This window comes from Kosakonia sp. 1610 (assembly GCF_050435845.1).
GTDB lineage: Bacteria > Pseudomonadota > Gammaproteobacteria > Enterobacterales > Enterobacteriaceae > Kosakonia > Kosakonia cowanii.
This window is the reverse complement of the sequence record NZ_JBNDKZ010000004.1, coordinates 1-115,343: the sequence shown is the minus strand read 5'-3', so window position 1 is coordinate 115,343 and position 115,343 is coordinate 1. Positions and strand designations below refer to the sequence as shown.

The window sequence follows — 115,343 nt, the reverse complement described above, 5'->3', positions numbered from 1 at the left end:
GGCGAAAATGACGTGGCATAATCGGTTAATTCAACTGACGGTTTAACGATCCTTGTTATTCTTATCATTTATATCATTACGCTATCAGTTATTCATACGTGACTATCCCATTTGACTGAAAGGGTAATGAGTATAATCTTAAATACAACCTACCAGAAATAAGGAGTAAACAATTGCGTTGGGAGAAACGTATGATATTTTGCCACTATTAGGCTTTTATTATCCGAATAACCCCGCAGGCAGTCTCAATTATTGGCTCAAATCATTTTTTCCACTTCCCTCAGCCAGTCGGGCAAATAGCTGCGATACCAGTGCTGAAAACGCGGAAAATCCGCTTTCTGTCGCTTGTAAAGGAGCGTAATCACTTCGCTGACAATCCACGCTTTCGCTAAGGCAATATCGCGAGCGAGATCGTTTTCTGACCGCGGATTAAATCGGCAGTAGCGCGCCGCGAGGTGTCGATACTCTTCAGGCGTGCCCATGCCTTTAATCAGCGGGGCTAAATCAATGGCCGGGTGCCCGGTGCTGAACCGCTCCCAGTCAAACAGCACAAACTCGCCGTTCTCGCGCTGCCCCCAGTTGCCAGCATTACTGTCGCCGGAAATCAGGCCCGCTTCGGCAAACAGTCTGTCGCTGTCGCGCTGGCAGCGGCGCAGCACTCTGGCGGCCTCTTCCGGTAAGGCGAGCAGTTGCAGGCTCAGCGCCAGCTGCGCGTCGGGCCAGCGATGGGGGTGATAGTGCCAGTTTTTATCCGGCGCAAAGCGGTGTAAGCGCGCCAGCATCGACACGATGGCGTCGTTTGCGACATTTTGCTGGCTAACAGGGTAGGGGATCGCTTCAAGGGTGAGGACGCGCGTGCTGGCATCGGCTGCCAGCAAGGCTGGAGTAAAAATTTCCGCGCGGTTTAGCTCGGGCGCAACCTGGTGGTAGAAGGCGTACTCAACCTTGCTGACCGGCACTTTCTCAATCACGGTTATTCCGGCAGCATTAACCCTTTTCACCACCCGCGCGGCACCCATTTGCGCCAGATTCTCTGTTGTCATCGATGCTCCACGGTAAGGACATTGCGATAACAGGCAGAGTAAAGGTTACAACCGCACCTGTCACGGTGCGGCGTTTTCGCCCGCCGTCACTGCTTCCATGCGCGCGTTTTTACCGACCACTTTGCCCTGCTGGTCTTCAATCCAGTAGGCGATCCTGGCTTCGCCGGGCACGGTGGGTGTTACCGAAACCTCTTTCACCATCTGGCCGGAATCTGCATCAAGGGTTAGCGGCAGCTCACCGCTCTCCAGGCTGCTGTCGTTTTGCGTGATGCGCCACTTTAGCGTGCACTTTTCGCAGGCCGACCAGCTATCGTTAATTGCCCACAGCCGCAGGATATTCGCTCTATTGGTCTGCCAGTTTGCCGTGACCGGCTCGATAGAGGGCAGCAGCGGTTGATAGGCGGTTTGCAGCGCGTAATAGCCCGCTTTCGGCTGACGCAGATAGTCAACAACGCCCCAGTTTATCGACGGCCAGGTCTCGACAAACATAAAGTGGAACAGGGCGGTAACCGGCTGATAACGCTGGCGGCGATAGCTCTCTGCCGCCATTGCCACCAGCTCCGCCTGGTAGCGCTGGGTATTATCGATGGTCTGCTGAATATTCTCGCCGCGCGGCACGTTGGCAAAGCCAAAGGTCTGGAACGGCTGGAAGTTGTGATACTTCCAGCGATCCCAGCCGGGATCTTTCGCATCGGTACTCTTCGGCCACATCTCGCTGGCGGGAATAATGGTCTTGAGGGTGGAGAGGCGCGGCAGCGCCTGCGCGCCAAACTCGGTGATGATGCCGGTTTTTGCCGGAGCCAGCACATCGCGCATGGTGCCGAAGTACCACCCCTGCCAGTAGTGCTCCTCCACGGCGGAGTAGCGGTGCACGATACGCGAGGTGTCCTCGGCCAGCGCGTCCGCCACTTTCTGCGTCAGCTCGCGGTTAAGATCTTTATTCCAGTCTTTAAAGCGCTTCTCCATCCACGGCGAGTTCCACGGCGGCTCGTTGTGTCCACCCCAGGCGACAATCGCCGGTGAGTTGCCGAACTGCGCCACCATCTCCCGCGTCTGGTGGGCGGCGTTATCGGCAAACTCGCTGCTGTTGTTGTAGCCCCACTGCAACGGCACATCCTGCCAGATCATCAGCCCCATCTCATCGGCGACGTCATACAGCGCGCGCCCGGCGACATGACCATGCACGCGTATCGCATTGGCGTTCATTCCCGTTACCAGTTCGAAGTCCTGGCGATACCTGGCGCGCGTCATGGTGCCGAGCCACGGCGAGCCGATATAGTTGCTGCCCTTCACAAACAGGCGCTTATCGTTGATGCGCCAGCCTTTGTTATCCGGCGCTTCCTCCATTTTGCGCAGGCCGGTACGGGTAACGGCGGTATCCATCACCCCTTGCCGATCGATCAGTGAGGCGCGAACGCGGTAGAGGTTGGGTTTACCGTGACCCACCGGCCACCAGAGCCTGGCGGCTTCCATCGGCAGCGTCACCGTCAGCACCTTGCTGTCGCCTGCCTCAAGCGTGACGGGAAACTCCTGGCGGTAGTCACGACCATAAAAATTATCCGGCTTCGCCGCCAGGCGCAGCGTCACCGGCCCGGCCTGTTTCGCCCGGTAGCGGATCTCGGCGCGCAGCATCGGCTTCGCCAGCCCCTGTTGCCACTGCGGGCGCAGGATGACTTCATCAATTGCCGCCCCGCGGCTAAGGTGCAGCCGGACCGGGGCCCAAATGCCGCCGGAGTTGGCATCCTGCCCCTGCGCCGACCAGGCACCGCCAGGGCGGGTGTCATGCTGGTTCAGCACCCCTTTGACCATCGTTTTATGCAGCGGCCAGATAGTTTTTGGATCTTCAAACGGGCTATCGACGCGCACCGTCAGCTGGTTATGGCGGCGTAGCGCCTGGCTGACATCGACCGGGAAGCGCTGATAATAGCCCTCATGGTGCGCTAGCCGCTGGCCGTTCAGCGTCACATCAGCCAGGTAGTCGACGCCATCAAACACCAGCGTTGCCAGCGTATCGGCAGACTGTTCTGGCAGGGTAAAGCTGTGGCGGTACCAGAGCGCGCCCTGGTGATCCAGCCCGTCGCTGTACCAGTTGGCGGGCACCCGCAGGGTGCGCCAGTCGGCGCTGGAGGCGCTGACGCCATCGAAAGCGGGATCGTTGGCATCGTGCACGCGCCACTCTCCGGCAAGGGACCAGGTGACGGGCAGCGCAGTGGCGAAAGCCTGGGGTGAGAGTAAGAGCGACAGCAGCAGCGCGTTACGCATCATGGTTTGCCTCCCGGCGTTGCAGCCACGCCTCAACGCGCACAAACTCCTCGCGAAGTGTCGTGTGCAGGTTATCCAGTGCCTGCTGATCGAGGCTGATGGCCTGGCTCTCAAGCTGTTGCAGCAGCTGGCTCAGGCGGGTGAAGTCGAGAGCGATCGCCTCACCGCGCAGTTTATGCGCCGCGCGCCGCAGGCCGTCGCGATCGTTAGTGTGGATGGCATCGGCAATCGCGGCCTGCATCGTCCCGACGCTGTCGGCGAACAGCACCAGCAGCTCGTTAACCAGTTCAGCATCGTCGGCGCACTGGGCGAGCAGGGCGCTCTGCGTGGGCAACCCGTCATCGTCCTGTTGCGTAATGCGGGTCAGCTCATCGTGCAGCGCCTGCTGGCTTACCGGCTTGGCGATATAGCCATCAAACCCCATGGCCAGGCAGCGCTCTTTATCACCCTGCATGGCGTGCGCGGTCATGGCGATCACCGGCTGGTGGCTGAGCGTGTGCATCCGTTCCTCTTCGCGCAGCAGGCGGATCGCCGTTTCGCCATCCATGCCGGGCATTTGCAGATCCATCAGGATCAGATCCCAGCCCCCTTCATGCCAGCGATCGAGCGCCGCGCGCCCGTCATCGACCACCTCGGCGTGGTGGCCCAGCCGCTCCAGCAGACGCAGCGCCAGCTTCTGGTTCACCAGATTATCTTCCGCCAGCAGAATACGCAGCGCGCTGGCTGCCACTTGCGGCGCGACAGGTTGTTCGACGGCAACAGGCTCCGGCAGGCGACCCGGTGCCAGCACGCTGGCGATCGCCTGATTTAGCTCGCTTTGCGCCACCGGTTTATGCAGGTAGTGGGCGATGCCGATGCGTTTAAGCATCCGCGCATCGAAGTGGCGATTCATGGAACTGAGCATAATGATGCGGCTCTGGCTCGCCTGCGGCAGCACCGAAAGCTCCAGCGCCAGCGAAATGCCATCCATCTCCGGCATCTGCGCATCAAGCAGGATCAGCGGAAAGGGTTCGCTCTCTGCCGTCAGGCGCAGCGCCTGGTGGGCGTTATCGACGCAGTGCGGCACCAGCCCCATCTGCGTCAGCATCGTCTCCAGCAGGCGCAGGTTGGTGCTGTTATCATCCACCACCAGCACCCGCTCGCCGCTAAAACGCGTCATCTGCATTGCCGCCAGTGCGGCAGGCTGGCTTACCAGCGTTAAGCTGAACGCGAACTCGCTGCCCACGCCCGGTTCACTGGTTACAGCCAGTTCGCCGCCCATCATCTTCACCAGCCGCGCGGAGATAGTCAGCCCCAGCCCGGTGCCGCCATAGCGGCGGGTGGTGGAGCTGTCTGCCTGGCTGAAGGCTTCGAAGATCGCCTGCTGCTTTTCGGCGGGAATGCCAATGCCGCTGTCGCGCACCGCAAACCGCCAGCTACCAGATTCCTCACCCGGCGAGATGGCGAGCACCACTTCCCCCTGATGGGTAAATTTCAGCGCATTGCCGAGCAGATTGGTGAGGATCTGCCGCAGCCGGGGGCCATCAATGGAGACGACCTCCGGCACGGCGGGGTCGATATCGACCAGCAGTTCAATGCCTTTTTCGCTGGCGGCTGGCATATGCGGGCGGATCAGCGCCTGGATAAAGGGGCGGATCTCCAGCGGCTCCTCATCGAGAATAATTTTCCCGGCCTCGATTTTCGAAAAGTCGAGAATGTCATTGATGATATGCAGCAGCGACTGTGCCGAACTCATCACCAGCGAGAGGTACTCGCGCTGCTCGCTGCTGAGCTGGGTGTCGAGGCAGAGTTGCGTCATGCCGAGAATACCGTTCATCGGCGTGCGAATTTCATGGCTCATATTCGCCAGAAAGGCGCTCTTCGCCTCGTTGGCATCACGCGCCACCTTCGCCGCCTCAATCGCCAGCAGCTCCGCCTCTTTACGGCGGGTGATATCCTGCAACGTGCCGACCACCCGCTCCGCGTCGCCCTGCATGGTCAGCGTTACCACCTGGCCAGAGAGCAGCATCCAGCGCCACTCCTCGCTCTGATGGCGAACGCGGATTTCACACTCAAACACCGGAACGTGGTGGCGGGTTGAACCCTGCATCGCCTGGCGCAGGCGGGCGCGATCCTCTTCATGTACCAGATTGAGCAGCAAGCGCGCCGGATGGTGCCACTGGCTGCGCGGAAGGCCAACCATCGTCAGCAGCGTGTCGTTAACCTGCAAATTGTCGGCCGAGATCTGCCAGTCCCAGATGCCAATATGAATAGAGTCGGCGGTGAGCAGGAAATCATCGTGCAGCTGCTGGCGCGAACGCTGGGCTTCATCCAGCTGCGTGATGTCGCTGTGCAGGCTGACGATGCTGCCATCCGCCAGGCGCTGGTGCTGAACAAACAGGCGGCGCTGCCCGGCCTGGCGCACTTCGCGGTGGCTATCCTGGCGGCAGTTGCGAATGATCGCCTCGCGCAGCGTCTGGCGGCGGCTCGGGTCGGTGTTATAGGCCGCGTCGATAAACTTCTCTGCCAGGCTTTGCAGCGTCGCGCCCGGCTTTAGCCCACCGGTTAGCGCCGGGTAAAAGGCCTCTACCTGCGCATTCCACGCCAGCAGCCGCTCGTGGCGATCGTAGATCAGCACCGCCCCGGGCAGGGCGTTGAGGTCAAAATGGCAGGCTGTTGTCATGACGCCTCCCCGGCCTGGTAGTGCAGTTCCGCCTGGCGGCGCAGGTACTCCAGCCCCGGCGCAATCGCCATTGCCCACGCGGTCAGCGTCTCTTCATCACACTGCGGGTCGCGCTGGCGCACGGTAATTAACATCGCTTCCCGCCAGAGGGCAAAAAAGCGCGGCGGTAAGCGCAGGCCGTCGGTGCTCTGCTCGCGCGCCAGCCGCTCAAGGAAATCGGGCACAAACAGCGCGCCGTCGACCGCCAGCATGGCAAAGAAGCTCTTATAAACCAGCTGTTGCCCCTCTTCGCTCCCAAAGCGGGCGAAGTGCTGCTCCGTCTCCGGCGACATGTGCATAAAGGTGGTGTAGAAGGCGTTAAAGAAGGCGCGCTTCTCATCATCAGGGAAGACGCGGCTCAGACTCGCTTCAAAGAGATCGCGGTAGAATTTCATGGCGCGGCCCTCGGGGTGCGTTCACCCGGCAGGCAGAGGCCGGGTTTGTTAAATTCATCTGTCGTGCGGCGCACGAAATAGCTCTCATCGTCGATCAGGCCGTCGCGAAAGAGCGGCCCGCCGTTGGCTTTGTAGAGCAGCGCCTCCAGCACCATCGCATTGGTGGAGAGCGTCACCATTTTGTTGATATCGCCTGTCGCTTCAACGCGCCCTTCAAACCAGCCGCGTTCAGGATCGTTCAGGTGTTCCGTCACCGCCATCAGAGCGTTGGTGTAGGCGGTATCCCACAACACCCACAGGGCAAACACTGCTTTGGTCGTCACCTGCGCCAGCCGCGGGTAATATTTTCCGTCATCGCCGAGGGTGTTCCACGCATAGCCATTACCCCAGACGCTATCCTCCACGTGCCACGGTGCCTGCGCGAGGGTAAAGTCAGCGCGGGCGGTAAGCGTCCTCTCCTTTTCCCAGCGCGTTTTCTGCGTCAGCCAGACGCCCTGCGCCCGATCGCGCAGCAGGGTTTGCACCTCATCGCTCAGCCCAGGCGGCTGCCAGCCAAACTCCAGCCCCGGCAGCATCGCTGGCACCGTTGAGAGGATTGACGGCTGCCAGGTGGTGCGCGGATCGCGGGCATCCACCGGCAGGCTGCGCTGGTAGATGATGACGTTTTTCGACGGCGGCGTGAGCGCTTTCCCGGCCGGGAAGCCCCACAGGCGGAAGGCGCTGGCGGCATATTCGCTCTCGCCGAGGCGCAGCTCTTCGCGCACCACCGGCTGGCCGTTTTGCAGCGAGGCGGACCACAGCTCGCCTTCACCATCCATGACCGGGCAGAAATTCCAGCGCAGGATCACTTTGTCGAGATACTCGCGGTACTGCGGCGCGCGTTCGGCGGTGAGGCGCAGCGCCAGCATCAGCCGCGCCATATCTTTCGCCGACCAGCCGCTCTTCACCGGCTTGCCGCTAAAATCGACGATGGTCGCCGTCTGGCTGGAGTAGAGCCTGCCGGGCGTTCGGCTATCGGTGAGCATCAGCCGGTTGAGGGTGCCGAGCAGGCGGGTGAGGCGCGCGTCAAACTCCTTATCATCAACCAGATCGAGATCTTTTGCCGCCAGCAGGGCGATAAGCGTGTCGCCCATCTGCCACAGCGTAACGCGCGGCTGCTTGTCGCTGCCGTTGACCAGCCCGGTTTGCGGTTGGGTGTTATTAACGAAGTAGCGCCAGGCAATAGTGGCCCACTCGCGCTCCTGCGGCGTCAGGCTGCTGACGCGCGCGGTGGTGTTCCACGCCCCTTTCGTCAGCCAGCGCCAGCCTGCGCCGCCCTCGCTAAATAGCGCAAAGGCGGCGGCGAGCAGCAGCAGAGGGATCGCCAGCCAGCGAACTACGGTTTTAGACATTGCGCAGTCACCGGCGGCAGCTTCACAGGCTCATCCGCATTACAGGAGGCGCACTGGCACGCCTGGCAGGCAGGTTTTGTGCGCTGGGTGGTGCCGGTCTGCTGACACCAGTTTTTCACCGACGGCGTGCTCTCAAGGAACGGTCGGTTGCGGCGGGCGTTATTCTCCTCAAACAGATCGACCAGCTTCTTCTCCCACAGCGATGGGGCGAAGTTGCGGTTTTTCGGGTTATCGGTGTTGAACTGCAGCAGCTTGCCCTCTTTTTTGAACAGCAGCGCCTCAAGCATGATGCCGTTGTTGTTGGCGGTGAACTCTTTGATCGGGCCGTCGCCATTCTCATACAGCCCTTCGTAGTAACCCTTGCCCTCTTCGTTGGCGTTCTCGATGGCGCTCATCAGGCGATCGGTGTAGGGGGAATCCCACAGCACCCACATGCCGAGCGCCGCTTTCAGAGAGACGGCGGCAGCGCTGGGCATAAACTGCCCTTTATCGGTGATGGTGTTCCAGTCATAGCCATCGGTGTAGACCGTGTCGTAGACGAAGTAGGGGGCTTTATCGAGCTGGTGCTCGGAGCGGGCGGTGAGCACGCCGGTAATGGTGTAGCGGTTCTCCTGCGCCTGGTAGACGCGGTCGGCGAAGTTTTTCATCCACGGATGGGAGTAGTTGCGCGGGCTGTTGTTGCGATCGTTCGGGTTATCAAAGCCGAACTCAAGGCCGTAGAGCAGATAGGATTCAGTCACCACATAGTTGTGCTGCGAAGTGGCACGAGGATCGCGCGTGTCGTACGGCACCAGCACGCAGTAAATTTCCGCCAGCTCATAGGGCTGCGGTCGGCTCGCCTGGCAGGTGTTGAAGCCCCACAGCTGGAAACCGGCGGCGCCATACTCCTCATACCCGAGACGCCCCTCCTGCACATACTTCGGCTGACCGTTTTCGAGGTAAGCACCGTAAAGCGTGCCGCACGGGTCAACAGCATGGCTAAAATCCCAGCCCAGCACGATATTATCGATACTGTTGCCATACTCCGGGTAGCGCTCTTTGATCACCTTCAGCCAGATCAACATGCGGCCGATATCCAGCGCCGAGAAGCCAATCTCGCCCGGTTTGTTGGTGTAGTTCACCTTCTGCGCGGTGAGGGTGTTATAGGCTTTGTTGGGCAGTTCATTGCGAAACAGATCCAGCTTGTTGATGGTGGCGAGGATCTTCAGCATCCGCCGGTCAAACTCCGCTTTATCGATAATCCCCAGTTCGCGTGCCGCCGTCAGCGCAGCAAGGTAGGAGCCGCTGTCCCACATGGTGGTGGAGGGGTATTTGTTTACCGCGTTGACCAGCCCGGTGGTGGGCTGGTAGTTGGCGACAAAGTATTGCCAGGCGTTTCTCGCCATCGTCATCTCTTGCGCCGTCAGCTTGCCGCTGCGCGGCGCGTAGTCCGATGCAGGAAGATCGCCGGCGCGCGCCTGGCTCAGCGTCATCCAGAGCGCCATAAACCCGGCCAACAGGGGAAAAAAGAGAAGTGCTTTCAGCTTCATGGCGTAGCTCCTGCTGACGAAGGGGAACGGGGCGCGGGATTAAAACAGGCCAGGCACAGCATCTGGCCGTGGGCGATATAGGCCAGGCTCTCCAGCACGATGGCATTGGTGTCGGCATCAATCACACTGTTCACGCTGTTATTGAGGTTATGCCCGCGCTGCCACCCTTTGCCCGGCACTTGCAGCACCTGCGCTTGCTGGCGCAGGGCCTCGCTCCAGCTGTTGCGAAACAGCGCATACCAGGCGAAGGCCGAGCGGGTAGAGGTGATCGCCGTCAGCTCCGGCGGCGCATCGCGCAGTGCCTCGTTGTCGATAGGCTGGCGGTTGGGCAGGTCATTGATAAAGTCCGGCGCGGGTTCGGCATAGTCGGTGCTGATGGGCGGTTTGCGTACCCGCAGGCTGTGGCGGCGCTGCTGGATCTGCATGATGCGAAAGGCGATTTCGGCGCTCTGCGCATCAAAGCCCAGTTCAAGGCCAGTTAACAGATAGGGGAGGCTAATCAGCGAAGGCTGGCGTCCCCACGGCGTGCGCAGCCCCTCATCGGGCACCATAATGCCGTCGATATCGATCATCTGCTGCCCTTCCGGTGGGTTGGTGACCGCCAGCCCGGCGGCGCTGTCGATCAGCCGCAGCGTATGGCTGGCATAAAGTCGATAGCCAAAGCTGTTGCGCGGCTCATCGGTGGCCAGCGCCCAGTGATGCAGCGGCGCGGCGGCCTGCGTTGCGCCGCTGGTGACGATAAGCGCGCCCACCTGCCAGCGGTTAAAGAGATCGCGCACCGCCTCGGCGTGCTGCGGCGAGCGCCAGAGCAGGGTTTGCAGCGCCACCAGCAGGCGGCCCATGCCGATGGCGGAGCTTTCCGGTTTGCCGAGAATTTTCAGCGTATCGGAGTGATAGTAGGCCGCCGGCACGCCCTGCGGCGTAAGCGGCAGCCCGCCGAGGGTTGCCAGCGCATTGTTGATGCGCGCATCGCTCTCTGCTTCGCTGAGGATGTGCAACTGTTGTGCGGCGATCACCGCCAGCAGATAGCTGCCCGCGCTCCATAAGCTGAACCACGCCTGCCCATCCTGCGCATTCGGCAGGCCGTTGGGTTGCGTATTGTTGACGTAATATTGCCAGGCCACGCGCGCCCAGATGGCCTCCTCAAAGGTGAGCGCACGCGAGGTGGGCAGCGGCGGGAAATCTTTACTGAGCGCCATGCCGCCGCTGCTCTCAACGCGGGTCGGCATCTGTTTTTCCACCCACACCACGATGGCGAAGCCAAGCAGAAAACCGAGCAGGATAGTGATGTAACTGCGTGCAGAAAGCAGTGCGTCGCGCGTTCTCATGTTCGCGCCTCCTCTTCGTCCGGCGTCCAGATGGCGGCGAGGATCAGCGGCAACATCGCGGCGATGTTGACGGCACCCCAAAAGATATTGATGACGTAGCCGGAAGGGTCATCCACCTGGCCGCGCGCCACCTGAATGCCGCCCCAAATCAGCCCGGTCAGGGTGAGCAGCACGATGGCGATTTGCGGTTTCACCAGGTAGAGGAAGCGCCCGGTCTGGCGCTCCTTCGGCGTAACGTGAAACTTGATCTGCTCGCCGCGCAGCACCGTATTCAGCGCCCGCAGATTCATCGAGAAGAAGGAGAGATAGGATGCGCGCCCATCCCAGGCGGAGATGCCCCATGTGCCAAACATAAATGCCAGCTCCGAGAGGATAAAAAAGGGCAGGAAGTGGAGATAAAAGGGCGTCGACCAGGCCGACACCGGCGGAATGCCGGTGAAAAGATAGATAATCGGCGAAATCAGGAAAATGGCGTTCCAGACGCAGGCCATATAGGACCAGAAGGTGGTGGCGTACATCAGGGTTTGCGGCAGCGAGAGCTTAAAGCGGCGGCGGCTGAAGATATTGTCGTGAAACAGAATATCGAGCGATCCGGCGGCATACTTAAAACGCTGGATCATCCACGTCAGCATATCCTGCGGCGATAACATTTTTGATTCGATACGCGGATGCATCACCGAGCGCCAGTTTCGCGCCGCATCGCCATGCAGCAGGATCGAAGTATAAATATCTTCCGAGACGTGAAATTTATAGGGCGTCAGTTCGGTATCGAAAGCGACATGGGGGCGCATTGCATCCTGGAGCGCTTCGCGGGTGGCGGGATCGCGGATATCGCGCGTATGGCGGTCGATCTCCTCCTCCACCGTCCAGACATAACTGCGCAGCGCTGCCTGCATCACCGCTTCGCGCCGGTGCACCGACGCCGCACCGCAGCAGAAGGCGGCGTTGGCCCAGTTACGGCGGCGCAGGATCACATCGTAAAACATGCGCGGATCGTTAAAAAAGGGATCGCGTCCCATCGTTACCGGGCCGACGATTTTCTGCGCCAGCCAGCCGAAGGCGTAGCCCACTTTGCCGGTTTTTCGCTTCAGCCAGCGGGAGAGGTTCTCCCCGGCGGGCAGGTCGTAAAACCATTGCGGCGTCTGCACCCACGCCACGTCCGGGTTGCGGAAGTAGCCGAGGGTATGGGCGAGCAGGGTCGGGAAGACGCGGGTGTCGGCATCACAAATCACCAGAAAATCGCCGTCGGTCTGCTCGAGACCGTTACGCAGGTTACCCGCTTTGTAGCCAATGTTGGTCTGCCGGGTGATGTAATTCACCCCCTCTTCGTCGCAGACGGCTTTCATCTCCGGGCGTCGCCCGTCATCCAGCACGTGCACGCGGTAATCGAGGGGAAAGGGGTACGCCATTTTCATCGCATCGCGGATAGAGAGCCTGACCAGCTCAACATCTTCGGAGTAAGTAGCGATAAAGAGGTCCACTTTCACCGGGCGCGGCTCGACCGCTTCATCCGCGCCCAGGCAGTCATTGATCTCCTGCGGCGGCGGCGCTTGCGGCGGATCCTCCTCCTTCCACAGGTTGATGGTAAATAACACCGTGCCGATCCACGCCAGCGTTTCCGCTAATACCAGCGGAATGGCATACCACAGGGCATCCATATTCAGCGACGCCGTCCAGCGCCAGTAGATATAATTCGCACCCAGAATCAGCGCCGCAACCGCTAATATCTGCCAGGTAATCATCGCCCAGCGCGGCGTTTTCAGCGGCTCGGGCGGTTTGCGATCTTCAAATCGGGAAAAGTAGAAGCCCATAGCGGTTGTTATCTTTATTCCGTGATAATAAGAAATCAGATAATACCCAGGCGGACCTGTTTCGCGGCCTGGCGTAATAACTTCCCGGTAAAACAAAAAGTAATGTAAGTGTAGATGGCTGATTAAAAGTTTCCAGCAAAGCGCAACGCGGAATAATTCGTTGCAGTTAATTTAATATCAATTTGAACGATTTTTCACGCTGCGCTTTTCGCCTCGCTAACATTGCCAGTCAGGCGTATTTAAGCTATCTAAATAATTTCCCTGTTGTTTTATTGCCGCACTTAACAGGTTACTTTTATGAGCCAGATGGCACCCGCGCTAACGCAAAAAGATAATTTAGAATCAACGGCATGGCGCTATTCTGTTGCCGGTAGCCGCGATTTGCGTATCGATTTAATGCGCGGTATTGCGCTGGTGATGATGGTGGTGGCGCATACGGAAGTGATGTCGATATTTAATATATTTTCGTGGGAGCGTTTTGGCTTAACAACCGGTGCCGAAGGCTTTGTTATTCTTTCCGGGTTTATGCTGGGGATGCTTAATCGGGCGCGGCTGCAAAAAGCGGCGCTATTAACGATTTGCTGGGGATTATATCTGCGGGCGTGGAAAATATATCGCGTTAATATCATCATCATATTGTCGATGCTGCTGCTCGGTTTTTTGCCTTTTTTAAATGTGTTTGAAGCAACCCACTTTACCGACCGATTTTCTGGAACATCGTGGTCGCTTTATCCGGTGACGCCGCAAATAAAAGAGACATGGTTTAACATCGTGCTCTATTTGCAAATCGGGCCGCACCAGACGCAAATCCTTGGCCTCTATATTTTCCTGCTGCTATTAAGCCCGCTCTTTTTGGCGCTGCTTAAACAGGGCAGAGTGTGGTGGCTATTGAGCCTCTCCCTGCTGGTGTATGGCTGCTGGCAGCGCTGGCCGGTGCGGGTGACGGTGTCCGAGTTTGAGTTCGCCTTTCCGCTGCTCGCCTGGCAATTTATTTTCGTCCTTGGCATGAGCTGCGGCTGGTACAAGGCAGAACTGCTCTCGCTGGCGCGCACGCCGCCGGGCAAAGTGGTGATTGTAGCGCTGGTGATCGTTGAGCTGATTTTGGCCTTCGTTGCCCAGAACCACACTAACCCCTTTATGCCGCCGGAACTGCTGATGCATGTGATTCCACCTGCCGATTTCAACGCGTTTTACCACACCTGGGCGGCGAAAAACGGTCTTGGCCCGGTGCGGGTGCTGAATGATATCAGCCTGATGGTGACGGTCTATCTGCTGTTGACCTGGTGCTGGCGGCCCATCTATCGCCTGACCGGCTGGTTTCTTATCCCGCTGGGTCAGCACTCGCTGTATGTCTTTATTCTGCATGTCTATGTGGTGCTGGCGGTGAGCCAGTTCGTCACCTTCGATCTCTGGCGACAGGCGTGGATCGTCAACACGCTGGTGCATGCGGCGGCGCTCGGCGTGCTGTGGCTGCTGGCGAAATACAATGTTGGCGCGCGCTGGATACCTAACTGAGGAAAGGCTTAATGCGGGAGAGATATTTACTGGCCTGCGCGCTGCTCGCTGCCTTACCGGCAGCGAATGCGGCGCAAAAGAGTGAAGCGGAGAGCGAGTCGTTGCGTGACAGCAATGGCGATCCGGTGCAGGTCGGCGTCTTTACCAGCCGCTGGGGGCGTCTTTTTTCCGGTAACAACAAACCCTTTTCCGGCGCGCTCAGCTTTGGTACAGGCCTGAAAGAGCAGTGGGTAACGATCCCGAACAGTTCCAGCAGCGCCGAGCAGAAAAGAAAAGTGAATCAGACTGTTAACCTGAGCCTGCAATACTCGCCCTACAGCTTCTGGTTTGCCAATATCACCACCCGCGTGCCGGTGACCGATACCAGCCGCTACACCACCGATTTTCGCTACAGCTTTGGCTACGACGACTGGCATGCCAACACCGTCAGTCTGGTCTACAGCAACTATGGCGATAACCACTTCTGGACGTCGGGCAGTAAGCGCAAAACCTATTTCGAACAGGGGGCGGTGACGCTGGCCTATAAATTCTCACTGCCGAAACCCGTTGAAAATAAACTACTGATTAACAAAGGCGATTCACTGATTTGCCAGGTCGGCTACAGCTGGGTGCCGCGCTACTACGATCTGAAGAGTAACGATATTGAGCAGAACAAAAACGTGGTGCTTGGCGGCTGCGGTTACACCTTCAAACAGCACTTCTTTGTGCGCGCTACCGCCTTCTGGTTCCCGGATCGCAGCCAGCAGCAGCCGTGGAACGGCGATTACAGCTACAGCTTTGGTTATGCAGGCTACACGCCCGGCTCCTTCTCGTTGCAGTACGCCAACTTTGCCGGTACGCGCTACCCCGGGCATAAGAGTGGCAATGGCAAATTCCGCGAAGGGACCGTCAGCCTGATCTGGTTTTTACCGTTATAAGGAGCCGACGTGGCCCAACAGCATGTGCTTGTGGTGGAGGATTCGCCCATTTATCGCCGCCTGCTCTCACGCATGCTGGCGCAGTGGGGCTATGTGGTCAGCGAAGCGGAAAACGGCGTCAGCGCGCTGGAGATACTGGCGAACTCTCCCGTCAGCATGGTGATAAGCGACTGGGAGATGCCGGAGATGGATGGCTTAACGCTGTGCCGCGAAATCCGCGAACGGCAGTTTGGCCACTATATCTATCTGATTTTGCTTACCGCGCGGGAAAACCCCGGCGATCTGGCGCAGGGGTTTGACGCAGGCGCAGATGACTTTCTCAGCAAGCCGGTGGAGCAGAGCGAGCTGCGCGCGCGCCTGCATGCCGGTTCGCGCATTCTGGCGCTGGAGGCGACGCTCGCGGCACGCAACGCGCGGCTCAGCGAGGCGCTACAGCAGATTGAGCAGGATCTGCAAGCCGCAGCGCGCATTCAGCACTCGATTCTGCCCGCCCATCAGTTGCGCTATCACGACTACTTTTCCGACTGGCTGTTTCTGCCCTCAGCCTGGGTCTCCGGCGATGTGTTTAACCTCTTTCAGTTAGACGATCACCTGGGCTTTTACTGTGTCGATGTCTCGGGCCACGGCGTCGGTGCGGCGATGATGTCTCTTGCGGTAGCACGGCAGTTTTTGCAGGGCCGCGTGGTGGAGCGTTTCCTCTTTTCTGCTGATGGCAGCGTCGCCTCGCCCGCCGACGTGGTGAGCATGCTTAACAGCCGCTTTTGCAGCGAAGAGGCGGAGATCATGAGCTATTTCACGATGATCTACGGCGTTATTCACATGCCGAGCGGCAAAGGACGGCTCTGCCAGGCCGGTCATCCGACGCCGTTTATCGTCTCAACTGCGGGCGAGGTCACGCCGATTGGCAGCGGCGGCGCGCCGGTTGGGCTGATGCCCGATCTCAGCTGGGATGATGTTGAATTTGAGCTGCGCCCCGGCGAGCGGCTCTGCCTCTTTAGCGACGGCATAACTGAATGTGAAAACCCCACAGGCGAGCAGTTTGGCCCGCAACGCTTGCAGCAGTGGCTGCAACAGCACGTTAACGAGGCTATCGGCGCGCTTCTGCCACAGTTCGGCCAGCACTTAACCGGCTGGCGCAACGGCGAGCAGATGGCAGATGATGTTTCCCTGTTAATTATTGAGCGTAATGGAGAGAAGTGATGAATATCGATAGCGAACATCAGCCGCAGGTGAAGATCCTTACGCCAGCGATTCGACGGCTGGATGCCTCCGTTTCAGCGGCTTTTAAAGAGGCGATCGCCCGCGAGATGGGTGATGAGCCGCGCGCGCTGATTGTCGATTTCAGCAAGGTGGACTTTATTGACAGCAGCGGCCTCGGCACGCTGGTTTCATTAATGAAGATGATGAACGGCAAAGGCGAAATGGTGCTCTGCGCCCTCAACCCCGGCATTAAAAATATGTTTACCCTGACGCGCATGGACCGTATTTTTCGCATCAGCGCGGACAGAGCCGCCGCCCTGCAACTGCTTGGGCTGTGAATTATGGCTAGCGAGAAAACTTTCCCCGCCTCGCTCACCGCGCTCTCGCCGCTTGCTGAGTGGCTGAACGCGCAGATGGCCGCTTTGCCAGTGGATGAGGGCTGGCGCTTCGCCCTCGATTTGGCGGTGTGCGAAGTGGCGACCAATATAATTCGCCATAGCTTGCATGAGCAGGCCGCAGCTACCTTTAGCATCGCGTTTGCTGCCAGCGCGCAGGAGGTGCAACTGACGTTTCGCGATAATGGCGAGCCCTTTCCCGCTGAACGCTTACTGGCTGCACAACAGGAAAATGGCCTCGAGATGGCACCGGATCTGGAGAGCGGGCGCGGGCTGAAGCTGATCCTGCTCAGTGTTGACAGCTTCAGCGTACAGCGGCAGGCAGGGGTAAATATCGCCACGCTGTGCAAAAAATGGGGAGTTGAAGAGGCGAGCGGCTAACTCGTATGCTCGGGGCTCGGGTTAAGCGCAAACGGGAGCCATAGCATGCGCATTGATGAGACAAGCCAAAACGGGCCAACGCTGCATATTCTCTGCGGCAAAATTGCTTCCGGTAAATCGACTCTGGCGGCAACGCTTGCGCAAACGCCGGGCAGCGTGGTGCTCAGCGAAGATAGCTGGCTGGCACTGCTGTTTAAAGAGTCGATGCGAAGCGTAGAGGATTATGTGCACTACTCCGCGGTGCTTAAGCGAGCAATTAAGCCCCATGTCATCGCCCTGTTACAGGCCGGGGTAAACGTGATCCTCGATTTCCCCGCCAATACTGTCGCCAGCCGCCAGTGGATGATGTCGATTATTCAGGAGGCCGGTGCACAGCATCTGCTGCACTATCTCGTTGTAAGCGATGAGGCCTGTAAAGCGCGCCTGCGCCAGCGCAATGCGGCGGGTGAGCACGATTTCGCCGCCACCGATGCGCAGTTCGAATTGATTACCCGCTACTTTGTGTCGCCCGCCGATGAAGAGGGCTTTCAGGTGCGCCGCTATGAGGAAGAGCACCGGTAAACACCGGTGCCGTTAGTCAGGGTTAGTGGCGTTTTTCCAGCGCTTCCCATAAGCCGTGCAGATAGGTGACGCCGAGCGCGCGGTCGTAGAGGCCATAGCCCGGACGCCCGGTTTCGCCCCAGATAAAACGGCCGTGATCCGGGCGAATATAGCCATTAAAGCCGTTGTCATGCAGGGCTTTCATCACCTCATACATATCGAGCGAGCCGTAGCGCGAAAGGTGCGCTGATTCATAGAAATCCTTATCCTGAATCAGCTTGATATTGCGCACGTGGGCGAAGTGGATGCGCCTGCGGCGGGTAAACTCGGCGAGAATTTCGTAGACGTTATTATCCGGATCTTCGGCGATGGAGCCGGTGCATAAGGTGATGCCGTTGGCCTCAGAGTTGACGGCATTACAGATCCAGTCGAGATCGTCACGGTTTTTCACAATGCGCGGCAGGCCGAAGATAGAGTAGGGCGGATCGTCCGGATGAATCGCCATTTTGATGCCGACCTCTTCGCACACCGGGATCACACGCTCAAGGAAATAGACCAGGTTCTGGCGCAGTCTGTTCTCATCGACATCTTTATATTTGGCAAACAGCTCCTGCACTTTCGCCAGCCGCTCTGGCTCCCAGCCCGGCAGCGCGAAACCGTTTGAATTCTCCAGCACCTCTTTCACCACTTCATCCAGCGTTTTATCGATGCCTTTTTTCTCAAACGCCATGGTCACTGAGCCGTCCGGCAGGACATAGTTCATCTCGGTCTTCATCCAGTCGAACACCGGCATAAAGTTGTAGCAGATGACTTTGATACCGATCTCCGCTAAATGACGGATGGTTTGCTGGTAGTTGGCGATAAAGCGATCGCGACTCGGCAGGCCGATTTTGATGTCATCATGAATATTGACGCTCTCAATCACCTCCATTTTTAACCCCGCCTGCTGAACCTGATCGGCCAGCGCGCGCACTTTATCCTGTGGCCACACCTCGCCGACGGGCACGTCATACAGCGCGCCCACCACGCCTTCAACGCCTGGAACCTGGCGAATATGCGCCAGCGGAATTTTATCTTCGACTGGCCCAAACCAGCGCATCGTCATTTGCATGCTTGTTACCACCTTTATCAGTCCATAGCTTTAACTGCCATACTAGTATTTATAGTAACGCGCAGCTCGCTTTCTTTTTGCGATCCTCTTCACACAACCTATTTTCGCGTTACGCTGCTTATCTAACGTTTACGTAATGCTGACAAAAGTTTCTAAATAAAGCCTTGCGCCCTGAACCATAACCGTGCGTTAATGACTCGTCGGTTTGATAAATCATTATCTCCAGCCAGTAGTCCACTAAAGTCTCTCTCATCTCTAAGTACCTCGATAGTTACTTCTTTTTGGGTCTCTTTACACGCTGATAAATAATGCCTCAGACCATTGCCGCCTAAAAAGGCCTATAAAACAAAAGGGTAACAAACATGTCTAATAAAATGACTGGTATCGTAAAATGGTTCAACGCTGAGAAAGGCTTTGGCTTCATCACTCCTAAAGATGGCAGCAAAGATGTATTCGTACACTTCTCTGCAATCCAGAGCGATAACTACCGCACTCTTGATGAAAATCAGGAAGTTGAATTCACCATTGAAAATGGTGCGAAAGGCCCGGCCGCTGCTAACGTAGTGCCGCGCTAAGGACGATTTTATTACGAACCATATCCATTTCCGCTGCCCGTGCTGTCACGGGTCGCAATACAGAGTCTCCAATTTTGACGTGACTGAGAAAAATCCGGCCGGTGCCAAATGTATTTTTTGCAAATCAGCAATGATGACATTTGATAATATCGCCGCGATTATGCAGTCAAACCACGTTACGATGGAATTCCGTAAATAATAAAAAGGCCAGTTTACTGGCCTTTTTTTATGCCTCTTTTTTACTCCCCCACCAACATAATCATTTTTACCGAACGATTACTGGTTAATTGCCAGGTCATCTGCCGGTAGTGCAGCTCTCCGCGCTGTGCATGCATAAACACCCGCTCGCCGCCTTCGCGCACTACCACCTGCTGGCGCGACCAGAAGGTGCGAAACAGCTCGCTCTCACTACGCAAACTCTCAACAAAACTGTTCAGGGCCTGGTCATGGGGATAGTGCATTGCATCGGCGCGCAGCTCCGCCACAATGCGGCTGGCGCGCGGCTCCCAGTCGGCAACCAGCGTGCGCGCTAGCGGATGACGGAACATAAAACTCATCATATTCGGCTGCGGATCGCTGTCCAGCCAGCCGCTGAAAAGCGCTTCGGCTGCCCTATTCCACGCCAGCATTGTCCAGGTTAAATCGAGCAGATAGCAGGGGCACGCCATCTGCTGCACCGAGGCCAGCACCTCTTTTTCCACCGTCAGCACATGCTCTTCCTGCGGATCGTTTTGCCGCGCCAGATGGAAGAGGTAATTTCGCTCCGTTGGCTTCATTCTTAATACGTTGGCGATATTCGACAGGGTTTGCGGCGAGACAACAATGTCGCGCCCCTGCTCAATCCAGGTATACCAGGTGGTGCTGATGCCGCTGAGCTGCGCCACTTCTTCTCGCCGTAACCCGCGCGTGCGCCGCCGCCCTTGCGCGGGCAGGCCAATATCCGCCGGCAGCGTGTTTTCCCGCTGGGATCGTAAGAACTCGCCCAGCGCTTTTGGCCCGGCAAAGAGGGTGTTTTCCATGGGGGTACCTGCTAATACCAGTATAATTAGCCATATTGTACCCCTATAAAAAGGGTCGTACAGTCGCAACTGAGCCGGTTTGTCGTCATCCATCACGAAAAGGAAAAAGAGCATGGCCGTAAATCATCATCAGTTAACGCAGCAGCAGTTTGGCGATCGGGCGCAGGCCTATTTAAGCAGCCAGGTACATTCTCAGGGGGAAGATTTAGTGCGCCTGGCGCAGTGGCTGTGTGAAAACCCGGCGGCCGCAGTGCTCGATTTAGGCTGCGGCGCAGGGCATGCCAGTTTTGTTGCCGCAGGCGTGGTGCGCGATGTCACCGCGTATGATTTATCAGAGAAGATGCTGGCCGTTGTGCGCCAGGCCGCCAGCGATCGCCAGTTGAGCAACCTGCGCACCGTTCACGGCGCGGCAGAAGCGCTGCCCTTTGCTGAAGGCGAATTTGATGTGGTAATAAGCCGCTACTCGGCGCACCACTGGCACGATGTGCCGCAGGCGTTACGTGAAGTGCAACGCGTGCTGAAACCCGGCGGGAGGTTCATTCTGATGGATATCACTTCACCCGGCCGTCCGGTGCTGGATATCTGGCTGCAAACCATCGAAGTGCTGCGCGATCCCTCCCACGTTCGTAACTACTCGCCGGGGGAGTGGTTGCAGATGACGCAGCAGAGCGGCCTGCTGGTGGATAAACTCATCACCGGCCGCCTGGCGCTGGAGTACACCTCCTGGGTTGAGCGTATGCAAACCCCGGAGGTGCTGCGCGCGGCGATCCGCTACCTGCAACAGACCACCTCGGATGAGGTGAAAAGCCACTTCGCGCTCGACGAGCAGGGCAGTTTCACTTCCGACACCTTGATGTTTCAGGCGCAAAACATTAACGCGGGATAATCTTTTCCTGCTTCAGGCGGTCAAACAGCGTAAAGAAGGAGTCCGGCGTTGAGCGGTAGCCGGTAAAGCCCGCTTTGCGGCTTTTGCTCATATCCGTGAAGGCTTCCATCGGGCGACCGAGGTCGGCATCCGTATGCCACCAGGAGGCCAGCTTGTTGATATCCGCTTCGCGAAGCTGATACTTTTCGGCGATCTCCGTCCAGGCGGCCTGCGCCTCCTGCATGCGGTTTTCCAGCGGCATCATGCTTGCCGGATAGGCCGCCGCTTCAATGCCGAAATAGGCTGCCAGCTTCGGCCACAGCCAGTTCCAGCGGAAGACATCGCCATTCACCGCGTTGAAATCTTCGTTCGCCGCCTGCTCGCTCTGTGCCGCCCAGCTAAGCTGCTCGGCCAGTAAACCGGCATCGGTAACGTCCGCCAGCCCGTTCCACTGCTCGGGTGAGCCGGGGAAGATAAACGGCCACCCTTTTTCACGGCACAGCGTGGCGTAGACCGCCAGCGTCTGGCCCATATTCATCGCATTGCCGAGAGCATAGCCAATGATGGTGTGCGGGCGATGGACGCTCCAGCGGTAGCCATACTTTTCTGCGCCGGCAAAGAGTTCATCTTCCTGCGCGTAGTAGAAGTTCTCCACCGGCTGGCGACCCTGCTCCTCGCGGAACGGCGTGACCGGCACCGCACCTTTACCGTAAGCCTCGAACGGGCCAAGGTAGTGTTTCAGGCCGGTCACCAGCGCCACGTGGCTACCGTTAAGCCGCTCGCCGAGCGCCTCAATCACGTTTTTGACGATGGCGCCGTTAACGCGGATGTTGGCCTGCTCATTCTCCTGGCGCGACCAGACGCTGAAGAAGAGCGCATCAACCTGCGCCTCTTTTAGCGCCTCATTGACGGCGGCCGCATCGGTGAGATCGGCGGTCAGGCTTTCGCACCCGTCCGGGATTGCGCCACGGCCGCGCGACAGGCCGCTGACCTGCCACCCTTCGCCTTTAAGTTGTTCTGCCAGTGCGCGACCAATCACGCCACTAATACCGACTATCAATGCACGTTTTTGCATAGGGGGCTCCTTTTCTTTATCAGCTTTAAAGCCTAATAGAGAATTTAATTCTTATCTCTGCTATTAATTCACATCATTCATAACCTCAATTCAGTAATGCCATGAGCGATCAACGCCTGAAAGATATCGTCCCCTTTGTCGCCAGCGTCGAAGAGGGGAGTTTTGCCGCCGCCGCAGAGCGTCTGCATCTGACCGGCTCGGCGATCAGCAAAAGCATTAGCCGGCTGGAAGCGCGCCTCGGCTCGCGTTTGCTGGAGCGCACCACCCGCCGCCTGACGTTGACCGATGCCGGGCAGGCCTATTTTCAGACCTGCATTCGCATCCTTGAGGAGCTGGCGGAAGCTGAATCGGTGCTGGCAGCGCACCGCTCGATCCCTTCCGGCCGCCTGCGGCTGGCGGTGCCGACCACCTACGGGCGGCTCGGCGTGATGCCCGCGCTGATCCCCTTTTGCCAACAGCACCCGGAGATTGATCTCAGCATCACCTTCTCTGACCGCTTTGTGGATCTCTTTGATGAGGGGATTGATGTGGCGGTGCGTATTGGGCTGGGTGGCGACTTACCGGTGTCGATTGGTCACCGGCAGCTTGGGCGGGAAAAGATGGTCTTTTGCGCTTCGCCTGACTATCTGCGCCGGGAAGGCACGCCGCAAAACGAGGCGCAGCTGCTTCGCCACCGGGCGATCCTCTATGAACGCGTCGATGGCAGCAGCAAACCCTGGTTATTGCTGACGGAAGATGGACACCCGGAGTGGCGCAGCGTGCCTTACCGCATGACGCTGGGCGATGTGGATGCGCAGCGCCACGCGCTCTGCGCAGGTCTTGGCGTCGGGCAGATGCCCACCTGGCTGGTGCATCAGCAGTTAGCGCGCGGCGAGTTGGTTATCTTGCTGCCGCACCAGCAGCCGGATGGGTTGCCCCTCAGCCTGGTGTGGCCGCGGCGTAAACAGCTGCTGCCAAAAGTCGATGCGCTGTTAAGCGCACTTGAACAATTAGTTATCGCGCCGCCGCTTGCCCTTGACCCATGACAAGGCGGAGGGGGGCGCTCTCTTTTTATAATCAGCGCCGTTTCCCTTCTCACTGGTGTGGATCTATGGCTTATCAACTCAACCTCAACTGGCCGGAATTTCTTGAGAAGTACTGGCAGAAGCAACCTGTGGTGCTGAAAGGCGCATTTACCGATTTTGTCGACCCGATTTCGCCCGATGAACTGGCAGGGCTGGCGATGGAGCCGGAGATCGACAGCCGCATTGTCAGCCACGTCGATGGCCAGTGGCAGGCGTGGAACGGTCCTTTCGAGACGTTCGATCACTTAGGCGAGCGCGACTGGTCCCTGCTGGCCCAGGCGGTGAACCACTGGCATGCGCCCTCCGCCGAGCTGGTGGAGCCGTTTCGCGTGCTGCCCGCCTGGCGCTTTGATGATCTGATGATCTCCTACTCTGTGCCGGGCGGCGGCGTTGGCCCGCATATCGACCAGTATGACGTCTTTATTATTCAGGGGATGGGCAGCCGCCGCTGGCGCGTGGGCGATAAGCTGCCGATGCGCCAGTTCTGCCCGCATCCGGCGCTGCTGCACGTTGATCCTTTCCAGCCAATCATTGATGAAGATCTTGAGCCGGGCGATATCCTCTACATCCCACCCGGTTTCCCGCACGATGGCTTTACGCATGAGACTGCCTTCAACTACTCGATTGGTTTTCGTGGGCCGAACGGCCGCGATCTGATCAGCAGCTTTGCGGATTACGCACTGGAAAACGATCTTGGCGGCGAGCACTACAGCGATCCGGATCTCACCTGCCGTGAACATACTGGCCGGGTGGAGGAGTACGAGCTGGAGCGCGTGCGCAGTATGATGATCTCGATGATCAACGATCCTGAGCACTTCAACCGCTGGTTTGGCAGCTTTATTACCACGCCGCGTCACGAGCTGGATGTGGCACCGGAGCCGGATGATTACCCGGTCGATGAGGTGATCGGCGCACTGAAAGAGGGGCAGAGGTTAACGCGTCTCAGCGGGCTGCGCGCCCTGCGCGTCGGTGACCGTTTCTTTATTAATAGCGAATGTCTGGAGACCGCCGAGCCGCAAGCCGCCGATGCGCTCTGCCGCTATACCTCCATTGGCGTGCAGGAGTTGGGCAGCGCGCTGGATAACCCGGCCTTTGCCGACGAGCTGACCTGGCTGGTCAATCAGGGTTATTGGTATTTCGAGGATTAATTATGCAGTTACGCGTAGGCCGGATAAGCGCAGCGCCATCCGGCATTTTGCCGTTGTGCAGATGCCGGATGGCGGCTTACAGCCTTATCCGGCCTACATTCCAGGCTGCGGGATAAGCGCATTTCAGGCAGTTACGCGTAGGCCGGATAAGCGCAGCGCCATTCGGCATTTTTCCCGTGTACAGATGCCGGATGGCGGCTTACAGCCTTATCCGGCCTACGACTTATCGGGCGACAATAAACCGCTTCTCGTCGTCGATAAACGTCTTCTCTTCTGCGGGCGCGAGGATGGCACCAAAATTCATCTCGGCACGTAACGTCCAGCTCTCGGGAATATTCCACGTGGCGCGCACATCGGCATCAATCAACAGGTGATAATGCTGCAAATTGGCGCCAATCTGCTTATCCGCCAGCGCCAGCCACACCGCGTATTGCGCAATGCCGCTGCTCTGCTCTGACCAAACCGGGAAGTGCTCGGCATAGGCAATATACTGGCGTTGCAGGTGGCTCACCACCTCCTGATCCTCAAAAAAGAGCACCGTGCCGGCCGCCGCACTGAAACCATCGAGCTTATCGGCGGTGGCGTGAAAACTTTCCGCCGGGATCACATTGCGCATCTGCGCGCGCACCAGCTCCCAGAAGCGTTCATGCTCATGATCAAGCAGGATCAGCGCGCGTGAAGTTTGCGAATGAAACGCCGAAGGTGCCTGGCGGATCGCCTCCTTGATCGTGGCGATCGCCTCTTCGTGCGATACCGGCAGATCTTTCCCCAGCGCGTAGATCGAGCGGCGCGCTTTCGCCAGCGCAAGAAACATCTCCACGGGCGGAACGAGGGTCTGTACGTTGAATACCGTTTCCAGCAACGCTTGCGGCGCTACGGCGGGCGGCGTCACCTCTGTACGGGCGATAGTCGACTTCAATATTTGCTGAAACGGATCCATAAACAGCGCTCCTGTTCTGAGCTGTAACGGTGAAAATAGCAAAGTTATCTCAACACACGCCGATAAGATTCCATTCAGCAAATAGATGAAAGAAAGCGCGGTATTTAACGCCGCCTTGCGCGCGCGTGCTCAGCGAAAAGGTTAACGGAGTTATTTGCCGTCAGCTATTATTATCCGTCGTGGCGAACGGAGCCCTTTTCCCGATAAAAAAAGGCGCTTCTGACGCTTTTTTTTACGCAAATTTGTGGCAGACCATCTTCTCTTTCATCCTGCATTTGTGCAGTGTAGAGCCTATGGCAAGTATTTATGCAGTCAATGATTCACCCCTTCATCACCTTCTCCAGCTGTTATTGAGCGCATAGTAGGTCATGCGGAACCAATGAAATGAATAATGATAAAAAAGAGCACGATCACAGGGATGAAGAGATCAGCCATCTGTTTGAATTATTAAATAATAATTCAGACTGGGTCTGGGAAGTGGATGCACAAGGGCGTTACACCTGGTCGTCAGACGTGGTGACGGATTTACTGGGTGTTTCTCCGGAAGAGGTGATTGGCAAAACGCCTTTCGATTTTATGCCGCCTGGCGAAGCCGAGCGCGTTGCGGGGGCATTTGGTGCCATCGTGGCGGAGAAGCGCGCCTTTTCCGGGCTGGTCAACCGCAACCAGCGCGCCGATGGCGGCATTGTGGTGCTGGAGACCAGCGGTGTTCCGCTTTTCGATGAGCAGGGCGAGCTGCGCGGTTATCGCGGCATCGACAGAAATATCTCCAACCTTGGCGAACGTGTGCTGCAACTGGAGACCATTTACGACACCACCGCCGTGGCGCTCTGCATGATCGACAGCCGCGGGCATCTGGTGATGTTCAACAAAGCGATGGCGAAACTGCTCGGCGATAGCGCGCCAAAAGATACCCATTGCCACTTTCAGCAGCTGATGCCGGCGTTCTGGCCCTTCTTCGTTGCCGATTTTGCCTTAGCAAAAGCGGGCGGCGTGCCGCCGTCGCGCGAGCTGAACTGGCATGATCGCAGTTACGATATCCAGGCGGTGCCGGTGCGCGACGCGATGGACATTGTGGTCGGGTTGTCGGTCACCTGGGTTGATATCACCGAGCGCCGCCTGGCGGAGCAGAAGCTGGCGAACGCCAATAAGGTGTTGCAGCAGTATGCTCAGCACGATCACCTGACCGGGCTGTTTAACCGCCGCTATATGGACGAGCGCCTGTTGCAGGAGATTAACCGCGCGTTGCAGGAGGGGTTCCCGCTCTCGGTCTGCCTGGCGGATATCGACTATTTCAAATACTACAACGACTCGCAGGGCCACCAGGCGGGGGATGACTGCCTGCGGCTGGTCGCCACTACGCTGACCTCGGCGCGGCTGCGCAGCAACAACAACGTCAGCCGCTACGGCGGGGAGGAGTTTTTAATTATCCTGCCCGGCACCAGCCTGGCGCAGGCGATGCGCGTCGCTGAAGGGGTACGGCATGATATCAGCGCCCTCCGGCGTCCGCATGCCGCCAGCCCGACCGGCTTTTTGACCATCAGCATCGGCGTCGCAACCCTGCAAAGCGATCTCCTGCCCCTTGATGAAAAACCGCTGCATATGATTGCCAGCGGGTTAATTCACCGGGCGGATACTGCGCTCTACGCCGCGAAAAAGCAGGGCCGCAACCAGGTGGTCTCTGCCAGAGATATGCCTGCCACATCGCAGGGCGCCTGACGGCGCTCTGTTACGACAGCGCCTGCTGCCAGTCGGCAATCAGATCCGCTTCATCCTCAATCCCCACCGATAAACGGATCAGTTGCGGAGTGATGCCGTTTGCCAGCCGCTGTTCGAGCGGAATAGAGGCGTGAGTCATGCTGAAAGGCTGGCTCACCAGGCTCTCTACGCCGCCGAGACTCTCTGCCAGCGTAAACAGCTTCAGCTTCTGGATGATCTGCGTTGCGCGCGGATCATCCCCTTTCACCACCACTGAGATCATGCCGCCCGGCAGCGCCATCTGCTTGCGCGCCAGCTGATAGTGCGGGTGCGACTCCAGCCACGGGAACCATACCTTTTCAACCTGTGGATGCTGCTCCAGCCAGCGGGCCAGCGCCAGCGCGTTACTGCTGTGGCGCTCAACGCGCAGGGACAAGGTGCGGATACCGCGCAGGGTCAGGAAACTACTAAAGGGATCGAGCACGCCGCCGACCGCGTTTTGCAAATAGCCCAGCTTCTCGGCAAGCGCCGGGTTATCGCCCACCACCGCGAGGCCTGCGACCACATCAGAATGCCCGTTGAGATATTTGGTGGCGGAGTGCACCACAATGTCGAACCCCAGTTCAAGCGGGCGATGGATCACCGGCGAGGCAAAGGTGTTATCCGCCACGCTCAGCACATTATGACGTCTGGCAATGGCCGCAACCTGTTGCAGATCGACCAGCTTCAGCAGCGGATTGGTCGGCGTCTCGACCCAAATCATCCGCGTTTGTGGGCGGATCGCCGCTTCCAGCCCGGCCAGATCGTCCGGTTTTACCCAGCTCACCTCAAGCCCGGCGCTGCGCCGACGCACGTTTTCGATCAGGCGATAAGTACCGCCATAAACATCATCAATCGCCACGATATGGCTACCGCTATCCAGCAGCTCCAGCACCGTAGAGATTGCCGCCAGCCCGGAAGCAAAAGCGTAGCCGCGTGTTCCGCCCTCCAGCTCGGCTATCGCCGTTTCCAGCGTGTGGCGGGTAGGGTTTCCGCTGCGCGAATACTCATACCCGGTGTGCTGCCCCGGCGCCGGTTGCGCGAAGGTGGAGGTGGCGTAAATCGGTGGCATCACCGCGCCGTGTTGGTCGTGAAAAACGCCGCTGTGGACGCTCTGCGTAGCCAGTAATTTCATCTCGTGTTCCTTATTGTTCCAGTCGATTACGCCAGGTTGTTAAGACATCGCTGCGGGTAATCAGGCCGACAAAGCGGCCGTTATCGGTGATCACCACCACCAGACCGCGATCGAAAATGTCACGCATGGCGCTTTCCGGCGCGTGTTTATCCAGCACTTCCAGATTGCGGGTCATCGCCGCCTTCACCGGCAGGGCGAAACGCTCGCTGTCGCCCTGCACATGGCTTATCAGATCCCACTCATCAACCAGCCCGACAAGCTGGCCATTTTCCAGCACCGGGAGCTGCGAAATGTCATACAGCCGCATGCGCGCCAGCACCGTTGCAAGGCTATCGTCGGGCGAGGCGGTCACCGTTGCGCCTTCGTCATGGCGAAGCGCAATAAAGTCCGTCAGATCGCCCTGCGACGGGCGCGTCAGCAAACCCTGCTGGCGCATCCAGTCATCGTTGAACATTTTTGAGAGGTATTTATTGCCGCTGTCGCAGGCAAAGGTGACCACCCGCTTCGGCGAGGTTTGCGCCTGGCAGTAGCGCAGCGCCGCGCTCAGCAGCGTGCCGGTAGATGAGCCCGCGAGAATACCTTCCTGTTGCAGCAGCAGGCGCGCGGTGGCAAAGGCCTCTTTATCGCTAATACGAAACGCCTGACGCACACCGTCGAGCTGCGCCAACGGCGGGATAAAGTCTTCGCCGATCCCCTCTACCAGCCACGCGCCGGGTTCGCCGTAGCGACCCGTCTCCACCTGGTCGGCAAGAATGGAGCCAGCCGGATCGGCGAGCACAAATTCGGTGTCGGGAGAGTGTTCGGCAAACCATGCCTGCAACCCGCCGAGCGTCCCGCCGGAGCCGACACCCACCACAATGGCATCGATTTTCCCCTCCAGTTGCGCGAAGAGTTCCGGCGCGGTAGAGGTGGCATGCGCCAGCGGGTTAGCAGCGTTATTAAACTGGTCGATATAGAACGCACCCGGAGTCTCGTCGGCGAGACGGCGCGCATAATCCTGGTAATAGGCCGGATGGCCTTTGTTCACATCGGAGCGGGTGATCACCACCTTCGCCCCCAGCGCGCGCAGGTGGAAAATCTTCTCGCGGCTCATTTTGTCGGGCACCACCAGCACCAGCGAGTAGCCCTTCTGCGCGGCGATCAGCGCCAGCCCAAGGCCGGTATTGCCCGCCGTGGCCTCGATAATGGTTCCGCCCGGTTTCAGCACGCCTTGCCGCTCAGCTTCGTTGATCATCGACAGCGCGACGCGGTCTTTTATCGAGCCGCCGGGGTTCTGGTTTTCCAGTTTTAAAAACAGTTCGCACGGCCCGGTCGGTAATTTGTGCAGTTGCAGCAGCGGTGTATTACCAATTAATTCAGTTACTGAATGAGAAAGTGACATAACCCATTTGCTCGCTAATCAGGGGAGTGAGCGGATGATAGGTCTCTCTTTTTGCGTGTTTAAAGAATCTTTGTTTGGTATTTAGAACGAATAGAAATATAAAGCACTGTTTAGCCATCAGGGCGGCAAGCCGTGCAGTCGTCTGGATGGGTATATCGCTAAAACGATGCTTTTTTAGCGCTTTTTTACCCATTATCTTTACCTGTTCGCCGTCGTTATGCGTTTTTCGGCAATCTTATGCTGAATAAATTCTTAGTTTGCGACGCCGCGTTATAACGCTTTTAGCGTTTTCTGCTATATCTAATGTCTATTTGGTTATTTGTATTATAACGCTGGCTGATTATTATCATCTGGACATCCATACTGCTAAACCGCCAAACGGAAAATACCAACGCATGATCGTCCTCAGGAATATCTCCAAGATCTTCGACCAGGGAAAGGCATCGATTACCGCCGTCGACAACGTCAATCTGACGGTTGAGCAGGGGCAAATTTATGGAATTATCGGTTACAGCGGTGCGGGCAAAAGTACACTGATCCGCTTACTCAACGGGCTGGAAAAACCCACCAACGGCAGCGTGGTGATTAACGGTCAGGACATTGCCGCCGCGCGTGGTGAAGCCCTGCGCCAGGCGCGCCTGAAGATCAGCATGGTCTTTCAGCACTTCAACCTTTTATGGTCGCGCACGGTGAGCGAGAACATCGCCTTTTCCATGCAGATCGCCGGTGCACCGAAGAAAGCGATCAACGCGCGCGTTGCCGAGTTGATTGAGCTGGTGGGGCTAAAAGGGCGCGAAAATGCCTATCCGTCGCAGCTGAGCGGCGGGCAGAAACAGCGTGTCGGCATTGCCCGCGCGCTGGCCAACAATCCCGATGTGTTGCTCTGCGATGAAGCCACCTCCGCGCTCGACCCGCAAACCACCGATCAGATCCTTGACCTACTGCTCGATATCAATCGCCGCTTTAAGCTGACGATTGTGCTGATCACCCATGAAATGCACGTGGTGCGTAAGATTTGCGACCGCGTCGCGGTGATGGAAGAGGGCAGAGTGGTGGAAGAGGGCGATGTATTGCAGGTCTTTACCCATCCGCAGCAGCCCATCACCAAACAGTTTGTGCGCCAGGTGAGCCAGTATAAAGAAGAGGAAACCTTCAACCCGGATCTGAACAGCGATCTTGACGGCACGGTGATTAAGCTCACCTTTACCGGCCACAGCACCCATCAGCCGATTGTCGGTGAGCTGACGCTGCGCTACGGCCTGCCGTTTAACATTCTGCACGGCAAGATGTCGCAGACGGCGCACGGTGTATTTGGGCAATTATGGGTGCACGTGGTGGCAACTCCGGAACAACTGAACAACATTCTTACCGATCTCGGCAAGAGCAACATTGAGAGCGAGGTCGTGACCCATGGCTGAATCACTTTTTCCGCACCTGAAATGGGAGCAACTCTGGGCGGCGACGCAGGAGACGCTCTATATGACGGCGCTTTCGGGCGCGGCAACCTTCGTGCTGGGCATTCTGCTTGGGCTGGCGCTGTTTCTCACCGCGCGCGGCGGGTTGTTCCAGAACCGTGCGCTCTATAGCGTCATTTCGATTCTGGTGAACGTCTTTCGCTCGATTCCGTTCATCATTTTGATTGTGCTGTTAATCCCCTTTACCAAGGCGATTGTCGGCTCGATTCTCGGTGCCAACGCGGCGCTACCGGCGCTGATTGTCGGCGCGGCACCGTTCTATGCGCGGCTGGTGGAGATTGCGCTGCGCGAAGTGGATAAAGGGGTCATTGAGGCGACGCGCTCGATGGGCGCGCGTCTCGGTACCTTAGTCTTTCGGGTGCTGCTTCCCGAATCATCGCCCGCGCTGGTCTCCGGTATTACCGTGACGCTGATTGCGCTGGTGAGCTACAGCGCCATGGCCGGGGTGATCGGCGCAGGCGGTTTGGGCAATCTTGCTTATCTGGAAGGATTCCAGCGGAACCATAACGACGTCACGCTGGTGGCGACGGTGACCATTCTCATCATCGTCTTCATCATCCAGTTCTGCGGCGACGTGATTACTTCTCTGTTAGATAAACGATAACTATTGGAAACCAACAACATGAAAAAGACACTGACACTGATTGCCGCAGCTACCCTCAGCGTGCTGAGTTTCTCCTCCTGGGCCGATACGCTGACCGTTGGCGCGTCTAACGTACCGCATGCGGAAATCCTTGAGCAGGCGAAGCCGATTCTGGCGAAGCAGGGTATCGATCTGGAGATCAAACCGTTCCAGGATTACATCCTGCCAAACACCGCGCTGGCGGGCCGTGAGATCGATGCCAACTACTTCCAGCACATTCCGTATCTGAACAGCGTGCTGAAAGATCACGCTGGCGACAAAACCTATGATTTCGTCAGCGCCGGTGCGATCCATATTGAGCCGATTGGTATCTACTCCAAAAAATACAAGTCGCTGAAAGATCTGCCGCAAGGCGGCAAAATCATCATGCGTGACGCGGTCTCTGAAGAGGGGCGTATCCTCTCTATCTTTGAAAAAGAGGGCGTGATCAAGCTGAAGCCGGGCATCGATAAAGTGACCGCGCGCATCGACGATATCGTTGAGAACCCGAAAAAACTGAAGTTCCTGCCGAACGTTGAAGCGGCGCTGCTGCCGCAGATGTACAACAACGATGAAGGCGACGCGGTGGTGATCAACGCCAACTACGCGATTGATGCCGGTCTCGACCCGGTTCACGATCCGATTGCCGTCGAAAGCGGTGAAAATAACCCGTATGCCAACATCATTACCGTGCATCGCGGCGACGAGAAGAAGAAAGATATCGTGGCGCTGGTGAACGTGCTGCACTCAAAAGAGATTCAGGAGTGGATCCGCACCAAATACAAAGGCGCGGTTATTCCGGTAAACAACTAATCACTCCTGATGCGCGGCCGCTCTGGCCGCGCCTCTCTTCCTCTTCGCCCACCCCGTACAATTCCCTGTGATTGATCTCACCAATTTTAAACATCCCTGATAAACCTTTTTAACAATGCTCTACTATTGCCCGGTTCAGCCACCGTGGGGGTAGAGATGAAAGATGTGGTGATTGTCGGCGCCGTGCGCACGCCAATCGGCTGTTTTCAGGGGGCGCTGTCGCGTCACTCTGCCGTTGAGCTGGGCAGCGCGGTAGTGCAGGCGTTACTGGCGCGCAGCGGCGTACAGCCGCAGGATATCGATGAAGTGATTCTGGGCCAGGTGCTGACCGCCGGGGCCGGGCAGAATCCGGCGCGTCAGTCGGCGATCAAAGGCGGGCTGCCGAATACGGTTTCCGCTATCACCATCAACGACGTGTGCGGCTCCGGGCTGAAAGCGCTGCATCTCGCTTCGCAGGCGATACAGTGCGGCGAAGCCGACGTGATAATTGCCGGTGGCCAGGAGAACATGAGCCGCGCGCCGCATGTGTTAACCGATAGCCGCACAGGGGCGCAGCTTGGCAACAGCCAGCTTATCGACAGCCTGGTGCATGACGGGTTATGGGATGCATTCAATGATTACCATATGGGCGTCACGGCAGAGAACCTGGCGCGGGAATATGGCATCAGCCGCGAGCGCCAGGATGAGTGGGCGCTCAGTTCGCAGCATAAAGCGCGGATGGCTATCGACTCCGGCCGTTTTCGCGACGAAATTGTCCCTGTGCAGACGCAGAGCGCCGACGGCAAGGGTGTGCTGGTCGATACCGATGAGCAGCCGCGCACCGATGCCAGTGCTGAAGCGCTGGCGCAGCTCAGCCCGGCTTTTGAAACCAGCGGCTCGGTGACGGCCGGTAACGCCTCGCCGATTAACGATGGCGCGGCGGCGGTGCTGATGATGAGCGCGGAACGCGCAGAGGCGCTCAACTTACCGGTACTGGCGCGTATTCGTGCCTTTGCAAGCGTGGGCGTTGATCCGGCGCTGATGGGCATTGCGCCGGTTTACGCTATGCGGCGTTGCCTTGAGCGCGCTGGCTGGCAGCTGGATGATGTCGATCTGATTGAAGCCAACGAGGCTTATGCCGCGCAGGCGCTGTCGGTGGGCAAAATCCTTGAGTGGGATGAGAAGCGCGTCAACGTCAACGGCGGGGCGATTGCGCTCGGTCATCCGATTGGTGCCTCCGGCTGCCGCATCCTGGTGTCGCTGGTGCATGAGATGCAAAAGCGTAAGGCACGCAAAGGGCTGGCAACACTCTGTATCGGTGGTGGCCAGGGCGTCGCGCTGGCAATCGAGCGTGACTAATCTTGCCCGCTTGATAATAACGCCCTCGCCCTGAGGGCGTTATTATTTGTGATCCTTCTCGCAGCTTACGTTTCAATAAAAATAAAACCTCCGCTTTACTTCCATAAGAATTAACGCAAACACCAAAAATAGCATTATCCCCTGCGTGACCATTCTGTTATCAACTGATAAGCCTGCTTATTAATTTTATTTGCATGAACTCCTGCACGTCTTTTTCTCTATTTAATACTCTCTGTGTAAAACACAATAATAATTATGTGTTGTGATCTTAAACGCTTTTTTTAACCCTAAAGGGCAACTTTTATTGATGCTCGTCACGTGCTTTTACTTCGCTATTTTCTGTAGATATATTTACGATCCAGATCACTAAAATAAAGTTACTATAAAAATAAAATGCAATTCCATAAAAATGGAACATAATTTTAATTATTGAGGTGACTCATGTTTAAGAAAACTCTGGCCCTTGCTACCCTCCTTGGCGCGTCCTTCGCTTCGTACGCTGTTACCGTCGATCTGCGCCATGAATACATTGACAGTGGCTCCAACGCCGATCGCGTAGCCGTGTCGCATCGCTTTGATAATGGCCTGGGTTTTGGCGTCGAGGCGAAATGGAAATCGGGTGGCGATGACGCTGACAAGCCGTTAACAGAGATTGTCGGCAACGGTCATGAAGAGTCGATTAACTGGCGCTGGGCCGCGACCAAAAATATTGCGCTCACACCGGGGTTTAATATTGAAAGCAAAGATACCTTCTCGATCTATAAACCCTATATTCATGCGCAATACAGCTTTGATAACGGCGTCTATATTGCGGGCCGTTACCGTTATGAATATACCCGTAACCCGGATTCCAACGTTGTCGATAACAAAGTTAATAAATTCGATGCGTGGGTGGGCTGGGCAATGGGCGACTTCCGCACCGAGCTGAACTACGTATATGCCAAGAGCACGGAAGATGTGGTGCGTGAAAATAATAAAAACTACTCCAACGAATATAACGCTAAGCTGGCGTACAAAGTTGATAAAAACTGGTCACCGTATGTCGAAATCGGCAATGTGGGCGTGAAAAATACCGACGAACGCCAGACCCGTTTCCGTTTGGGTGTCGCTTACTCTTTCTGAATTTCCGAATATCCTGAAAAACCCGGTGCCTGGCGCCGGGTTTTTTATGCCCGCTCTATGACCATCCTACTTCTTCGCGCCGCCCGTGCCTTACGCGTAGGCCGGATAAGCGCAAGCGCCATCCGGCAACAGAGTTCGCTGCAATTATGCCGGATGGCGGCGATGCCTTATCCGGCCTACATGATTCCACACTCCGGCATCGATCCTGTAGGCCGGATAAGCGCCAGCGCCATCCGGCAATAAACTCTGCGACGATCATGCCGGATGGCGGCTACGCCTTATCCGGCCTACATAGTTCGTGCTGTTAGAAAGCCAACGCCCCTGCGGCGCGAAGTATAACGGGCATTAAGAGTGGGCAAAAAAAGGCCCTCCAGAGGAGGGCAAGGCCAGTTACAGAAACACTCACTCAAATTCAGGGTTGCAGCAGGGTGCGCTGCTCGGGCAGTTTGGCGATATAGAGCGCCGGTTTGCCGTCTTTATCGGAACTGAACAGCACTGCGCTGTCATCCGGGGTAAACGATGGATGCGGATGCGTGACCTGGCGGCTGTTGGCAAAGGTCGCCCAGGAGGTGTCATGACGCGCGACGCGGTAATACCCTTTCTGCGCCACATCGAACACATAGAGATAGGGGTCGTTATCAATGGTGTAGCCGCCGGTATCCTTCACATCCACCGGCGTGCCGGAGCCATCGCCGACCAGCAGCGTACCGTCAAAGTTACTCATCAAATGCGAGCAGGCTGGCATCGGCATAATCTCTTCATTCACGCCGCTCTCCGGGTTGTAGCGGGAGATGGTGCGCCCCTGTTCGCCTTTCAGGTAAGAGACATAGACCAGCGCCGAGCCGTTCGGCACCCAGAACTCATGGGTACAGCTCTCACCTTCAGCATGATCCTTCACCTTGCGCACGTTGCTGCCATCTTCATTCACCAGCCACATCCGCGCATCGACCAGATCGTGCGGGCCTTCATGGCAAAACGCCACGGTGTTGTCATCAAACGGGCGATAGATCGGGTGACCGAGCCAGATCTTCTCTTCATGAATCACCTTGCTTTCGCCAGTCTGTAAATCAACGCGCAGCAGGCGGCAGTGTGGCCCTTTATGGAAGAAGTCATGGAACAGCTGCCAGTCGTTGAGCGGCGTCCAGTCGCTGGCGGCAATCTCAATCCCGACCAGTTTGGTGCAGTCGCTGTTGGCGACCCAGGTACCGTAACCTACCCACTCGTCGGGAACGCGGTAGATCTCGCGTTCAGCCAGCGTGTGCAGGTTAACTTCGCGCAGGGTGCGATCGTTTTTCACGTAGTAGAGCGCGCTGTCATCCGGCGAGAGAAAGCCGCCAAAAGTGTTATCGCCCGCGCCTTCGGTTAACTGCACCGCTTCGGCATTCTCAATATCCAGCAGATAGTAGTTCCAGTTGCCGTCAAACTCGCCGGCAAACAGCAGGTGGCTGCCATCGTTAAAGAAGCACTTTTGATAGAAGTAGTTGCGGTGACACGTCACCTCCGGAGGGGTTAAGCGGGTCACTTCCGCGCCGGTATCCGGATCGCGGCTCACTGCATAGTTGAGTTTTACCCGCATGCCTTTCGCCATTTTTCTCTCCTGTAGAGGGGCCGGCCGCCATTGCGTCCCCGCATGACCCCGTATCTGCTTAAGTTTAAAAATAGGATTTCAATTTATCAAAACATCGTTTCAATATGTGTGATTGCGGGCGCAATTTATAAGAAAATTATTACGAAAGGGCTTAACAGCGGTTCTGATATCACGGTCGTGAATAATGGGCTTTGATTTTAAACGAGAAATTTTGCTGCGACGGTCAAATTTCAAAGATTGTTTTAACTTGTTGATTATTAGTAATTAATTGACATGGCGCGGAACGCTTCTGCGCCCCGTATCGCTTGTCAACGCTCAACAATCGTGATCCCACTTCCAGAACGGAAAATAACTAACATAAAAATTGAAACGTTGTTTTATATAATATTGAAAACGTGTTTTAGCCGGGATAAGATGCAGAAAAAGTTGAAACGGAACACTGTTTCTCTGTTTCGTCTCAGGCCATTTTGCTGAACATTGATGTCGGAGGTAAGTGTGGAAGTCAGACAAAGCATCCACAGCGCGCACGCTAAAACGCTGGATACCCAGGGGCTGCGCAACGAGTTTTTAATCGAAAAAGTGTTCGTCGATGATGAATACACCATGGTTTACAGCCACATCGATCGCATCATCGTCGGCGGTATCAAACCGGTGGCGAAAAGCGTGTCGGTTGGCGGCGAAGTGGGTAAACAGCTGGGCGTCACCTATTTCCTCGAACGCCGCGAGCTGGGCGTTATCAATATCGGTGGCGCGGGCACCATTACCGTGGATGGCGAGATTTATGAAATCGGCCATCGCGATGCGCTCTATGTCGGCAAAGGGGCGAAAGAGGTAGTGTTCGCCAGCGTTGATGCGGCGAAACCGGCGAAGTTTTACTACAACTGCGCCCCGGCTCATACCACCTATCCAACCAAAAAAGTGACGCCAGCGGAGGTTTCCCCCGTCACCCTCGGCGATCCGTTAACCAGCAACCGCCGCACCATCAATAAGTACTTTGTGCCGGACGTGCTGGAGACCTGCCAGTTAAGCATGGGGCTGACCGAGCTTGCGCCGGGCAACCTGTGGAACACCATGCCGTGCCACACCCACGAACGCCGCATGGAAGTCTATTTCTACTTCAATATGGAAGAGGATGCCTGCGTATTCCATATGATGGGCCAGCCGCAGGAGACGCGTCATATCGTGATGCAGAACGAACAAGCGGTGATTTCACCAAGCTGGTCAATCCATTCAGGTGTCGGTACGCGCGCGTATACCTTCATCTGGGGGATGGTGGGCGAAAACCAGGTCTTTGATGACATGGACCACGTCGCCGTAAAAGATCTGCGCTAATTGCGGGCAGCAAACACTTTGCCTGTCCGTGACAGGCGCTGATAGATTAAGGAACTCACATGATTCTGGATGCATTTTCTCTTCAAGGTAAAGTTGCGGTAGTGAGCGGTTGCGATACCGGTCTGGGGCAGGGCATGGCGCTGGGCCTCGCGGAAGCGGGCTGCGACATTGTCGGCATTAACATTGTTGAACCGACTGAAACCATCGAGCGCGTCACCGCGCTGGGCCGCCGTTTTCTGAGCCTGACCGCCGATCTGCGTAAGATCGACGGCATTCCGGCCCTGCTTGAGCGCGCGGTCGCCGAGTTCGGCAAAATCGATATCCTGGTGAATAACGCCGGTCTGATCCGCCGCGAAGATGCGATCAACTTCAGCGAGCAGGACTGGGATGACGTGATGAACCTGAACATCAAGAGCGTCTTCTTTATGTCTCAGGCAGCGGCGAAGCACTTTATCGCCCAGGGCAACGGCGGCAAGATCATCAATATTGCTTCGATGCTCTCCTTCCAGGGCGGCATCCGGGTGCCTTCTTATACCGCTTCGAAAAGCGGCGTGATGGGCGTGACCCGTCTGCTGGCGAACGAGTGGGCGAAGCACAACATCAACGTTAACGCGATTGCGCCGGGTTATATGGCGACCAACAACACCCAGCAGCTGCGTGCTGACGAACAGCGCAGCGCCGAGATCCTCGATCGCATCCCGGCTGGCCGCTGGGGTCTGCCGAGCGATCTGATGGGGCCGGTGGTGTTCCTCTCCTCTAAAGCCTCTGATTACATCAATGGCTACACCATCGCCGTTGATGGCGGCTGGCTGGCGCGTTAATCCCTGCGCGATAAATAAAAGAACCTGCTGCGGCAGGTTTTTTTATATCTGCATATTATTTGTCCATACGCAACAAATTGAAATATCCATATCATTTACTCTTAATTATTTCGCTAACGTTAAAATATGCTTAAAAATAAGCTAATTAAAAATAGTTTAGCGCTTAAACACTATTTTCAAAATTGTAAACTCCATCACAAAACAGTAGCTGACAGCTATTTTATCCATATCTTCGCATTTTCCTCACTGACGCTTTTCCCGTCGCTGCCTTACTTTCATATAACGTCTTATTCTGTGCAGGCAGGAAATAATAATGGCTTTTCTCAGTAATGATTCTGTCGCTTTACCCCGTGCGCTGCGTGATACCCGACGCATGAATATGTTTGTCTCTGTTTCCGCCGCGGTCGCCGGGCTGCTGTTTGGCCTTGATATCGGCGTGATTGCCGGCGCGTTGCCGTTTATTACCGATCACTTCACCTTAAGCAACCGGCTGCAGGAGTGGGTGGTGAGCAGCATGATGCTCGGCGCGGCGATTGGCGCGCTGTTCAACGGCTGGCTCTCTTTCCGCCTCGGCCGTAAATACAGCCTAATGGTGGGGGCGATTCTTTTTGTGGCCGGTTCGCTCGGCTCAGCGTTTGCCACCAGCGTCGAAGTGCTGCTCATCTCCCGTGTGCTGCTTGGCGTCGCGGTCGGTATTGCTTCCTACACCGCGCCGCTCTATCTCTCTGAGATGGCGAGCGAAAACGTGCGCGGCAAGATGATCAGCATGTATCAGCTGATGGTAACGCTGGGGATTGTGCTGGCGTTTCTCTCCGATACCGCGTTCAGCTACAGCGGCAACTGGCGGGCGATGCTCGGCGTGCTGGCGCTACCCGCGGTGCTGTTGATTATCCTGGTGATCTTTTTACCCAACAGTCCGCGCTGGCTGGCGCAGAAAGGGCGTCATATTGAAGCGGAAGAGGTGTTGCGCATGCTGCGCGATACGTCGGAAAAAGCGCGTGAAGAGCTGAATGAAATTCGCGAAAGCCTGAAGTTAAAGCAGGGTGGTTTTCAACTGTTCAAGAACAACCGCAACGTGCGCCGCGCGGTCTTTCTCGGCATGCTGCTACAGGCGATGCAGCAGTTCACCGGCATGAATATCATCATGTATTACGCGCCGCGCATCTTTAAGATGGCCGGTTTTACCACTACGGAAGAACAGATGATCGCCACGCTGGTGGTTGGCCTGACCTTTATGTTTGCGACCTTTATCGCCGTCTTTACGGTGGATAAAGCCGGGCGCAAACCAGCGCTGAAAATCGGCTTTAGCGTGATGGCGATTGGTACGTTGATCCTCGGCTACTGCCTGATGCAGTTTGATAACGGCACGGCGTCGAGCGGTCTGTCGTGGGTGTCGGTCGGGATGACGATGCTCTGTATTGCAGGGTATGCGATGAGCGCCGCGCCGGTGGTGTGGATTTTGTGCTCTGAGATCCAGCCGCTCAAATGCCGCGATTTTGGTATCACCTGTTCCACCACCACCAACTGGGTGTCGAACATGATTATCGGCGCGACCTTCCTGACATTGCTGGACGCGATTGGCGCGGCGGGCACGTTCTGGCTCTATACCGCTCTGAACCTGGCGTTTGTGGGTGTCACCTTCTGGCTGGTGCCGGAGACGAAAAACGTCACGCTTGAGCATATCGAGCGTCGTTTGATGTCCGGGGAGAAGTTGCGCAATATCGGCGTATGAGGAGTTGCCGGATGGCGCGCAAGCGCTTATCCGGCCTACAAAACCTAATGAAACCGCATTCCCAGGCACGGTAAGCGCAGCGCCACCGGGCATTTTTTGCCGGATGGCGCGCAAGCGCTTATCCGGCCTACAAAATCTAGTGAAACCGCATTCCCAGGCCCGGTAAGCGCAGCGCCACCGGGCATTTTTTTGCCGGATGGCGCGTAAACGCTTATCCGGCCTACAAAATCTCACAGCTTCAATTTTTAACCTGATTAACGCATGGCGCGCTTGAGGATGCGTTCGGCCTGGCGCTGGAAGTCCGTCGCGGTCTCTTCAACGGTTTTCTGGCCATAATCGATGTACTGAATCGCGGTACCGAACTGCGCCACAATCTGCGGATCGTCAAAATATGGCGACACGGAGAGTTTTGCCGGCAGCGACTGCGCCAGACGCAGGCCAGCAACCGCCGGATCCTCCTCTTTGATAACCCCGCTGGCGGTCAGCGTCTCGACCGCCGCTTTGCTCAGCGGCACACCGCGCTCAAGGCCCAGCGTCTGCACACCCTCTTTGCTGTTGAGCAGGAAGTTAATCACCTGCGCCGCCTCTTTCGGATGTTTGGTGGATTTACCAATCGACAGCATCTGCGCCGGTTTAAAGAACAGCCCCGCATCGGTCGCACCCGGCAGCATCGGATAGTCGCCCAGCACCAGTTTGGCCGGTGGCTTCAGGTTGTCGGAGTATTTGGTGATGGTGGAGTTCCACATATAGGTGCCGCCCCATTCGCCCTCGATCCACGGCTTCATCTCATACATGTTGCTCTTACCGAACGAGGCGTAGTATTTCGAATCCGGCATCACGTGGCTATCGACCAGCTTTTTGTACATCTGGAAGAACTCAACCCACTGCTCTTTGCTGTAGCTGAATTTTTTGGTTTTTTCGTCAACGGCCGGAATGTTGTACTTCTGCACCATATAAGAGTTGAGCAGCGCCAGCGTATCCTGGTGCTCCAGCACGACCGGGTAGTACTGTTTGCCCAGCTTGCTCTCAAAGGTTTTGCCCGCCGCCATCAGCTCATCCCAGGTTTTCGGGAAGCTGACGCCCGCTTTTTTCCACTGCTCGTCATTGAAGTAGAAGACGCGCGCGGTGACCGAGATAGGAATACCGTTTAACTTGCCGTTTATGGTGGTGGTTTGCAGCTCTTTAGCGTCGAACTGGCTAAGATCGATAATATCTTTCACCTGGTTCAGATCGTAAAAACCCTCGCCGTTTTTCGAGAAGATCGGCAGCCAGTTCCAGTTGGTCTGCATTACATCCGGCTCGGTACCGCCGGCGATCTGCGTGGTCAGACGGGAGAGGTGCCCGTCCCAGCCGGTATATTCGGACTTCACGGTAATATCGGGATGCTGTTTATGGAACTCTTCCAGCGCTTTTAAGGTGACCTGGTGACGACCGTTGCCGCCCCACCAGGACATACGCAAATCAACATTGTCAGCGGCGGTGGCGGGTACAGCGCACATGCCCAGGGTTGCGGAGATAGCTGCGCCGATTAGCACTTTTTTCATTTTTATACTCCAGTTTATGTAGGTCACGCTGAGGCCGCCTGAGGCGGCCCGCATGTTTTTAGCTATAGAGAGATGTTCTGTTCCGTTTTCGCGTCAAAGATATGGCACTTATTCATGTCGAACTTAAAGTAGACCTTCCGGTGAAGCCCCTTAGCAATCAACGGCCTGGCTTCATCAGAGGGAATGCGGGCGGTCAGCTCATAGTCGGCGACTTTCAGGTAGACGAAGAACTCGTGACCCATATTCTCGACGCGCACCAGATCGCCCGCGCCGCAGTCATCGCTGAAAGGCTCATCGGCGACGGAGACAAACTCCGGACGCACGCCAAAGAAGACCTCTTTGTCGGCATAAGCCGCGACTCTCTCCTGCTGATGAGCGTTAAGCGCCAGCGTCTCCTGGCCGACGGTAATGTGCAGGGAACCCTCTTTCTGCACGATTTTCGCCGGTTTGATGTTCATCTCCGGCGCGCCAATAAAGCCCGCGACGAACATGTTTTTCGGGAAGTGATAGAGGTTATCCGGCGTATCGACCTGCATGATATGGCCGAGCTTCATCACGCAGATGCGGTCACCCATGGTCATTGCTTCGGTCTGATCGTGGGTCACATAAACGGTGGTCGCCGGTTTACCGGAGCTTTTTAACTGCTTATGCAGATCCGAAATGCGGATGCGCATTGAGGCGCGCAGCTTGGCATCAAGGTTGGAGAGCGGTTCGTCAAACAGGAAGACATCTGGTTTTTTCACAATCGCACGGCCAACGGCCACGCGCTGCGCCTGGCCGCCGGAGAGCTGGCGCGGCAGACGATCCATTAACTCCTCCAGTTCGAGAATTTTCGCCGCTTCATCTACCTGGCGTGCGATCTCATCCTTCGGCATTTTGCTCAGCTTCAGGCCGAAGGCGAGGTTTTCGCGCACGGTCATATGCGGGTAGAGCGCGTAGTTCTGGAACACCATGGCGATGCCGCGCGACTTCGGCGCGAGGTTGTTGACAATCTTTTCTCCGATGCGCACTTCGCCGCCGCTGATGGTCTCCAGCCCCGCCAGCATGCGCAGGGTGGTGGATTTGGCGCAGCCGGAGGGGCCAACAATCACCATAAACTCACCGTCGGCGATTTTCAGGTCGATACCATGTACCGCTTTGAAGCCGTTGGAGTAGACCTTTTCCAGTTTGTTGAAAATTACTTCAGCCATGATACTTCCCTCTTAACCTTTGATTCCGCTGCTGGTGACGCCCTGTACGAAGTAGCGCTGTGCCAGGAAGAAGACAATGATGGACGGCAGAATGGAGATACTCGCCATTGCCAGAATTTCGTTCCACGGTGCGCCTTCGGTCACGTCGATAGACATTTTCAGCGCCAGCGCGATGGGGTATTTATCCACGCTGTAGACGTAGATCAGCGGCCCGATAAAGTCGTTCATCGACCACATAAACTGGAACAGCGCCACGGAGATAATCGCCGGTTTCAGGATCGGCACCACCACGTACCAGAGCACCTGCCACGAGTTACAGCCATCGATCTGCGCCGCTTCTTCCATATCGCGCGGTACGCCGCGTAAGAACTGAATCAACATAAAGACGAAGAAGCCCTGGGTGGCGAAGGCCAGCGGCAGGTAAAGCGGCATGTAGCTGTTGAGCATGCCCATTTCACGGAACATCAGGTATTGCGGGATCAGCAGCACGGTGCTCGGCAGCAGCATGGTGGCGATCAGCGTGCCGAACCAGAAGTTCTTCCACGGGATCTCAAAGCGCGCAAAACCGTATGCCACCACCGTCGACGAGATGATCGTCAGGATCACTTTCGGGATCACATACTTAAAGGTGTTGAGCATGTAATGGCCGAAGGTGTATTCGGTGCCGGTTTTCCAGCCGTTAATAAAACCGTCCCAGGTCGCGTGGTTCGGCCACAGCCCGAGGGTGGTGAAGATCTCATGGTTCGGTTTGAACGACGCCGAGAACATCCATGCCAGCGGGTAGAGCATCAGCAGGCCGACCAGCAGCAGGATCGTGTAGCGGATCCAGGCGCTGATTTTCTCGCGGCGCAGGGTACGCGCCACTTCACGTTCAGCCTCTTTCATGCCCGGCGTAAGGTGTTGAACATCAGCCATTTTTGCCTCCCTTATCGGCAGAGTAGAAGACCCAATACTTCGAGGACTTAAAGGCGACAGAGGCAAAGACCGCCACCACCAGGAAGAGCACCCAGGCCAGCGCTGCGCCGTAACCCATATCGAAATATTTGAACGCGGTGTCGTAGATGTAGAGCGAGAAGAGATAGGTGTAGTAGGTCGGGCCGCCGCCGGTAATCACGTACGGGCCGGTAAACTCCTGGAACGCTTGCGTGGTCTGCATGATGAAGTTGAAGAAGATCACCGGCGTAATCAGCGGCACGGTCACCTTCATAAACATCTGCCATTTGCTGGCGCCGTCGATCATCGCCGCTTCATACTGCGACTGCGGAACGTTTTGCAGCGCCGCCAGGAAGATCACCATCGCCGAACCGAACTGCCAGACGCGCAGCAGCGTGACCGACATCAGCGCCAGCGACGGTTCGCCGAGCCAGTTGATGGGATCAAGACCAAAGACGCCGATAAAGCTGTTTAACAAGCCATCGATGGCGAACAGTGCGCGCCACAACACCGCGATAGCAACCGAGCTGCCGAGGATCGACGGGATGTAGTAAGCGGTGCGGAAAAAGCCGATGCCGCGCAATTTAAAATTGAGCACAAAGGCGATGCCCAGCGCAAAGGCCAGTTTCAGCGGAATGGTTAAAAAGACATAAGCAAACGTCACGCCCATCGATTTCCAGAAGAGGGTATCTTCAGTAAACATGTAGCGGTAGTTTTCAATGCCATTAAATACCGGCGGGCTCATCAGATCATACTCAGTAAAACTGAGAAAGAAGGATGAGATGAATGGGAAAGCGGTAAAGACAATCAACCCTATTATGTAAGGTGATATCCAGGCCAATCCCAGTAGTCTGTTTTCATTCATAGATACCTACCTGGCGAGCAATGTGTAATTCGGATTCGGAGAGCCGCCGCCCTTTCATGGGTTAAAGGGTGCGTTAGATCACAATATTTAATGAAATCAAAGCATTTTGAATCTGTAACTGCCGGAAAATATTGATGTTATTCCGGGTTTTAAAATCCTCTGAACTTGCGTTCTTGAATTGTAAAACATCGTTTTAAAATATTTTATTGTGTTTAAATGTGCCGTCATTCGTTAAATTGCTGAAATGTGATCGAAGTCGAAACGATGTTTCAATAAAGTGATTTGGCAGTCATTTTCAGGTAAAAAACGCGGACTTTTCAGTAAATAAAAAGCGGGTATTTCGACAAGCGGAGGGGCAGGGAAAAATATCGCGCGGTGAAATCATTCAATATTTAAACCATTATCCGGCGAAGGATTATGTTGTCGCGCAGAAATAAAAACGCCTCCACGGCGGGAGGCGCTTTTCACGGCTCAAAGAGTCAGGATTGCAGAAAATCTTCGCGAATCGGCGTGAAGGTATCGAGCAGAGTGCCCGGCTTCAGACAGACGCAGCCGTGCATAATGTGCGGTTCCTTGTAAAGTGTATCGCCTGCGGTGACGATATGTTTCTCATCACCGATGGTAAATTCGAACTCTCCGGATAAAACATAGGTGAGCTGCTCATGAGGGTGGTTATGCATTGGGCCGACAGCGCCCTGTTCGAACATAACTTCAACCGCCATCATTTTGCCGCCATGGGCGAGAATACGGCGCGTAACGCCGTTGCCCAGGTCGTCAAGTTGCGTGTCTTTATGAAAGATAAACATCGGGCTGTCCTGTAGTCGGTAAGAGATAGTGAAACAATGTTTTAAATAATTTATCTCACGGTGGCGGAAAAATAAACGCCGGGCCGGAGAAGTTGAAAGTCGATCACAACTTTGCATGATTGCGCGAGAACGAGACGGAGAAAGGCGATGAAAACAATTGGACTGCTGGGCGGCATGAGCTGGGAATCGACCATTCCCTACTATCGGCTGATTAACGAGGGCGTTAAAGCACGCCTGGGCGGCTTGCACTCCGCGAGCTTGCTGCTGCATAGCCTCGATTTTCACGAGATTGAAACCTGCCAGGCCACGGCGCAGTGGCACAAAGCCGGAGATATCCTCGGCCAGGCGGCGGCGGGTCTTGAGCAGGCGGGGGCGCAGGCGATTGTGCTCTGTACCAACACCATGCACAAAGTGGCCGGGCAAATTGAAGAGCGCTGCCAGATCCCTTTCCTGCACATTGCCGATGCCACCGGCCACGCCATTGAAAATGCCGGGCTGCGCAATGTCGCGTTGCTGGGCACGCGCTACACCATGGAGCAGGATTTCTATCGCGGGCGGCTGGAGAAGCAGTTCGCCATCAGAACCACGGTGCCCGGCCCGGAAGATCGCCAGCGCATCAATGAGATCATCTTTGATGAACTCTGCCTTGGCACCTTCAGCGATGAATCGCGCTACTACTTTATGAATGTGATCAAACAGCTGGCGAGCGAAGGGGCAGAAGGGGTGATTTTCGGCTGTACCGAAATCGGCCTGCTGCTGCCTGAAACCCACAGCCCGATTAAGGTGTTCGACACGGCCGCGCTGCATGCTGCTGCCGCGGTCGATTTTATGCTCTCTTAATCCTCGCCGAGCATGGCGGCCAGCGGCGCGGTAATACGCGGCATGGCTGCCTTAAGATGTTCGGCAAAGGTATCGACCAACGCGGAAGCGGGGCGGTGCAGCGGGCGCACAAGGCTGATGGTAAAGGGCACGTCGATGCTGAAACGCCGCACCGCCACGCCGCTGTTGGCATAGTCGAGAGCGGTCAGCGGGTTCACCACGGAAATGCCGACCCCGGCGCGCACCATCGCGCAAACCGATGCCGCGCTGTGCGTTTCCAGCACCATGCGGCGCTTCACCTGGTGCTCACTAAACAGGGCATCAAGCAGCTGACGATAGCTGTCGGTACGCGACAAGCTGATGTAATTCTCCCCCTGAAAATCCGTCGGTGTCAGTACCCTTTTCTGCGCCAGCGGATGATCCTCTGGCATCACGCACACTTCATTACAGGTCAGCAGAGGCGTGCGCTCGGTGCCTGCGGGCGTCGAGAGCGTTTCGGTGAGGCCCAAATCGTGGCGCTGCGCCGAGAGCCACTCCTCCAGCAGCGGCGACTCCTGCGGCACAATATTGAGGCTAACCTCCGGGTAGCGGGCGAGAAACGGTTGCAACAGCAGCGGTAAGAAGGATTGCGAAAAGACCGGCAGGCAGGCGACCGACAGCTCCCCTTGGCGAAACTCGCGCAGGCTCTCCGCCGCGCTGACAATCCTGTCCAGCCCATACCAGGATCGCTGCACCTCTTCAAACAGCCGTAACCCCTGCACCGTAGCGTGCAGCCGCCCGCGCGAGCGCTCAAACAGCGTCAGACCCAGCACCTTTTCAAAGCGCGCCAGCTCCCGGCTGACGGTTGGCTGCGAGGTGTGCAGCATCGCCGCGGCTTCGGTCAGGTTGCCGGTGGTCATCACGGCATGAAAAATTTCGATATGGCGCAGGTTAACAGCGGGCATAAGGTGATCCAGTTGCAGAAGGTTATCCATATCATTTTTGCATAGCCTCGCGATAAAAAGATATTTTTTATTCGCTTCAACCTGTGGCGTAATCATAAAAAAGATTGCTGACGGAGTTGTTATGCCACGCTCGCTACACCAGACAGAAACCGACCTCAACGCCGCTAACCTGCTGCAATTGCCTGCGGAATTTGGCTGCCCGGTATGGGTTTACGATGCGCAAATCATTCGCGAGCAGATCGCCAAACTGCGCGACTTTGACGTCATCCGTTTTGCCCAAAAGGCCTGCTCTAACATTCATATTTTGCGCCTGATGCGCGAGCAGGGGGTGAAGGTGGATTCGGTATCGCTGGGCGAAATCGAGCGTGCGCTGGCGGCGGGCTACGATCCGAAAACTCACCCGGACGATATTGTCTTTACCGCCGATGTGCTGGATGAGGCGACTATCGCCCGCGTCAGCGAACTGGGCATCGCGGTAAACGCCGGTTCAGTAGATATGCTCGAGCAGCTCGGTGCCGTTTCGCCAGGCCACCGCGTCTGGCTGCGCGTTAACCCCGGTTTTGGTCACGGTCACAGCCAGAAAACCAACACCGGCGGCGAGAACAGCAAACATGGTATCTGGTATAGCGACATGGGCGCGGCGCTGGAGGTAATGCAGCGTTACGGCCTGCAACTGGCGGGCATCCACATGCATATCGGCTCCGGCGTTGATTATGCTCACCTTGAGCAGGTGTGTGGCGCGATGGTGCAGCAGGTGATCGACTTCGGCCAGGATCTGCCGGCTATCTCCGCCGGTGGTGGCCTGTCGATCCCCTATCACGAAGGCGAAGAGCCGGTTGATACCGCGCACTACTACGGCCTGTGGAACGCCGCGCGGGAGAAAATCGCGCAGCATCTCGGCCATGCGGTGAAACTGGAGATCGAACCGGGGCGCTTCCTGGTGGCGGAGTCGGGCGTGCTGATCTCTCAGGTGCGCAGCGTGAAAACCATGGGCAGCCGCCACTTTGTGCTGATCGACGCCGGGTTTAACGATCTGATGCGCCCGGCGATGTACGGCAGCTATCACCACATTACGGCGCTGGCCGCCGACGGGCGCGATCTGCGCGACGCGGCGCGCATCGACACCGTGGTTGCCGGTCCGCTGTGCGAATCGGGCGATGTCTTTACCCAGCAAGAGGGCGGCAAAGTGGAAACGCGCCTGCTGCCGGAAGTGAAAGCGGGTGACTACTTAGTCCTGCACGATACCGGCGCGTATGGCGCGTCGATGTCCTCAAACTACAACAGCCGCCCGCTGCTGCCGGAAGTGCTGTTTGATGGCGGCGTGGCGCGCCTGATCCGCCGTCGCCAGACCATTGAAGAGCTGATCGGCCTCGAGCAGTTCTGAACCTGATCCACGATCCCGCTTATACGCAGCGGGATCGCCCCTCCTTTTTCCCGTAAATCCCTGCAATCCGTAAGGTGGTATGCCAAATGCGCGCTATGCCGCATTTTGGAATACCAGATTGGGTGTTGCGAGGCGCATCACAGAACTTTTCGCCGGGCGTGGCTATTTTTGGTATGCCAAATGGGACGACAGCGGTATCCCTGCATCGATAAAAAAGCTCCTTTACTGAGGTGTTAACTCATGGCCCTACAAGAAAAGCTCATCGATTCGCTGGGGAGTTTCGCGACGAAATTCAACAGCTATCGCTACATCATGGCCATCAAGGCCTCGTTTATTACCCTGATGCCGGTGATCATTGTCGGCGCCTTCTCTGTGCTGATCTCCAACATGGTGCTGGACCCGAAAAACGGGCTCGCCAGCTTCCAGTCGCTCTCGTTTCTGGCGGCGCTAAAACCAATTACCAGCGCCATCAACTACGCCACGCTTAACTTCCTCAATATCGGCGCGGTGTTCTTAATCGGTATCGAGCTGGGGCGTATCAACGGTATCCGCACGCTCTTTCCTGGCCTGCTGGCGGTGATCTGCTTTATCTGCGTGACGCCGACCACCGTTGAAATGCTGGTCGATGGTCAGATGCACGTGGTGAAAGATGTGCTGCTGCGCCAGTTCTCCGATACCCGCAGCCTGTTCCTCGGCATGTTTATCGCCATTTTGTCGGTGGAGATCTACTGCTGGCTGGAGACGCGCGAAGGGCTGAAGATCAAGATGCCGGACACCGTGCCGCCCAACGTCTCTGCCTCATTCTCCGCGCTGATCCCGGCGATCATCACCACTACCGCGATCGCCACCTTCGGCTTTATTTTCCACCAGCTGACCGGCATGTATCTCTATGACGCGGTTTACCAGGTGGTGCAGCAGCCGCTGGAGCGGGTGGTGCAGAGCCTGCCGGGGATCTTGCTGCTGATGTTTGTCGCCCAGCTCTTCTGGGTGATTGGCATCCACGGTAACCAGATGATCAAACCGATCCGCGAACCGCTGCTGCTGGGGGCGATCACCGTCAATATGAGCGCCTTTGAGCAGGGCAAAGAGGTGCCGAACATCATCACCATGCCGTTCTGGGATGTCTATATGAGCATCGGCGGATCGGGGCTGACCATCGGCCTGCTGGTGGCGGTGATGATCGCTACCAAACGCAAAGAGATGAAGGAGATAGCCAAGCTGTCGATAGGCCCAGGGATCTTCAACATTAACGAGCCGGTGATTTTCGGTATGCCGATCATGCTCAACCCGATCCTCGCGATCCCGTTTATTATTACGCCGCTGGTAACCGGCTCGATCGGTTACTTCGCTACCGCCAGCGGCTTTGCCGGTAAAGCGGTGGTGATGGTGCCGTGGACCACGCCGCCGCTGATCAACGCCTGGCTCTCTACCGCCGGATCGATGGGGGCGGTGATCACGCAGCTTATCTGCATACTGACCGCTATCATTATCTATCTGCCGTTTGTGAAGATTGCCTCACGCCGCGCCGAGCAGGCGCAGCTGCAAGCGGAAGCCACCTCTTCTACGCCGAAAGTGTGAGGACGTTATGAGCACGAAAACTGTCACCATCCCGCCTGACTTTATCCTCGGTGCCGCCGCATCGGCCTGGCAAACGGAAGGGTGGAAGGACAAACGCGAGGGTCAGGATTCGTGGCCCGATCTCTGGTACAAAAACGATCGTCACGTCTGGCATCAGGGCTACGGCCCGGCGGTGGCGACCAACTTCTACCAGCGCTTTCGCGAAGATGTGCAGCTGATGAAGCAGGCGGGCTTAACCCATTACCGCACCTCCATCAACTGGTCGCGTTTTCTCACCGATTATGAAAATGGCGTGGTGGATGAGCGCTACGCCGCTTACTACGACGAACTGTTTGATGAAATGGCGCGTCACGGCATTGCGCCGATGATCTGCCTTGAGCACTATGAACTGCCCGGTTATCTGCTGGAAACCTACGGCGGCTGGGCGTCGAAAAAAGTGGTCGAACTCTATCTGCTCTATGTCGAAAAGGTGTTGGCGCGCTATCACCAGAAGGTGACGCGCTGGTTTACCTTTAATGAGCCGATTGTGGTGCAGACCCGCGTCTACCTTGATGCGCTGCGCTGGCCCTATGAGCAGAACACCTCGACCTGGATGCAGTGGAACCATCATAAAAATCTCGCCACCGCGAAAGTGGTGAAGCTATTTCGCGAGAAGGGGTACAAGGGCAGCATCGGCTGCATTCTCAACCCGGAAGTGACCTACCCGCGTTCGCGTGCGCCGCACGATCTGCTGGCGGCCGAGCGCTACGATCTCTTCTACAACCGGGTGTTTCTCGACCCGATGGTTAAAGGTCACTACCCGGCGGAGCTGCTGGGGCTGCTGGAGAAACATGGGGTGAAGTGGGAGTGCAGCGACGAGGAGCTGGCGATTATTCGCGATAACACCGTCGATGAGTTGGGGATTAACCTCTACTATCCGCACCGCGTCAAAGCGCCCTCCCGCGCCTGGCACCCGGAAACCCCTTTCCATCCGGCCTACTATTACGAACCGTTTGAGCTGCCGGGGCGCAAGATGAATACCTCGCGCGGCTGGGAGATCCTGCCGGAGATCGTTTTTGATATGGCGATGCGCCTTAAAAATGAGTACGGCAATATTCCGTGGTTCGTGGCGGAGAGCGGCATGGGTATTGAGAACGAAGGGCAGTTTCGCAACGCGCAGGGCACCATTGAGGATGATTACCGCATCGACTTTATCGCCGCGCATCTCTACCAGGCACTGCGCGCGAGGGAGGCGGGGGCAAATTGCCAGGGCTACATGCTGTGGGCGTTTACCGATAACGTGTCACCGATGAATGCCTTCAAAAACCGCTATGGGCTGGTGGAGATCGACCTGCAACATAACCGCGACCGCAGGCCGAAAAAGTCACTTGGCTGGTTTCGCCAGCTCCGGGATGAGCGTCAGTTGACCCTGACCCTTGATGATGAAGTAAGATAGCGCAACGACTGATAAGTGCAGGTGATATCGTGGAGAAGGCCGTCGTCCCGCCGGAGAAAAAACAGTACCAGGAGATTGGCGACGATCTGCGGGAGCAGATCATCGAGGGTCACTATCCCGTTGGCTCGCGCTTGCCGCCGGAGCGCAATATTGCCGAGAAGTATGGCGTCAGCCGTACCATCGTGCGCGAAGCCTTGCTGATGCTGGAGTTGCAGGGCACGGTGGATATCCGCCAGGGCTCCGGGGTCTATGTGATGCGCATTCCTCAGGCTCATGAAAACGAAGAGGAGCGCTTTTTAAGCAGCGATGTCGGCCCGTTTGAGATCCTCCAGGCGCGCCAGTTGCTGGAGAGCAACATCGCCGCCTTTGCCGCCAAGATGGCGACGCGGGCGGATATCGACAATCTTCGGCGCATCCTCGAGCAGGAGCAGCGCGCCATCGCCCTCAACGACACGTCGCAGGACAACAGCAAGATGTTCCACCTGGTGCTGGCGGGCGCGTCGCAAAACCAGATGCTGCTGGCAACGGTTGAGAGCATCTGGCATCACATGGACAGCAGCCCGCTGTGGCAGCAGTTCAACGTGCATATCGCCAGCCGCGCCTACCGCCTGAAGTGGCTCGGCGACCGCCAAACCCTGCTGGCCGCGCTGCGCCGCCGTGATGTGATGGGGGCCTGGCAGGCGATGTGGCAGCATCTCGAAAACGTCAAAAAGAGCCTGCTTGAGCTGTCGGACGAAGACGCGCCGGATTTTGACGGCTATCTGTTTGAGTCAGTGCCTATTTTTCAGGGGAAGTTGATGTGACTATTCTGCCGCTTTATGAGGCACCGCAGCATGCGGGGCAGGTGACCGACTGGCTGTGGCAGGAGTTTGGCGACTCGCTGTCGCGAGAGTTTTTCGCCAGCATCATTGAGCACAGCCAGACGCCGGGACAGCTGCCGCTGACTTATGTGATGGTAGAGGGCGAGGAACTGCTGGGCACCGTCGGGCTGTGGCGCTGCGATTTGATCAGCCGCCAGGATCTTTACCCATGGCTTGCTGCGCTCTATGTAAAAGAGAGTGCGCGCGGCCAGGGGCTGGCCGGGCAGTTACAGCGCCATGTTATGGAGCAGGCGAAAGGGATGGGCTTTGACCAGCTGCATCTCTACGCCGCTTTCCGTGACTATTATGAGCGTTTCGGCTGGGCGTATATCGGGGATGGCCTCGATTACCCGAATACCAGCGTGCATCTGTATCGCATTGCGCTTTGAGTGTTTAGCCGCTGAAACGACGTAGGCCGGATAAGCGTAGCGCCATCCGGCATTGTTTCCGCGGCACCGATTGCCGGATGGCGGCTGCGCCTTATCCGGCTTACATAATCTGAGCTACTGAAACCGCCCAGGCCGGATAAGCGACAGCGCCATCCGGCATTATTTCCGCGGCACCGATTGCCGGATGGCGGCTGCGCCTTATCCGGCCTACCAAAACGAGCCTACAGCCACACCGATATTGCTTTTATCCAAGATTTTACAGCGAGGGGTTGTGTCCCCGCTGAAATCGGCGAACCGAAGTGTGAATGACAAGGTCTGGACGCCATGGATGGCGGACAGAGGCGAACCGAGACAGGATGTCGAGTCGAGCCGGCCGCAGTCAGGCACGCGGGAGGTGAGCGCAGTGCGCAGCACCGATTTCCTTGCGGGGCCGCGGGGATTGATAAGGGGAGCGCGGCCGCTTCCCTTATCCCGTTCACCGCACCGGTGATAAAAATATTCCGCTACACGCCTGGTGAACGGAACCATTCCACCAATCCAACCCCATTGCCGGATGGCGCTACGCTTATCCGGCCTACGTGGTTCCGGCGTTTAAGCGGCAATATGCGCCTTATGAACTCTCCGGCGGCGCAATCACTGAATGACGGCGCACCAGCGTCGGGTTAAAGAGATGGGTGATCTCCGGCAGCGGGCGGTTTTCCGCCAGCGCCAGCGCCAGCTCGGCGGCCTGGGTCGCCATCGTCACGATCGGATAACGCACGGTGGTCAGCCGTGGGCGGACATAGCGCGACACCAGCACATCATCGAAGCCAATCAGCGAAATCTCGCGCGGCACATCAATACCATTATCATTCAGCACGCCCATGGCACCGGCGGCCATCGAGTCGTTGTAACAGGCCACGGCGGTAAAGTTGCGTCCGCGTCCGAGCAGCTCGGTCATCGCCTGCTCGCCGCCGCTCTCGTCCGGCTCGGCGAAGGTCACCAGCCTGTCGTTGCACGGCAGACCATTCTCTTTCAGCGCATCGTAATAGCCCTGCAGGCGGTCGTCGGCGTCGGAGATCTCATGGTTGGAGCAGAGATAGCCAATGCGCGTATGGCCCTGCTGGATCAGATGGCGCGTCGCCAGCCAGGCGCCGTAGCGGTCGTCGAGCGCCACACAGCGCTGCTCGAAGCCGGGCAGAATGCGGTTAATCAGCACCATACCGGGGATCTGCCTCATCAGCGACGCCAGCTCTTCGTCCGGCACCACCTTTGCGTGCACCACCAGCGCGGCGCAGCGGTGGCGAATCAGCTGCTCAATCGCTTTACGCTCTTTCTCTTCTACGTGGTAGCCGTTGCCAATCAGCAGAAAGTTGCCGGTGGCGGAGGCGACCTGCTCAACGGCTTTCACCATCGCGCCGAAAAAGGGATCCGATACATCGCTCACCACCAGCCCCACCGACTCGGTCGATTGCTGCGCCAGCGCGCGGGCGTTGGCGTTCGGGTGGTAATTAAGCGAATCCATCGCGCTCTGTACCGCCTGGCGCGAGTTTTCACTGGCTTTCGGTGAGCTGTTGATCACGCGCGACACCGTCGCAACCGAGACCCCGGCCAGCCGCGCAACGTCTTTAATCGTCGCCATTCTCTACCTTCCTGGGTAAGCGTTTACACAGCAGTTAGTGTTACGGAAAAGGGGCGTCTGTTCAAGGCTGCGCGTGTACCACTCTTTGCAAACGTGAGCCAGCGCGGCGCGCATCGTGAAAACGTTACATGCGCGGCGTTGCAAATGCACACACTGAGAACCTTTACTTACACTTTGCGAAAGCCTGTTTCGATTGACCGCTGGTTGTCGGCGGCCCGACCGTGCGACTCTGTTCATCCCAGAGGTATTGATAGGTGAGCGCAACGCTACGTTGCACACTCGACTTACACCGACCTGCGCAGATGCGCAGGTTTTTTTTATCCTGCCGTGTAACAGTAATCGCTAATCGACACACCTCGTTTCACTTCGGCTCATTCTCTTGCTTTTTCCCGCTGGTCGCGCACCCAGGCGCAGGTGACAATCGACGTCCCAGAGGTATTGATTGGTGATTTATTCAGTACGCTTTTCGTACTTATTGATTGCACCAACCTGCGCGGACGCGCAGGTTTTTTTTTGCCTGCGTTTTATCCCTCCGCACTTCTCATGTAATCTGCCAGACTCTGAATCACATGCCTCAATGACTGGCAAAAGGAGTTGAAATGCTACTGGGCTTTTTCCGCGGCCTGTTTCGCGTCTTGTTCCGTGTACAGCTGACCGGCGATACCGCGCCTTTAAACGGCGACCGGGTATTAATCACCCCCAATCATGTCTCATTTATTGATGGCATTTTACTGGCGCTGTTCCTTCCCGGGCGTCCGGTCTTTGCGGTCTACACCTCAATTAGCGAGCAGTGGTATATGCGCTGGGTCAGCAAAATCATCGATTTGGTCCCTCTCGACCCGACCAAGCCCATGTCAGTTAAACATCTGGTTCGCCTGATTGGCGAAGGCCGCCCGGTGGTGATTTTCCCGGAAGGGCGCATCTCCGTTTCCGGCTCGCTGATGAAGATTTATGAAGGGGCCGGTTTTGTCGCCGCGAAATCCGGCGCGACGGTGATCCCGCTGCGTATTGATGGCGCGGAGCTGACCTTCTTCAGCCGTCTGAAAGGGCTGGTTAAACAGCGCTTTTTCCCGCGCATTACCCTGCATATTCTGCCGCCGACGCAGCTGCCGATGCCGGATGCGCCGCGCGCGCGTGATCGCCGCAAGATTGCTGGCGAAATGCTGCACCAGATTATGATGGAAGCCCGCATGGCGGTGCGCCCGCGCGAAACGCTGTTCGAAGCGTTGCTCAGCGCCCAGTACCGTTACGGTGCCAGCAAGCCCTGCGTGGAAGATATCAACTTTACGCCGGACAGCTACCGCAAGCTGCTGACCAAAACTCTCTTTGTGGCGCGCATTCTCGATAAATACAGCGCGCAGGGCGAGAAAATCGGCCTGATGTTGCCGAACGCTAGCATCAGCGCGGCGGTGATCTTTGGTGCCATTGCGCGCGGGCGCATTCCGGCGATGATGAACTACACCGCTGGGGTGAAAGGGATGAGCAGCGCAATTTCCGCGGCGCAAATCAAAACCATCTTCACCTCACGCACCTTTATGGATAAGGGCAAGCTGTGGCATCTGCCGGAGCAACTTACTCAGGTGCGCTGGGTCTATCTCGAAGATCTGAAAGGGGATGTCACCTTTGAAGATAAGCTGTGGATTTTCCGCCATCTGCTGATGCCGCACCGCGCGCAGGTGGAGCAGAAACCGGAAGATCCGGCGCTGGTCCTCTTTACCTCCGGCTCCGAGGGCAACCCGAAAGGGGTGGTGCACAGCCATAAGAGCCTGCTGGCTAACGTCGAGCAGATCCGCACCATTGCCGATTTCACCGCCAATGACCGCTTTATGTCGGCGCTGCCGCTTTTCCACTCCTTCGGCCTGACGGTTGGCCTGCTGACGCCGCTGTTTACCGGCGCGCAGGTCTTCCTCTACCCGAGCCCGCTGCATTACCGCATTGTGCCGGAGCTGGTCTATGACCGTAACTGCACGGTGCTGTTTGGCACATCGACCTTCCTCGGTCACTACGCTCGCTTCGCCAATCCGTATGATTTTTACCGCCTGCGCTATGTGGTCGCCGGGGCGGAGAAATTGCAGGAGAGCACCCGTCAGATCTGGCAGGACAAGTTTGGCCTGCGCATCCTTGAAGGCTACGGCGTGACCGAATGCGCGCCGGTGGTCTCCATCAACGTACCGATGGCGGCGAAACCGGGCACCGTCGGGCGCATCCTGCCGGGCATGGACGCACGCTTAATGGCGGTGCCGGGCATTGAAGAGGGCGGCCGCCTGCAACTGAAAGGGCCAAACATCATGACCGGCTATCTGCGGGTGGAAAACCCCGGTGTGCTGGAAGCGCCAAAGGCGGAAAACATTAACGGCGAGATGGAGCCGGGCTGGTATGACACCGGCGATATCGTGCGCTTCGACGAGCAGGGCTTTGTGCAGATCCAGGGGCGCGCAAAACGCTTCGCCAAGATTGCCGGCGAGATGATCTCGCTGGAGATGGTAGAGCAGCTGGCGCAGGCCGTTTCGCCGGAGAAAATGCACGCCACCGTGGTGAAAAGCGACGCCAGCAAAGGCGAGGCGCTGGTGATGTTCACTACCGATAGCGAACTGACGCGCGACAAGCTGCAACAGCAGGCGCGTGCGCAGGGCGTACCGGAGCTGGCTGTCCCGCGTGATATCCGTTTCCTGAAACAGCTGCCGGTGCTTGGCAGCGGCAAGCCCGATTTCGTGACCCTGAAAGGAGTGGTGGATGAGGCAGAAACCGAACACGCATGAGTCAGTAAGCGCTAACTCGCCGCTTTTGTCGCGAGGAATGATGGCGGTGATTGCCGCCCAGTTTCTCTCGGCATTTGGCGATAACGCACTGCTCTTTGCCACGCTGGCGCTGCTGAAAGCGGAGTTTTACCCCGACTGGAGCCAGCCTGTTCTGCAAATGGTGTTTGTGGGCGCTTACATTCTTTTCGCACCGTTTGTCGGCCAGGTGGCTGACAGCTTTGCTAAAGGGCGCGTAATGATGGTTGCCAACGCCCTGAAACTGCTGGGCGCGGCGAGCATCTGCGTAGGGGTTAACCCGTTTGTCGGTTACCTGCTGGTGGGCATTGGCGCAGCGGCCTACTCCCCGGCGAAGTATGGCATTCTCGGCGAGATCACCACCGGTGATAAGCTGGTGAAGGCGAATGGCCTGATGGAGTCATCGACCATTGCCGCGATCCTGATTGGCTCGGTCGCGGGCGGCGTGCTGGCCGACTGGCATGTGCTGGCGGCGGTCGGCGTCTGTGCGCTGGTCTACGCCGGGGCGGTGGTGGCTAACCTAATGATCCCGAAACTGCCTGCGGCGCGTCCCGGGCGCTCGTGGCGCTTTGGGCCGATGACCGCCAGCTTCTTCAGCGCCTGCAAAAGCCTGTGGCAGAACGGCGAAACCCGCTTCTCGCTGGTGGGTACCAGCCTCTTCTGGGGCGCGGGCGTGACGCTGCGTTTCCTGCTGGTGCTGTGGGTGCCGGTAGCGCTCGGCCTGACGGATAACGCCACGCCAACCTACCTCAACGCGATGGTTGCCGTCGGCATTGTGGTCGGTGCCGGGCTGGCAGCGAAGCTGGTGACGCTGGAAAAAGTCTCCCGCTGTATGCCTGCCGGGGTGCTGATTGGTATCGCGGTGGTGATCTTCTCACTACAACATGCTCTGCTGCCTGCTTATGGCGTGCTGATGCTGATTGGCGTGCTCGGTGGTTTCTTCGTGGTGCCGCTCAACGCGCTGTTGCAGGCGATTGGTAAGGAGTCTGTCGGTGCGGGCAACGCCATTGCCGTGCAGAACCTCGGTGAAAACACCGCCATGCTGCTGATGCTGGGGCTCTACTCACTGGCCATCAAAGTGGGCGTGCCGGTGGTGGGCACCGGTATCGGGTTTGGTGTGCTGTTTGCGCTGGCGATTGCGGCGCTGTGGATCTGGCAGCGCCGCCGGTAAGTTTTACGGAGCGGGGTAGGTGTAGACCTGATGCACCGCCTCGATCTCCGCGATCACCTCATCGCTCAACTCCAGATGCAGGCTCTCAACGTTCGTTTTCAGCTGCTCCATCGTCGTCGCGCCCAGCAGGGTGCTGGCGACGAAGGGCTGACGGCGCACGAAGGCCAGCGCCATCTGCGCCGGATCGAGATTGTGTCGTTTCGCAATATCGACATAGGCCGCTACCGCTTTGTGTGACTGCTCGCTGCTGTAACGGGTAAAACGGCTGAACAGCGTATTGCGTGCGCCGGCCGGTTTCGCCCCGTTCAGGTATTTGCCCGTCAGCGTACCAAACGCCAGGCAGGAGTAGGCCAGCAGTTCTACGCCCTCATACTGGCTCACTTCCGCCAGACCCACCTCGAAGCTGCGGTTCAGCAAGCTGTAGGGATTCTGGATCGTCACAATGCGCGGCAGCTCGTGCTTCTCCGCCAGTTGCAGGTAGCGCATCACGCCAAACGCCGTTTCGTTCGAGACACCGATATAGCGGATTTTACCGGCGCGCTGGCACTCGGTAAGGGCTTCCAGCGTTTCCAGTAAGGTGATGACCGGCGCGCTCTCAACCCAGCTGTAGCCCAGCTTGCCAAAGCAGTTGGTCTGGCGCTGCGGCCAGTGAACCTGGTAGAGATCGAGATAATCGGTTTGCAGGCGCTTCAGGCTCTCATCAAGCGCGGCGCGGATATTTTTGCGATCGAGTGCCTGGTTCGGGCGGATACCGCTATCGCTGTTGCGGCTCGGGCCGCTCACTTTCGAGGCGATAACCAGTTTTTCGCGGTTGTTGCGCTTCGCCAGCCAGTTGCCGACGTAGGTCTCGGTCAGGCCCTGGGTTTCCGGGCGTGGAGGGACGGGGTACATCTCTGCGACATCAATCAGGTTAATGCCCTGGCTGACCGCGTAATCAAGCTGTGCATGGGCGTCGGCTTCGCTGTTTTGTTCACCAAACGTCATTGTGCCCAGCCCGAGGGTGCTTATTTCAAGCGAACTGTGGGGGATACGGTGATAGTGCATAGCCGGCTTCCTTAAACAAACATGCCACGTCAGTTGAGCTGACAAAGGAATATAACCATGGCAGAGGGGAAGCAAAAGGGAAAGGAAAAAATGGATTAAAGGCCAGCAGGTTACTGACCTTTATAGGGAATTTTTAACGCTCAATAATCTGGGATACGTCATCGCGGTTAATCTGCATTTTGTTGCCCTGCTGATCGTGATAGCTCACCAGCCCGGTGTCATCATCAATCTGCGGCTTACCGTCCGTCAGAATCATTCTGCCGTCTTTGGTCGACATCACATAATCGCTGCTGCAACCGCTGACCGCGCATGCCAGCCCGACCGCGGAAATAATCACTGCCCACTTCTTCATCGTTCGTGTCCTCTCGGCTTTTCCTCACAGAAGTGTAGTAATAACGTGCCCTTATGCGATGAAAAAGCGGGATTATCTGAAAATTATTGCTGAGAGGGCGCAAACCGCCGATTACACCGCTATAAGACGAGGGCGTTTCCTTAAGCGCAGGCGCGCGTTGTTGCGCAGCGAAACGCGGTGGTTTAGTGGCTAAAACAGACTAGGTCGATAACGCGAAATGGCGCGCAAGCAGCGCACGGGTAAAGTTCTTTTTCAGATAAAAACCGCGCGGCAGGGTCAGAATCGGCTCGCCGTGCTCGCCGATGGCTTCGGTTAACGCTTTACTGTTGGCCGCTTTCGGGCGCAGCTGCAGCACTTCACCATGACGGGCGGTAATGCGCGTGACCTGGCCGAGCACAATCAGATCCATTAATTCTTCCCAGTCCTGGCGTAACTGCTGCTCCTCATCGGCGTCCGGGCTCCAGAGCAGCGGCGATCCTACCCGACGCTCAGCAAGGGGAATGGTGCGCGATCCCTCGACAGGTACCCACAGGACGCGCTTGAGCTTATGGCGGACATGGCTGGTTTCCCACACCACGCCTGTGTTGCCGGTCAGCGGTGCCACGCAGACAAAGGTGGTTTCCAGCGGACCGCCCAGCGGATCTATCGGGATGGTTTTCAGCTCCACGCCCAGCGCCGCAAAATCCTGCTCCGGCTTACTGCCTGCGCTCGCTCCCAGCCAGCGCTCCAGCAGCACGCCGATCCACCCTTTGTCGCGCTTCAGATCGCGCGGCGTCGGCATGCCGGCCAGTTCAGCCAGCTCGCCTAACGTATAGCCTGCCAGCCGCTGCGCCTGCGACAGCAGCTGCGCTTCGGTTTCGGGTGGAGAGGTGAGAGGGGCGATTACACACATGCTAAAACCTTTTGGTTAAAAAATAGACAGTAGTTTTCCACCGCACGGCAGAAGTTTATCGTGTTCAGGGAAAAAAGAGCAATGCAATGATTTATAAGCTAATTTAGCAGAGCGCTTTGCGTGTTGCGCAACAGGCCGCGAGGTTTTCCAAATCTGGTCACTGACAATGAACAGGATCTTACACCCTGTTATCCACAGAAAAGTGGGATAAGTGGGAATAACCACGACTACTGTTTCCATTTACAGCCTTGACGCGGGAGCAAAATCGAATTTTTGCACAAAATGTGCCTAACTTAGTGGCATAATCTGTGGATAAATTCGGCTCTGCTCGATCTTTCATCAACGCCAGGATCTTAAGCGTGATGATCGTCACAAAACGGCAGCGGAAAGGGGTTTTCGATGCACTAAACCAATGAATTACGGAGAGTAATTTTTTGCGCATCTTAAGCCATTATTCGGACTACTCTGGGTTTTCCCTGGGTAATTCCATACTTCTTCACAACTCTATCCACAGAAAAGGTGAATAAAACCCCTCGGCGTGATGCGGGTCTGTTTATAAGTGTGATGATAACTGTGAGTTATTCAATTGTTATTCGTTTATCTCCCTGTCATAGAGTGGTTTACCGTTTTCCGGGAGTGTGAAACAATCGCTTTATTCAGGTTTATTTTGAGGTAGTCCGGTGATTGATGACGATGGCTACCGCCCAAATGTGGGAATCGTAATCTGTAATCGACAGGGTCAGGTCATGTGGGCCAAACGCTTCGGACAGCACTCATGGCAGTTTCCCCAGGGGGGAATCAATCCTGGAGAATCTCCGGAGCAGGCCATGTACCGGGAGCTGTTCGAGGAAGTGGGCTTAAGTCGTAAAGATGTTCGTATCCTTGCTTCTACCCGTAACTGGTTGCGTTACAAGTTACCGAAACGTTTGGTGCGTTGGGACACAAAGCCGGTTTGCATCGGCCAGAAACAGAAATGGTTTCTTTTGCAGTTGATGAGCAACGACAGCGATATCAATATGCAAACCAGCAGTACACCCGAGTTTGATGGCTGGCGTTGGGTGAGCTACTGGTATCCTGTTCGCCAGGTTGTGTCGTTTAAACGCGACGTCTACCGGCGGGTGATGAAAGAGTTTGCAGCCGCTGTGCTGGCGCTTCAGGAGACCCCTGTGAAGCCGCAAAGCGCGCCTGCCTGGCGACGGAAACGAGGTTAAGCCACCCACATTATGCTCACCCGACTGCGAGAGATTGTTGAGAAAGTTGCCAGCGCGCCACGTCTTAACGAAGCGCTGGAGATACTGGTTACCGACGTTTGTCTGGCGATGGAAACCGAAGTATGTTCGGTCTATCTCGCAGATCACGACAGGCGCTGTTTCTATCTTATGGCGACGCGCGGTTTGAAAAAGCCGCGCGGCCGCACTGTTACGCTCGCATTCGATCAAGGTATCGTCGGCCTGGTAGGCAGGCTGGCGGAGCCTATCAACCTTGCCGACGCGCAAAAGCACCCCAGCTTTAAATTTATCCCCTCGGTGAAAGAGGAGCGGTTTCGCGCTTTTCTTGGTGTGCCGATCATTCAGCGCCGCCAGTTGCTTGGCGTACTGGTGGTGCAGCAGCGCGAAATTCGCCAGTACGACGAGAGCGAAGAGTCCTTCCTTGTTACCCTCGCCACCCAGATGGCGGGTATTCTTTCCCAGTCTCAGCTAACCGCCCTGTTTGGCCAGTATCGTCAGACCCGTATTCGTGCGCTGCCAGCCTCGTCCGGCGTGGCGATTGCCGAAGGGTGGATGGATCAGACGCTGCCGTTGATGGAGCAGGTTTACCCGGCCTCGACGCTGGACACCTCCCTTGAGCGGGAAAGGTTAACGACCGCGCTGGAAGAGGCGGCGAATGAGTTTCGTCGCTACAGCAAACGTTTCTCTGCCGGCGCGCAAAAAGAGACGGCGGCGATCTTTGACCTCTATTCGCACCTGCTCTCCGATGCGCGTCTTCGCCGCGAGCTATTTGAAGAGGTTGACCGCGGTGTGGTCGCCGAGTGGGCGGTAAAAACCGTTATTGAGAGCTTTGCCGCGCAGTTTGCCGCCCTCAGTGATGGCTATCTGAAAGAGCGCGCGGGCGATCTGCGCGCCCTAGGTCAGCGCCTGCTGTTCCATCTCGATGACAATATTCAGGGGCCGAATAGCTGGCCGGAACGCTTCGTGCTGGTGGCAGACGAACTTTCTGCAACGACGCTTGCCGAGTTGCCCCATGACAGGCTGGCGGGCGTGGTGGTGCGCGATGGCGCCTCCAACTCCCATGCCGCGATTATGGTGCGCGCGCTGGGCATTCCTACGGTTATGGGCGCCGATATTCAGCCTTCAGCGCTGCATCGGCGGACGCTGATCGTTGATGGCTATCGCGGCGAACTGCTGGTCGATCCTGAGCCGGTACTGCTGCAGGAGTACCAGCGTCTCATCACGGAAGAGAATGAGTTAAGCCGTCTTGCCGAAGATGACGTTAACCTCGAAGCCCGCTTAAGCAGCGGCGAGCGGGTTAAAGTGATGCTCAACGCCGGGTTAAGCCCTGCCCACGAAGAGAAGCTGGGCAAGCGAATCGACGGCATTGGGCTCTACCGCACCGAAATTCCCTTTATGTTGCAGAGCGGTTTCCCCTCCGAAGAGGAGCAGGTGGCGCAGTATCAGGGCATGTTGCAGATGTTCAACGACAAGCCTGTGACGCTGCGTACGCTGGATGTCGGCGCCGATAAGCAGCTTCCCTATATGCCGATCAGTGAAGAGAACCCCTGTCTTGGCTGGCGCGGCATTCGTATTACCCTCGATCAGCCGGAGATCTTTCTGATCCAGGTGCGCGCAATGCTGCGGGCAAACGCCGCAACCGGCAACCTCAGCATCCTGCTGCCGATGATCACCAGCATTGATGAGGTGGATGAGGCGCGCAGGCTGATTGAACGTGCCGGGCGGGAAGTGGAAGAGATGATCGGTTATGCCATTCCGAAGCCGCGCATCGGCGTGATGCTGGAAGTGCCCTCGATGGTGTTTATGCTGTCGCACCTGGTTAACCGCGTCGATTTTATCTCTGTCGGCACTAATGACTTAACCCAATACATTCTTGCTGTCGATCGTAACAATACCCGCGTGGCGAATATGTACGACAGCCTGCACCCGGCGGTGCTGCGCGCGCTGGCGATGATTTCAGGCGAAGCTGAACGGCTGGGGATCGATCTCTGTTTATGCGGAGAAATGGCCGGCGATCCGATGTGCGTCGCGCTGCTGATTGGCATGGGCTACCGGCATCTTTCCATGAATGGTCGTTCGGTGGCGCGTATCAAATATTTGCTGCGCCGCATTGATTGCGAAGAGGTTCAGGCGCTGGCACAGCGTGCGCTGGAGTCCCAACTGACAACCGAAGTGCGCCACCAGATTGCCGCCTTTATGGAGCGCCGCGGCCTCGGCGGGCTGATCCGCGGCGGGATTTAAGCGACGGTTTAGTATTGCCCACAGAGCCGACCTTCGGCTCTGTGGGCAATATGCCTGATGGCGGCTTCGCCTTATCAGGCCTACCAGGGCAGACCTTCTTCGGTGGCCGGATAAGCATTGTTTTGTAGGCCGGGTAAGCGTAGCGCCATCCGGCAGAGGTTACGCATCTGGCTTGGCCGTTCGTAGGCCGGATAAGCGCCAGCGCCATCCGGCAGAGGTTACGCACCGGGCTTAGCCGTTCGTAGGCCGGATAAGCGCAGCGCCATCCGGCAGAGGCTGCGCACCGTGCTTTGCCGTTTGTAGGGCAGATAAGCGCAGCGCCATCCGGCAGAGGTTACGCATCGGGCTTTGCCGTTTGTAGGCCGGATAAGCGCAGCGCCATCCGGCATAGGTTGCGCACCGTGCTTTGCCTTTTGTAGGCCGGATAAGCGTAAGCGCCATCCGGCAAGGGCTCTGCGCAGAACCTCCGCCTGCACCCGTTTCGTTTATACATAACTTTTACAACATAGCGGCAACCTGCCTGATGTGCCTTATGCTATGATTCGCAGCTTTGGAGCGGCCGCCAGGCGCGACCGCGTCGGTGTACCGCTGTCCACTTTCGGCGGAATAACAACAAGTTGTGGTGACAGATGAACAGTGGCTATCTGCATTTTCCGGATTTTGATCCGGTGATTTTCTCCATCGGACCCGTATCCCTGCACTGGTACGGTCTGATGTATCTGGTCGGTTTTGTTTTCGCTATGTGGCTGGCAACCCGCCGGGCTAACCGCCCGAACAGCGGCTGGACCAAAAACGAAGTTGAAAACCTGCTCTACGCAGGCTTCCTCGGCGTGTTCCTCGGTGGCCGTCTCGGCTACGTGCTGTTCTACAATTTCCCGCTCTTCCTCGACGATCCGCTCTATCTCTTCCGCGTATGGGACGGCGGCATGTCCTTCCACGGCGGCTTAATCGGCGTGATCGTGGTGATGATCATCTTTGCTAAACGCACCAAACGCAGCTTCTTCCAGGTCGCCGACTTTATCGCGCCGCTGATCCCGTTTGGCCTCGGTGCCGGTCGCCTGGGTAACTTTATTAACGGCGAGCTGTGGGGCCGTGTCGATCCCTCCTTCAAATACACCATGCTGTTCCCTGGCTCGCGTGCGGAAGATATGGCACTGCTGCCTTCTCATCCGGAGTGGCAATCGATTTTTGATACCTACGGCGTTCTGCCGCGCCACATGTCCCAGCTCTATGAGCTGGCGCTGGAAGGCGTGGTGCTGTTTATCATTCTTAACCTCTTTATCCGTAAACCTCGCCCGACCGGCGCGGTCTCCGGCCTGTTCCTGATTGGCTACGGCGCGTTCCGTATCATCGTTGAGTTTTTCCGCCAGCCCGATGCCCAGTTTACCGGCGAGTGGGTGCAGTACATCAGCATGGGGCAGATCCTCTCCATTCCGATGATTATTGCAGGCGCCATCATGATGATCTGGGCGTACCGCCATCGTTCGCCGCAACACGTTTCCTGAGGAACCATGAAACAGTATTTAGAGTTGATGCAAAAGGTGCTTAACGAAGGCACCCCGAAAAATGACCGCACCGGGACAGGCACGCTGTCTATTTTTGGCCATCAGATGCGTTTTAATCTGCAGGACGGCTTCCCGCTGGTGACCACCAAGCGCTGCCATTTGCGTTCAATTATTCATGAGCTGCTGTGGTTCCTGCAGGGCGATACCAATATTGCCTACCTGCGTGAGAACAAGGTCTCTATCTGGGACGAATGGGCCGATGAAAATGGCGATCTGGGCCCGGTCTACGGCAAACAGTGGCGCGCCTGGCCGACGCCAGACGGCCGCCATATCGATCAGATTTCAACGGTCATTGAGCAGCTGAAAAACGATCCGGACTCGCGCCGCATTATCGTTTCGGCGTGGAACGTCGGCGAACTGGACAAAATGGCGCTGGCCCCGTGCCACGCTTTTTTCCAGTTCTATGTGGCAGACGGCAAGCTCTCTTGCCAGCTCTACCAGCGTTCGTGCGACGTCTTCCTCGGCCTGCCGTTCAATATCGCCAGCTACGCGTTGCTGGTGCATATGATGGCGCAGCAGTGTGATCTTGAGCCGGGTGACTTTGTCTGGACCGGTGGCGATACGCACCTCTACAGCAACCACCTTGAGCAGACGCACCTGCAACTGAGCCGCGAGCCGCGCGCGTTGCCGAAACTGGTTATCAAACGTAAACCCGCTTCGCTGTTTGATTACCGTTTCGAAGACTTCGAAATCGAAGGCTACGATCCGCACCCTGCGATCAAAGCGCCGGTCGCTATCTGACCTCGCTCAGCCTGACACAACCGGCGCGTTAACGTGCCGGTTTTTTTTGCCTGCAAATCGCTTTTTCGGCACAGCTTCCAGGCTTTATGTAACCCGCTGCAATCCTCTTTTTTCCTTGTGTAACGCCTCGTAAACCTGCCTTTTCCTCCTCGACGAATTTTTCTCCCGACGACAGACTGCCGCCATGAAAAAAGAAGATGGCTTTACATTGATTGAAACCCTCGTTGCCGTGGCGCTGATTGTCATTCTCAGCGCAGCGGGGATTTCCGGCTGGCAGAGCTGGCAAGCGCAGCAGCGGCTGTGGCAAACCGCCCTGCAGGCGCGCCATTTCCTTGAGCGCTTGCGGGAGGAGGCCAACTGGCGCAACCAGTCGCAGGTTGTTTACAGCGTGCGGGAGGGCGAGCAGTGGTGCTTGCTTAACGCACCGGCGGCGCGTTGCTCAGCGCAGCAGGCGTTAATGATGCGCCCGGCCTGGCCGGACGTCGTACTGGCTGATGTTACGCCGTCGCTCGGCTTTTATGGTTTACGCAATACCGCCTGGCCGGGGCACATTCGCCTGCGCAGCAGCGCCGGTGAGTGGCGGGTGGTGGTCTCTGCATGGGGAAGGATCAGAATGTGTCAGCCTGGAGGGGGGAGTGCATGTTAAACGGTCAGCGTGGTTTTTCCTTACTGGAGACGCTGCTGGCAATGGCCATCGGTAGTGTGCTGCTGCTTGCTTCCGCCCGCTTTCTGCCGGGTCTACAGATTGCCCTTATGCAGCACACCCGGCTGCAGACTATTGAGGACGACCTCTGGCAGAGGCTGCGGGCGGTCGCTAAACACCTGCAGCGCGCGGGTTACTGCAACGGTAGCTGTAATGGTCAGCCGCTTTTTATCAGCGCCAAAGGGGAGTGTGTCATTGCGCAGTGGGATGCCAACAGCAACGGTCGCTGGGAGGGTGCACCCAGTAATGACGCGGAACAAACGGCCTTTCGCCTGCAAAACGGTGCGCTGGAAACGCTACGCGGTGCGACCTCCTGCACCGGGCGAGGGTGGGAAAAAGTCACCGATCCGGCGCAGATGCGCGTCGAGCGCTTTAGCGTAACCCAACGGCAGACGGCAGGTTTGTCGCCGCAGCTTACGATCCAGCTTGCCGCCAGCCTGCCGGGCGCTGCTGAGAAAACGGTGAGCGGCGAGCTAACCGTCACCGGGTATAACCTGTGAATCGGCAGCGCGGCGTATCCTCCCTGGCGCTGGTGCTTCTGTTGCTGCTGCTGGGTAGCCTGATGCTCAACGGCCTTAGCCAGCAGCTAACCAGCCATATCTGGCGGGTCAATCGTGAAGGGCAAGGGATACGCCGCACTGCAGAGGTCTCATCGGCGATGGAGGCGGCGCGGCACAGGCGATGGCCTGCTGAGCCTGCGCTGCAATGCCAGCAGCCTGATGCAGAGGGCGTGCGAAGCTGTCTGCGTATTTTTGCCGACGGCTCCGCTTTGCTGATCGTCGCCAGCGCAGAAGCGGCATTATGGCGGCTGGGGCGGGTAGAGGGTGAGCAGGTTCGCTTCTCTCCCCACGGCTGGAGCGATTTCTGCCCGCTTACGGAGAGCGCATTATGTCAACTTCCCTGAACCGGGAGCGGGGCTTCAGCCTGACGGAAGTCCTGCTGGCGATGGTGCTGATGGTGATGGTGGTCACCGCCCTTGGCGGGTATCATCGCGCGCTGTCCGCCGGGTTTTCTACCGCCAGCCAGTGGCGACAGCTCTGGCGCTATGCATGGCAGCAGGCTCAACCTCACGCGACGCCGCTCCCTTCGGGCTGGCAGGTTTCACGGGGGCAGACAACAACAGAAGGATGTGTCAGCATCAACGTCACCGTTATCTCGCCGCTGGGCAGGCAGGGGAAAATGACGCAACTTTTTTGCCCAAATAGTCAGTAGCCAGGAGCACGTATGTTAAGGGTTTATCACTCCAATCGTCTGGATGTGCTTGAAGCACTGATGGAGTTTATCGTTGAGCATGACAGGCTCGACGATCCCTTTGCGCCGGAAGTGATCATGGTGCAAAGCACCGGGATGGCGCAGTGGCTGCAGATGACCCTGGCGCAAAAATTTGGCATCGCTGCCAATATCACCTTTCCGCTTCCGGCGAGCTTTATCTGGGAGATGTTCGTTACCGTCCTGGAGGACATTCCCAAAGAGAGCGCCTTTAACAAACAGAGTATGAGCTGGAAGCTAATGTCGCTGCTGCCTGCGCTGCTGGAGCATGAAGATTTTGCCATGCTGCATCACTATCTTCACGATGATGATGACAAGCGCAAACTGTTCCAGCTCTGCTCACGCGTGGCGGATCTCTACGATCAGTATCTGGTTTATCGCCCGGAGTGGCTGACGCGCTGGGAGGCGGGTGAACGGGTCGACGGGCTGGACGACGCGCAGCGCTGGCAGGCACCGCTCTGGCGCGCGCTGGTTGAGCATACCCGCGAGTTAGGCCAGCCCCACTGGCACCGCGCCAACCTCTATCAGCGCTTTATCTCCCGGCTTGAATCGGCGAAAGAGCCGCCAGCCGGGCTGCCTGCCCGCGTCTTTATCTGCGGCATCTCCGCGCTGCCGCCTGTCTACCTGCAAGCCCTGCAGGCGCTGGGCAAACATATTGATGTGCATCTGCTGTTTACTAACCCCTGTCGTTACTACTGGGGCGATATCAAAGACCCGGCGTTTCTCGCACGGCTGGTCACGCGCCGCCGCCGTCATCACCGGGATGACCGCCAGTTTCCTCTTTTCCGCGATACGCAAAGCGCGGAAGGTCTGTTCAATGGCGAAGGGGAGCAGGATGTGGGTAACCCACTGCTGGCCTCCTGGGGCAAGCTGGGGCGCGACAACATCTTTCTGCTGGCAGGTATGGAGCGCTATGAAGAGCTGGATGCCTTTGTCGACATCACCCCAGGCTCGCTGCTGCAAAACCTGAAGTACGACATCCTTGAGCTGCAAAACAGCGCGGTAGCTGGCGTCACGGCAGAGGAGTTCGCGCGGAGCGATAAGAAACGCCCGCTCGATCCAGAAGATCGCAGCGTTACGGTGCATATCTGCCACAGCCCGCAGCGGGAAGTGGAGGTGCTGCACGATCGTCTGCTGGCGATGCTGGAGGAGGATCCGGAGCTGACGCCGCGCGATATCGTGGTGATGGTGGCAGATATCGACAGCTACAGCCCCTATATTCAGGCGGTGTTCGGCAGCGCCAGCGGTGAGCGCTACATTCCCTATGCGGTATCTGACCGCCGCGCGCGTCAGGCTCACCCCGCGCTGCAAGCCTTTATCAGCCTCTTATCCCTGCCGGACAGCCGCTTCGTCTCGGAAGATGTGCTGGCCCTGCTGGATGTGCCGGTGCTGGCGGCCCGTTTCAACATTACCGAAGAGGGGTTGCGCTACCTGCGCCTGTGGGTAAACGAGTCCGGCATTCGCTGGGGGATGGATGATGACAACGTGCGCGAGCTCGAACTGCCGCCTACCGGGCAGCACACCTGGCAGTTTGGCCTGACGCGTATGCTGCTCGGCTACGCCATGGAGAGCCACCGGGGCGAGTGGCAGTCAATTCTGCCCTATGACGAGTCGAGCGGGCTGATTGCGGAGCTGGTCGGTCACCTGGCCTCGCTGCTGATGCAGCTCAATATCTGGCGCCGGGGGCTTGCCGAAGAGCGCCCGCTGGAGGAGTGGCTACCGGTCTGCCGGGAGATGCTTAATGACTTCTTCCTGCCGGATCAGGAGACCGAAGCCGCACTGGCGCTGATTGAACAGCAGTGGCAGGCGATCATCGCCCAGGGCGTTGGCGCGAGCTATGGCGAAGCAGTCCCGCTCTCGCTGCTGCGTGATGAACTGGCTCAGCGTCTCGATCAGGAACGCATTAGCCAGCGCTTCCTCGCTGGCCCCGTCAATATCTGTACGCTGATGCCGATGCGCTCGATCCCCTTCAAGGTGGTCTGCCTGCTGGGGATGAACGACGGCATCTATCCGCGTACGCTGCCTCCGCTCGGCTTTGATCTGATGAGCCAGAAACCGCAGCGCGGCGATCGCAGCCGCCGTGATGATGACCGCTATCTCTTCCTGGAAGCGCTCATCTCCGCGCAGCAGCAGCTCTATATCAGCTATATAGGCCGTTCGATCCAGGATAACAAAGAGCGTTTCCCTTCGGTGCTGGTGCAGGAGCTGGTGGACTATATCGGCCAGAGCCACCATCTGCCGGGTGACGAGGCGCTCAACTGCGACGAAAGCGAGCGGCGGGTGAAGGCGCATATCACCCATCTGCATACCCGCATGCCGTTCGACCCGGCTAACTATACGGTGGATGAGTGGCAGAGCTATGCCCGCGACTGGCTGCCCGCCGCCAGCCTGCAGGGCGAAGAGCATCTGCCCTTTATTCAGACGCTGGAGACGCCAACGCTTGAGACGCTGGCCTTTGACCAGCTTCAGCGCTTCTGGGCGCACCCGGTGCGCGCCTTCTTCCAGATGCGTCTGCGGGTTAACTTCCGCCCCGAAGAGAGCGATATTCCTGACGCCGAGCCCTTTATTCTTGATGGCCTCGATCGCTACCAGCTTAACGATGAGCTACTGAATGCGCTGGTTGAAGAGCAGGATGCGGAAAAACTGTTCCGCCGCTACCGCGCTGCGGGTGTGCTGCCATACGGGGCATTTGGTGAGATTGTCTGGGAGACGCAGTGCAAAGAGATGCAGGCGCTGGCCAGCCGCGTTATTGAGCATCGGCAACCGGCAGACAGCCTTGAAATCGACCTGCACTGCGCGGGTGTTCATCTGACCGGATGGCTGGCTCACGTGCAGCCGGACGGGCTGCTGCGCTGGCGTCCATCGCAGCTGAAGGTCTCCCAGGGGCTGCAACTTTGGCTGGAACATCTTGTCTACTGTGCCAGTGGCGGAACGGGAGAGAGCCGTCTCTTTGTGCGCAAAGATGGTCAGTGGCGCTTCCCGCCGTTGCCGCCTGAAGAGGCGCTGCGCTACCTGGCGTTAATGATCGAAGGCTATCGCGAAGGGATGGCGAAACCCTTGCTACTGCTACCGGAAAGCGGCGGCGCGTGGATAAAAGCCTGTTATGACGCGGCAAATGATGCCATGGTAAAGGACGACGAGACGTTGCAAAAAGCGCAGAGCAAATTTTTGCAGGCGTATGAAGGCAACATGGTGGTCAGCGGAGAAGGTGCCGATGTCTGGTATCAGCGTCTGTGGCGAACCCTCGAGCCGGAGTACTTCGCAGAGATTACCGCGCAGGCGCAACGTTTCCTGTTACCGCTTTATCGACACAATCAGCCCGCCTGACGGTATAAAAATTGCGCAGAGGGGAGCCATCCCTTATTATGCGCGACGGTCACGGACTGATATAACACGCGTGTTGACGCTGTCAGCACACATTTACCTGCTACTCCGGCGGTGATCGGGGGAGCAGGAAAAGTTAATGATGAGGTTCGTGAATGCCCCGCAGCACCTGGTTAACTATCTTCGTTCTGTTTTTTGCCCTGTGGGCGCCACTCAGTCAGGCTGACACCGGCTGGCAGCCTGTTAAAGAAACTATCCGTAAGAGCGACAAAGATACGCGGCAGTATCAGGCGATCCGCCTCGATAACGGCATGGTCGTGCTGCTGGTCTCGGATGCGCAGGCGGTCAAATCTCTTTCCGCACTGGTTGTGCCGGTCGGCTCGCTTGAAGATCCCGATAGCCACCCAGGTCTTGCTCACTATCTTGAGCACATGACGCTGATGGGGTCGAAAAAGTATCCGCAGCCAGACAGCCTCGCTGAATACCTCAAAATGCACGGCGGTAGCCACAACGCCAGCACTGCGCCTTATCGCACCGCTTACTATCTGGAAGTGGAAAACGACGCGCTGGACGGCGCGGTGGATCGTCTAGCCGATGCCATCGCCGAGCCGCTGCTGGCAAAGAAGTACGCCGAGCGGGAGCGTAACGCGGTCAACGCGGAGCTGACCATGGCGCGTACCCGTGACGGCATGCGCATGGCGCAGGTGAGTGCGGAGACCATTAACCCCGCTCACCCTGGCGCGCGCTTCTCCGGCGGCAATCTTGAAACCCTCAGCGATAAACCGGGCAGCCCGGTGCATGACGCGCTGCTGGCGTTTCGCGATAAGTTCTATTCGGCCAACCTGATGAAAGCGGTGATTTACAGCAATCGCCCGCTTAACGAGCTGGCGACGCTCGCGGTTCAGACTTATGGCCGGGTTCCCAACAAAAATATCACCCGGCCTGAGATCACCGTGCCGGTGGTAACGGATGCGCAAAAAGGCATCATTATTCACTACGTGCCGGAAGTGCCGAACAAGGTGCTGCGCGTTGAGTTTCGTATCGATAACAACACGGCGGCCTTTCGCAGCAAAACCGACGAGCTGATTACCTATCTGATTGGCAATCGCAGCCCAGGTACGCTCTCGGACTGGCTGCAAAGCCAGGGGCTGGTTGAGGGGATTCGCGGTGATTCCGACCCGGTAGTCAACGGCAACAGCGGCGTGCTGGCCATCTCTGCCACGCTGACGGATAAAGGGCTGGCGAACCGCGATCGGGTGGTCGCCGCCATCTTCAGCTACCTGCAACTGTTGCGTGAAAAGGGGATCGATAAACGCTATTTCGATGAGCTGGCGCACATTCTCGATCTCGATTTCCGCTACCCGTCGATCACCCGCGATATGGATTACGTTGAGTGGCTCGCCGACACGATGATCCGCGTGCCGGTTGCGCACACCCTCGATTCCGTCAACATCGCCGACCAGTTTGATGCTAAAGCGGTGCAGGCGCGTCTTGATGAGATGACGCCGCAAAATGCGCGTATCTGGTATATCAGCCCCGATGAGCCGCACAACAAAAAAGCCTACTTTGTTGATGCCCCTTACCAGGTGGAGAAAATTACCGCTGATCGCTTTGCCGCCTGGCAAAAGGATGAAGCAGGGATCGAACTGAAATTCCCGGAGCTTAACCCCTATATCCCGGATGACTTCTCGCTGATTACCCCGGCGAAAAAATACACGCATCCGGAGCTTATTGTTGATGAACCTGCTTTGCGCGTGGTCTACATGCCAAGCCGTTACTTCGCCAATGAACCGCGCGCGGATGTCAGCGTGGTGCTGCGTAATCCGCAGGCGATGGACAGTGCGAAAAACCAGGTGATGTTTGCCTTAAATGATTACCTGGCAGGGCTGGCGCTCGATCAGCTCAGTAACCAGGCTGCGGTCGGCGGCATCGGCTTTTCCACCAATGCCAATAACGGTTTGATGCTGAATGCCAACGGCTATACGCAGCGCCTGCCGCAGCTCTTCAGCGCCTTGCTGGAGGGGTATTTCAGTTATACGCCAACCGAGGAGCAGCTGACGCAGGCGAAATCCTGGTACAGCCGGATGATGGCCTCGGCGGAGAAGGGCAAAGCGTTTGACCAGGCGATTATGCCGGTGCAGATGATATCGCAGGTGCCCTATTTCCCGCGCGAAGCACGCCGTGCGCTACTGCCGTCGATCACCGTGCAGGACATTCTGCATTATCGCGATGCGCTGAAGCACAACGCCCGCCCGGAGTTTCTGGTGGTGGGTAACCTGAGCGAACAGCAGGCGAAAGACCTTGCCCGCAACGTGCAAAAACAGCTTGGCACCAGCGGTAACGAGTGGTGCCGTAACAAAGACGTGCTGGTGGATAAAAAGCAGAACGTCATGTTTGAGAAAGCGGGCAACAGCACCGATTCCGCGCTGGCTGCCGTCTTTGTGCCGACCGGTTTTGATGAGTACAGCAGCTCGGCGTACAGCGCGATGCTCGGGCAGATTGTGCAGCCGTGGTTCTACAACCAGCTGCGCACCGAAGAGCAGCTCGGTTATGCCGTCTTTGCTTTTCCCATCAATGTTGGCCGCCAGTGGGGAATGGGCTTCCTGTTGCAGAGCAATGAGAAGCAGCCCGCCTGGCTCTGGGAGCGCTATAAAGCCTTCTTCCCGACCGCTGAAGCGCGCCTGCGTGCGATGAAGCCGGAGGAGTTTGCGCAGATCCAGCAGGGGGTCATTGCGCAAATGCTGCAAGCGCCGCAGACATTAGGCGAGGAGGCTTCCAAATTGAGCAAAGATTTCGATCGCGGCAATATGCGCTTCGATTCACGTGATAAAGTAGTGGCCCAAATAAAAGCGCTGACGCCGCAAAAACTTGCGGACTTCTTCCATCAGGCGGTGGTTGAGCCGCAAGGTATGGCGATACTGTCACAGATCTCCGGAAGCCAGAGCGGAAAAGCCGATTATGCCCGCCCTGACGGCTGGAAGGTGTGGAAGGACGCCAGCGCGTTGCAACAATCCTTACCCTTGATGAGCGAGAAAAATGAGTGAAACGACCGCTGAGACCCTTGATCCCCTGCGCCTGCCGCTTACCGGCGAGCGCCTGATTGAAGCCTCGGCGGGCACAGGTAAGACCTTCACCATCGCCGCGCTCTATCTGCGGCTGTTACTCGGGCTTGGCGGCAATGCCGCCTTTCCCCGCCCGCTCAATGTCGAAGAGCTGCTGGTGGTCACCTTCACCGAAGCGGCGACGGAAGAGCTACGTGGGCGTATTCGCAGCAACATCCATGAGCTTCGTATTGCCTGCCTGCGTGAAAGCAGCGACAACCCGCTCTACGCCAGCCTGCTGGCAGAGATTGAGGATAAACAGCAGGCCGCCCACTGGCTGATGCTGGCGGAGCGGCAGATGGATGAGGCCGCGGTCTTTACCATCCACGGTTTTTGCCAGCGCATGCTCAGCCTCAATGCCTTTGAATCCGGCATGCTGTTTGAACTGAAACTGCTGGAAGATGAAACCCTGCTGCGCTACCAGGCCTGCGCCGACTTCTGGCGTCGCCACTGCTACCCGCTGCCGCGCGACATTGCGCAGGTGATCCACGATTTGTGGAAGGGGCCGCAGGATCTGCTCAGGTCCATCGACCGCTATTTACAGGGCGAAGCCCCGCAGATCAAATCGCCGCCGCCGGAGGAGGAGACCCTCGCGTCGCGCCATGCGCAGATTGTCTCGCAGATTGATGCGGTGAAACGTCAGTGGCTCGACTCCGTCAGTGAACTTGAGCCGCTGCTGGAAAATTCCGGCATCGACCGGCGCAAGTTCAACCGCGGCAACCAGGGAAAGTGGATTGAGAAGATCTCCGCCTGGGCGCAGGAGGAGACCAACACCTATCTGCTGCCGGACGCGCTGGAGAAGTTCTCGCAGGCGTTTCTCGCCCAGCGCACCAAAGCGGGCGGCGTGGTGCCCGAGCATCCGCTGTTTGTCGCCATCGAAACGCTGCTGGCGCAGCCGTTGACTCTGAGCGATCTGGTGCTGACCCGCGCGATGCGCGAAATCCGCGACGCGGTGGCAAAAGAGAAGCGCCGCCGCGGTGAGCTCGGTTTTGACGACATGCTCAGCCGGCTCGATCACGCCTTACAAAGCCCGAACGGCGAGGCGCTGGCTGCGGCTATCCGCACCCGTTTTCCGGTGGCGATGATCGATGAATTTCAGGATACCGACCCGCAGCAGTACCGCATCTTTAGCCGTATCTGGCTGAATCAGCCCGAGTGCGGCCTGCTGCTGATTGGCGATCCCAAGCAGGCGATCTACGCTTTTCGCGGCGCTGATATCTTCACCTATATGAAAGCGCGCGACGAAGTGAGCGCCCGCTACACCCTCGACACCAACTGGCGCTCGTCGCCGGGGATGATCGCCAGCGTCAACCGGCTCTTTAGCCAGATGGACGACGCGTTTATGTTCCGCCAGATCCCCTTCCTGCCGGTGAAAGCGGCTGCGCGCAACAGCGGCCTGCGCTTTGCGGTGAAGGGAGAAACCCAGCCGTCGATGAAGCTGTGGCTGATGGAGGGCGAAGGCGTTGGCGTCGGTGATTACCAGAGCTTTATGGCACAGCTCTGCGCGATGCAGATCCGCGACTGGCTCAGCGCCGGGCAAAAAGGCGATGCGCTGCTCTACGAAGGGGATAAAGCGCGGCCGGTGAAAGCTTCGGATATCACCGTGCTGGTACGCAGCCGCCATGAAGCATCGCTTATACGCGATGCGCTGACGCTGCTCGGCATTCCTTCTGTCTACCTCTCCAACCGCGACAGCGTGTTTGAAACGCCGGAAGCGCAGGAGCTGCTCTGGCTGCTGCATGCGGTGCTGACGCCGGAGCGTGAAAACACGCTGCGTAGCGCGCTGGCAACCTCGATGCTCGGGCTGACGGCGCGGGATATCGATGCGCTCAATCTTGATGAAGAGGCCTGGGATCGGGTGGTTGAGGAGTTCTCCCACTACCGCGAGCTGTGGCAAAAACGCGGCGTAATGGCGATGCTGCGCACGCTGATGAGTGCGCGTAACGTGGCGGAAAACCTGCTCGCCACGCCCGGCGGGGAGCGGCGCTTAACCGATATTCTGCATGTCAGCGAACTGTTGCAGGAAGCGGGCACGCAGCTTGAAAGTGAGCACGCACTTACCCGCTGGCTGACGCAGCATATCGCCGAGCCGAACACCAGTGCCGCCAGCGAGCAGATGCGTCTGGAGAGTGACAAGCACCTGGTGCAGATTGTCACTATTCATAAATCGAAAGGCCTTGAGTATCCGCTGGTCTGGCTGCCATTTATCGCCAACTTCCGCGTACAAGACCAGGGTTTTTACCACGATCGCGCCTCGTTCAACGCGGTGCTCGATCTCAGCCATGCCGAAGAGAGCATTGAGCTGGCAGAGGCGGAGCGGCTGGCGGAAGATTTACGCCTGCTCTATGTCGCACTGACTCGTTCGGTATGGCACTGCAGTCTGGGCATTGCGCCGCTGTTTCGCCGTCGTGGCGAGAAGAGCGGGCCCACTGATTTCCACCTCAGCGCGTTGGGCCGGCTGATTCAGAAGGGCGAGGCGCTGGACGCCGCCGGGCTGCGTCAGGCGCTGGCAGCGATCTGCAATGAAGAGATTGTGCTGGCCATACCGCCCACGCCGGACACCGGGCGCTGGGAGTTACCGCAGCCGCAGCCGCCCGCGCTTAGCGTGCGCGAAGTGATGCGCCGGGTCGCCGATGACTGGCGTGTGACCAGTTACTCGGGTCTGCAACAGCACGGGCACGGCCTTGCCCAGGATCTGCTCCCGCGTCTGGATGTCGACGCCGCAGGCGAGCGCGAGGTGCAGACGCAGCCGATGCTGACGCCGCACCAGTTTCCGCGCGGCGCGGCGCCGGGCACGTTCTTGCACAGTCTGTTTGAGGATATTGATTTCACCCAGCCGGTATCACCGGAGTGGGTGGCGGAAAAGCTGCTGGTGGCAGGATATGAAGAGCACTGGCAACCGGTGCTGAGCAGCTGGCTGGAGACGGTGCTGCACGCGCCGCTAACCCCAGCCGGGGTCTCTCTTAGCCAGTTGACGGCTAAAGATAAACAGGTCGAGATGGAGTTTTATCTCCCCATCAGCGCCACGCTGAGCGCAGAGGCGCTCGACGGGCTGATTCGCCGCTACGATCCGCTGTCGGCTGGCTGCGCGCCGCTCGATTTTCGCGACGTGCGCGGGATGCTAAAGGGATTTATCGACCTGGTGTTTCGCCATCAGGGGCGCTACTACCTGCTCGATTACAAATCCAACTGGCTCGGCGAAAACGCGCAGGCCTATACGCAAGAGGCGATGGCAGCGGCCATGCAGTCCCATCGCTACGATTTGCAGTACCAGCTCTATACCCTGGCGCTGCACCGCTATCTACGCCACCGCATCGCCGATTACGACTATGAGCGCCATTTCGGCGGTGTGATCTACCTCTTTTTACGCGGCGTGGAAGCGCAGCAACCGGAGCAGGGGATTTTCACCACCTGCCCGGAGGCAGCGCTGATCGCCCGCATGGATACCCTGTTTGCAGGTGAAGTACCGGAGATGACGCCATGAATGTGCAGGCTTTACTGCAAGAAGCGATGGAGCAGAAGCTGCTGCGTCCGCTGGACGTGCAGTTTGCCCTGACGGTGGCTGGCACGGAAGAGCCCGCCCTGCTGCTGGCCGCCGCGCTGCTGAGCCGCGATGCCGGAGAGGGGCACGTCTGTCTGCCGCTCTCACGCCTGACGCCCGAGGTGTTCGGCGGTGATTCGCCGCTCGCCCGCCAGCTGTTTGAGATGGCCGGGCCGCCTGACGACTGGCAGGCGTTGCTGCTTGCCTCGCCAGCGGTTGGCGACGGCAGCGGCGCAACGCCGATTATTCTGCACGATGCGCGCCTCTACCTGAACCGTATGTGGTGGAACGAGCGACGTGTCGCGGAGTTCTTTGCCGCCCAGGATACCGTTGATGAGGCGGATGAAGCGCGCCTTTCTGAGGCGCTGGCCTCACTCTTTCCGCCAGACAATGAAGCCGATGTGAACTGGCAAAAAGTCGCCGCCGCCGTGGCGCTTACCCGGCGAATTTCGGTGATCTCCGGCGGGCCGGGAACCGGTAAAACCACCACCGTGGCGAAGCTGCTGGCGGCGCTGGTACAAACGCTCAATGGTAGCCGCTGCCGTATCTGCCTGGCTGCGCCCACCGGTAAAGCCGCCGCGCGGTTAACTGAATCCCTCGGCAACGCGCTGCGCCAGCTACCCCTTGATGAGGCGCAAAAAGCGCTGCTGCCGGATGAGGCCAGCACGCTGCACAGGCTGCTCGGCGCACAGCCGGGAAGCCAGCGCATGCGCCATCACGCCCTCAACCCGCTGCATCTGGACGTGCTGGTGGTGGATGAGGCGTCGATGATTGACCTGCCGATGATGTCGCGGCTGATTGATGCGCTGCCGCCGCGGGCGCGGGTGATCTTCCTCGGCGATCGCGATCAGCTAGCCTCCGTTGAGGCTGGTGCGGTGCTGGGGGATATCTGCGCCTGGGTAAATGCCGGGTACAGTGCGACGCGCGCGGCGCAACTCTCACGCTTAACCGGCGCGAAAGTGCCCGCAGGCGAAGGCGAGGCGGCTACCGCGCTGCGTGACAGCCTCTGCCTGCTGCAAAAAAGTTACCGCTTCGGCAGCCACTCCGGCATCGGTCAGCTGGCCGCCGCGGTTAACCGCGGTGATAAGCGCGCCACGCAGGCGGTCTTCAGCCAGGGCTTTGAGGATATCGAGCGGAAACCGCTCAACAGTGCCGAAGCCTATCAGGAGATGATTGACGACGCGCTGGCGGGCTACGGGCACTATCTCTCGCTGGTGCAGGGCCACGCCGAACCGGAAGCGATTATCGCCGCCTTCGGCGAGTACCAGCTGCTCTGCGCGTTGCGCGAAGGGCCGTTTGGCGTCAGCGGGCTGAATGAACGGCTTGAGCTGGCATTGGTGCGTCAGCGTAAAATTACCCGCCAGCCCTTCTCGCGCTGGTACCACGGCAGGCCGGTGATGATTTCGCGTAACGACTCCGCGCTGGGGCTATTCAATGGTGATATCGGCATTGCGCTGGATCGGGGGCAGGGGATGCGCGTCTGGTTCCCGCTACCTGGCGGGAAGATCAAGTCGGTGCAGCCGAGCCGCTTGCCGGAGCATGAAACCGCCTGGGCGATGACGGTGCATAAATCTCAGGGCTCGGAGTTTGATCACGCCGCGCTGATCCTGCCTGCGCAAAACGTGCCGGTGGTGACGCGCGAGCTAGTCTACACCGCGATTACTCGCGCACGTAAACGGCTCTCGCTCTATGCCGATGAGCGTGTGCTGGGCCAGGCAATTGCCACCCGCACCGAGCGGCGCAGCGGACTTGAAGCGCTGTTCAGCGCCCTGAAATAAAACGCCCCGCACAGGGCGGGGCGTGAATCAGGTCAGATCGGCCATCAGCACTTTTGAGCGCCGCTGGTAGTTGTACATCTGCTTTTTGGTTTCAGGCAGCGAGTCGATATCTACCGGCGTAAAGCCGCGCTCCTGGAACCAGTGAATGCTGCGGGTGGTGAGCACAAACAGCTTGCTGAGCCCCATCTGCCGCGCCTGCAACGCAATGCGCTCCAGCAGCGCTTCGCCGCGTGACGAGCTGCGATAATCAGGATGCACGGCAACGCAGGCCATCTCGCCAATCTTCTCTTCCGGGAAGGGGTAGAGCGCCGCGCAGGCGATAGTCAGGTTGTCGCGCTCAATGATCGTGAACTTATCGATCTCCATCTCCAGCTGCTCGCGGGAGCGGCGCACCAGAATGCCCTGCTGTTCGAGCGGGCGAATCAGTTCCAGAATGCCGCCGATGTCGTTAATGGTGGCGCGGCGGATCTGCTCGGCGCTCTCCATCACAATCTGCGTACCAATACCGTCGCGGGAGAAGAGCTCCTGCAACAGCGAGCCATCTTCCTGATAGCTGATTAAGTGGCTGCGACGCACGCCGCTGCGGCACGCTTTTACCGCGCCGCGCAGGAAGCGCACGGTGCCGGAGTGGTAGTCGCCGCGCTGCTCCAGCTCTTCGACACGCGCCTGCGCGTCGTTAGGGAACAGTTCAGAAACAATTTCGCCTTCATCATTCATCACACCCTGTGATGAGCAAAAGCCGATCATCTTCTCTGCTTTCAGCTTGATCGCCAGCTGGGTGGCAATCTCTTCGGAGGTGAGGTTAAAGCTCTCCCCGGTCACGGAGACCGCCACCGGCCCCATAAGCACAATTGCGCCGCTGTCGAGCTGGCGGTGGATCGCCTCTTCATCAATACGGCGAATACGCCCGCTGTGGCAGTAGTCAACGCCGTCATCAACGCCCAGCGGCTGCGAAATAATAAAGTTACCGCTGACCACGTTGATGTGCGCACCCTGCAACGGCGTATTGTTGAGGCTCATCGACAGCCGCGCGGTGATATCCAGCTGCAAAAGCCCTGCGGCCTGTTTCACCAGTTCAAGGGTTTTGGCGTCGGTAACGCGGGTGTGTTTGTGGTAGATCGGTTCGTGGTGATGTTCAGCAAGGTTGGCGTCGATTTGCGGGCGGGCGCCATAGACCACCACCAGCCTGATCCCGAGGCTATGCAGCAGGCCGATGTCGTTGACAATGCTGGAGAAGTTTTCATGCTCGATGGCTTCACCCCCGAGCATAATGACGAATGTCTTTCCCCGATGGGCGTTGATATAGGGAACGGAATGGCGAAATCCCTGCACCAGTTCGGTTCTGCGCTCTTTGACCACGGCCTGTCCTCACTGCATGATTATTCGTAAAAAGTGTATTTTTATTCTTTTATTGCCTTCGCTGCAAGCACAAATTTTCTTAACCCAGGATTCTCCCGTCTTTGTGAAGCATAGCGCCAGACATATGTTTACCCTTTAAAAGATGACAGTTTATGCATCATTCGCTAAAGTTTTCCGTCAATTCTGACGTTAAGCATTATTTAAACAAATTGCTCGGGAGAAGCATGTCGGGAAGTCATTCAGCGCTGAGCCGCCGCAAATTATTACAGGGTGCGGGGGCGATGTGGTTATTAAGCGTGAGCCAGGTTGGCCTGGCCGCCGTCAGTCAGGTGGTCGCCGTGCGCGTCTGGCCTGCGTCGAGCTATACCCGTGTGACGGTGGAATCGAACCGCGTGGTGAAGTACAAACAGTTCGCCTTGAGCAACCCCGACCGCCTGGTGGTGGATCTGCAAGGCGTTCATCTCAACTCCGTGCTTAAGGGCATGGGAACGCAGATCCGCAGTGACGATCCCTTTATCAAATCAGCCCGCGTGGGTCAGTTCGATCCGCAGACGGTGCGCATGGTGTTTGAACTTAAGCAGAATGTGAAACCGCAACTCTTTGCGCTGGCGCCGGTCGCAGGCTTCAAAGAGCGTCTGGTGATGGATCTCTATCCGGCGAATGCGCAGGATGTGCAGGATCCGCTGCTGGCGCTGCTTGAAGAGTACAACCAGGGCGATCTTGATAAGCAGGTGCCGCCCGCGCAGAGCGGCCCGCAGCCGGGCAAGGCTGGGCGTGACAGGCCGATTGTGATCATGCTCGATCCCGGCCATGGCGGGGAAGATCCGGGTGCGACGGGGAAATATAAAACCCGTGAGAAGGATGTGGTGCTGCAAATCGCCCGCCGTCTGCATGCGCTGATCGAGAAAGAGGGCAATATGAAGTCCTATATGACCCGCAACGAGGATGTCTTTATTCCGCTGAAGGTGCGGGTGGCGAAAGCGCAGAAGCAGCGCGCCGACCTCTTTGTCTCGATTCACGCCGATGCCTTTAGCAGCCGCCAGCCGCACGGTTCCTCCGTTTTCGCGCTCTCGACCAAAGGGGCGACCAGTACGGCGGCGAAATATCTGGCGGATACGCAGAACGCGGCGGACTTGATTGGTGGCGTAAGCAAAAGCGGTGACCGCTATCTCGATCACACCATGTTCGATATGGTGCAGTCGCTGACCATCAACGACAGCCTGAAGTTTGGCAAAGCGGTGCTTAATAAGCTGGGGCGCGTCAATAACCTGCACAAGAACAGCGTCGAGCAGGCGGGCTTTGCGGTGCTGAAAGCGCCGGATATCCCGTCGATTCTGGTTGAGACGGCATTTATCAGTAATGTGGAAGAGGAGCGTAAGCTCAAGACCGCAAAATTCCAGCAGGAAGTCGCAGAGTCGATTCTGGCAGGGATTAAAGCCTACTTCGCGGATGGCGCGACGCTGGCGAGAAGGGGATAACAGAATGGCGCCGAAGGGCGCCATTTTTTTCTCTTGTTTGCTGCGCGGTTTTACAAACGCCAGAAACAAAAAAACACCCGTTAAGGTGTTTATTGTGTTGGTTGCGGGGGCCGGATTTGAACCGACGACCTTCGGGTTATGAGCCCGACGAGCTACCAGGCTGCTCCACCCCGCGTCCGTCTGTTTACACTTCCATCATGTAAACTTTTTCTTTCTTCCACATTTTAATTGGTTGCGGGAGCCGGATTTGAACCGACGACCTTCGGGTTATGAGCCCGACGAGCTACCAGGCTGCTCCATCCCGCGTCCGTGGAAGCGCACTATACGCCGTAGACGATTTGATGCAACCTTTTTTTGCGACATTTGTCGATTTAAGGACTTTATGTTTAAAAACAACACAATGTGCTTAAGATTTAAACAAAACTGGTGTCGGAATGTTCTTGTGCATTTCATTAGCCACAGCGGTTTGTTATCTTCATCCGGCTTGGGGTTAACCAAAAGATGAGAAACAATGAAAGCACGTTGGGCTAGGTTCGTACTCACAGGCGCGATGGTGGCACTTCTCGCGTCCTGCTCTTCTAAACCGACCGATCGCGGTCAACAGTATAAAGACGGAAAATTCTCTCAGCCTTTTTCCCTCGTTAATCAGCCTGACGCCGTGGGCGCACCGATTAATGCCGGAGACTTCTCCGAGCAGGTGAGCCAGATCAGAGGCTCTGCGCCGCGCCTGTATGGCAACCAGAGCAGCGTCTATAACGCCATTGAAGCCTGGCTGCGCGCCGGGGGCGATACCCGCTCGCTGCGCCAGTTCGGCATTGACGCCTGGCAGATGGAAGGCACAGATAACTACGGCAACGTGCAGTTTACCGGCTACTACACGCCGGTGGTGCAGGCGCGCCACACCCGCCAGGGCGAGTTCCAGTATCCTATCTACCGTATGCCGTCAAAACGCGGCCGCCTGCCTTCGCGCGCGGAGATCTACGCCGGGGCGCTTAGCGAGAACTATGTGCTGGCCTACAGCAACTCGCTGATGGACAACTTCATTATGGATGTGCAGGGCAGCGGCTATATCGATTTCGGCGACGGCAGCCCGCTCAACTTCTTTAGCTACGCCGGTAAAAATGGTCATGCCTACCGCAGCATCGGCAAAGTGCTGATCGATCGCGGTGAAGTGAAGCGCGAAGATATGTCGATGCAGGCGATCCGCGAGTGGGGCGAGAAGCACAGCGAAGCGGAAGTGCGTGCGCTGCTGGAGGAGAACGCCTCCTTTGTCTTCTTTAAACCGCAATCCTGGGCACCAGTCAAAGGCGCCAGCTCCGTGCCGCTGATTGGTCGCGCGTCGGTTGCTTCTGATAAAACCGTGATCCCGCCGGGCACCACGCTGCTGGCGGAAGTGCCGCAACTGGACAGTAAAGGCAAATTCAACGGCCAGTATGAGCTGCGCCTGATGGTGGCGCTGGATGTGGGTGGCGCGATTAAAGGCCAGCACTTCGACATCTACCAGGGTATCGGCGCAGAAGCCGGGCATCGCGCCGGCTGGTATAACCACTATGGTCGTGTCTGGATCCTGAAGAACGCGCCGGGCGCGGGTCTGACGGGCAACGTCTTTAGCGGCTAAGGGAATGTGGTAAACTCTTCACCCCTTCCGGTCCCGGAGGGGGTTCTCTGTTTCAGCTTGAGGTTTCATATGTCAGCAGTAATCAGCGACGCCTGGCGCCAGCGCTTTGGCGGGACGGCGCGTTTGTATGGTGAAAAAGCGCTGCAGTGGTTTGCCGATGCGCATATCTGCGTGGTCGGCATCGGTGGCGTCGGGTCGTGGGTCGCCGAAGCGCTGGCGCGCACCGGAATTGGCGCCATCACGCTGATTGATATGGATGATGTCTGCGTCACCAACACCAACCGGCAGATCCATGCCCTGCGCGATACCGTCGGTGAAGCGAAAGCGGAAGTGATGGCCGCGCGCATTCGCGATATCAACCCGGAGTGCCGCGTCACGGTGATCGACGATTTCGTCACCGCTGATAATGTGGCGCAGCTGATGAGCACCTCGTTCAGCTATGTGATTGACGCTATTGATAGCGTGCGGCCAAAAGCGGCGCTGATCGCCTATTGCCGCCGCAATAAGATCCCGCTGGTGACCACCGGCGGCGCGGGCGGGCAGATCGATCCGACGCAGATCCAGGTGAGCGATCTGGCGAAAACCATTCAGGATCCGCTGGCGGCGAAGCTGCGTGAGCGGCTGAAGAGCGATTTCGGCGTGGTGAAAAACAGTAAAGGCAAACTCGGCATCGACTGCGTCTTCTCCACCGAAGCGCTGGTCTACCCGCAGGCGGATGGTTCGGTGTGTGCGATGAAAAGCAGCGCGGAAGGGCCAAAACGGATGGATTGCGCCGCCGGGTTTGGTGCAGCAACGATGGTGACCGCCACCTTTGGCTTTGTCGCGGTCTCCCATGCGTTAAAAAAACTGATGGCGAAAGCGGAGCGTCAGGCCAGCGCCTGACGGGCCTGTTCCTGCACGGCGGCGGCCAGCGCCGCCAGCCCCTGGCTGCGCGAGGCGCTCAACTGATTGCGCAGCCCCAACTCATCAAACAGCGCCAGCGGATCGTTCTCGATAAGTGACTGCGGGCGTTTGCCCTCCACCGCTGTTAGCAAGACCGCTAACAAACCACGCACGATACGCCCTTCGCTGTCGCCAAAAAAGTGCAGCGTGCCGTCGGGCAGACGCGTTGAGCCGAGCCAGACGCGGTTTTCGCAGCCGGGGATCTCCTGCGCCTGCGCTTTTATCTCGTCCGTTGCGGCAGGCAACTGCTTGCCGAGCATAATCAGCTGGCGGTACTTCTCTTCCCACGCGTTGAGGGCGCCAAAGGTCTGGCGCAGTGTCTCTTCAGTGACCACGGTGCCGAACGGATGTCCGGCGAAAGCTGGGCTTGTCATCAATCCACCAATAGTTCCAGAGCACGGTCGACGGCGCTGACCAGCGCATCGACATCCTGTTGAGTATTATAGGGCGCAAATGAGGCGCGTAGCGTGCCGTTGACGCCAAGCGCGGCAAGCAGCGGCTGGGCGCAGTGCTGGCCCGCGCGCAGCGCGATGCCGTAACCCGCCAGCAGCGTCACCATATCGCTGTGATGCACGCCGTCAAAGGTGAAGGCCAGCAGGCTGGAGTCCTGGCAGCGGAACGAGCGGAAACCGGGGCGCTGTGCCAGTTGTTCTTCCGCCAGCGTCGCCAGCCCACGGCTGTAGCGTTCCGCCTGCGCAATATCAATTCCGTTCAGCCACTCCAGCGCGGCGCTTAGGCCAATTACACCCGCCACGTTAGGGGTGCCCGCTTCGAGCTTATAAGGCACCGGCTGGGTGGTGAAACCCGCAAAGGTCACTTCGCTGATCATCTTCCCGCCGCCGAGCCACGGCGTCATCGCCTCCAGCAGTTCCGCTTTGCCATACAGCGCGCCAATGCCGTTTGGGCCATAGAGTTTATGGCCGGAGAAGGCGTAAAAATCGATATCGAGTTGCTGCACGTCGGCAGGGAAATGGACCACGCCCTGCGCGCCATCGACCATCACCACCATGTCGGCCTGATGGGCAAGCGTAATGGCGCGGGCCAGATCCGGGCAGCCACCGGTGACGTTGGACATCTGTCCCAACGCCAGGATCCGGCTGCGGGAGGTGATAAGGGCAGGAAGCTGGTTAAGATCCGGCAGGCGATCGTCCGCCAGCGGCAGTTTCACCACTTTTGCGCCGCTCTGCTCCGCCACCATCAGCCACGGCACCAGGTTGGCGTGGTGCTCCGCCTCGCTGACAATGATCTCATCGCCAGCTTTTAAGCGCGGGCGGGCATAGCACTGGGCAACCATGTTGATCGCCTCGGTGGTGCCGCGCGTCCAGACAATATTTTTGCCGGAAGGGGCATTGAGCAGCGTGGCGACCTGGTCGCGTGCGGCTTCATAGCGGGCGGTGAGCTGCTGCGCTTCGGCAAACTGGCTGCGGTGAACATTGCCAGCGCTCAGGCTGTAGAACTGCTGCGTGGCGTCGATTACCGTCTGCGGTTTCAGCGCGGTCGCGGCACTGTCGAGGTAGACACCCGCGTCGGCCAGCGCCGGAAACTGGGCGCGAAACTGCGAAGGATTAAATGCGTTCATACTTATCCTCATCTGTAGGCCGACGATGGTCGCGCACTTTTTTTCCGTGGGCAAGGGGATTGATAACCATCGGAATTATCTGTTTGTACTGGCGGAACTGCGCAAGCAGGTTATGCTGATAAGTGTAAGTAACGTGTTTGAGACTCTTCCAGTAAGAGTATTTCACAGCATTAATTGCCAGAATAAATCAAGGAGAAGAAGATGAAGAAGACTGCCGCAATTATTTCTGCTTGTACTTTAGCTTTCGCCCTGAGCGCCTGTTCCAGCCCGAACTACGCGTTGCACACCAACGATGGCCGTACAATCATTTCCGAAGGCAAGCCGAAAACTGACGACCAGACAGGAATGATTTCCTACAAAGACGCGAACGGTAATGAGCAGCAGATCAACCGTTCTGACGTGAAAGAGATGGTTGCTCTGGAGAAATAATCCAGAACGCCAGGCAAAAAAAAGCACCGCAATTTGCGGTGCTACATTAATCACTATGGACAGACAGGGTAAATGTACAGGAAGTGAAAAAGGGGTAGCGTCGCTACCGGGGTCTGAAATGCAGACCAAATTGCAAACACAACAACACAACATCACAACCGTAAGCCAAAAGCCCTTCAGAATCTCAATTCCAAAACACTTTTCGTTCCGGCTTCAGGAAGTGGCGCCACTATAGGTATTTGCTGGTGCAACCTCAACGGACAATTTATAATGGCTCAGATAAAAAAAACTAATAGGTTAACTACTGTTTCCTGTTTGTTAAATTCAGTTTACATCTAAGCCTGATAAACCATGTCCAAGCGATTACCACCTCTTAATGCATTACGTGTTTTTGATGCCGCTGCCCGCCATTTAAGTTTCACCCGCGCGGCCGATGAGCTATTTGTGACGCAGGCCGCAGTAAGCCACCAAATCAAGTCTCTCGAGGATTTTCTCGGCCTGAAACTCTTTCGCCGCCGCAACCGTTCGCTGCTGTTAACGGAGGAGGGGCAGAGTTATTTTCAGGATATCAAAGAGATATTTTCCCAGCTCAATGAAGCCACCCGCAAATTGCAGGCGCGTAGCGCAAAGGGCGCGCTGACCGTCAGCTTGCTGCCTAGTTTCGCCATTCAGTGGCTGGTGCCGAGACTCTCCAGCTTTAACTCAGCTTATCCGGGAATCGACGTGCGCATCCAGGCGGTTGACCGCGAAGAGGACAAGCTCGCCGACGATGTTGATGTGGCGATCTTCTATGGTCGCGGCAACTGGCCGGGCCTGCGCGTGGAAAAACTCTATGCAGAATATCTGCTCCCGGTCTGCTCGCCGCTGCTGCTGACCGGCGAGAAGGCGTTAAAGACGCCGGACGACCTGGCGCGCCACACCCTTTTGCATGATGCCTCGCGCCGCGACTGGCAAACTTATACCCGTCAGTTGGGCGTTAACCTCAATGTTCAGCAGGGGCCGATCTTCAGCCACAGCTCGATGGTGCTGCAGGCGGCGATCCATGGCCAGGGCGTGGCGCTGGCGAACAACGTGATGGCGCAATCGGAGATCGAAGCGGGTCGTCTGGTCTGCCCGTTTAACGATGTGCTTGTGAGTAAAAATGCTTTTTATCTGGTTTGTCATGACAGCCAGGCAGAACTGGGTAAAATAGCGGCCTTTCGTCAGTGGATCCTGGCCAAAGCGGCAAGCGAGCAGGAGAAATTCCGTTTCCGCTACGAACAATAATTCGCGCGCGCAGGGCGCGTATGACTCTTGGGGAAGTAACATGACCAGCCGTTTTATGCTGATTTTCGCCGCAATAAGCGGTTTTATCTTTGTCGCGTTGGGCGCATTCGGCGCGCACGTGTTAAGCAAGTCACTCGGCGTCACCGAGATGAGCTGGATCCAGACCGGCCTTGAGTATCAGGCGTTCCACACCTTAGCGGTGTTCGGTCTTGCGGTGGCGATGCAGCGCCGCATCAGCATCTGGTTTTACTGGAGCAGCGTGTTCCTGGCGCTCGGCACCGTGCTGTTCAGCGGTAGTCTTTACTGCCTCGCGCTCTCCCATTTACGCCTGTGGGCGTTTGTTACCCCGGTCGGCGGCGTCTGCTTCTTAATCGGCTGGGCATTAATGTTAATTGGCGCAATTCGTCTGAAACGTAGGGGCGTTGTTCATGAATAAAGTGGTATTGCTGTGCCGCCCGGGTTTTGAGAAAGAGTGCGCAGCCGAAATTACCGATAAAGCCGGACGCCAGAACGTGTTCGGTTTCGCCCGCGTCAAAGAGAACGCGGGCTATGTCATTTTTGAGTGCTATCAGCAAGAAGATGCCGACAAACTGGCGCGCGAACTGCCGTTCAGCTCGCTGATTTTTGCCCGCCAGATGTTTGTTGTCGGTGAACTGCTGCGCGACCTGCCGCCGGACGATCGCATTACACCGATCGTTGGCATGTTACAGGGCGTGGTGGAGAAGGGCGGCGATCTGCGCGTTGAAGTGGCCGACACCAACGAAAGCAAAGAGCTGATGAAGTTCTGCCGTAAGTTCACCGTCCCGCTGCGCGGTGCGCTGCGTGAAGCGGGCATCCTCGCGCGCAGCGACTCGGCAACCCGCCCGGTGGTGCATATCTTCTTTATTGCCCCAGGCTGCTGCTACACCGGCTACTCCTACTCTTATAACAACTCGCCTTTCTATATGGGCATTCCGCGCCTGAAGTTCCCGTCCGATGCGCCGAGCCGCTCGACGCTGAAGCTGGAGGAGGCGTTTCACGTCTTTATTCCTGCCGATGAGTGGGACGAACGTCTGGCGAACGGCATGTATGCCGTCGACCTTGGTGCCTGCCCTGGCGGCTGGACCTACCAACTGGTGAAGCGCAACATGTGGGTCTCGTCCGTGGATAACGGCCCGATGGCGCAGAGCCTGATGGATACCGGCCAGGTGACCTGGCTGCGCGAAGATGGTTTTCGCTATCGTCCGACGCGCAGCAACATCTCCTGGATGGTGTGCGATATGGTTGAAAAACCGGCCAAAGTGGCGGCGCTGATGGCGCAGTGGTTAACAGAAGGGTGGTGTCGTGAAACCATCTTTAACCTCAAGCTGCCGATGAAGAAGCGCTATGAAGAGGTCTCCAACAATCTCGCCTATATCCAGCAGCAGCTGGATGAGCACGGTATCGCCGCGCAGATCCAGGCGCGTCAGCTCTATCACGATCGTGAAGAGGTGACGGTTCATATCCGCAGAATGTGGGCGGCAGTGGGTGGACGCAGGGACGAGCGTTAATCCTTCTAAACGGAGCGGTGCTCAAACCCTCGCGCACTGCTCCTGTTCAGATAGCCTGCAATTAAAACCTGCAGGCTTATTTTTTATTTCCCGCCCTGGCTAGCTCTTTAACCAACGGCAGCATAATCCGCATCACATCGCGGCTGCGGTGTTCAATTCGCCCCGGCAGCGCCTTATCGATATAGAGCTGGTTATCAAGCCGCGCGCGGTGATAGCTCACGCCATCCGGAAACGCCTTCGATTTTGCCCGCTGCTGGGTGCCATCTTTATTCCCCAGAGACCAGTTGGCGGCTTCCACCGACAGCACCGGGATCATCGCGTTATCAAACACCTGCGCGTCATGGCAGCAGGGGCTGCGCTTCTCCGCGCCCGCCGGGGCGCTTAACGCCTGAATGCCGTGGGAGCGGGCAATCGCCAGCGCGCGGTCGCGCGTCAGTTTGCGCACCGAGGCCGGGGTGTTTTTGCCGCTGGTGAAATAGAGTTTGTCGCCAACGATCAGGTTATTGAGGTTAATCACCAGCAGGGTGTTTTTACGCTCTTTCTCGCTCATGCGATCAAGAAAGCTCCCCGCACCAAGCTGACCCTCCTCTTCGCCGCTGGTGGCGACAAAGCGCACGGTGTACTCCGTCGGCGTCGTTTTCAGCGCCTGCGCCAGTTCAAGCATCACGCCAAGCGCCGCGGCATTGTCATCAATGCCCTGCAAGGTTAAACCGCCGAGGTTGTTATCAACATCGGCATCGCTCTGCGGCGCGTAGGTATCAAGATGCGCCATCACGATAATCTGCTGCGGCACGCGCCCTTCATGGGCGGCGATCACCGAACTGCCGGTCACATTCTGCCAGCTCTGCTGATTATCTTTGGTGCTGTAGCGGTAGCGGGTTTTGAACTTACGGATATCGCTCTGATAACCCATCTGGGAAAATTGCTGCTGGAGATAGTCCGCGCTGAGCATTTCGGCCGGCGTGCCGGTCATGCGGCCGGGAAAGAGGCTGGCGATATGTCGCGCCTGTTCATTTGCCATGTCACCGGGTTGGGAAGAGCGGGCAGCAACCGGAAGGATAAAGCATACGCCGAGCGCCAGGGCAGCGGTACGGAGGCGCAATGCGGAAAACATAGTGAGTCCTTTATGCAGCAAGATTTTAAACGGGCTTAGTATGAAACTGTGACAGAGTTTGCACAATTTCATTTGTCGTTAACCATGCGAAAAATCTCACCTTAAGCACTTTTTGGTATGAGCTTTCCCAGCTCTTTATTCTTTTGCGGAACTACTCATTCCAATTCGTAATTTCATTCGTTCTAACGCGCCCCCTATAGTCCCCCTATTGCTGGCTGTGAGTGAGTTACAACGTTGTGGATTACCTGCCTCTGTTTGCTGCTGTAAAAGACCGCCCTGTTTTAGTGATTGGCGGCGGTGAAATTGCCGCGCGCAAAATCACCTTTTTGCGCCGTGCGGGCGCGCACGTACAGATAGTGGCCAGACGACTCGATCCGCAACTGCAACAGCTTGCCGATGAGCAGGCCGTTCACTGGATCGCCACGGAATTTGATGAGTCGCAGCTTGATGCGGTGTTTCTGGTGATTGCGGCTACCAACGATGCAGCCCTCAACCGCCGGGTATTTGACGCCGCTAACGCGCGCCATCGGCTGGTTAACGTGGTGGACGATCAGCCGCTCTGCTCCTTTATTTTCCCCTCTATTGTTGACCGTTCGCCGCTGATCGTCGCCATCTCCTCCGGCGGTAACGCCCCGGTGCTGGCGCGTCTGCTGCGTGAAAAGATTGAGGCGCTACTGCCGGGTAATCTCGGGCAGATGGCGGCGGTGGCCGGGCGCTGGCGCACGCGCATCAAAGCGTTTCGCCGCACCACCGACGATCGCCGTCGCTTCTGGGAAAGCGCCTTTCGCGGGCGTTTTGCCAGCCTGATGGCGGCAGGCGATGAGCCTGCGGCAGAGCGGGCGCTGGAAGCGGAGTTACAACAGCCGGGGTCGGCCAGCGGCGAGATTATCCTCGTCGGTGCCGGGCCGGGCGATGCGGGCTTGCTCACCCTGCGCGGTTTGCAGGTGATCCAGCAGGCCGATGTGGTCTTTTACGACCATCTGGTGAGCGATGCGGTGCTGGAGTTAACCCGCCGCGACGCGGAGAAGATCTGCGTTGGTAAGCGGGCGGGCGTGCATGCCGTGCCGCAGCACGAAACCAATCGCATGCTTGTAGAAGCGGCGCAGGAGGGGAAAACCGTAGTGCGCCTGAAAGGCGGCGATCCCTTTATCTTCGGTCGCGGTGGCGAAGAGCTACAGGCGGCGGCTGAAGCGGGCATTCCGTTCCAGGTGGTGCCGGGCGTTACTGCGGCATCGGGCGCGACGGCGTATGCCGGTATTCCGCTGACGCACCGGGATTTTGCCCAGAGCGTCACCTTCGTGACCGGGCACTACAAAGCCGACAGCGCACCGTTCGACTGGTCGCAGCTGGCGCAAAGCCGCCAGACGCTGGCGATCTATATGGGCACCATGAAAGCGGCCGAGATTAGCGCGCAGCTGATTGCCCACGGGCGTGAGTGCACCACGCCCGTGGCGGTGATCTCCCGCGGCACGCGTGCCGATCAACAGATTACTACCGGCACATTAGAACAACTTGAGGAACTGGCTACAGGCGCGCCAATGCCCGCCCTGTTAGTGGTGGGTGAAGTGGTTGCGCTTCATCGCGAACTGGCCTGGTTCCAGCAAACGACAGCCACGGCGGCGTTTGACGCTGCCGTGATTAATCTGGCTTAAGGAAGGGATATGGACGAAAAACGACTCACTCACCTGCGACAACTGGAGGCGGAAAGCATCCATATCATTCGCGAAGTGGCCGCCGAGTTTGCCAATCCGGTGATGATGTACTCCATCGGCAAAGACTCCAGCGTGATGCTGCACCTGGCGCGTAAAGCCTTCTATCCGGGCACGCTGCCGTTTCCGCTGCTGCATGTCGATACCGGCTGGAAATTCCGCGAGATGTATGAATTCCGTGACCGTACCGCCAAAGCCTACGGCTGTGAGCTGCTGGTGCATAAAAACCCGGAAGGGGTGGCGATGGGTATCAACCCGTTCGTGCACGGCAGTGCGAAACACACTGACATTATGAAGACCGAAGGGCTCAAGCAGGCGCTGAACAAGTATGGTTTTGACGCCGCATTTGGCGGCGCGCGCCGTGACGAAGAGAAGTCGCGCGCCAAAGAGCGTATCTACTCCTTCCGCGACCGTTTTCACCGCTGGGACCCGAAAAACCAGCGTCCGGAGCTGTGGCATAACTACAACGGCCAGATCAACAAAGGCGAAAGCATCCGCGTTTTCCCGCTCTCCAACTGGACCGAGCTGGATATCTGGCAGTACATCTTCCTGGAAAATATTGAGATCGTGCCGCTCTATCTGGCCGCCGAGCGACCGGTACTGGAGCGCGACGGCATGCTGATGATGATCGATGATGACCGTATCGATCTGCAGCCGGGCGAAGTGATTGAAAAACGCATGGTGCGTTTCCGTACCCTCGGCTGCTGGCCGCTGACCGGCGCGGTGGAGTCCCACGCGCAGACGCTGCCGGAGATCATCGAAGAGATGCTGATCTCAACCACCAGCGAGCGTCAGGGGCGCGTGATCGACCGCGATCAGGCCGGCTCGATGGAGCTGAAAAAACGCCAGGGTTATTTCTAAGGAGACGCCATGAACACCACTATTGCACAACAAATTGCGGATGAAGGCGGCGTCGAAGCGTACCTGCATGCCCAGCAACACAAAAGCCTGCTGCGTTTTCTTACCTGCGGCAGCGTCGATGATGGCAAGAGCACGCTGATTGGCCGCCTGCTGCACGACACTCGCCAGATCTACGAAGATCAGCTCTCAACGCTGCACAATGACAGCAAACGCCACGGCACCCAGGGCGAGAAACTCGATCTTGCGCTGCTGGTGGATGGCCTGCAGGCCGAGCGCGAGCAGGGTATTACCATTGACGTGGCGTATCGTTACTTCTCCACCGAGAAGCGCAAATTTATTATTGCCGACACGCCGGGGCATGAGCAGTACACCCGCAATATGGCGACCGGTGCCTCTACCTGCGATCTGGCGATCCTGCTGATCGATGCGCGCAAGGGCGTGCTGGATCAGACCCGCCGCCACAGCTTTATCTCCACGCTGCTTGGCATCAAACACCTGGTGGTGGCGGTGAACAAGATGGATCTGGTGGAGTTTAGCGAAGCGACCTTCGATTCTATTCGCCAGGATTACCTCACTTTTGCCGAACAGTTGCCGGGCGATCTCGATATCCGCTTTGTCCCGCTCTCGGCGCTGGAGGGCGACAACGTTGCCAGCCAGAGCGACAAAATGGCGTGGTACAGCGGCCCGACGCTGCTGGAGATGCTCGAAACCGTCGAAATCAAGCGTGTGGTAGAGAGCCAGCCGATGCGCTTCCCGGTGCAGTATGTTAACCGCCCGAACCTCGATTTCCGCGGCTTCTCCGGCACGTTGGCCTCCGGCGTGGTCAGGGTCGGGCAGCGCATCAAAGTGTTGCCGTCGGGCGTGGAGTCAACCATCGCACGTATCGTGACCTTTGATGGCGATCTGCAGGACGCGGGCGCGGGCGAAGCGATTACCCTCGTGCTGAAAGATGAGATTGATATCAGCCGCGGCGATCTGATCCTCGATGCGCAGGAAACACTGCCGTCGGTGCAGCGCGCCTCGCTGGATGTGGTGTGGATGGCAGAGCAGCCGTTGCAGGCGGGCCAGAGTTTTGAGGTCAAAGTAGCAGGCAAGAAAACCCGCGCGCGCATCGACGCCGTGCAGTACCAGGTGGATATCAACAACCTGAACCAGCGCGAAGTGGAAAGCCTGCCGCTGAACGGTATTGGGCTGGTTGACGTCACCTTTGATGAGCCGCTGACCCTCGATCCTTATCAGCAGAACCCGGTGACCGGCGGGATGATCTTTATCGATCGCCTGAGCAACGTCACCGTTGGCGCAGGCATGGTGCGTGAAGTGCACACCGATGCGCAGGTTGTGCCGTCGGAGTTCAGCGCCTTTGAGCTGGAGCTGAACCAGCTGGTGCGTAAACACTTCCCGCACTGGGGCGCGCGCGATCTGCTGGGAGGCAAATAATGGCGCAGCATGACGAAAACGTCGTCTGGCATGCCCATCCGGTAACGCCGCAGCAGCGCGAACAGCTCCACGGTCACCGTGGGGTTGTGCTCTGGTTTACCGGGCTTTCCGGCTCCGGTAAATCGACCGTGGCGGGGGCGCTGGAAGAGGCGCTACACCGCGCGGGCGTCAGCACCTATCTGCTTGATGGCGATAACGTGCGCCACGGGCTGTGCAGCGATTTAGGCTTTAGCGACGCGGATCGTAAAGAGAACATTCGCCGGGTCGGCGAAGTGGCGAAGCTGATGGTTGAATCGGGGCTGGTGGTGTTGACCGCCTTTATCTCGCCCCATCGCGCCGAGCGGCAGATGGTGCGTGAACGCCTCGGCGAGGGGCGCTTTATCGAGGTGTTTGTCGATACACCGCTGGCGATTTGCGAAGCGCGCGATCCGAAAGGGTTATACAAGAAAGCCCGCGCCGGTGAGCTGCGTAATTTCACCGGCATTGATTCGGTGTACGAAGCGCCAGAGGCGGCGGAAGTGCACCTTGATGGCGAACAATTGGTAACAAATTTGGTCAGCCAATTATTAGACCTGCTGCGGCAGGAAGATATTATCAGATCCTGAGACGGTACTGGCGATACACCCACTCTTCAGGCTTTAGCGAGTTTGCTTTTCGCGCCGTCTGAACAGGTGTGTATCGCGTTTACCGGTCGTGCAGGCAACAGGATCAGATATGCGTAACAGTCATAACATTACCCTCCCGCGGTCATCGTCTCTCCCCCCGACCGCCGACGAACCCACATGGTCGCTTCCGGGTGCCATCGTGGGTTTTGTCGCATGGCTGCTGGCGCTGGCAATCCCTTTTCTTTTATACGGCTCCAACACGCTCTTTTTTCTTCTCTATACCTGGCCCTTTTTTCTCGCCCTGATGCCGGTCTCGGTGGTGGTGGGAATTGCCCTGCATTCGCTGCTCGACGGTAGACTGCGTTACAGCTGTGTGGCGACGCTGCTCAGCGTGGCGGCGATGTTTGGCCTCCTTTTCCTCTGGCTGGTGGGCTAAGGCGCGCCATACTTCAAGGTGTAACGCCTGTTAAGGCAATGTGTCCGGGTTCGGATTGCTCAACATTTATGATAAAGTCTGGCGCTTGCGCGGTATCACCCGGCCCCGAAGTGGAGTCTGACGAAAAGTTATGGGATGATGATGCCGTTTTTCAGGGGGCAGGATGGGTAAATTAACGCTGCTTTTGCTGGCTTTGCTGGTCTGGCTGCAATACTCGCTGTGGTTCGGCAAAAATGGTCTGCATGACTACGGCCGCGTCAGCGAAGATGTGGCGGCTCAGCAGGCGACAAACGCAAAACTAAAAGCGCGCAACGATCAGCTGTTTGCCGAAATTGACGATCTCAATGGCGGCCAGGAAGCGATCGAGGAGCGTGCTCGTAATGAGCTGACCATGACAAAACCGGGCGAAACCTTCTATCGTCTGGTGCCGGACGCGTCAAAGCGCGCGGCGGGCTCAGCGCAGAACACACAAAACACGCAGAATACGCAAACTAGACCATAAACAGTCCCGGGTTAACGAATGGCAACACTCATTCCGGACGTCTGTGCCGTGGTGCCGGCCGCCGGATTCGGCCGCCGCATGCAAACGGAATGTCCAAAGCAGTATCTCTCCATCGGCGATAAAACCATCCTTGAGCACGCGGTCGCCGCGCTGCTCGCCCACCCGTGCGTCAGCCGGGTGATTATTGCCGTCAGCGCGGGCGATGAACGCTTCGCGCAGCTTCCTCTGGCCAATCATCCGCAGATTACGGTGGTAAACGGCGGCGCAGAACGTGCTGACTCGGTGCTGGCAGGCCTGAAGGCCGCTGCCGGTGCGCAGTGGGTGCTGGTGCATGACGCCGCGCGCCCCTGCCTGCACCAGGACGATCTCAACCGGCTGCTAGCCCTGCGTGAGACCAGCCGGGTTGGGGGGATCCTCGCCGCGCCGGTGCGTGACACCATGAAACGCGCCGAGCCGGGCCAAACCGCGATTGCTCACACCGTCGAGCGCAATGATCTCTGGCACGCCCTGACGCCGCAGTTTTTCCCGCATGCGTTACTCCACGACTGCTTAACCCGCGCGTTAGATGAAGGCGCTACCATCACCGATGAAGCCTCGGCGCTGGAGTATTGCGGCTATCATCCCGAGCTGGTCGCCGGGCGTGCGGATAATATTAAAGTGACCCGACCCGAAGATTTACGACTCGCAGAATTTTATCTGACCCATGCAGACCTTCAGGAGAAAGCATAATGCGCATTGGACACGGTTTTGACGTACACGCCTTTGGCGGCGCTGGCCCGATTATTATTGGCGGCGTGCGCATTCCCTACGAAAAGGGGCTGCTGGCGCACTCCGACGGCGATGTCGCCCTGCATGCGTTAACCGATGCGCTGCTCGGCGCTGCGGCGCTGGGGGATATTGGTAAGCTCTTCCCGGATACCGACGCGGCTTTTAAAGGCGCAGACAGCCGCGAGCTGCTGCGCGAAGCCTGGCGACGCATTCAGGCCAAAGGCTATACGCTTGGCAACGTGGATGTGACCATCATTGCGCAGGCACCGAAAATGTTGCCGCATATTCCGCAGATGCGCGTCTTTATCGCCGAAGATCTCGGTTGCCATATGGATGACGTTAACGTCAAAGCCACCACGACCGAGAAGCTCGGTTTCACCGGGCGCGGCGAAGGTATTGCCTGTGAAGCGGTGGCGCTGTTAGTGAAGGCGGCGAAATGACGGAATTTGATAATCTCACCTTCCTGCACGGCAAGCCTGGCGGCAACGGCATCCTGAAGGCCAGCCCGGAGGATTTCGTCGTGGTAGAGGATCTGGGCTTCGAGCCAGACGGCGAAGGTGAGCATATTCTGGTACGAATTCTGAAAAATGGCTGCAATACGCGTTTTGTTGCTGACGCTTTAGCGAAATTCCTTAAAATTCATGTGCGTGAAGTGAGCTTCGCCGGTCAAAAAGATAAGCATGCCGTAACGGAACAGTGGCTTTGTGCCCGCGTACCGGGTAATGGTATGCCGGATCTCAGCCAGTTCACGCTCGAAGGCTGCAAAGTGCTGGAGTATGCCCGCCATAAACGCAAACTGCGTCTCGGCGCGCTGAAAGGAAACGCCTTTACGCTGGTGCTGCGGGAAGTGAGTGACCGCGCAGAGGTTGAATCACGCTTAAAGGCCATCGTTGAACAGGGCGTGCCCAACTATTTTGGCGCACAGCGTTTTGGCATTGGCGGCAGCAACCTGCAGGGCGCGCTGCGCTGGGCGCAAAGCGACGCGCCGGTTCGCGATCGTAACAAACGCAGTTTTTGGTTGTCCGCCGCGCGCAGCGCGTTGTTTAATCAGGTGGTCAGCGAGCGGCTGAAGAAACCGGACTTCAATCAGGTTGTTGTCGGCGATGCGCTACAATTAGCGGGTCGCGGCAGCTGGTTCGTGGCGACCACTGAGGAGCGCGACGAGTTACAGGCGCGTGTCGATGCGAAAGCACTGATGATTACCGCGCCGCTGCCGGGCCGCGGCGAGTGGGGAACACAGGACGCGGCGCTGGAGTTTGAGCAGCAGGCAGTTGCTGATGCGCCAGAGTTACAGACGCTGCTGGTGAGAGAAAAAGTGGACGCTGCGCGCCGTGCGATGTTGCTCTATCCGCAGGCGCTCAGCTGGAACTGGTGGGATGACGCCACCGTCGAGGTACGTTTCTGGCTACCGGCGGGGAGTTTTGCCACCAGTGTGGTCAGGGAACTTATCAACACATCGGGTGATTATGCGAATATTGCTGAGTAACGATGACGGGATCCACGCGCCGGGTATCCAGACGCTGGCCCGTGCTCTTAGGGAGTTTGCCGACGTTCAGGTCGTGGCTCCCGATCGTAACCGCAGCGGTGCGTCTAATTCGCTGACGCTCGAATCTTCGCTTCGTACTTTTACCTTCGATAACGGCGACATCGCCGTGCAGATGGGCACGCCGACGGACTGCGTCTTTCTCGGCGTGAACGCATTAATGCGCCCGCGCCCGGATGTGGTGGTTTCAGGCATCAACGCCGGGCCGAACCTCGGCGATGATGTTATTTACTCCGGCACCGTTGCTGCCGCGATGGAGGGCCGTCATCTCGGCTTTCCGGCGCTCGCCGTCTCTCTTAATGGTCACACCCACTATGAAACCGCCGCTGCGGTCACCTGCGCCATCCTGCGTGGGCTGAGCCGCGAGCCGCTGCGCACCGGGCGCATTTTGAATATCAACGTCCCGGATCTGCCGCTGAGTGAGATCAAGGGCATTCGCGTGACGCGCTGCGGCAGCCGCCATCCTGCTGACCAGGTGATCCCGCAGCAGGATCCGCGCGGCAACACCCTCTACTGGATTGGCCCGCCGGGGGAGAAGTGCGATGCCGGTCCCGATACCGACTTCGCCGCCGTTGATGAGGGTTATGTTTCCGTTACGCCGCTGCACGTAGATTTGACCGCCTACAGTGCACAAGAGGTGGTATCAGGTTGGTTGGATCGCGCTGGGGTGAATACGCAATGGTAAGCAAACGCATCCAGGATCTTCTCAATCAGCTACGCGCGCAGGGCATCAAAGATGAACAGGTGCTTGAGGCGCTGTCGCGGGTGCCGCGCGAGAAATTTATCGATGAGGCGTTTGAACACAAAGCGTGGGAAAACGTCGCCCTGCCGATTGGTCAGGGGCAAACCATCTCCCAACCCTATATGGTCGCGCGCATGACCGAGCTGCTTGAGCTGACGCCCGATTCGCGCGTGCTGGAGATTGGCACCGGTTCCGGTTACCAGACGGCGATCCTCGCGCATCTGGTGCACCATGTCTGCTCCGTTGAGCGGATTAAAGGGCTGCAATGGCAGGCGCGCCGCCGCCTCAAACAGCTCGATCTGCACAATGTCTCCACGCGTCACGGTGATGGCTGGCAAGGATGGCAAGCACGCGCGCCATTTGACGCTATTATTGTGACAGCCGCTCCGCCTGAAATTCCCGCCGCGCTGATGTCGCAGCTGGATGACGGCGGCATTCTCGTTTTGCCCGTGGGCGACGAACTCCAGCAGTTGAAGCGGGTTCGTCGGCGGGGAAGCGAATTTATTATCGATACCGTTGAAGCCGTGCGCTTTGTTCCGCTGGTACGCGGTGAGTTAGCCTGAGTTACAGATTTATCCTGGGTATTTCGGGCCATAACAGCGTATTGTGGGCAAATTTGCCGTCGAGCTTCGCGGTTATCTTTAAGTCATTGGTAATTTACATAATATTGGGGGAAAAATGAGCGCGGGAAGCCCGAAATTCACCGTACGCCGTGTCGCGGCATTGTCACTGGTTTCGCTTTGGCTGGCAGGGTGTTCAAATTCCAACAATACTCCGGCACCGGTCAGTTCCGTAGGCGGAAGCGCCAGCGGAAGCGACAACTCAGGCATGCTCATTACGCCGCCGCCTGCCATGAGCACTAACGCACAGCAGCCGCAAATGCAGCAAGTCCAACCGGTACAGCCTGTTCAACCCGTACAGCCGGTGCAGCCAATGCAGTCTCAACCTGTCCAGGCGCAGCCGGTACAGACGGTAGATGGTCACATTGTCTATAACCGCAAATACGGCAATATCCCGAAAGGGAGCTACACTGGCGGCAGCACCTATACCGTAAAACGGGGCGATACCCTCTTCTATATTGCCTGGATCACCGGCAACGATTTCCGTGACCTTGCACAGCGCAACAACGTAGCAGCGCCGTACGGTTTGAACGTCGGGCAGACGTTGCAGGTAGGAAATGCATCTGGTACACCTATCACAGGCGGAAATGCAATAACGCAGGCTGATGCATCGGAACAAGGAATAGTCTCAAAAACTGCGCAAAATTCAACCGCGGTGGTTGCTTCGAAACCGACAATTACGTATTCTGAGACTTCAGGTGAACAAAGTGCTAATAAAATGTTGCCGAACAACAAGCCTGCGACACCTGTCACAGCGCCTGTTACGGCACCTTCCGTTAGTACAACAACCGAACCGACTGTCAGCAGTACAACTACCAGCTCGCCGATTTCAACCTGGCGCTGGCCAACTGAAGGCAACGTTATCGATAACTTCTCTGCCACCGAGGGTGGTAACAAGGGTGTCGATATCGCAGGCAGTAAAGGACAGGCTATCATCGCGACCGCAGATGGACGCGTAGTATATGCCGGTAACGCACTGCGCGGTTACGGTAATCTTATCATCATAAAACACAACGATGATTACCTGAGCGCCTACGCCCATAACGACACAATGCTGGTCCGGGAACAACAAGAAGTGAAGGCGGGGCAAAAAATAGCGACTATGGGTAGCACCGGAACCAGCTCTACACGCTTGCATTTTGAAATTCGTTACAAGGGGAAATCCGTAAACCCGCTGCGTTATTTGCCGCAGCGATAAATCGGTGCAAAGCAGGTGAGGTCATTCTCACTTATTCCGTTGCAGTGAGCGCAGATGCCGCTGCAGCGGAGGTAAATGAGAATGCGTCAGGTGTTTTGCCCAGGGATCACGGGTAGGAGCCACTTTATGAGTCAGAATACGCTGAAAGTTCATGATTTAAATGAAGACGCGGAATTTGATGAGAACGGAACAGAGGCTTTTGACGAAAAAGTCTTGGTAGAAGAGGAACCCAGTGATAATGACCTGGCTGAAGAAGAGCTGTTATCGCAGGGTGCAACACAGCGTGTTTTAGACGCGACTCAGCTTTATCTTGGGGAAATCGGGTACTCCCCGCTCTTGACGGCCGAAGAAGAAGTTTATTTTGCACGCCGTGCATTACGAGGTGATGTTGCCTCCCGCCGTCGCATGATCGAGAGTAACCTGCGTCTGGTGGTGAAGATTGCCCGTCGATACAGCAATCGTGGTCTGGCTCTGCTGGATCTGATTGAAGAGGGCAACCTGGGGCTGATCCGCGCCGTTGAAAAATTTGACCCTGAACGTGGGTTCCGTTTCTCAACTTACGCGACCTGGTGGATTCGTCAGACCATCGAGCGGGCTATCATGAACCAAACCCGCACCATTCGTCTGCCGATTCACATCGTCAAAGAGCTGAACGTCTATCTGCGTACCGCGCGTGAGTTGTCCCATAAACTGGACCACGAACCGAGCGCAGAAGAGATTGCTGAACAGTTAGATAAACCTGTTGATGATGTCAGCCGTATGCTGCGTCTCAACGAGCGCATTACTTCAGTTGATACGCCGCTGGGCGGTGATTCTGAAAAAGCGCTGCTGGACATCCTGGCCGATGAAAAAGACAACGGCCCGGAAGACACCACGCAAGACGATGATATGAAACAGAGCATCGTCAAATGGCTGTTCGAACTGAACGCCAAACAGCGTGAAGTGCTGGCACGTCGTTTCGGTCTGCTGGGTTATGAGGCTGCGACACTCGAAGATGTAGGCCGTGAAATTGGTCTCACTCGTGAACGTGTTCGCCAGATTCAGGTTGAAGGTCTGCGTCGTTTGCGCGAAATCCTGCAAACGCAAGGGCTGAATATCGAAGCGCTGTTCCGCGAATAAACACCCTTTCTCGTCAAAAAGGCCGGTCGTAAAGACTGGCCTTTTTTCTTTTCTGCTACCCGGCAAGCGCCGTTTCATGCAGATGCCGCCACATAAGCTTCCCGGCATCTTTCTCAAACACCACCGTTGACCAGCGCTGATGTGCAAGCTGTTCCGGCAATTGCTGCGTTTCACGGTAGCGCAGCACCGCGCCACTTTCCCACTCTGCCAGCAATTCGACATCATCCACACGAATGCTAAGCCCCGTGCGCGCCGCGCGCTGTGCCTGGAAAAAATTGACCAGCGCAGGCTTATCAAGCGTTGCTCCGCCTGGGGTAATCATGGTGAACGCGTCACTAAAGCGCGCCATCAGCGCCGCGCAGTCGCCTTCGCCACGGCCCAGCCACGCTTCAATGGCGATGTGGGCATCAATAATCTCCGTCATATAAATATTCATGATTGCTCCTGTTTTAGCTGTTGCAGGGTGTATTGGTTATCAAGGCGCAGCGCGCCCAAAAGCGGGAAAAGCGTAATTATGCCAGCGAGGATAAATGTCCCGCGATAGGCGGCAAGGGGCGGCATAACCTGTTGCAGCAGGCCGAGAACAAACGCCAGCAGCGTGGCGCCGATAAAAAAGCTCAGCTGGCGGTTAAGATTCCACAGCGCGCTGGCATCCGGCATCGCCTGATTGCTGATGGTGAGAAAAGCGCAGCTCTGTGCGGTGCTGCTGCACTGGCTTCCGCCCGCGCCCATCAGCGCGAAGCTGATGATAAGCATCGCCAGCGGTGTCGACGGGGTAACCAGCAGCAGCATCACAACGCCCACTGCCTGTAGCAGAGCGCCGATCATCACCAGCGGGCGCGGGCCGAGGCGATTGAAATAGCGGCCGGTCACGGAGATCGCCAGTGCGGAGGCGAGGGACCACGGCACCATTAACGCGCCGGTCACCGCAGGCGTGAGCCCCATCATGCGCTGCAAATAGAACATCCCCACCACGCTGACGCCAATAAACATCCCCGGCACACAGAGGTAAATAAGCATGGCGAAGCGCAGCAGTGAATTCTTCAGCAAAGAGAGATCGAGCAGCCGACGCGACACGGCGGGCTTTGCCTCCTCTTTCAGCCAGCACCCGGCCAGCAGCAGCGTCAGCAGTGCCAGCGGTAGCGTGACGAAGAAGATCCAGCGCCAGCCGAGCAGTTCCACCAGCAGCCCACCGACCGCCGGTGAACAGGCTGGGGCGAGCAAGGCCACCAGCATCACCGCAGAGGAGATCTTTGCCCGCTCATGAGGCTTGAACTGCTGCCAGGCAAGGGCTTGCCCGACCGGGATCAGCAACCCGCCGCCTAACCCCTGCACTACGCGCCAGGCAATCAGGCTGCCCAGTGAGTCGGCAAAACCCGCTGCCAGCCCCGCCGCGCTGAAGAGTAACAGCGACAGCATAAAGAGCCGCCGTGCGCCGATAAAGCGCGTCAGCAGGGCGCTGAAGAGGATCGCCACCGTCAACCCGGCGATATAGCCATTGCTGACCCACGCCAGCGCGGAGACCGACGCCTGCAGGCTCTCTGCCATCGCCGGGAACGCGACGCTGGCGATAAACATATTGATCAAGTCGAGAAAAAAGCCCAGCAGATAGACCACCGCGACTTTGTTGCGATACCTCATTTTTCCTCCTTCTGTGCGGAGCGCTACTGTAGCCGCTGGCAGAAAGGGGATAAACGGCGCGGGTGGCGATATACTGTCAAACCTGTTTTGACAATCACGAGAGAAGCGATGCTCAATTTGCAACGCGTCGCCATGTTTATCGCCGTCGTCGACACCGGCAGCTTTACCGCCGCGGCCGCCACGCTCGGGCAGACCAAGGCGGTGATCAGTTTTAATATCCGCCAGCTGGAGGATTCGCTGGGCGTGGCGCTGCTGCTACGCTCCACCCGCCGCTTAACGCTCACTGAGGCGGGGAGCCTCTTTTACCAGCGCGGCGTGGCGCTGTTACGGGACGCCGAAAACTTACAGGATGAGGTGCAGGCAAACCATATTGGCCTGAGCGGCGAGTTGCGCATTACCACCACGCCGGAGTATGGCGCGCAGGTGGTGATCCCGGCGCTGGCGGCTTTCAGCGAGCGTCACCCGGCGCTGCGCATTCGCCATGTCTCTTCGTCCCATCACGCGGATCTGATTAGCGAGCGTTTCGATGTTGCTATACGCCTCGGCACGCTGGCCGACTCCCGCTATCACGCGGCGCTGATTTCACGCTTCGATATTCTTCCTGTTGCCGCGCCGCAGTGGCTCAGCCAGCACCCGATAACGACGCTGCACGCCCTGGCGCACGCGCCGTGGATTATTCATGAGCGGCTCGCTTCCCCGCTACGCTGGCAGGTCAATGACACGGCAGGGAACGGGGAAACGCTGGAGATAAAGCAGCCTGCGCGTATCTTCGCTGACAGCGCGCAGGCGCTGATGTCGTTTGCCCTTGCTGGCTGTGGTGTGGCGCTGCTGCCGGCGTGGCTGGTGCAAAATGCGCTGGCTGAAGGGCGGCTGGTGCATCTGTTGCCGGAGTGGCGGTTTGCGCCGCAGGGCGTTTACGCGGTCTATGCCGATACGCAGCATCTCTCTGCCAAAGTGCGCGCGCTGGTCGATTTTTTGCGCCAGTGGGTGGCGCAGGAGGAGGTTGCCGGATGACATTAGCGCCATCCGGCAGCGTTTTTTAGACGAGGTTTTTTAAGCGGTAGATCCACTCCAGCGCCTGACGCGGTGTCAGGCTGTCCGGGTCGAGATTCTCCAGCGCTTCAACCGCCGGGTTGGTCTCTTCCGCCGGAGCAAGCAGCGACATCTGCGTGCCGTCAATCTGTGTGCCCGCTGCACTCGGCGAAAGGCTCTCCAGCTCCCGCAGTTTGCCGCGCGCGCGCTTGATCACCTCTTTCGGCACGCCCGCCAGCGCCGCGACCGCAAGGCCGTAGCTCTTGCTCGCCGCGCCATCCTGCACGCTGTGCATAAAGGCGATGGTATCGCCATGCTCAATCGCGTCGAGATGCACATTCGCCACGCCCTCCATCTTCTCTGGCAGCTGCGTCAGCTCAAAGTAGTGGGTGGCAAACAGCGTCAGCGCTTTGATCTTATTCGCCAGATTCTCCGCACAGGCCCACGCCAGCGACAGGCCGTCATAGGTCGACGTCCCGCGGCCAATCTCATCCATCAGCACCAGGCTGTTCTCGGTGGCGTTATGCAGGATGTTGGCGGTTTCGGTCATCTCAACCATAAAGGTCGACCGCCCGCTTGCCAGATCGTCCGCCGCGCCGACGCGGGTAAAGATGCGGTCAATCGGGCCAATCTCGACCTTCTGCGCCGGGACATAGCTGCCGATATAGGCCAGCAGGGTAATCAGTGCAGTCTGGCGCATATAGGTACTTTTACCGCCCATATTTGGGCCGGTGATAATCAGCATCCGGCGCTGCGGCGACAGGTTCAGCGGGTTGGCGATAAACGGCTCTTTCAGCACCTGCTCCACCACCGGGTGACGTCCTTCGCTGATGCGGATGCCCGGTTTGTCACTGAAGGTCGGGCAGCAGTAGTTCAGGGTGTCGGCACGCTCGGCGAGGTTGATCAGCACATCCAGCTCCGCCAGCGCGGCGGCGCTCTGTTGCAGATCGCCGAGGTGCGGCATCAGCAGATCGAACAGCTCTTCATAGAGCTGTTTTTCCAGCGCCAGCGCTTTGCCCTTCGAGGTGAGGACTTTGTCTTCATACTCTTTCAGTTCAGGAATGATGTAGCGCTCGGCGTTTTTCAGCGTCTGGCGGCGCACATAGTGGATCGGCGCCAGATGGCTCTGTCCACGACTGATCTGGATAAAGTAACCGTGAACCGCGTTATAGCCCACTTTCAGGGTGTCGAGTCCCAGGCGCTCGCGCTCGCGGATCTCCAGCCGGTCAAGATAATCCGTCGCGCCATCGGCGAGGCTGCGCCACTCATCCAGTTCGGCATGGTAGCCGGGAGCAATGACGCCACCATCGCGCACCAGCACCGGTGGGGCTTCAATAATGGCGCGCTCAAGCAGTTCGCGCAGTTCGCTGAACTCGCCCATTTTCTCACGCAGCGCCTGCACCGGCGCGCAGTCGACGTCAGCCAGCTGCGTGCGCAGCTCCGGCAGTTGCTGAAAGGCGTAGCGCATACGCGCCAGGTCGCGCGGGCGGGCGGTACGCAGCGCCAGACGTGCCAGAATACGCTCCAGATCGCCCACCTGGCGCAACACCGGTTGCAGCTCGGCGGCGCGATCCTGTAATGCGCTGATGGTTTGTTGACGCTCGGTAAGCACTTTCGTATCGCGCACCGGCATGTGCAGCCAGCGTTTCAGCATGCGGCTGCCCATCGGCGTGACGGTGCGGTCGAGCACCGAGGCCAGCGTGCTTTCAATTCCGCCAGCAAGGTTCTGGGTGATCTCCAGATTACGGCGCGTCGCGGCATCCATAATAATGGTGTCCTGCTGACGCTCCATAGTAATAGAACGGATATGGGGTAGGGCGGTGCGTTGCGTATCTTTGACATATTGCAACAGGCAACCGGCGGCGCACAGGCCGCGCGCGGCGTTCTCAACGCCGAAGCCAATCAAATCACGGGTGCCAAACTGCATATTGAGCTGCTGGCGGGCGGTGTCGATTTCGAACTCCCACAGCGGGCGGCGGCGTAACCCGCGGCGGCCTTCAATCAGCGCGGTTTCCGCAAAATCTTCCGCATAGAGCAGTTCAGCAGGATTAGTACGTTGCAGTTCAGCAGCCATGGTTTCGCGGTCGGCGGGTTCGCTGAGGCGAAAACGCCCGGAGCTAATATCCAGCGTTGCATAACCAAACCCTTTGCTATCCTGCCAGATGGCGGCGAGCAGGTTATCCTGGCGCTCCTGCAGCAGTGCTTCATCGCTGATGGTGCCCGGCGTGACGATGCGTACGACCTTGCGCTCCACAGGCCCTTTGCCGGTGGCCGGATCGCCAATCTGTTCGCAAATCGCCACCGATTCGCCGAGGCTCACCAGTTTTGCCAGGTAGTTTTCCACCGCATGATGCGGTACGCCCGCCATCGGGATCGGCTCCCCGGCAGAGGCTCCGCGTTTGGTCAGGGAGATATCCATCAGCTGCGACGCGCGTTTCGCATCGTCATAAAAGAGCTCATAGAAGTCGCCCATACGATAGAAAAGCAGAATGTCCGGATGCTGCGCTTTCAGCTTCAGGTACTGCTGCATCATGGGGGTGTGCGCGTCGAGGTTGTCTGTCGTACTCATCAGTTAGTGATGTCCATCTTCTTGAAAAATAATGAGTCAGTGATGTTTGTTGTTCTCATCGCTTATCACTTTCCTCACCGGAACTCATGAAATTGCATCGCGGTTCATGAAGGCGTAGCGAGCATGATAACGGACTCTGTGGGGCAGGAAAACAAGCGTGCGCGAAGCGGTTATTGAAAGCGACAGGAATGATAAAGCCAGATGATCAGGTAGAGCTGATAACGGCGAAAATCGTGGCTTACATCCCTCCTGTGGTACAACCGGAGTTAAGTCTTTTTTCTACCGTTACACGAGTCCTGTGACTGGCAAACTTACTTAGGTCGAAATTGGCAACTTTCCGCAGACTTCTTTCGACGCTGCACGTCTTAAACTCAACGAATTAAAGCTCCTCCGTCAGGAAGGTTGGTGCCCTGCATCAGAACTCAAGCAGGAAAAGCAGCTTCGCGCAATAGAGTCTGAACAGGCCATGAAAGTACAGGGATTAGTTGAGCTCTAACTGACTGAGCGCATTGAGGACCGTAAAACTAAGGATGGCAAAATCATTCCGTGGGCCCGGAAGAAGAAAGGCCAGGATAAAGTGCGCAGAACATTGTATGCCGATGCGGTAGATAAGCTGGGTGGTCATAATGCCGCTGAAATTACACGCAATGACGTGATTACGCTTATTAATGGCATTGTTGCCAGAGGAGTAAAAGTGCAAGCCGGTAACGTTCTACGGGAGCTCTCATTGACCTACGAGTTTGCTATTGGTTTGGGGCGTTTTGATGCCAGCTTTGCTAATCCCGCGCTGCTGGCAAAATCCAGCCTGCGTCAGACTCGAATCAAGCTAACCAGTAACCGCGGGACGCGTGTGCTGAGTGAAGCTGAGCTAAAAAAGTTTCTCCAGTGGCTTCCGGGCTTTGCTTTTTCACCCGCAATCAAAAACGTGCTTCGTCTGACCTTGTGGACAGGTTGCCGTACCGGTGAAGTCTGTAACATGGCGTGGAAGGATGTTGATCTGGAGAAAGGTACGATACACCTGCACGAGCCTAAAAAAGGCGTTGAACGTTACATTCAGCTATTGACGCAAGCCATAGATTTTCTAAAAGTTCTCCGCCTCAATTCAGATACATATTTTTTTCCGTCTACACGAACAAGCCGACCTCCAGCAAAAGTATCTGACGGAAAATGCATGGCGATTGCGTGGGGCCGGACAAATGTTAGATATACCAAGCTGGACGCCGCATGATTTACGGCGGACCGTGCGTACAGGGTTGTCACGGCTGCAATGTCCTAACGAAGTGGCTGAGGCTATTCTGGGGCATACAAAAGGCGGTGTGGAAGGAATTTATAACCTCTACAAGTATGATGCAGAGTGTAAGAAATGGTTGCAGGTTTGGGCAGATTACCTCGATTTTAAGATATAAATATGTCAGCCATATCAACTATAAAATAAGGAAGCTAAAAGCCGCTTTTGTACTACCGAATCTGAAATGTCATTGATTCATATATTATTTAAACGAATTGTGATTTTTGCATGATCGTTTTTAGGATTTCATCCGCCATAAAATATGAGGGGCTTTGAACTCACCGAACTAAGTGGGCATCCTAGAATACGAAAGTCCAAATTGAGCGAAAAGTGGAGGTTCTGCTTTCAGGGTAACCCGAACCACATACTAGAGGATATATAAAACAGAATGGTGCGGATGCCGGACTTACCTATTAATGCTAAGCACCGTCGCGATGAGCGGTATATATCGTATTTCGATTGGCATTCAGCGCGTGGGGATTGGCGAGGCCAAGCGTTTGTGCGGAAGATTTAACGTTTATTTTGTATGCCGGAGATAATTGATGTTGATTTAGCATAAGCATCTTTTCTTGGTAGTCATAAAGAAGGGTATTTAAATACACGCAAAATTGAATTGGGGAAAATATATGATTGCTGACTACATGCTCCTTAAAAGCATACATGTAGTCAGTGTCAGGCGCCTTTAGATATATATAACGCTAATGCGAATTATCGTGAGGATTGATGAAATATAAAAATGTGCTGATCGTAATAAATACGATTGATGATCAAAAAAACAAATGAATACATGCAATTAAATATATTCCACTTCATAAGACCACAAGCGCTTCAAGCCAGAACTAGTCTCTCTTGAGTAGGTTAAGCATTCTGGAAGAAGAATGCTCAATCCACCTCTAGCTTTTCCTTCAAGCACCCAGAATAAAGCTGCGCCTAATGCTTGTATTTTAGTCGAAAGCGGGGTTAGGTATATATTTGCATTGTCACACTTAGAATCAATAACTTTAATGATCTTAGAAATTACAGCAGCATTAGCAAATGGGTCATACGTTGGGGAAAATATCTAATATTTGTCCAGCCTGAAGATGGTGTTACACTACCTGCTTTAGAAGATCGAAGCGCACTTCGCTGATACATATCTGCACTTAATGAAGGGAATTAAAATATAGGAAATATAGCCGCGCCTTCTTTGTTATCGACTACCTCACCGATTAACTTGTAATCATAACCTACATTAATTATTAAATGATCATCTCCATTATCATTACTACCATAGATGCCTTGCAAATTTCTTGGAGTCCCACTTGATGCAGTGCTAAATAAGGTGTCACCTTGCTTTTGATAAAAAAGTGGCTCTGAATATAAAGCAGTAAACTTTTTTAATTTCCTATAATACAGACTAGCTACTAAAGATATTAAAACGTACCTCATGAACCCGGTTGTATCAATACATATTCTTTTTCCTTCTAATTCCCCCATCTCAAGTAGTAATAAACTGACTTGAGATGACTCACTTCTATCGGTAGGGCAAACTTTAGGGTTTTCTTGAGGATGTTCAATAGGTGGATATTGATATTCTGGGGGTATAAGCCAAGTTTTTTCCTTGGAACTAATGGTCTCATATACTTTCTTACTCGTTCACTTGAGTTGTAAGCAGATACAAAAAAATCATATTAAGGAAGCTCAATTGCTATTTTGTCAGTATTAATACTTCTTTTATAAAAACCAAATAATCAATCATTAAAGAGCTCTCTTTGAATGTTTTTATTAATTGATAGCTTTATCAATGAGTTCCACTTGTTACTTATTTCTTTAAATAAAGATCAAAGTCTGCCGATGCATCATTAGTAAAAACCACAGCCAATAATTCTTTGTTAAGGCTTATGTCACCTCGCCTTGATACAGGCAATGACCACCGCGGTGAGAGCATAGGGTTTAATTTTATTTTTCTGATTACTTTTTGGCTATTCCTGTCAGCTCTCCCATCAAAGATTTCAAACAGTAATGAATAATTTAATGCATCTTGTACGATTTTTTTTGAGTTTTCGGATAAATCATCACTGCTCAGGGATGCTGACACGCCTGTAGCAGCGCTTGAACACCAGTTCGCGGCGCATTCCGCAAGGAGGGTTAGTGAAGTATTAGCTCGTCCTGGGGCCACGGACCGGCCTAGCCACAGTGCATATGACCTTGCTCATAAATAGAAATAAGATTCATAAAAAAGTGACTTATTAAAAAAGGGGATATAAGTGTACTCTAATAAATAATTTAATAAATCCCACTTTATATTACTAAACAAATCCTTATGATTCCCTCCTGTAAGAGGGGTTTGTGGAACATAAGAGAAATTTAAACTCAGGGTTCCATAATAACGGCCAGGAAACCAAGCTTATTTCCCGGCGGTTATTAAAGACGTGATTGATAATTTATCTATACTAATGATTTAATTTTTCATATTCCACGCCCGATATGGACTCTTGAATCATTTTATCAACGAGTTTACTTTGATAAACAGTAACGTCTTCGAAACAATTTTTTAGCATGGCGGCTGGCGCACCATCCATTTTTTGCTCATCAATTACTACTTTTTCTATTCTTTCGATAAATGCATCGTTAGATTCATAAGGGGTATACACAGACTCTTCTTTATTAAGAAAATCTATGCCGCATAGTAAGTGAGCAAAAAAGAAGTCGCCTTTCGAATATGTTGCTGTGTCGGACGTAATAATTACATCAAAATATTCGTAATCAGCGCGTACGCTTTCAAGTATTTTCTTCATTTTCGAGGGAACTATTACAAAAGGTCCGCTTTTAAAAAAATCGTTTGGCCTTAAATCAGAATCAAGCTCCAGTTGTAGTACAGGAAAGTTAGTCCCCAGTTTTTCTGGGAGTGTTACATTGAAAGGCATAACATCGTTCATGTTTGTAACTGTTGCATCAGTATACAAGTTATCATCATATATTTCTTTTATACGGTAATACATATTCTATCTTTCTTAAAAATGTGGATCGGCATTTTGCAACTTAAACTGCGGCCAAGTAAGGCTTCACGAATCTTATCTTCAACCTTACCAATTTCATCGAGCAGTTCGCTATCTTTAATAGCTTTCATTTCATATTTACTCTGCAGAATTCTCAGTTCTTTATTCGTAAACATGGTTGCTTCTTTGAGATGTCGGCCAGAATGTAAAGGTAAACCCGATGCCAGAGATTCTTCAACGGTTGTAGGTAGAGAAATACCATTTCTTCCTCTATTAACATTGTATCCTAAAGAAGCTGCCTTATGCATAACGGGGTACTTTTTCGCTTCTGCAACACCAATTAAATGATGACCTGCGTAGCCCGGTTTTACTCCTCCTACAATATTAGAGTTGATATCTCCTCTCGCAAGAGTTCCCACGCATGAATTAGTTGATAACCCCAACGGGTCCACCCACACCAGCGGATCACCCACATAGCTATAGGTATTAATCCCGCCCGCTAGCCCTATCGGGTCGTACCGGTATTCCACTTTGCGGAACTCGCTGTTCCCCTCAAAGCGGATTTCCTTTACCCGCTGTTCATCGTCATACGTGAAATGCTGAATAACACCGGATTAATCCCGCCGCTGAACTAGCCGCCCGAACCCGTCGTAATCGAGCTTCAGCCCGCCGGGGCGCAGCAACAGGTTGTGCCTGCCAAGGTTCTGGCACTTCATATGCTCATTATCATTTAATTAGAAAAAAAGTTATTGATTCACTAATTAAAAATTTGCAGCAGTATTTATTATGGTTATTTATTAATGAAAATGGCGGGCTCTCCCGCCTTAAAGATAAGAATAACTCATGTATTTTAATATATATTATGAATCTTACGGCAACCTGTTGCTACCTCTTCTGGGACTAAATTTTTTCCAAGAAATTAAAGCCCCATGCATCCCGAGCTCATTATTTATACTTTCCAATTGATTGTCCTGAACAATCCAAAACCATCTCTCATTTACACTGTTAATTTTTTTTAGTATACCCCATTCATTTTTTTGTATGGCTTCGCACAATGTTGATTCGCCAATCATAATATCTAAATGAGAGGAATTAATGACATTGACGGGGTAGACTAACCGTAATTTTGTTGAATTAAACCTTGCCTGTCCCTGAAATCGACCATCAACTTCTTTATTAAAGGCCATTGCATTTTCCCATGAAAAAAGCTTGACCATGTTCTCTCCAATTGCATAATTATAGGCATCATATACATCGGCACATTTATAGCCTATTGCATAAGACGCAGCATTATTTTCAAAAAACCTTTCTAAAAATAAAAATAAATCTTCAAGACCATCACCATTGTATTGAAGATTTATATGGAAAAAGCCTCCGAATGTTTTTGTTGAATATCCGAAAGCCGCTTCCCAGGGGGTACCCTTAAGACCTTCATGATAAATCCGGAAATCTTTAGCTTCACCTTTATCTAGCGCATATTTGAGCTCATCCAGACTTTTCTCTACAAAATCAATATCCTCTTGGCTTCGATCTCTTCGAAACGCATAGTAACCTTGTGCATTTATATCAGATTTTATAGTTTCAAAAAAACGAATACCTTCATTAAGCGCACTGGAAGGTGTAATCTCTTGTGTACCATAAATAGCGAAACCGAAAGCCATGCTAACTCCTATATACTTTCAATCAAATCATCTAATACAGACTTAATATGGTAAGCATCATAATGGTGTTCAAACAGAATTATTTCGCCCTGTTGTGAAGGCGGGAGGTTACTCATTGCCGCCTGGTTCCGAGTAGTTAATGTCGGCAACTTTTTGCCCATATCTGTTTTTGATGCAAGTTCTATCAAGTGTGTTTTTCCGTTTATATCAACGACCATAATGTCAGGTCTTCTTCCGGAAATACCAGGTCCATGCGCAAAGCTATAAGACCTGTTCAAATAAATCTCGTTAAACTTACCACTCATAGCAAGTTTATTTGCAATAACTTCTGAGAATTGATCATGGCCAGGCGTTTTATCGACTTGCCCTTTGCCATATATTTTAGCTCCATTGACTTCTCTAACTGGACATGGCGCAAGTCCAAAAGGATCTATCCCCGTAAGCGGATCACCCACATAGCTGTAGGTATTCAGCCATCCCGCTAAGCCAATCGGGTCCATCTGGGTGTAACGACCAGCGACCGGGTCGTAGTAGCGGAACAGGTTGTAGTGCAGCCCGCTCTCGCGGTCGAGATATTGCCCCTGGAAGCGCAGGTTCTGCGGCACCTGCCACTGCGGTACGCTGAGTTCGAGCTCCGTTTTGCCCCAGGTGCTGAACTGCCCGCGCCAGACGGTCTGGCCGTCAGCGTCCGTTACCCGTTCCGGCAGGCCGTTCAGTTCGGTGTGGTACCAGTAAATCTCGCAGTCGTCGAAGACGCTGTCGACGCGCGCCAGCGGCTCGTAGCTTCCTTCGGTGTAGACATACTGAACGTAGTGGTCCGGCTCGCGGTCTCTCTGTTCACCCGCCAGTTGCAGTCCCTGCCAGTCAAAGCGGATGGTTTCCGGCTGCGGGTCGTTATAGCGCCACAGAATCTTGTGAGTTCTGCG

At 56.7% G+C, this 115,343-nt stretch carries 100 protein-coding genes, 2 tRNA genes and 2 pseudogenes (1 of these 104 running past the window's edge); 62 read left to right on the top strand and 42 right to left on the bottom strand.

Annotated features, from left to right (window positions below):
• The 9 genes from ABIC80_RS13625 to ABIC80_RS13585 all read right to left on the bottom strand — a co-directional run.
• Window positions 1-68 carry the 5' end (the start) of a VWA domain-containing protein gene (locus ABIC80_RS13625; protein ID WP_429177493.1) on the bottom strand. The gene continues 1,213 nt to the left of window position 1, outside the view, so 68 of the gene's 1,281 nt are visible here — the first part of the coding sequence; the start codon lies at window positions 66-68; its stop codon lies beyond the left edge, outside the window.
• A 189-nt stretch (window positions 69-257) separates the two neighbouring features.
• Window positions 258-1,043: a phosphotransferase family protein gene (locus ABIC80_RS13620; RefSeq protein WP_429177491.1), complete on the bottom strand. Its 786-nt coding sequence runs from the start codon at window positions 1,041-1,043 to the stop codon at window positions 258-260.
• A gap of 60 nt (window positions 1,044-1,103) precedes the next feature.
• Window positions 1,104-3,308: a glycosyl hydrolase 2 galactose-binding domain-containing protein gene (locus tag ABIC80_RS13615; protein ID WP_429177489.1), complete on the bottom strand. Its 2,205-nt coding sequence runs from the start codon at window positions 3,306-3,308 to the stop codon at window positions 1,104-1,106.
• Entirely contained in the window at window positions 3,298-5,967 is a 2,670-nt protein-coding gene (locus tag ABIC80_RS13610; protein ID WP_429177487.1) for a response regulator, read from the bottom strand. Before ABIC80_RS13610 ends, ABIC80_RS13615 begins: the two co-directional genes overlap by 11 nt.
• Complete coding sequence (locus ABIC80_RS13605) at window positions 5,964-6,401, bottom strand: globin (protein ID WP_042718272.1); 438 nt, start codon at window positions 6,399-6,401, stop codon at window positions 5,964-5,966. The genes ABIC80_RS13610 and ABIC80_RS13605 overlap by 4 nt, the downstream gene beginning before the upstream one ends.
• The gene (locus tag ABIC80_RS13600) at window positions 6,398-7,792 is read right to left on the bottom strand and encodes a DUF3131 domain-containing protein (RefSeq protein ID WP_429177485.1); all 1,395 of its coding nucleotides are present in this window, start codon (window positions 7,790-7,792) and stop codon (window positions 6,398-6,400) included. The genes ABIC80_RS13605 and ABIC80_RS13600 overlap by 4 nt, the downstream gene beginning before the upstream one ends.
• Complete coding sequence (locus ABIC80_RS13595) at window positions 7,777-9,321, bottom strand: DUF3131 domain-containing protein (protein ID WP_042718269.1); 1,545 nt, start codon at window positions 9,319-9,321, stop codon at window positions 7,777-7,779. The genes ABIC80_RS13600 and ABIC80_RS13595 overlap by 16 nt, the downstream gene beginning before the upstream one ends.
• Entirely contained in the window at window positions 9,318-10,649 is a 1,332-nt protein-coding gene (locus ABIC80_RS13590) for a DUF3131 domain-containing protein (RefSeq protein ID WP_139567792.1), read from the bottom strand. Before ABIC80_RS13590 ends, ABIC80_RS13595 begins: the two co-directional genes overlap by 4 nt.
• Window positions 10,646-12,460, bottom strand: a complete 1,815-nt coding sequence (locus ABIC80_RS13585) for a glycosyltransferase (RefSeq protein ID WP_429177483.1) — start codon at window positions 12,458-12,460, stop codon at window positions 10,646-10,648. The genes ABIC80_RS13590 and ABIC80_RS13585 overlap by 4 nt, the downstream gene beginning before the upstream one ends.
• 297 nt (window positions 12,461-12,757) lie before the next feature.
• On the opposite strand from ABIC80_RS13585, the gene opgC reads away from it, so the two are divergent.
• From opgC to ABIC80_RS13555, 6 genes are read left to right on the top strand one after another with little or no spacing between them, the layout of a single operon-like run.
• Window positions 12,758-13,975, top strand: a complete 1,218-nt coding sequence (gene opgC / locus ABIC80_RS13580; protein WP_429177481.1) for an OpgC domain-containing protein — start codon at window positions 12,758-12,760, stop codon at window positions 13,973-13,975.
• 11 nt (window positions 13,976-13,986) lie between these two features.
• Complete coding sequence (locus ABIC80_RS13575; protein ID WP_076769160.1) at window positions 13,987-14,892, top strand: hypothetical protein; 906 nt, start codon at window positions 13,987-13,989, stop codon at window positions 14,890-14,892.
• 9 nt (window positions 14,893-14,901) lie between these two features.
• Window positions 14,902-16,092 (top strand): PP2C family protein-serine/threonine phosphatase, encoded by a 1,191-nt coding sequence (locus ABIC80_RS13570; protein ID WP_429177479.1) that lies wholly within the window; start codon window positions 14,902-14,904, stop codon window positions 16,090-16,092.
• Window positions 16,092-16,430, top strand: a complete 339-nt coding sequence (locus ABIC80_RS13565) for an STAS domain-containing protein (RefSeq protein WP_429177477.1) — start codon at window positions 16,092-16,094, stop codon at window positions 16,428-16,430. Before ABIC80_RS13570 ends, ABIC80_RS13565 begins: the two co-directional genes overlap by 1 nt.
• Window positions 16,431-16,433: 3 nt before the next feature.
• On the top strand, window positions 16,434-16,868 hold the full coding sequence (locus ABIC80_RS13560) for an ATP-binding protein (protein ID WP_429177475.1): 435 nt from the start codon (window positions 16,434-16,436) through the stop codon (window positions 16,866-16,868).
• A gap of 45 nt (window positions 16,869-16,913) precedes the next feature.
• A complete protein-coding gene (locus ABIC80_RS13555) occupies window positions 16,914-17,429 on the top strand; it encodes an AAA family ATPase (protein ID WP_367165058.1) in 516 nt (171 codons plus the stop codon).
• Between the two features lie 22 nt (window positions 17,430-17,451).
• On the opposite strand, the gene uxuA is transcribed toward ABIC80_RS13555, so the two are convergent.
• Window positions 17,452-18,519, bottom strand: coding sequence for a mannonate dehydratase (gene uxuA, locus ABIC80_RS13550; protein ID WP_305207564.1), 1,068 nt, complete (start codon window positions 18,517-18,519; stop codon window positions 17,452-17,454).
• Window positions 18,520-18,881: 362 nt separating this feature from the next.
• Between uxuA and cspE the strand changes: the two genes are divergently transcribed.
• Together cspE and ABIC80_RS13540 are read left to right on the top strand one after the other, a co-directional pair.
• Entirely contained in the window at window positions 18,882-19,094 is a 213-nt protein-coding gene (cspE, locus tag ABIC80_RS13545; protein WP_023480861.1) for a transcription antiterminator/RNA stability regulator CspE, read from the top strand.
• Window positions 19,095-19,104: 10 nt separating this feature from the next.
• On the top strand, window positions 19,105-19,293 hold the full coding sequence (locus tag ABIC80_RS13540; RefSeq protein WP_076769157.1) for a cold-shock protein: 189 nt from the start codon (window positions 19,105-19,107) through the stop codon (window positions 19,291-19,293).
• Between the two features lie 40 nt (window positions 19,294-19,333).
• On the opposite strand, the gene ABIC80_RS13535 is transcribed toward ABIC80_RS13540, so the two are convergent.
• The gene (locus ABIC80_RS13535) at window positions 19,334-20,113 is read right to left on the bottom strand and encodes a helix-turn-helix transcriptional regulator (RefSeq protein WP_429177473.1); all 780 of its coding nucleotides are present in this window, start codon (window positions 20,111-20,113) and stop codon (window positions 19,334-19,336) included.
• 112 nt (window positions 20,114-20,225) lie between these two features.
• Here ABIC80_RS13535 and ABIC80_RS13530 point away from each other — a divergent pair, with 112 nt between their 5' ends.
• Window positions 20,226-20,999, top strand: coding sequence for a class I SAM-dependent methyltransferase (locus tag ABIC80_RS13530; RefSeq protein ID WP_429177472.1), 774 nt, complete (start codon window positions 20,226-20,228; stop codon window positions 20,997-20,999).
• Here ABIC80_RS13530 and ABIC80_RS13525 read toward each other — a convergent pair.
• Complete coding sequence (locus tag ABIC80_RS13525) at window positions 20,986-22,053, bottom strand: SDR family oxidoreductase (RefSeq protein WP_429177470.1); 1,068 nt, start codon at window positions 22,051-22,053, stop codon at window positions 20,986-20,988. The genes ABIC80_RS13530 and ABIC80_RS13525 overlap by 14 nt on opposite strands.
• A gap of 101 nt (window positions 22,054-22,154) precedes the next feature.
• On the opposite strand from ABIC80_RS13525, the gene ABIC80_RS13520 reads away from it, so the two are divergent.
• Window positions 22,155-23,078, top strand: a complete 924-nt coding sequence (locus tag ABIC80_RS13520) for a LysR family transcriptional regulator (protein WP_042718240.1) — start codon at window positions 22,155-22,157, stop codon at window positions 23,076-23,078.
• A gap of 65 nt (window positions 23,079-23,143) precedes the next feature.
• Window positions 23,144-24,265, top strand: coding sequence for a cupin domain-containing protein (locus ABIC80_RS13515; protein ID WP_312277490.1), 1,122 nt, complete (start codon window positions 23,144-23,146; stop codon window positions 24,263-24,265).
• Between the two features lie 223 nt (window positions 24,266-24,488).
• On the opposite strand, the gene ABIC80_RS13510 is transcribed toward ABIC80_RS13515, so the two are convergent.
• Window positions 24,489-25,079 carry a nitroreductase family protein gene (locus tag ABIC80_RS13510; RefSeq protein ID WP_054804557.1) on the bottom strand — a complete coding sequence of 197 codons (591 nt, stop codon included), beginning with the start codon at window positions 25,077-25,079 and terminating at the stop codon, window positions 24,489-24,491.
• Between the two features lie 510 nt (window positions 25,080-25,589).
• On the opposite strand from ABIC80_RS13510, the gene ABIC80_RS13505 reads away from it, so the two are divergent.
• Window positions 25,590-26,924 carry a sensor domain-containing diguanylate cyclase gene (locus ABIC80_RS13505; RefSeq protein WP_042713278.1) on the top strand — a complete coding sequence of 445 codons (1,335 nt, stop codon included), beginning with the start codon at window positions 25,590-25,592 and terminating at the stop codon, window positions 26,922-26,924.
• A 10-nt stretch (window positions 26,925-26,934) separates the two neighbouring features.
• On the opposite strand, the gene ABIC80_RS13500 is transcribed toward ABIC80_RS13505, so the two are convergent.
• Genes ABIC80_RS13500 through ABIC80_RS13490 form a run of 3 tightly spaced genes read right to left on the bottom strand, consistent with a single transcriptional unit; the run spans window position 26,935 to window position 29,651 of the window.
• Window positions 26,935-28,077: a trans-sulfuration enzyme family protein gene (locus ABIC80_RS13500; protein WP_200135174.1), complete on the bottom strand. Its 1,143-nt coding sequence runs from the start codon at window positions 28,075-28,077 to the stop codon at window positions 26,935-26,937.
• A gap of 10 nt (window positions 28,078-28,087) precedes the next feature.
• Window positions 28,088-29,458 carry a pyridoxal-phosphate dependent enzyme gene (locus ABIC80_RS13495; RefSeq protein ID WP_429177469.1) on the bottom strand — a complete coding sequence of 457 codons (1,371 nt, stop codon included), beginning with the start codon at window positions 29,456-29,458 and terminating at the stop codon, window positions 28,088-28,090.
• Entirely contained in the window at window positions 29,433-29,651 is a 219-nt protein-coding gene (locus ABIC80_RS13490) for a hypothetical protein (protein ID WP_200135176.1), read from the bottom strand. Before ABIC80_RS13490 ends, ABIC80_RS13495 begins: the two co-directional genes overlap by 26 nt.
• Before the next feature lie 202 nt (window positions 29,652-29,853).
• Here ABIC80_RS13490 and ABIC80_RS13485 point away from each other — a divergent pair, with 202 nt between their 5' ends.
• The 5 genes from ABIC80_RS13485 (at window position 29,854) to ABIC80_RS13465 (ending at window position 34,828) form a co-directional block, all read left to right on the top strand.
• Window positions 29,854-30,876 (top strand): methionine ABC transporter ATP-binding protein, encoded by a 1,023-nt coding sequence (locus tag ABIC80_RS13485; RefSeq protein WP_094421954.1) that lies wholly within the window; start codon window positions 29,854-29,856, stop codon window positions 30,874-30,876.
• Window positions 30,869-31,537, top strand: coding sequence for a methionine ABC transporter permease (locus tag ABIC80_RS13480; protein WP_042713275.1), 669 nt, complete (start codon window positions 30,869-30,871; stop codon window positions 31,535-31,537). Before ABIC80_RS13485 ends, ABIC80_RS13480 begins: the two co-directional genes overlap by 8 nt.
• Before the next feature lie 18 nt (window positions 31,538-31,555).
• Window positions 31,556-32,368, top strand: coding sequence for a MetQ/NlpA family ABC transporter substrate-binding protein (locus tag ABIC80_RS13475; RefSeq protein ID WP_076769153.1), 813 nt, complete (start codon window positions 31,556-31,558; stop codon window positions 32,366-32,368).
• 156 nt (window positions 32,369-32,524) lie between these two features.
• On the top strand, window positions 32,525-33,706 hold the full coding sequence (locus ABIC80_RS13470; protein WP_429177467.1) for an acetyl-CoA C-acetyltransferase: 1,182 nt from the start codon (window positions 32,525-32,527) through the stop codon (window positions 33,704-33,706).
• A 441-nt stretch (window positions 33,707-34,147) separates the two neighbouring features.
• On the top strand, window positions 34,148-34,828 hold the full coding sequence (locus ABIC80_RS13465; protein ID WP_042713273.1) for an oligogalacturonate-specific porin KdgM family protein: 681 nt from the start codon (window positions 34,148-34,150) through the stop codon (window positions 34,826-34,828).
• A gap of 412 nt (window positions 34,829-35,240) precedes the next feature.
• Here the strand turns inward: ABIC80_RS13465 and ABIC80_RS13460 are convergent, their stop codons facing one another.
• The gene (locus ABIC80_RS13460; RefSeq protein WP_200581447.1) at window positions 35,241-36,416 is read right to left on the bottom strand and encodes an oligogalacturonate lyase family protein; all 1,176 of its coding nucleotides are present in this window, start codon (window positions 36,414-36,416) and stop codon (window positions 35,241-35,243) included.
• 495 nt (window positions 36,417-36,911) lie between these two features.
• On the opposite strand from ABIC80_RS13460, the gene kduI reads away from it, so the two are divergent.
• The 3 genes from kduI to araE all read left to right on the top strand — a co-directional run bounded on the left by kduI (window position 36,912) and on the right by araE (window position 40,301).
• Window positions 36,912-37,748, top strand: a complete 837-nt coding sequence (gene kduI / locus ABIC80_RS13455; protein WP_094422984.1) for a 5-dehydro-4-deoxy-D-glucuronate isomerase — start codon at window positions 36,912-36,914, stop codon at window positions 37,746-37,748.
• Between the two features lie 59 nt (window positions 37,749-37,807).
• Window positions 37,808-38,569: a 2-dehydro-3-deoxy-D-gluconate 5-dehydrogenase KduD gene (gene kduD / locus ABIC80_RS13450; protein ID WP_023480692.1), complete on the top strand. Its 762-nt coding sequence runs from the start codon at window positions 37,808-37,810 to the stop codon at window positions 38,567-38,569.
• Window positions 38,570-38,882: 313 nt separating this feature from the next.
• Window positions 38,883-40,301: an arabinose-proton symporter AraE gene (gene araE, locus ABIC80_RS13445; RefSeq protein ID WP_023480813.1), complete on the top strand. Its 1,419-nt coding sequence runs from the start codon at window positions 38,883-38,885 to the stop codon at window positions 40,299-40,301.
• Window positions 40,302-40,555: 254 nt separating this feature from the next.
• Here araE and ABIC80_RS13440 read toward each other — a convergent pair whose 3' ends face one another.
• The 5 genes from ABIC80_RS13440 to ABIC80_RS13420 form a co-directional block, all read right to left on the bottom strand.
• Window positions 40,556-41,845 (bottom strand): ABC transporter substrate-binding protein, encoded by a 1,290-nt coding sequence (locus ABIC80_RS13440; protein ID WP_076769151.1) that lies wholly within the window; start codon window positions 41,843-41,845, stop codon window positions 40,556-40,558.
• A gap of 62 nt (window positions 41,846-41,907) precedes the next feature.
• Window positions 41,908-43,035 (bottom strand): ABC transporter ATP-binding protein, encoded by a 1,128-nt coding sequence (locus ABIC80_RS13435; RefSeq protein ID WP_054804551.1) that lies wholly within the window; start codon window positions 43,033-43,035, stop codon window positions 41,908-41,910.
• Window positions 43,036-43,047: 12 nt separating this feature from the next.
• Entirely contained in the window at window positions 43,048-43,950 is a 903-nt protein-coding gene (locus ABIC80_RS13430; RefSeq protein WP_023480718.1) for a carbohydrate ABC transporter permease, read from the bottom strand.
• Window positions 43,943-44,833, bottom strand: coding sequence for a carbohydrate ABC transporter permease (locus tag ABIC80_RS13425; protein ID WP_094421947.1), 891 nt, complete (start codon window positions 44,831-44,833; stop codon window positions 43,943-43,945). The genes ABIC80_RS13430 and ABIC80_RS13425 overlap by 8 nt, the downstream gene beginning before the upstream one ends.
• A 479-nt stretch (window positions 44,834-45,312) precedes the next feature.
• Window positions 45,313-45,639 carry a cupin domain-containing protein gene (locus tag ABIC80_RS13420; protein ID WP_042715779.1) on the bottom strand — a complete coding sequence of 109 codons (327 nt, stop codon included), beginning with the start codon at window positions 45,637-45,639 and terminating at the stop codon, window positions 45,313-45,315.
• A gap of 147 nt (window positions 45,640-45,786) precedes the next feature.
• On the opposite strand from ABIC80_RS13420, the gene ABIC80_RS13415 reads away from it, so the two are divergent.
• Window positions 45,787-46,479, top strand: coding sequence for an aspartate/glutamate racemase (locus tag ABIC80_RS13415; protein WP_023480863.1), 693 nt, complete (start codon window positions 45,787-45,789; stop codon window positions 46,477-46,479).
• Here the strand turns inward: ABIC80_RS13415 and ABIC80_RS13410 are convergent.
• Window positions 46,476-47,402 carry a LysR family transcriptional regulator gene (locus tag ABIC80_RS13410; protein WP_429177465.1) on the bottom strand — a complete coding sequence of 309 codons (927 nt, stop codon included), beginning with the start codon at window positions 47,400-47,402 and terminating at the stop codon, window positions 46,476-46,478. The two genes, ABIC80_RS13415 and ABIC80_RS13410, sit on opposite strands and share 4 nt — an antisense overlap.
• Before the next feature lie 121 nt (window positions 47,403-47,523).
• On the opposite strand from ABIC80_RS13410, the gene lysA reads away from it, so the two are divergent.
• The 5 genes from lysA (at window position 47,524) to ABIC80_RS13385 (ending at window position 53,048) form a co-directional block, all read left to right on the top strand.
• Window positions 47,524-48,786, top strand: a complete 1,263-nt coding sequence (gene lysA / locus ABIC80_RS13405; RefSeq protein WP_429177463.1) for a diaminopimelate decarboxylase — start codon at window positions 47,524-47,526, stop codon at window positions 48,784-48,786.
• A gap of 240 nt (window positions 48,787-49,026) precedes the next feature.
• Window positions 49,027-50,364 (top strand): PTS sugar transporter subunit IIC, encoded by a 1,338-nt coding sequence (locus ABIC80_RS13400; protein WP_076769149.1) that lies wholly within the window; start codon window positions 49,027-49,029, stop codon window positions 50,362-50,364.
• Between the two features lie 7 nt (window positions 50,365-50,371).
• Window positions 50,372-51,799 carry a glycoside hydrolase family 1 protein gene (locus ABIC80_RS13395; protein WP_429177461.1) on the top strand — a complete coding sequence of 476 codons (1,428 nt, stop codon included), beginning with the start codon at window positions 50,372-50,374 and terminating at the stop codon, window positions 51,797-51,799.
• A 29-nt stretch (window positions 51,800-51,828) separates the two neighbouring features.
• Window positions 51,829-52,602 carry a GntR family transcriptional regulator gene (locus tag ABIC80_RS13390; protein WP_023481037.1) on the top strand — a complete coding sequence of 258 codons (774 nt, stop codon included), beginning with the start codon at window positions 51,829-51,831 and terminating at the stop codon, window positions 52,600-52,602.
• Window positions 52,599-53,048: a GNAT family N-acetyltransferase gene (locus tag ABIC80_RS13385; protein WP_429177459.1), complete on the top strand. Its 450-nt coding sequence runs from the start codon at window positions 52,599-52,601 to the stop codon at window positions 53,046-53,048. The genes ABIC80_RS13390 and ABIC80_RS13385 overlap by 4 nt, the downstream gene beginning before the upstream one ends.
• Window positions 53,049-53,658: 610 nt before the next feature.
• Here ABIC80_RS13385 and galR read toward each other — a convergent pair.
• Window positions 53,659-54,669, bottom strand: a complete 1,011-nt coding sequence (galR, locus tag ABIC80_RS13380) for an HTH-type transcriptional regulator GalR (RefSeq protein ID WP_200135185.1) — start codon at window positions 54,667-54,669, stop codon at window positions 53,659-53,661.
• 599 nt (window positions 54,670-55,268) lie between these two features.
• Between galR and aas the strand changes: the two genes are divergently transcribed.
• Window positions 55,269-57,428 (top strand): bifunctional acyl-ACP--phospholipid O-acyltransferase/long-chain-fatty-acid--ACP ligase, encoded by a 2,160-nt coding sequence (aas, locus tag ABIC80_RS13375; protein WP_429177457.1) that lies wholly within the window; start codon window positions 55,269-55,271, stop codon window positions 57,426-57,428.
• Window positions 57,403-58,614 (top strand): lysophospholipid transporter LplT, encoded by a 1,212-nt coding sequence (gene lplT, locus ABIC80_RS13370; RefSeq protein ID WP_094421932.1) that lies wholly within the window; start codon window positions 57,403-57,405, stop codon window positions 58,612-58,614. Before aas ends, lplT begins: the two co-directional genes overlap by 26 nt.
• A gap of 3 nt (window positions 58,615-58,617) precedes the next feature.
• Here lplT and ABIC80_RS13365 read toward each other — a convergent pair whose 3' ends face one another.
• The 3 genes from ABIC80_RS13365 to mutH form a co-directional block, all read right to left on the bottom strand.
• Window positions 58,618-59,658, bottom strand: coding sequence for an NADP(H)-dependent aldo-keto reductase (locus ABIC80_RS13365; RefSeq protein ID WP_429177455.1), 1,041 nt, complete (start codon window positions 59,656-59,658; stop codon window positions 58,618-58,620).
• A gap of 133 nt (window positions 59,659-59,791) precedes the next feature.
• Entirely contained in the window at window positions 59,792-60,010 is a 219-nt protein-coding gene (locus ABIC80_RS13360; protein WP_023481134.1) for a YgdI/YgdR family lipoprotein, read from the bottom strand.
• Between the two features lie 199 nt (window positions 60,011-60,209).
• Complete coding sequence (gene mutH, locus ABIC80_RS13355; protein WP_429177453.1) at window positions 60,210-60,902, bottom strand: DNA mismatch repair endonuclease MutH; 693 nt, start codon at window positions 60,900-60,902, stop codon at window positions 60,210-60,212.
• 680 nt (window positions 60,903-61,582) lie between these two features.
• Here mutH and rppH point away from each other — a divergent pair.
• From rppH to recD, 12 genes are all read left to right on the top strand, one after another.
• Window positions 61,583-62,113, top strand: a complete 531-nt coding sequence (rppH, locus tag ABIC80_RS13350; protein ID WP_034813806.1) for an RNA pyrophosphohydrolase — start codon at window positions 61,583-61,585, stop codon at window positions 62,111-62,113.
• 12 nt (window positions 62,114-62,125) lie between these two features.
• Window positions 62,126-64,372, top strand: coding sequence for a phosphoenolpyruvate--protein phosphotransferase (ptsP, locus tag ABIC80_RS13345; protein ID WP_023481129.1), 2,247 nt, complete (start codon window positions 62,126-62,128; stop codon window positions 64,370-64,372).
• A 629-nt stretch (window positions 64,373-65,001) separates the two neighbouring features.
• A complete protein-coding gene (lgt, locus tag ABIC80_RS13340) occupies window positions 65,002-65,877 on the top strand; it encodes a prolipoprotein diacylglyceryl transferase (RefSeq protein WP_042713403.1) in 876 nt (291 codons plus the stop codon).
• Between the two features lie 6 nt (window positions 65,878-65,883).
• A complete protein-coding gene (gene thyA / locus ABIC80_RS13335; protein ID WP_042713402.1) occupies window positions 65,884-66,678 on the top strand; it encodes a thymidylate synthase in 795 nt (264 codons plus the stop codon).
• A 184-nt stretch (window positions 66,679-66,862) separates the two neighbouring features.
• Window positions 66,863-67,324, top strand: coding sequence for a prepilin peptidase-dependent protein (locus ABIC80_RS13330; RefSeq protein ID WP_429177451.1), 462 nt, complete (start codon window positions 66,863-66,865; stop codon window positions 67,322-67,324).
• The gene (locus ABIC80_RS13325) at window positions 67,318-67,881 is read left to right on the top strand and encodes a prepilin peptidase-dependent protein (protein ID WP_429177449.1); all 564 of its coding nucleotides are present in this window, start codon (window positions 67,318-67,320) and stop codon (window positions 67,879-67,881) included. Before ABIC80_RS13330 ends, ABIC80_RS13325 begins: the two co-directional genes overlap by 7 nt.
• Window positions 67,878-68,285 carry a DUF2509 family protein gene (locus ABIC80_RS13320; RefSeq protein ID WP_429177447.1) on the top strand — a complete coding sequence of 136 codons (408 nt, stop codon included), beginning with the start codon at window positions 67,878-67,880 and terminating at the stop codon, window positions 68,283-68,285. The genes ABIC80_RS13325 and ABIC80_RS13320 overlap by 4 nt, the downstream gene beginning before the upstream one ends.
• The gene (locus ABIC80_RS13315) at window positions 68,270-68,593 is read left to right on the top strand and encodes a prepilin-type N-terminal cleavage/methylation domain-containing protein (protein ID WP_042713398.1); all 324 of its coding nucleotides are present in this window, start codon (window positions 68,270-68,272) and stop codon (window positions 68,591-68,593) included. Before ABIC80_RS13320 ends, ABIC80_RS13315 begins: the two co-directional genes overlap by 16 nt.
• Before the next feature lie 12 nt (window positions 68,594-68,605).
• Window positions 68,606-71,977 (top strand): exodeoxyribonuclease V subunit gamma, encoded by a 3,372-nt coding sequence (gene recC, locus ABIC80_RS13310; protein ID WP_042713397.1) that lies wholly within the window; start codon window positions 68,606-68,608, stop codon window positions 71,975-71,977.
• 152 nt (window positions 71,978-72,129) lie between these two features.
• Window positions 72,130-75,018: a pitrilysin gene (gene ptrA, locus ABIC80_RS13305; protein WP_312605490.1), complete on the top strand. Its 2,889-nt coding sequence runs from the start codon at window positions 72,130-72,132 to the stop codon at window positions 75,016-75,018.
• On the top strand, window positions 75,011-78,559 hold the full coding sequence (gene recB, locus ABIC80_RS13300; RefSeq protein WP_429177445.1) for an exodeoxyribonuclease V subunit beta: 3,549 nt from the start codon (window positions 75,011-75,013) through the stop codon (window positions 78,557-78,559). Before ptrA ends, recB begins: the two co-directional genes overlap by 8 nt.
• The gene (recD, locus tag ABIC80_RS13295; RefSeq protein WP_429177444.1) at window positions 78,556-80,394 is read left to right on the top strand and encodes an exodeoxyribonuclease V subunit alpha; all 1,839 of its coding nucleotides are present in this window, start codon (window positions 78,556-78,558) and stop codon (window positions 80,392-80,394) included. The genes recB and recD overlap by 4 nt, the downstream gene beginning before the upstream one ends.
• Before the next feature lie 27 nt (window positions 80,395-80,421).
• On the opposite strand, the gene argA is transcribed toward recD, so the two are convergent.
• Complete coding sequence (gene argA, locus ABIC80_RS13290; protein WP_023481070.1) at window positions 80,422-81,753, bottom strand: amino-acid N-acetyltransferase; 1,332 nt, start codon at window positions 81,751-81,753, stop codon at window positions 80,422-80,424.
• Window positions 81,754-81,977: 224 nt separating this feature from the next.
• Between argA and amiC the strand changes: the two genes are divergently transcribed.
• Window positions 81,978-83,231: an N-acetylmuramoyl-L-alanine amidase AmiC gene (gene amiC / locus ABIC80_RS13285; protein ID WP_023481090.1), complete on the top strand. Its 1,254-nt coding sequence runs from the start codon at window positions 81,978-81,980 to the stop codon at window positions 83,229-83,231.
• Between the two features lie 98 nt (window positions 83,232-83,329).
• Here the strand turns inward: amiC and ABIC80_RS13280 are convergent.
• Window positions 83,330-83,406, bottom strand: a tRNA-Met gene (locus ABIC80_RS13280).
• A gap of 54 nt (window positions 83,407-83,460) precedes the next feature.
• Window positions 83,461-83,537 (bottom strand) — tRNA-Met (locus ABIC80_RS13275).
• Between the two features lie 205 nt (window positions 83,538-83,742).
• Between ABIC80_RS13275 and mltA the strand changes: the two genes are divergently transcribed.
• Window positions 83,743-84,849, top strand: a complete 1,107-nt coding sequence (mltA, locus tag ABIC80_RS13270) for a murein transglycosylase A (protein ID WP_094421911.1) — start codon at window positions 83,743-83,745, stop codon at window positions 84,847-84,849.
• A gap of 69 nt (window positions 84,850-84,918) precedes the next feature.
• Window positions 84,919-85,731: a tRNA cyclic N6-threonylcarbamoyladenosine(37) synthase TcdA gene (tcdA, locus tag ABIC80_RS13265; RefSeq protein WP_042713386.1), complete on the top strand. Its 813-nt coding sequence runs from the start codon at window positions 84,919-84,921 to the stop codon at window positions 85,729-85,731.
• Here the strand turns inward: tcdA and csdE are convergent.
• The gene (csdE, locus tag ABIC80_RS13260; RefSeq protein WP_200135194.1) at window positions 85,716-86,165 is read right to left on the bottom strand and encodes a cysteine desulfurase sulfur acceptor subunit CsdE; all 450 of its coding nucleotides are present in this window, start codon (window positions 86,163-86,165) and stop codon (window positions 85,716-85,718) included. The two genes, tcdA and csdE, sit on opposite strands and share 16 nt — an antisense overlap.
• Complete coding sequence (gene csdA, locus ABIC80_RS13255) at window positions 86,165-87,370, bottom strand: cysteine desulfurase CsdA (protein ID WP_429177442.1); 1,206 nt, start codon at window positions 87,368-87,370, stop codon at window positions 86,165-86,167. Before csdA ends, csdE begins: the two co-directional genes overlap by 1 nt.
• 201 nt (window positions 87,371-87,571) lie before the next feature.
• On the opposite strand from csdA, the gene ABIC80_RS13250 reads away from it, so the two are divergent.
• The 4 genes from ABIC80_RS13250 (at window position 87,572) to rlmM (ending at window position 90,594) form a co-directional block, all read left to right on the top strand.
• Window positions 87,572-87,799, top strand: a complete 228-nt coding sequence (locus tag ABIC80_RS13250) for a YgdI/YgdR family lipoprotein (protein WP_023481080.1) — start codon at window positions 87,572-87,574, stop codon at window positions 87,797-87,799.
• 351 nt (window positions 87,800-88,150) lie between these two features.
• Entirely contained in the window at window positions 88,151-89,065 is a 915-nt protein-coding gene (gene gcvA / locus ABIC80_RS13245; protein ID WP_023481079.1) for a glycine cleavage system transcriptional regulator GcvA, read from the top strand.
• Between the two features lie 40 nt (window positions 89,066-89,105).
• Window positions 89,106-89,501, top strand: a complete 396-nt coding sequence (locus ABIC80_RS13240; protein ID WP_023481135.1) for a DUF423 domain-containing protein — start codon at window positions 89,106-89,108, stop codon at window positions 89,499-89,501.
• Window positions 89,494-90,594, top strand: a complete 1,101-nt coding sequence (gene rlmM, locus ABIC80_RS13235) for a 23S rRNA (cytidine(2498)-2'-O)-methyltransferase RlmM (RefSeq protein ID WP_023481082.1) — start codon at window positions 89,494-89,496, stop codon at window positions 90,592-90,594. Before ABIC80_RS13240 ends, rlmM begins: the two co-directional genes overlap by 8 nt.
• A gap of 76 nt (window positions 90,595-90,670) precedes the next feature.
• Here the strand turns inward: rlmM and ABIC80_RS13230 are convergent, their stop codons facing one another.
• A complete protein-coding gene (locus tag ABIC80_RS13230; RefSeq protein ID WP_042713717.1) occupies window positions 90,671-91,708 on the bottom strand; it encodes an aminopeptidase in 1,038 nt (345 codons plus the stop codon).
• A gap of 245 nt (window positions 91,709-91,953) precedes the next feature.
• On the opposite strand from ABIC80_RS13230, the gene cysG reads away from it, so the two are divergent.
• The 13 genes from cysG (at window position 91,954) to rpoS (ending at window position 103,248) form a co-directional block, all read left to right on the top strand.
• The gene (cysG, locus tag ABIC80_RS13225) at window positions 91,954-93,360 is read left to right on the top strand and encodes a siroheme synthase CysG (RefSeq protein WP_429177637.1); all 1,407 of its coding nucleotides are present in this window, start codon (window positions 91,954-91,956) and stop codon (window positions 93,358-93,360) included.
• A 9-nt stretch (window positions 93,361-93,369) separates the two neighbouring features.
• Complete coding sequence (gene cysD, locus ABIC80_RS13220) at window positions 93,370-94,278, top strand: sulfate adenylyltransferase subunit CysD (RefSeq protein WP_023481127.1); 909 nt, start codon at window positions 93,370-93,372, stop codon at window positions 94,276-94,278.
• A gap of 9 nt (window positions 94,279-94,287) precedes the next feature.
• Window positions 94,288-95,715 carry a sulfate adenylyltransferase subunit CysN gene (cysN, locus tag ABIC80_RS13215; RefSeq protein WP_429177440.1) on the top strand — a complete coding sequence of 476 codons (1,428 nt, stop codon included), beginning with the start codon at window positions 94,288-94,290 and terminating at the stop codon, window positions 95,713-95,715.
• Window positions 95,715-96,320, top strand: coding sequence for an adenylyl-sulfate kinase (gene cysC, locus ABIC80_RS13210; protein ID WP_042713713.1), 606 nt, complete (start codon window positions 95,715-95,717; stop codon window positions 96,318-96,320). Before cysN ends, cysC begins: the two co-directional genes overlap by 1 nt.
• 109 nt (window positions 96,321-96,429) lie before the next feature.
• Window positions 96,430-96,756 carry a DUF3561 family protein gene (locus ABIC80_RS13205; RefSeq protein ID WP_023481103.1) on the top strand — a complete coding sequence of 109 codons (327 nt, stop codon included), beginning with the start codon at window positions 96,430-96,432 and terminating at the stop codon, window positions 96,754-96,756.
• Between the two features lie 163 nt (window positions 96,757-96,919).
• The gene (ftsB, locus tag ABIC80_RS13200) at window positions 96,920-97,258 is read left to right on the top strand and encodes a cell division protein FtsB (RefSeq protein WP_023481120.1); all 339 of its coding nucleotides are present in this window, start codon (window positions 96,920-96,922) and stop codon (window positions 97,256-97,258) included.
• Between the two features lie 18 nt (window positions 97,259-97,276).
• The gene (ispD, locus tag ABIC80_RS13195; RefSeq protein WP_128482198.1) at window positions 97,277-97,987 is read left to right on the top strand and encodes a 2-C-methyl-D-erythritol 4-phosphate cytidylyltransferase; all 711 of its coding nucleotides are present in this window, start codon (window positions 97,277-97,279) and stop codon (window positions 97,985-97,987) included.
• Window positions 97,987-98,466: a 2-C-methyl-D-erythritol 2,4-cyclodiphosphate synthase gene (gene ispF / locus ABIC80_RS13190; protein WP_429177438.1), complete on the top strand. Its 480-nt coding sequence runs from the start codon at window positions 97,987-97,989 to the stop codon at window positions 98,464-98,466. Before ispD ends, ispF begins: the two co-directional genes overlap by 1 nt.
• On the top strand, window positions 98,463-99,512 hold the full coding sequence (gene truD / locus ABIC80_RS13185) for a tRNA pseudouridine(13) synthase TruD (RefSeq protein ID WP_263754031.1): 1,050 nt from the start codon (window positions 98,463-98,465) through the stop codon (window positions 99,510-99,512). The genes ispF and truD overlap by 4 nt, the downstream gene beginning before the upstream one ends.
• Entirely contained in the window at window positions 99,493-100,254 is a 762-nt protein-coding gene (gene surE, locus ABIC80_RS13180) for a 5'/3'-nucleotidase SurE (RefSeq protein WP_023481097.1), read from the top strand. The genes truD and surE overlap by 20 nt, the downstream gene beginning before the upstream one ends.
• The gene (locus tag ABIC80_RS13175) at window positions 100,248-100,874 is read left to right on the top strand and encodes a protein-L-isoaspartate(D-aspartate) O-methyltransferase (protein WP_023481101.1); all 627 of its coding nucleotides are present in this window, start codon (window positions 100,248-100,250) and stop codon (window positions 100,872-100,874) included. The genes surE and ABIC80_RS13175 overlap by 7 nt, the downstream gene beginning before the upstream one ends.
• A gap of 166 nt (window positions 100,875-101,040) precedes the next feature.
• Entirely contained in the window at window positions 101,041-102,129 is a 1,089-nt protein-coding gene (gene nlpD / locus ABIC80_RS13170) for a murein hydrolase activator NlpD (RefSeq protein WP_232045220.1), read from the top strand.
• Window positions 102,130-102,255: 126 nt separating this feature from the next.
• Window positions 102,256-103,248, top strand: a complete 993-nt coding sequence (rpoS, locus tag ABIC80_RS13165) for an RNA polymerase sigma factor RpoS (protein WP_023481104.1) — start codon at window positions 102,256-102,258, stop codon at window positions 103,246-103,248.
• A 55-nt stretch (window positions 103,249-103,303) separates the two neighbouring features.
• Here rpoS and ABIC80_RS13160 read toward each other — a convergent pair whose 3' ends face one another.
• Both ABIC80_RS13160 and ABIC80_RS13155 read right to left on the bottom strand, forming a co-directional pair.
• Window positions 103,304-103,684 (bottom strand): DUF4440 domain-containing protein, encoded by a 381-nt coding sequence (locus ABIC80_RS13160; protein ID WP_429177436.1) that lies wholly within the window; start codon window positions 103,682-103,684, stop codon window positions 103,304-103,306.
• Complete coding sequence (locus ABIC80_RS13155; RefSeq protein WP_429177434.1) at window positions 103,681-104,889, bottom strand: MFS transporter; 1,209 nt, start codon at window positions 104,887-104,889, stop codon at window positions 103,681-103,683. Before ABIC80_RS13155 ends, ABIC80_RS13160 begins: the two co-directional genes overlap by 4 nt.
• Before the next feature lie 108 nt (window positions 104,890-104,997).
• Between ABIC80_RS13155 and ABIC80_RS13150 the strand changes: the two genes are divergently transcribed.
• Window positions 104,998-105,903 (top strand): LysR family transcriptional regulator, encoded by a 906-nt coding sequence (locus ABIC80_RS13150; protein WP_305207596.1) that lies wholly within the window; start codon window positions 104,998-105,000, stop codon window positions 105,901-105,903.
• A 25-nt stretch (window positions 105,904-105,928) separates the two neighbouring features.
• Here the strand turns inward: ABIC80_RS13150 and mutS are convergent, their stop codons facing one another.
• On the bottom strand, window positions 105,929-108,490 hold the full coding sequence (gene mutS, locus ABIC80_RS13145; protein WP_429177432.1) for a DNA mismatch repair protein MutS: 2,562 nt from the start codon (window positions 108,488-108,490) through the stop codon (window positions 105,929-105,931).
• 188 nt (window positions 108,491-108,678) lie between these two features.
• Between mutS and ABIC80_RS13140 the strand changes: the two are divergent.
• Window positions 108,679-109,896, top strand: a pseudogene (locus tag ABIC80_RS13140) (tyrosine-type recombinase/integrase).
• A 1,037-nt stretch (window positions 109,897-110,933) separates the two neighbouring features.
• Here ABIC80_RS13140 and ABIC80_RS13135 read toward each other — a convergent pair.
• From ABIC80_RS13135 to ABIC80_RS13110, 6 genes and pseudogenes are all read right to left on the bottom strand, one after another.
• Entirely contained in the window at window positions 110,934-111,254 is a 321-nt protein-coding gene (locus ABIC80_RS13135) for a hypothetical protein (protein ID WP_429177431.1), read from the bottom strand.
• 325 nt (window positions 111,255-111,579) lie between these two features.
• On the bottom strand, window positions 111,580-111,855 hold the full coding sequence (locus ABIC80_RS13130; protein ID WP_429177429.1) for a hypothetical protein: 276 nt from the start codon (window positions 111,853-111,855) through the stop codon (window positions 111,580-111,582).
• A 355-nt stretch (window positions 111,856-112,210) separates the two neighbouring features.
• Window positions 112,211-112,759: an imm11 family protein gene (locus ABIC80_RS13125; protein ID WP_429177427.1), complete on the bottom strand. Its 549-nt coding sequence runs from the start codon at window positions 112,757-112,759 to the stop codon at window positions 112,211-112,213.
• Window positions 112,744-113,448: pseudogene (locus ABIC80_RS13120) on the bottom strand (AHH domain-containing protein); the annotation flags it as partial. The gene ABIC80_RS13125 and the pseudogene ABIC80_RS13120, both read right to left, overlap by 16 nt.
• Before the next feature lie 177 nt (window positions 113,449-113,625).
• Window positions 113,626-114,417 (bottom strand): hypothetical protein, encoded by a 792-nt coding sequence (locus ABIC80_RS13115; protein WP_429177425.1) that lies wholly within the window; start codon window positions 114,415-114,417, stop codon window positions 113,626-113,628.
• A gap of 8 nt (window positions 114,418-114,425) precedes the next feature.
• On the bottom strand, window positions 114,426-115,343 hold a 918-nt coding region (locus ABIC80_RS13110), incomplete at its 5' end, for an RHS repeat domain-containing protein (protein ID WP_429177423.1).

What these genes read in the sequence shown, in the direction of transcription:
- ABIC80_RS13620 (WP_429177491.1), bottom strand. Translation starts at nt 1,043, where the DNA reads ATGACAACAGAGAATCTGGCGCAAATGGGTGCCGCGCGGGTGGTGAAA.
- ABIC80_RS13615 (WP_429177489.1), bottom strand. Translation starts at nt 3,308, where the DNA reads ATGATGCGTAACGCGCTGCTGCTGTCGCTCTTACTCTCACCCCAGGCT.
- ABIC80_RS13610 (WP_429177487.1), bottom strand. Translation starts at nt 5,967, where the DNA reads ATGACAACAGCCTGCCATTTTGACCTCAACGCCCTGCCCGGGGCGGTG.
- ABIC80_RS13605 (WP_042718272.1), bottom strand. Translation starts at nt 6,401, where the DNA reads ATGAAATTCTACCGCGATCTCTTTGAAGCGAGTCTGAGCCGCGTCTTC.
- ABIC80_RS13600 (WP_429177485.1), bottom strand. Translation starts at nt 7,792, where the DNA reads ATGTCTAAAACCGTAGTTCGCTGGCTGGCGATCCCTCTGCTGCTGCTC.
- ABIC80_RS13595 (WP_042718269.1), bottom strand. Translation starts at nt 9,321, where the DNA reads ATGAAGCTGAAAGCACTTCTCTTTTTTCCCCTGTTGGCCGGGTTTATG.
- ABIC80_RS13590 (WP_139567792.1), bottom strand. Translation starts at nt 10,649, where the DNA reads ATGAGAACGCGCGACGCACTGCTTTCTGCACGCAGTTACATCACTATC.
- ABIC80_RS13585 (WP_429177483.1), bottom strand. Translation starts at nt 12,460, where the DNA reads ATGGGCTTCTACTTTTCCCGATTTGAAGATCGCAAACCGCCCGAGCCG.
- opgC (WP_429177481.1), top strand. Translation starts at nt 12,758, where the DNA reads ATGAGCCAGATGGCACCCGCGCTAACGCAAAAAGATAATTTAGAATCA.
- ABIC80_RS13575 (WP_076769160.1), top strand. Translation starts at nt 13,987, where the DNA reads ATGCGGGAGAGATATTTACTGGCCTGCGCGCTGCTCGCTGCCTTACCG.
- ABIC80_RS13565 (WP_429177477.1), top strand. Translation starts at nt 16,092, where the DNA reads ATGAATATCGATAGCGAACATCAGCCGCAGGTGAAGATCCTTACGCCA.
- ABIC80_RS13560 (WP_429177475.1), top strand. Translation starts at nt 16,434, where the DNA reads ATGGCTAGCGAGAAAACTTTCCCCGCCTCGCTCACCGCGCTCTCGCCG.
- ABIC80_RS13555 (WP_367165058.1), top strand. Translation starts at nt 16,914, where the DNA reads ATGCGCATTGATGAGACAAGCCAAAACGGGCCAACGCTGCATATTCTC.
- uxuA (WP_305207564.1), bottom strand. Translation starts at nt 18,519, where the DNA reads ATGCAAATGACGATGCGCTGGTTTGGGCCAGTCGAAGATAAAATTCCG.
- cspE (WP_023480861.1), top strand. Translation starts at nt 18,882, where the DNA reads ATGTCTAATAAAATGACTGGTATCGTAAAATGGTTCAACGCTGAGAAA.
- ABIC80_RS13535 (WP_429177473.1), bottom strand. Translation starts at nt 20,113, where the DNA reads ATGGAAAACACCCTCTTTGCCGGGCCAAAAGCGCTGGGCGAGTTCTTA.
- ABIC80_RS13530 (WP_429177472.1), top strand. Translation starts at nt 20,226, where the DNA reads ATGGCCGTAAATCATCATCAGTTAACGCAGCAGCAGTTTGGCGATCGG.
- ABIC80_RS13525 (WP_429177470.1), bottom strand. Translation starts at nt 22,053, where the DNA reads ATGCAAAAACGTGCATTGATAGTCGGTATTAGTGGCGTGATTGGTCGC.
- ABIC80_RS13520 (WP_042718240.1), top strand. Translation starts at nt 22,155, where the DNA reads ATGAGCGATCAACGCCTGAAAGATATCGTCCCCTTTGTCGCCAGCGTC.
- ABIC80_RS13515 (WP_312277490.1), top strand. Translation starts at nt 23,144, where the DNA reads ATGGCTTATCAACTCAACCTCAACTGGCCGGAATTTCTTGAGAAGTAC.
- ABIC80_RS13510 (WP_054804557.1), bottom strand. Translation starts at nt 25,079, where the DNA reads ATGTTTCTTGCGCTGGCGAAAGCGCGCCGCTCGATCTACGCGCTGGGG.
- ABIC80_RS13505 (WP_042713278.1), top strand. Translation starts at nt 25,590, where the DNA reads ATGAATAATGATAAAAAAGAGCACGATCACAGGGATGAAGAGATCAGC.
- ABIC80_RS13500 (WP_200135174.1), bottom strand. Translation starts at nt 28,077, where the DNA reads ATGAAATTACTGGCTACGCAGAGCGTCCACAGCGGCGTTTTTCACGAC.
- ABIC80_RS13495 (WP_429177469.1), bottom strand. Translation starts at nt 29,458, where the DNA reads ATGTCACTTTCTCATTCAGTAACTGAATTAATTGGTAATACACCGCTG.
- ABIC80_RS13490 (WP_200135176.1), bottom strand. Translation starts at nt 29,651, where the DNA reads ATGGGTAAAAAAGCGCTAAAAAAGCATCGTTTTAGCGATATACCCATC.
- ABIC80_RS13485 (WP_094421954.1), top strand. Translation starts at nt 29,854, where the DNA reads ATGATCGTCCTCAGGAATATCTCCAAGATCTTCGACCAGGGAAAGGCA.
- ABIC80_RS13480 (WP_042713275.1), top strand. Translation starts at nt 30,869, where the DNA reads ATGGCTGAATCACTTTTTCCGCACCTGAAATGGGAGCAACTCTGGGCG.
- ABIC80_RS13475 (WP_076769153.1), top strand. Translation starts at nt 31,556, where the DNA reads ATGAAAAAGACACTGACACTGATTGCCGCAGCTACCCTCAGCGTGCTG.
- ABIC80_RS13470 (WP_429177467.1), top strand. Translation starts at nt 32,525, where the DNA reads ATGAAAGATGTGGTGATTGTCGGCGCCGTGCGCACGCCAATCGGCTGT.
- ABIC80_RS13465 (WP_042713273.1), top strand. Translation starts at nt 34,148, where the DNA reads ATGTTTAAGAAAACTCTGGCCCTTGCTACCCTCCTTGGCGCGTCCTTC.
- ABIC80_RS13460 (WP_200581447.1), bottom strand. Translation starts at nt 36,416, where the DNA reads ATGGCGAAAGGCATGCGGGTAAAACTCAACTATGCAGTGAGCCGCGAT.
- kduD (WP_023480692.1), top strand. Translation starts at nt 37,808, where the DNA reads ATGATTCTGGATGCATTTTCTCTTCAAGGTAAAGTTGCGGTAGTGAGC.
- araE (WP_023480813.1), top strand. Translation starts at nt 38,883, where the DNA reads ATGGCTTTTCTCAGTAATGATTCTGTCGCTTTACCCCGTGCGCTGCGT.
- ABIC80_RS13440 (WP_076769151.1), bottom strand. Translation starts at nt 41,845, where the DNA reads ATGAAAAAAGTGCTAATCGGCGCAGCTATCTCCGCAACCCTGGGCATG.
- ABIC80_RS13435 (WP_054804551.1), bottom strand. Translation starts at nt 43,035, where the DNA reads ATGGCTGAAGTAATTTTCAACAAACTGGAAAAGGTCTACTCCAACGGC.
- ABIC80_RS13430 (WP_023480718.1), bottom strand. Translation starts at nt 43,950, where the DNA reads ATGGCTGATGTTCAACACCTTACGCCGGGCATGAAAGAGGCTGAACGT.
- ABIC80_RS13425 (WP_094421947.1), bottom strand. Translation starts at nt 44,833, where the DNA reads ATGAATGAAAACAGACTACTGGGATTGGCCTGGATATCACCTTACATA.
- ABIC80_RS13420 (WP_042715779.1), bottom strand. Translation starts at nt 45,639, where the DNA reads ATGTTTATCTTTCATAAAGACACGCAACTTGACGACCTGGGCAACGGC.
- ABIC80_RS13415 (WP_023480863.1), top strand. Translation starts at nt 45,787, where the DNA reads ATGAAAACAATTGGACTGCTGGGCGGCATGAGCTGGGAATCGACCATT.
- ABIC80_RS13410 (WP_429177465.1), bottom strand. Translation starts at nt 47,402, where the DNA reads ATGCCCGCTGTTAACCTGCGCCATATCGAAATTTTTCATGCCGTGATG.
- lysA (WP_429177463.1), top strand. Translation starts at nt 47,524, where the DNA reads ATGCCACGCTCGCTACACCAGACAGAAACCGACCTCAACGCCGCTAAC.
- ABIC80_RS13400 (WP_076769149.1), top strand. Translation starts at nt 49,027, where the DNA reads ATGGCCCTACAAGAAAAGCTCATCGATTCGCTGGGGAGTTTCGCGACG.
- ABIC80_RS13395 (WP_429177461.1), top strand. Translation starts at nt 50,372, where the DNA reads ATGAGCACGAAAACTGTCACCATCCCGCCTGACTTTATCCTCGGTGCC.
- galR (WP_200135185.1), bottom strand. Translation starts at nt 54,669, where the DNA reads ATGGCGACGATTAAAGACGTTGCGCGGCTGGCCGGGGTCTCGGTTGCG.
- aas (WP_429177457.1), top strand. Translation starts at nt 55,269, where the DNA reads ATGCTACTGGGCTTTTTCCGCGGCCTGTTTCGCGTCTTGTTCCGTGTA.
- lplT (WP_094421932.1), top strand. Translation starts at nt 57,403, where the DNA reads ATGAGGCAGAAACCGAACACGCATGAGTCAGTAAGCGCTAACTCGCCG.
- ABIC80_RS13365 (WP_429177455.1), bottom strand. Translation starts at nt 59,658, where the DNA reads ATGCACTATCACCGTATCCCCCACAGTTCGCTTGAAATAAGCACCCTC.
- ABIC80_RS13360 (WP_023481134.1), bottom strand. Translation starts at nt 60,010, where the DNA reads ATGAAGAAGTGGGCAGTGATTATTTCCGCGGTCGGGCTGGCATGCGCG.
- mutH (WP_429177453.1), bottom strand. Translation starts at nt 60,902, where the DNA reads ATGTGTGTAATCGCCCCTCTCACCTCTCCACCCGAAACCGAAGCGCAG.
- ptsP (WP_023481129.1), top strand. Translation starts at nt 62,126, where the DNA reads ATGCTCACCCGACTGCGAGAGATTGTTGAGAAAGTTGCCAGCGCGCCA.
- lgt (WP_042713403.1), top strand. Translation starts at nt 65,002, where the DNA reads ATGAACAGTGGCTATCTGCATTTTCCGGATTTTGATCCGGTGATTTTC.
- thyA (WP_042713402.1), top strand. Translation starts at nt 65,884, where the DNA reads ATGAAACAGTATTTAGAGTTGATGCAAAAGGTGCTTAACGAAGGCACC.
- ABIC80_RS13330 (WP_429177451.1), top strand. Translation starts at nt 66,863, where the DNA reads ATGAAAAAAGAAGATGGCTTTACATTGATTGAAACCCTCGTTGCCGTG.
- ABIC80_RS13325 (WP_429177449.1), top strand. Translation starts at nt 67,318, where the DNA reads ATGTTAAACGGTCAGCGTGGTTTTTCCTTACTGGAGACGCTGCTGGCA.
- ABIC80_RS13315 (WP_042713398.1), top strand. Translation starts at nt 68,270, where the DNA reads ATGTCAACTTCCCTGAACCGGGAGCGGGGCTTCAGCCTGACGGAAGTC.
- recC (WP_042713397.1), top strand. Translation starts at nt 68,606, where the DNA reads ATGTTAAGGGTTTATCACTCCAATCGTCTGGATGTGCTTGAAGCACTG.
- ptrA (WP_312605490.1), top strand. Translation starts at nt 72,130, where the DNA reads ATGCCCCGCAGCACCTGGTTAACTATCTTCGTTCTGTTTTTTGCCCTG.
- recB (WP_429177445.1), top strand. Translation starts at nt 75,011, where the DNA reads ATGAGTGAAACGACCGCTGAGACCCTTGATCCCCTGCGCCTGCCGCTT.
- recD (WP_429177444.1), top strand. Translation starts at nt 78,556, where the DNA reads ATGAATGTGCAGGCTTTACTGCAAGAAGCGATGGAGCAGAAGCTGCTG.
- amiC (WP_023481090.1), top strand. Translation starts at nt 81,978, where the DNA reads ATGTCGGGAAGTCATTCAGCGCTGAGCCGCCGCAAATTATTACAGGGT.
- mltA (WP_094421911.1), top strand. Translation starts at nt 83,743, where the DNA reads ATGAAAGCACGTTGGGCTAGGTTCGTACTCACAGGCGCGATGGTGGCA.
- tcdA (WP_042713386.1), top strand. Translation starts at nt 84,919, where the DNA reads ATGTCAGCAGTAATCAGCGACGCCTGGCGCCAGCGCTTTGGCGGGACG.
- csdE (WP_200135194.1), bottom strand. Translation starts at nt 86,165, where the DNA reads ATGACAAGCCCAGCTTTCGCCGGACATCCGTTCGGCACCGTGGTCACT.
- csdA (WP_429177442.1), bottom strand. Translation starts at nt 87,370, where the DNA reads ATGAACGCATTTAATCCTTCGCAGTTTCGCGCCCAGTTTCCGGCGCTG.
- ABIC80_RS13250 (WP_023481080.1), top strand. Translation starts at nt 87,572, where the DNA reads ATGAAGAAGACTGCCGCAATTATTTCTGCTTGTACTTTAGCTTTCGCC.
- gcvA (WP_023481079.1), top strand. Translation starts at nt 88,151, where the DNA reads ATGTCCAAGCGATTACCACCTCTTAATGCATTACGTGTTTTTGATGCC.
- ABIC80_RS13240 (WP_023481135.1), top strand. Translation starts at nt 89,106, where the DNA reads ATGACCAGCCGTTTTATGCTGATTTTCGCCGCAATAAGCGGTTTTATC.
- rlmM (WP_023481082.1), top strand. Translation starts at nt 89,494, where the DNA reads ATGAATAAAGTGGTATTGCTGTGCCGCCCGGGTTTTGAGAAAGAGTGC.
- ABIC80_RS13230 (WP_042713717.1), bottom strand. Translation starts at nt 91,708, where the DNA reads ATGTTTTCCGCATTGCGCCTCCGTACCGCTGCCCTGGCGCTCGGCGTA.
- cysD (WP_023481127.1), top strand. Translation starts at nt 93,370, where the DNA reads ATGGACGAAAAACGACTCACTCACCTGCGACAACTGGAGGCGGAAAGC.
- cysN (WP_429177440.1), top strand. Translation starts at nt 94,288, where the DNA reads ATGAACACCACTATTGCACAACAAATTGCGGATGAAGGCGGCGTCGAA.
- cysC (WP_042713713.1), top strand. Translation starts at nt 95,715, where the DNA reads ATGGCGCAGCATGACGAAAACGTCGTCTGGCATGCCCATCCGGTAACG.
- ABIC80_RS13205 (WP_023481103.1), top strand. Translation starts at nt 96,430, where the DNA reads ATGCGTAACAGTCATAACATTACCCTCCCGCGGTCATCGTCTCTCCCC.
- ftsB (WP_023481120.1), top strand. Translation starts at nt 96,920, where the DNA reads ATGGGTAAATTAACGCTGCTTTTGCTGGCTTTGCTGGTCTGGCTGCAA.
- ispD (WP_128482198.1), top strand. Translation starts at nt 97,277, where the DNA reads ATGGCAACACTCATTCCGGACGTCTGTGCCGTGGTGCCGGCCGCCGGA.
- ispF (WP_429177438.1), top strand. Translation starts at nt 97,987, where the DNA reads ATGCGCATTGGACACGGTTTTGACGTACACGCCTTTGGCGGCGCTGGC.
- truD (WP_263754031.1), top strand. Translation starts at nt 98,463, where the DNA reads ATGACGGAATTTGATAATCTCACCTTCCTGCACGGCAAGCCTGGCGGC.
- surE (WP_023481097.1), top strand. Translation starts at nt 99,493, where the DNA reads ATGCGAATATTGCTGAGTAACGATGACGGGATCCACGCGCCGGGTATC.
- ABIC80_RS13175 (WP_023481101.1), top strand. Translation starts at nt 100,248, where the DNA reads ATGGTAAGCAAACGCATCCAGGATCTTCTCAATCAGCTACGCGCGCAG.
- rpoS (WP_023481104.1), top strand. Translation starts at nt 102,256, where the DNA reads ATGAGTCAGAATACGCTGAAAGTTCATGATTTAAATGAAGACGCGGAA.
- ABIC80_RS13160 (WP_429177436.1), bottom strand. Translation starts at nt 103,684, where the DNA reads ATGAATATTTATATGACGGAGATTATTGATGCCCACATCGCCATTGAA.
- ABIC80_RS13155 (WP_429177434.1), bottom strand. Translation starts at nt 104,889, where the DNA reads ATGAGGTATCGCAACAAAGTCGCGGTGGTCTATCTGCTGGGCTTTTTT.
- ABIC80_RS13150 (WP_305207596.1), top strand. Translation starts at nt 104,998, where the DNA reads ATGCTCAATTTGCAACGCGTCGCCATGTTTATCGCCGTCGTCGACACC.
- mutS (WP_429177432.1), bottom strand. Translation starts at nt 108,490, where the DNA reads ATGAGTACGACAGACAACCTCGACGCGCACACCCCCATGATGCAGCAG.
- ABIC80_RS13135 (WP_429177431.1), bottom strand. Translation starts at nt 111,254, where the DNA reads ATGGGGGAATTAGAAGGAAAAAGAATATGTATTGATACAACCGGGTTC.
- ABIC80_RS13125 (WP_429177427.1), bottom strand. Translation starts at nt 112,759, where the DNA reads ATGTATTACCGTATAAAAGAAATATATGATGATAACTTGTATACTGAT.
- ABIC80_RS13115 (WP_429177425.1), bottom strand. Translation starts at nt 114,417, where the DNA reads ATGGCTTTCGGTTTCGCTATTTATGGTACACAAGAGATTACACCTTCC.